Raw genomic sequence first — 81,865 nt, 5'->3', positions numbered from 1 at the left:
AATGGTGATGCCGGGCGACAACGTGTCGATCACGGTGAAGCTGATCGCTCCGATCGCCATGGAAGAAGGTCTGCGCTTCGCCATTCGCGAAGGCGGCCGTACCGTCGGCGCCGGTGTCGTGGCGAAGATTATCGAGTAAGATATCGGGCTTGCTCGATTGAAGTTGCAGTAATGCTGTAAAAACAGGGACCGGACGCTCGCCCTCAGCGAGCGTCCGGTCCCACGCTCTTTTGCCAGATGTGCGGTGCAATACCGCCTCGCTCTTTTCAAGGAATTGTCATGCAAAACCAGAAAATCCGTATTCGTCTGAAGGCTTTCGACTATCGCCTGATCGATCAATCGGCAGCCGAAATCGTCGATACCGCGAAGCGGACTGGCGCGATCGTCCGTGGTCCGGTGCCGCTGCCGACGCGTATTCAGCGTTTTGACATCCTGCGTTCGCCGCACGTCAACAAGACGTCGCGCGACCAGCTCGAAATCCGTACCCACCAGCGCCTGATGGACATCGTCGATCCGACGGACAAGACCGTCGACGCGCTGATGAAGCTCGATCTGCCCGCTGGCGTCGACGTCGAGATCAAGCTGCAGTAAGTGCCGAAAGCTGTCTGGCGTGCCTGCAGGTGCGTTAGAAGATGCTAAGTCTTTGATTGCTTGCGGGATTCGAAAAGCCTTGTTATACTCCAAGGCTTTTCGCGCCTATTCGCACGAAAGAGACGCAAGAAAGCCGACCCAGTTTCTCGTAACGAAGCCGGCATTTGTAAATCAGCCCCGACCAATCGCAGTTGGGAATGGAGAAAACGATGAGCCTTGGACTCGTAGGTCGCAAGGTTGGCATGACCCGTATCTTCACGCCTGAAGGGGATTCGATCCCCGTCACCGTGCTGGACGTGTCGGACAACCGCGTGACGCAGATCAAGACCGTTGAAACGGATGGTTATACCGCCGTTCAGGTTGCATTCGGTGCTCGCCGCGCATCTCGCGTGACGAAGCCGCTGGCGGGTCACCTCGCCAAAGCCGGTGTTCAAGCCGGTGAAATCCTCAAGGAATTCCATATCGATACGGCCAAGGCAGGTGAGCTGTCGAACGGCGCCGTGATCGGTACGGACATTTTCGAAGTCGGCCAGAAGGTCGATGTGCAAGGCACGTCGATCGGTAAGGGTTATGCCGGCACGATCAAGCGCTACAACTTCGCCTCGGGTCGCGCGACGCACGGTAACTCGCGTTCGCACAACGTTCCGGGTTCGATCGGTATGGCGCAGGATCCGGGTCGCGTGTTCCCTGGTAAGCGCATGACGGGTCACCTCGGTGACGAGACCGTTACGGTTCAAAATCTCGAAATCGCCCGCATCGACGCTGAGCGCAATCTGCTGCTCGTCCGCGGTGCAGTTCCGGGTGCGAAGGGCGGCAAGGTCTTCGTGACCCCGGCCGTCAAGGCGCGTGCTGTGAAAGGAGCGAAATAATGGAACTTAAGCTCCTGAATGCCAATGGTCAGGAAGGCGCTGGCGTGAACGCATCGGACGTCGTGTTCGGTCGCGATTACAACGAAGCCCTGATTCACCAGATCGTCGTCGCTTATCAAGCGAACGCACGTAGCGGCAACCGCGCGCAGAAGGACCGCGAGCAGGTCAAGCACACCACCAAGAAGCCGTGGCGTCAGAAGGGTACGGGCCGTGCTCGTGCCGGTATGTCGTCGAGCCCGTTGTGGCGTGGCGGTGGTCGTATCTTCCCGAACTCGCCGGAAGAAAACTTCTCGCACAAGGTCAACAAGAAGATGCATCGCGCAGGTCTCTGCTCGATCTTCTCGCAGCTGGCTCGCGAAGGCCGTATCGCGGTGGTCGAAGACCTCGCGCTCGAAGCCCCGAAGACCAAGCTGTTGGCCGATAAATTCAAGGCGATGGGTCTCGAATCCGTGTTGGTGATTACCGATACGGTCGACGAGAACCTGTACCTCGCGTCGCGCAACCTGGCCCATGTGGCGGTTGTCGAGCCGCGTTACGCCGACCCGCTCTCGTTGATCTACTTCAAGAAGATTCTGATCACGAAGGCTGCGGTCGCTCAGATCGAGGAGTTGCTGTCATGAGCGAAATTCGCAAAAACGATCATCGTTTGATGCAAGTTCTGCTCGCTCCGGTGATCTCCGAAAAGGCGACGCTGGTTGCCGACAAGAACGAGCAAGTCGTGTTCGAAGTCGCGCCGGACGCCACGAAGCAGGAAGTTAAGGCTGCTGTCGAGCTGCTGTTCAAGGTCGAAGTCAATTCCGTCAACGTGCTCGTCACGAAGGGCAAGGCCAAGCGCTTTGGCCGCTTCAACGGCAAGCGCAAGGACGTGAAGAAGGCGTACGTCTGCCTGAAGCCCGGCCAGGAAATCAACTTTGAAGCGGAGGCCAAGTAATCATGGCAATCGTGAAAGTTAAGCCGACCTCGCCGGGTCGCCGCGCGATGGTCAAGATCGTCAACAAGGATCTGCATAAGGGCGCGCCGTACGCAGCGCTGCTCGACTCGCAATCCAAGTCGGCGGGCCGTAACAACAACGGCCGTATCACCACGCGTCACCAGGGTGGTGGTCACAAGCAGCACTATCGTATCGTCGACTTCCGTCGCAACAAGGACGGCATTCCGGCAAAGGTCGAGCGTCTCGAGTACGACCCGAACCGTAGCGCGAACATCGCGCTGGTTCTGTACGCAGACGGCGAGCGTCGCTACATCATCGCGCCGAAGGGCGTGACGGTTGGTACGCCGCTGATGTCGGGTTCGGAAGCGCCGATCAAGGCAGGCAACACGCTGCCGATCCGCAACATTCCGGTCGGTACGACGATCCACTGCATCGAAATGCTGCCGGGCAAGGGCGCGCAAATCGCGCGTTCGGCTGGTACGTCGGCAATGCTGCTGGCTCGCGAAGGCGTCTACGCTCAAGTGCGTCTGCGTTCGGGCGAAATCCGCCGCGTGCACGTCGAGTGCCGCGCGACCATCGGTGAAGTGGGCAACGAAGAGCACAGCCTGCGTCAAATCGGTAAGGCCGGCGCAAACCGCTGGCGCGGTATCCGTCCGACGGTGCGTGGTGTTGCAATGAACCCGGTCGATCACCCGCACGGCGGTGGTGAAGGCAAGACGGCTGCAGGTCGCGATCCGGTGAGCCCGTGGGGCACGCCGACGAAGGGTTATCGCACCCGCAGCAACAAGCGCACGACGACGATGATCGTCCAGCGCCGTCACAAGCGTTAAGGAGTAGGCAATGACACGTTCTGCTAAAAAAGGTCCGTTCTGCGACGCTCATTTGCTGAAGAAAGTTGAGTCGGCAGCAGCTACGCGCGACAAGAAGCCGATCAAGACCTGGTCGCGTCGCTCGACGATTCTGCCGGATTTCATCGGCCTGACGATCGCTGTTCACAACGGCCGTCAGCACGTTCCGGTGTATGTCACGGAAAACATGGTCGGCCACAAGCTTGGCGAGTTCGCACTGACCCGTACGTTCAAGGGTCACGCGGCCGACAAGAAGGCCAAGAAATAAGGGGCTATCAAGATGGAAGTGAAAGCAATTCATCGCGGTGCCCGCATCTCGGCGCAGAAAACGCGCCTTGTGGCTGACCAGATTCGTGGTTTGCCGGTCGACAAGGCGCTGAACGTCCTGACGTTCTCGCCGAAGAAGGCGGCGGGTATCGTCAAGAAGGTCGTGCTGTCTGCGATCGCGAATGCGGAACACAACGAAGGCGCCGATATCGACGAGCTCAAGATCACGAGCATCTACGTCGACAAGGCTGCTTCGCTGAAGCGTTTCACCGCACGCGCTAAGGGTCGCGGTAACCGCATCGAGAAGCAATCCTGTCACATCACTGTGACGGTCGGGAATTAAGGAGCCATACGATGGGACAGAAAATTCATCCGACTGGCTTCCGTTTGGCCGTCAGCCGCAATTGGGCTTCGCGCTGGTATGCGAACAACAACAATTTCGCGGCGATGTTGCAGGAAGACATCGGTGTTCGTGAGTACCTGAAGAAGAAGCTGAAGAACGCTTCGGTCGGTCGAGTCGTCATCGAGCGTCCGGCGAAGAACGCGCGCATCACGATTTACAGCTCGCGTCCGGGCGTCGTCATCGGCAAGAAGGGCGAAGACATCGAATCGCTGAAGGCTGAACTGCAGAAGCGCATGGGCGTTCCGGTTCACGTCAACATCGAAGAGATCCGCAAGCCGGAAACGGATGCTCAGCTGATCGCTGACTCCATCACGCAGCAGCTCGAGCGCCGGATCATGTTCCGCCGCGCGATGAAGCGCGCGATGCAGAACGCAATGCGTCTTGGCGCCCAGGGCATCAAGATCATGAGCGCGGGCCGTCTGAACGGTATCGAAATCGCTCGTACCGAGTGGTATCGCGAAGGTCGCGTGCCCCTCCATACGCTGCGTGCGGATATCGATTACGCGACGTCGGAAGCGAAGACCACGTACGGCATCATCGGCGTGAAGGTGTGGGTCTACAAGGGCGACACCCTGGGCCGCAACGAAGCGCCGGTGGTTGAAGAAGTGGCGGAAGAAAAGCGTCCGCGCCGCAACGCACGTCCGGGTGGCGATCGCCGTCCGCGTCGTGATGGTGAAGGCGCTCCGGCTGGTGCTCGTCGTGGTGCACCCCGTCGCGCTGGCGGTGACGCGAAGACTGGAGAATAACGATGCTGCAACCGAAACGCAGAAAGTATCGCAAAGAGCAGAAAGGTCGTAACACTGGTAAGGCGACGCGCGGCAACGCGGTGTCGTTCGGTGAATACGGTCTGAAGGCTATCGGTCGCGGCCGTTTGACCGCGCGTCAAATCGAAGCGGCGCGTCGTGCAATGACGCGTCACATCAAGCGTGGTGGCCGGATCTGGATCCGTATTTTCCCGGACAAGCCGATTTCGCAGAAGCCGGCCGAAGTGCGTATGGGTAACGGTAAGGGTAACCCGGAGTACTACGTCGCTGAAATTCAACCGGGCAAGATGCTGTACGAAATGGACGGCGTCTCCGAAGAACTGGCGCGCGAAGCGTTCCGTCTGGCTGCAGCCAAACTGCCGCTCAAGACGAACTTCGTCGTACGTCAGCTCGGCGCCTAAGGAGTAAATGATGAAGGCATCTGAACTTCACCAGAAAGACCAGGCCGCGCTCAACAAAGAGCTGTCGGACCTGCTGAAGGCGCAATTCGGCTTGCGTATGCAACTCGCGACCCAGCAGCTCACGAACACGAGCCAGCTGAAGAAGGTCCGTCGCGACATCGCACGTGTGCGCACAGTCCTGACTGAGAAGGCGAACCAGAAATGAACGATAGCGTAAAAACCTCGCTCAAGCGGACGCTGGTCGGCAAGGTCGTCAGCAACAAGATGGACAAGACGGTCACCGTTCTGGTCGAGCACCGCGTGAAGCATCCGATCTACGGCAAGTACGTCGTGCGTTCGAAGAAGTACCACGCGCATGACGACGCGAACACGTACAACGAAGGCGATCTCGTCGAAATCCAGGAAACCCGTCCGATTTCGAAGACGAAAGCCTGGGTTGTGTCGAAGCTGGTTGAAGCGGCTCGCGTGATCTGAAGCAGAAGTTGTAGTACCGCGATGCAGTAGTAAATCGTGTCGCAGTAAGTTTCGCTTGCGAGACCGAGATTATTTGTTATAATCTCGGTCTTCCCTCTTTGTGGGAGCCCCGTCGCGGGCGAAACTGGTGGGGGAAGCCGGTTCGGGCGCCAGCCTGAGTCGACAGATTCACCGGATTGCGATGGCGGGTTTCGTCTGCCCTCGCTGCCTGTTCTAACCCAAGCAGCCAGTTGGCTGACGGGACCAAGACTGACCGGCTGTGCCATGGTGGTGCTACCGGATTAAGTTGGGAAAGATAAACCATGATCCAGACCGAAACTCGGCTTGAAGTGGCCGACAACACGGGTGCGCGTGAAGTCATGTGCATCAAGGTGCTCGGCGGTTCGAAGCGTCGTTACGCTAGCATTGGCGACATCATCAAGGTGACCGTCAAGGAAGCGACGCCGCGCGGACGCGTGAAAAAGGGCGAAATTTACAACGCCGTGGTCGTTCGTACGGCCAAGGGCGTGCGTCGCCAGGATGGCTCGCTCATCAAGTTCGACGGCAATGCCGCCGTTTTGTTGAATACCAAGCTCGAGCCGATCGGCACGCGTATTTTCGGGCCGGTTACGCGTGAACTGCGTAGCGAACGATTCATGAAGATCGTTTCGCTCGCGCCGGAAGTGCTGTAAGGAGTCGCGATGAACAAGATTCGCAAGGGTGACGAAGTCATCGTCATCACCGGCAAGGACAAGGGCAAGCGCGGTACCGTGCTGGTCGTTGCGGAAGATCGTGTGACGGTCGAGGGCATCAACCTCGTCAAGAAGCACGTGAAGCCGAACCCGATGAAGGGTACGACGGGCGGTGTGGAAGCCAAAACGATGCCGCTGCATATTTCGAACGTCGCATTGGTCGACGCGAATGGCAAGGCATCGCGTGTGGGCATCAAGGTCGAAGACGGCAAGAAGGTTCGCTTCTTGAAGTCGACCGGCGCCACGCTTAACGCCTGACGCGGAGTTAAAAAATGGCTCGTCTGCAAGAGATTTATAAAGAAAAGGTTGTGCCGCAACTCGTCGAAAAGTTCGGCTACAAGTCTGTCATGGAAGTGCCACGCATCACCAAGATCACCCTGAACATGGGCCTTGGCGAAGCCGTCGCTGACAAGAAGATCATCGAAAACGCCGTGGGCGACCTGACGAAGATCGCTGGCCAGAAGCCGGTTATCACGAAGGCGCGCAAGGCGATCGCAGGCTTCAAGATTCGTCAAGGCTACCCGATCGGCGCGATGGTCACGCTGCGCGGCCAAGCGATGTACGAATTCCTCGACCGTTTCGTGACGGTTGCGCTCCCCCGTGTGCGTGACTTCCGTGGCGTGTCGGGCCGTGCATTCGACGGTCGTGGCAACTACAACATCGGTGTGAAAGAGCAGATCATTTTCCCCGAAATCGACTACGACAAGATCGACGCGCTGCGTGGGCTGAACATCAGCATCACGACTACCGCGAAGACTGACGACGAAGCAAAGGCGCTGCTCGCCGGCTTCAAGTTCCCGTTCAGAAACTGAGGTTACCGTGGCTAAACTGGCACTGATCGAACGTGAAAAGAAGCGCGCGCGCCTGGCAGCCAAGTACGCTCCGAAGCGTGCTGAGCTGAAGGCTGTGATCGATGACGCAAGCAAGTCGGACGAAGAGCGTTACTTCGCGCGTCTGGCGCTGCAACAACTGCCGCGTAACTCGAACCCCACTCGCAAGCGTAACCGCTGCGCGATCACGGGTCGTCCGCGTGGCACGTTCCGCAAGTTTGGACTCGCGCGCGGCAAGATTCGTGAAATCGCTTTCCGCGGCGAAATCCCTGGCCTGACCAAGGCGAGCTGGTAATAGGAGAAACATAAATGAGCATGAGTGATCCTATCGCCGATATGCTGACTCGCATCCGCAACGCGCAGATGGTCGAGAAGGTTTCGGTGACTATGCCCTCGTCGAAAGTCAAGGTTGCGATTGCGCAGGTTTTGAAGGACGAAGGTTATATCGACGACTTCGCAGTGAAGGCTGAAGGCGCGAAGATCGAATTGAATATCGCGTTGAAGTACTACGCTGGCCGTCCGGTGATCGAGCGCCTCGAGCGCGTTTCGAAGCCTGGCCTGCGCGTGTACCGCGGTCGCAACGACATTCCGCAGGTCATGAACGGCCTCGGCGTTGCCATCGTGTCGACGCCGAAGGGTGTGATGACCGACCGCAAGGCGCGCCAGAACGGCGTCGGCGGCGAAGTCATCTGCTACGTCGCTTAACGCCTAAGGAGAAGAAACATGTCTCGAGTAGGTAAAAGCCCGATCTCGCTGCCGCAAGGCGCGGAAGTGGCCATCAAGAGCGACGTCATCACCGTTAAGGGCCCGCTCGGTACGATTTCGCAACCGGCTAACAAGCTGGTGACCGTGACGAACGACAACGGCACGTTGAAGCTCGCTCCGGCCGACGAAAGCCGCGAAGCAAACGCGATGTCCGGCACGATGCGCGCCCTGGTGGCGAACATGGTGCAGGGCGTCACCAAGGGTTTCGAGCGCAAGCTGACGCTGGTTGGCGTTGGGTATCGTGCGCAAGCGCAAGGCGACAAGCTGAACCTGTCGCTGGGTTTCTCGCACCCCGTGGTGCACCAGATGCCGGAAGGCGTCAAGGCTGAAACTCCGTCGCAAACCGAAATCGTGATCAAGGGGATCGACAAGCAGAAAGTCGGACAGACCGCAGCAGAAGTGCGCGGCTATCGTCCGCCTGAGCCGTACAAGGGCAAAGGCGTGCGCTATTCCGACGAGGTCGTGATCCTCAAAGAAACGAAGAAGAAGTAAGGGTGCGCAATCATGGATAAGACTCAATCTCGCCTGCGCCGCGCTCGTCAGACGCGTATCAAGATCGCTGAGCTGCAGGTTCCGCGTCTGGCCGTGCATCGCACGAATACGCATATCTACGCGCAAGTGTTCTCGGCGTGCGGTACGAAAGTCGTGGCAAGCGCCTCGACGCTCGAAGCTGAAGTGCGCGCTGAACTCGCCGACAAGTCGGGCAAGGGCGGCAACGTCAACGCTGCGACCCTGATCGGCAAGCGTATCGCCGAAAAGGCCAAGGCTGCCGGCATCGAATCCGTCGCCTTTGACCGCTCGGGTTTCCGCTACCACGGCCGCGTGAAGGCGCTGGCTGATGCGGCGCGTGAAGCCGGGCTCAAGTTCTAAGGGAAGAATTCGTCATGGCAAAGATGCAAGCGAAAGTTCAGGCTGACGAACGCGACGACGGCCTGCGCGAAAAGATGATTTCGGTCAACCGCGTGACCAAGGTCGTGAAGGGTGGCCGTATTCTCGGCTTCGCCGCACTGACCGTGGTTGGCGACGGTGATGGCCGGATCGGCATGGGCAAGGGCAAGGCCAAAGAAGTTCCGGTTGCCGTTCAAAAGGCAATGGAACAGGCCCGCCGCAACATGTTCAAGGTGCCCCTGAAGAACGGCACGCTGCAACACGAAGTGCACGGTAAGCATGGCGCCTCGGCGGTTCTCCTCGCTCCGGCGAAGGACGGTACCGGCGTGATCGCTGGCGGCCCGATGCGCGCAGTGTTCGACGTGATGGGCGTGCAAAACGTTGTGGCCAAGAGCCACGGTTCGACGAACCCGTACAACCTCGTTCGCGCAACGCTGGACGGTCTGCGCAAGCAGTCGACCCCGGCCGACATCGCGGCGAAGCGTGGGAAGTCCGTCGAAGACATTCTGGGCTAAGGTGGGCACCATGTCTGATAAAACTGTCAAGGTTCAGCTCGTCAAGAGCCTGATCGGGACTCGCGAAACGCACCGCGCAACGGTGCGTGGCCTCGGCCTGCGCCGCCTCAACTCGGTCTCCGAGTTGCAGGACACGCCGGCAGTGCGCGGGATGATCAACAAGGTCTCGTACCTCGTTAAGGTCATCGCTTAAGCGCGACCCACGGATCCAAGGAGTTGAACATGGAATTGAATAACCTGAAGCCGGCAGAAGGCGCGAAGCACGCAAAGCGTCGCGTCGGTCGCGGTATCGGTTCGGGCCTCGGCAAGACCGCTGGCCGCGGCCACAAGGGTCAGAAATCGCGTTCGGGCGGCTTTCACAAAGTCGGTTTCGAAGGCGGTCAGATGCCTCTGCAGCGTCGTCTGCCGAAGCGTGGCTTCACCTCGCTGACGAAGGAATTCGTCGGTGAAGTGCGCCTGTCTGATCTCGAAAAGCTGCCGGTCGACGAAATCGATCTGTTGGCGCTGAAGCAAGCGGGTCTGGTCGGCGAACTCATCAAGAGCGCAAAGATCATCAAGACCGGCGAGCTTACGCGCAAGGTCACGGTGAAGGGCCTGACGGCAACGAAGGGCGCCCGCGAGGCAATCGAAGCCGCTGGCGGCTCGTTCGCCGAGTAACGCGCTTTCGCCGTTACTAGCACTAGCATCGGAGAAGGTACTTGGCTAACAGCCCGAGTCTCGCAAAAACCGGTCGAAGCGCGGCGAAATTCGGCGATCTGCGTCGGCGTGCAGTATTCCTGCTGCTGGCGTTGATCGTCTACCGCATTGGTGCGCATATTCCGGTACCCGGCATCGATCCGGATCAACTGGCCAAGCTGTTTCAAAGCCAGTCTGGCGGCATCCTCGGCATGTTCAACATGTTCTCGGGTGGCGCGCTGTCGCGATTCACGATCTTTGCGCTGGGCATCATGCCCTACATTTCGGCGTCGATCATCATGCAGTTGCTGTCGATCGTGTCGCCGCAGATGGAGGCGTTGAAGAAGGAAGGGCAGGCGGGACAACGGAAGATCACGCAGTACACGCGTATCTTCACGGTGGTTCTGGCGACCTTCCAGGCGTTCGGCATCGCGGTCGCGCTGGAAAACCAGCCGGCTCTGGTTCTGGACCCCGGCATGGTGTTCCGGCTGACGACGGTCGTCACGCTGGTGACGGGCACGATGTTCCTGATGTGGCTCGGTGAGCAGATCACGGAGCGCGGTCTCGGCAACGGCATCTCGATCATCATCTTCGGTGGTATCGCGGCGGGCTTCCCGAACGCAATCGGTGGTCTGTTCGAGCTGGTTCGCACCGGTTCGATGAGCATCATCTCGGCGATCATCATCGTCGTGTTGATCGCGGCGGTCACGTATCTGGTCGTGTTCATCGAACGCGGTCAGCGCAAGATCCTCGTGAACTACGCGAAGCGCCAGGTCGGTAACAAGATTTACGGCGGACAGTCGTCTCATCTGCCGCTGAAGTTGAACATGTCGGGTGTGATTCCGCCGATCTTCGCGTCGTCGATCATTCTCTTCCCGGCAACCATCCTGAACTGGTTCAGCTCGGGTACGCGGACCAACTGGTTCGCAAACACGCTACACAACGTGGCCGAGGCGCTTAAGCCCGGTCAACCCGTGTACGTGCTGCTGTATGCGTTGGCGATCGTGTTCTTCTGCTTCTTTTACACCGCACTGGTGTTCAACAGCCGGGAAACTGCCGACAACTTGAAGAAGAGCGGTGCTTTCGTTCCGGGTATCCGTCCGGGCGATCAGACTGCACGATATATCGACCGCATCCTCACGCGTCTTACGCTGGCTGGTGCGATCTACATCGTATTCGTGTGCCTGCTGCCTGAGTTTCTGGTGTTGCGCTGGAACGTGCCGTTTTATTTTGGTGGAACGTCGCTGCTGATCATTGTCGTCGTCACGATGGACTTCATGGCTCAGGTGCAGTCGTACGTTATGTCGCAACAATATGAATCGCTGCTCAAGAAGGCAAACTTCAAGGGTGGCAACGTCCCGACGCGTTAATAAGGACTATGGCCAAAGACGATGTTATCCAGATGCAGGGTGAGGTCATCGAAAACCTTCCCAACGCTACTTTCCGGGTGAAATTGGAAAATGGCCATGTCGTCCTGGGGCATATTTCCGGAAAGATGCGGATGCACTACATCCGCATCCTGCCGGGCGACAAGGTTACGGTTGAATTGACGCCTTACGATCTGTCTCGTGCACGGATCGTGTTCCGGGCGAAGTGATTTGAAAAAAGGGTAATATCATGAAAGTGATGGCATCGGTTAAGCGCATTTGCCGCAATTGCAAGATCATCAAGCGCAAGGGCGTTGTGCGCGTGATTTGCAGCTCTGATCCGCGCCACAAACAGCGTCAAGGCTGAACGCCGCGCTTTTGCTTGCGCTTTTTGTTTGAGGAAAAACAATGGCTCGTATCGCAGGGGTTAACATCCCGAATCACCAGCATACCGAGATCGGCCTGACGGCAATCTTCGGCATCGGTCGCACGCGTTCCCGCGGCATTTGCACGGCAGCTGGTGTGGAATTTTCGAAGAAGGTCAAGGACCTCACTGACGCAGACCTCGAAAAGCTGCGTGACGAAGTGGGTAAGTTCATCGTCGAAGGCGACCTGCGCCGTGAAGTGACGATGAATATCAAGCGCCTGATGGACTTGGGTTGCTACCGCGGCATGCGCCATCGCAAGGGCTTGCCCCTGCGTGGCCAGCGTACGCGCACGAATGCCCGTACGCGCAAGGGTCCGCGTCGTGCAGCGCAATCGCTGAAGAAGTAAGCGGAACTGACAGTTACAGGAAAACGTAATGGCTAAGGCTTCGAACAACTCCGCGGCGCAACGCGTTCGCAAGAAGGTCAAGAAGAACGTCGCCGAGGGCGTGGTTCACGTTCACGCGTCGTTCAACAACACCATTATCACGATCACTGACCGTCAAGGTAACGCGCTGGCATGGGCGACCTCGGGTGGTCAGGGCTTCAAGGGCTCGCGTAAATCGACGCCGTTTGCAGCTCAGGTCGCAGCCGAATCGGCTGGACGCGTGGCATTGGAATACGGCGTGAAGAACCTCGAAGTGCGGATCAAGGGCCCCGGTCCTGGCCGTGAATCGGCGGTGCGCGCGCTGCATGGTCTTGGCATCAAGATCACCGCGATCTCCGACGTGACGCCGGTCCCGCACAACGGCTGCCGTCCGCCGAAGCGCCGTCGTATCTAAAGTCGACGACGCGACCGCATGTTTCCTGTCGATGCGCAAGTATCGGCGGGTTTCGTGCGTTATGAAGTTTTGACTAAGCCCACCGTTCGACCCCAAGGGTTCGGACTAGCGCAGACGAAAGTGTGCGTGATCAATATTTAAGGATGCAAAGTGGCACGCTATACCGGTCCCAAAGCAAAGCTGTCCCGCCGTGAAGGCACTGATCTGTTCCTGAAGAGCGCGCGCCGCTCGCTCGCCGACAAGTGCAAGCTCGACAGCAAGCCCGGCCAACACGGCCGCACCTCGGGCGCGCGTACGTCCGACTACGGCACCCAGTTGCGCGAGAAGCAGAAAGTGAAGCGTATCTACGGTGTGCTGGAGCGTCAGTTCCGCCGCTACTTCGCTGAAGCCGATCGCCGCAAGGGCCCGACGGGCGAAAACCTGCTGCAGTTGCTCGAGTCGCGTCTCGACAACGTGGTCTATCGCATGGGCTTCGGCTCGACGCGCGCCGAAGCGCGTCAGCTCGTGAGCCACAAGTCGATCGTTGTGAACGGCCAGGTCGTGAACATCCCGTCGATGCAGGTGAAATCGGGCGACGTCGTGTCCGTGCGCGAGCAGTCGCGCAAGCAGGCTCGTATCGTCGAAGCCCTGTCGCTGGCCGAGCAAGGCGGAATGCCGAGCTGGGTGTCGGTCGACGCGAAGAAATTCGAAGGCACGTTCAAGTCGATGCCCGAGCGTAGCGATATCGCTGGCGACATCAACGAAAGCCTGATCGTCGAATTGTATTCGCGTTAATCGCGGCGGTAATGGATTGACAGCCGGGGAGCCTGATTGCTCGTGGCAAGGGGTGGCCTCGGCTGTTTATTTTCAGGTTGTTACCGGTCAGCCTTATCGGTGTAACGAGCCGAGGGTATTGAAAAGGAAAACCTATGCAAACCAGTTTGTTGAAGCCCAAGATCATTGCTGTTGAATCGCTTGGTGAAAACCATGCGAAGGTGGTTATGGAGCCGTTCGAACGCGGCTATGGCCACACCTTGGGTAACGCGCTTCGGCGCGTGCTGCTGTCGTCGATGATCGGCTATGCGCCGACCGAAGTGACGATCGCAGGCGTCGTGCATGAATATTCGACGCTCGATGGTGTGCAAGAGGATGTGGTCAACCTGCTGTTGAACTTGAAGGGCGTCGTTTTCAAGCTGCACAACCGCGATGAAGTCACGGTGACGCTGCGCAAGGAAGGCGAAGGACTCGTCACGGCCGGCGATATCGAACTCGCGCACGACTGCGAGGTCATCAACCCGGAACACGTGGTCGCGCACCTGTCGAAGGGCGGCAAGCTCGACGTTCAGATCAAGATCGAAAAGGGCCGCGGCTATGTGCCGGGCAACGTGCGTCGTTACGGTGAAGATTCGGCGAAAATCATCGGCCGCATCGTGCTGGATGCGTCGTTCTCGCCGGTTCGCCGCGTGAGCTACGCCGTCGAAAGCGCGCGTGTCGAACAACGTACCGACCTCGACAAGCTCGTGATGAACATCGAGACCAACGGCGTGATTTCGCCGGAGGAAGCGATCCGTCAGTCGGCGCGTATTCTGGTCGATCAGTTGTCGGTGTTTGCAGCGCTCGAAGGCACGGAAGCGGCAGCGGAAGCGCCGTCGCGCGCGCCGCAGATCGATCCGATCCTGCTGCGTCCGGTGGATGACCTCGAACTCACGGTGCGTTCAGCGAACTGCCTTAAGGCCGAGAACATCTACTACATCGGCGATCTGATCCAGCGCACGGAAAACGAGCTGCTGAAGACGCCGAACCTGGGTCGCAAGTCGCTGAACGAAATCAAGGAAGTGCTGGCTTCGCGTGGTCTGACGCTTGGTATGAAGCTCGAAAACTGGCCGCCGGCTGGTCTCGACAAGTAACAGTCGAAGTCGCTGCGTAGCTTTGCAAAGACGCGGATTCTGCTTTAAAATCCGCGTCTTGCTTTATTTTCGACCGGCCCGTGCGCTGATGTAGAGCGCAATAGAAGAGCTGGATCAAAACTCGTTAAAGGAACTGAAAATGCGTCATAAGCATGGTCTGCGGAAACTGAACCGCACGAGCAGCCATCGTCTGGCAATGCTCCGCAATATGTCGAATTCGCTCATCGAGCACGAAGTCATCAAGACGACGCTGCCGAAGGCCAAGGAACTGCGCAAGGTCGTTGAGCCCCTCATCACGCTCGGCAAGAAGCCGTCGCTCGCGAACCGCCGTCTGGCGTTCAACCGCCTGCGCGATCGTGATTCCGTCGCGAAGCTGTTCGACGTCCTCGGCCCGCGTTACGCGAGCCGTCCGGGTGGCTACCTCAGCATCCTGAAGTTCGGTTTCCGCGTCGGCGACAACGCTCCGATGGCGCTGGTCCAATTGATGGATCGCCCGGAAGTCGAAGAGACGGAAGAAGTGCAAGAAGCGGAATAAATTCCGTTTCCAGTTGTTCACAGAAAGGCCAGGCTCAAAGCTTGGCCTTTTTGCTTTCTGCCTGCGACGTTTCAGCGCGCTGACGCGTAAAAGTGTGTGTCGGTCGCCGATGCTACGATATGCAATTGGCCTGCCGTTTTTCCGGAGTATCCGCGTGAATGTCCCCGTCGTTTTGATGCTTTCCACGCTGCCCGACGCCGCCGCGGCCGATGTGCTCGCGCAAGCGGCACTGGACGCGCGGCTCGCCGCCTGCGTGACGAGCCTGGGTGCGGTGACCTCGCAGTACCACTGGAAGGGCGTGCTGGAGTCGTCGCAGGAAGTGCAATTGTTGTTCAAGACGAGCATCGCGCGCAGCGAAGAATTGCAGCGCTTCGTCGAGGCTCGACATCCGTACGAGACACCCGAAATCCTCGTCTGGCAGGTGAATGCATCGCCGGGCTATGGTCAATGGGTCAACGCAGAAACGCAGCGTCCTCTTCATGTGTGAGTTTTCCCGTCTTTTCTCGCGGCGATTCTTCGGCGCGTTCCTGCTTCTCGCAGCGTTGGCACTGCTGTCGGGCGCCGCGCGCGCAGCCGACGATTTCCTCGATCCCGATGTCGCGTTCAAATTCAGTGCGTCGGAAAAGCCCGGCGAAGTGGACGTGCGCTACAAGATCGCCGACGGCTACTACATGTACCGTGAGCGCTTCGCGTTCGCGGTGAAGAGCGGCGATGCGACCATCGGCGCCGCGCAACTGCCGGCAGGCAAAGTCCACTTCGATCAGACGTTCAACAAGGACGTCGAAACCTATCGCGGCGAGCTGCACATCCGCATTCCCGTCACGCAGGCGAAGGGGCCATTCGAGCTCGCGGTGACGTCGCAGGGATGCGCGGATCAGGGCATCTGCTATCCGCCGATGGAGAAGACCTATCGCGTGAAGGGCGACGCGCTGCAAGCGGCGGGCGCCGTGATGCCGGACACCGGGAGTTCATGGTTCGAGCGCGTGACCAGCGCCGACTACGCGCAGTCCATGCTCGAAGGCGGTGGCTTCTTCGCGGTCGTCGGCATGTATTTTCTTGCCGGCATGGTGCTGAGCCTTTTGCCGTGTTCGTATCCGATGATCCCGATATTGTCCGCGATCATCGTCGGAGAAGGTGCGCGCGTGACGCGTTCGCGCGGATTTGCGCTGTCGGTTTCGTATGTGATTGGCATGGCGCTCGTTTATACGGTGCTCGGTATCGTTGCCGCGCTGATCGGACAGAGCCTCGGCGCGTGGCTGCAGAACCCGTGGGTGCTCGGAGCGTTTGGTCTGCTGCTCGCGGCGTTCGCCGTCGCGCTGATTTCGGGCGTCGACATCAAGTTGCCTGAACGCTGGCAAAGCGGGGTGAACGAGGCTTCGCAGAAGCGCAGTGGGGGCAAGTTCGCTGCGGTCGCGGTGATGGGCGCGTTATCCGCGCTCGTCGTCGGTGCGTGCATGACGGCGCCGCTGTTCGCGGTGCTCGCGTTCATCGCGCATACCGGCAACGCCGTGCTCGGCGGCGCGGCGCTCTTCGCGATGGGCATCGGACTGGGCGTGCCGCTTTTGATCATCGGCCTGGGCGCGGGATCGATCCTGCCTCGCGCCGGCGCGTGGATGGACGGCGTGAAGGTGTTTTTCGGCGTGGTCCTGCTCGCGGCCGCGCTGTGGATCGTGTGGCCGGTTATCGGCGGCGTCGCGCAGATGCTGCTCGCTGCGCTGTGGCTGTTGATCGCGGCAGCATCGCTCGGATTGTTCTCATCGGGCACATCGACGGCTGTCGGGGTCTGGAAGCGACTCGGACGCGGTCTCGCAGCGGCGTTCGCTATCTGGGCGGCGACATTGCTCGTCGGCCTGGCTGCGGGTTCCACGGATCCGCTGCGCCCGCTCGCGATCCTCGCTTCCCGAGGCGCGTCGTCCGCGGCTACGAATGCACAAGCGGAAGGACCGACGTTCGCGCCAGTGCGTTCGTCGGCGGAACTGGACTCGGCGGTGAAAGCCGCCGCGCGTCCTGCGATGCTCGACTTCTACGCCGATTGGTGCGTGTCCTGCAAGGAAATGGAGAAGCTGACTTTCTCCGATGCCCGCGTGCAGGCGCGGCTCGCGCAACTGAATCTTCTGCGCGCAGACGTGACCGCCAACAACGCCGACGATCAGGCGCTGCTCAAGCGCTTCAAGCTTTTCGGGCCGCCGGGCATCATCTTCTTCGATGCGCAAGGCAACGAAGTCGCGCGCGTGGTCGGGTACGAATCAGCCGATACTTTCCTGAAGAGCCTCGACCGGGTCGGGCCGTCGAACGGATAAAAAAGAAAGGGCGATGCATCGAGCATCGCCCTCTTCACATCGCCAGCAGGAAGCGTTACTTCGACGCCCGCAGAATGCGCGCCGCATCCAGCGCAAAGTACGTCAGCACGCCGTCCGCGCCCGCACGCTTGAACGCGAGCAGCGCTTCCATCATCACCTTGTCGTGATCGATCCAGCCGTTTTGCGAGGCGGCCTTGATCATCGCGTACTCACCGCTGACTTGATACGCGTATGTCGGGAAGCGGAATTCGTCCTTCACGCGGCGCACGATGTCGAGATACGGCATGCCGGGCTTGACCATCACCATGTCCGCGCCTTCCTCGATGTCCATGCGCACTTCGCGCATTGCTTCATCGGAGTTCGCCGGGTCCATCTGATAAGTCATCTTGTTGCTCTTGCCGAGATTCGCGGCCGAGCCGACTGCATCGCGGAACGGACCGTAGAACGCCGACGCGTACTTCGCCGCGTACGCCATGATGCGCGTATGAATGTGGCTCTCGCTTTCGAGCATCTCGCGGATCGCGCCGATGCGGCCGTCCATCATGTCCGACGGCGCGACGACATCCACGCCCGCTTCTGCCTGCACGCGCGCCTGCTCGACAAGGATCTCGCTCGTTTCGTCGTTCTTCACGTAGCCTTCCTCGTCGAGCACGCCATCCTGGCCGTGGCTCGTGTACGGATCGAGCGCGACGTCGGTCAGCACGCCGAGCATCGGGAAGTTCTTTTTCAGCTCGCGCACTGCGCGCGGAATGAGACCTTCGGGGTTCGTGGCTTCGCGGCCATCCGGAGTCTTGAGCGACGGCTCGATCGCCGGAAACAGCGACAGCACCGGCACACCCAGTTCCACGCACTGTTCGGCGACTTTCATCAACAGATCGACAGACGTGCGCTCGACGCCGGGCATCGACGGCACCGCTTGCCGCACATTCGCGCCTTCGACGATGAACACCGGATAAATGAGGTCGTTGGTCGTGAGGAGGTTTTCGCGCATCAGACGGCGCGAGAAGTCATCGCGGCGCATCCGGCGCGGGCGATGGTGGGGATAGAAGCTCATGTCTTGACTCGAATTTGGAGTGGTCTTCGGGGCGATCGAAAACGGCTTCAGAAATGCGTAAATCCTTGCCGAACAAGCACTTGGACGCGTCTGAAACCGTTTTGAGACAATGGTATATCATACCGATCGAGCGAGGCGCTTGCCGCCGGACTCCCCGCTTCTCCTCCCTGAGCGGGTGCCTGTCGATGTTCGATTAGGCTGTTAACCCGCCGTCATGCGGCGGGTTTTTTTCATGCCGGCGCGTGCGCGCGACGGCTCACTCGGCTGCGTCTTCTGACGCGTTCTCGCCGGCTTCCGCGGGCATCAGCCAGCTTTCGATCTGCTCGTGCGCTTCTTCCAGTCCCGTGCGCTTGAGTGCGGAGAAGAGCTGCACGGTGAGCTCGCCGCGATAGCCTGCATCCTTGTATTCACCCAGCGATTTCTTCGTCGCGCGCAGGGCGTTGGTCATTTCCTGTCGCGTCAATTTGTCGCATTTCGTGAGCAGCGTGTGAATCGGCTTTCCGGTCGGCGCGAACCAGTCGATCATGATGCGATCGAGGTCCGTCAGCGGGCGGCGCGAATCCATCATCAGGATCATGCCGCGCAGTTGCGCGCGACTTTGGAGATAAGTCGACAGCAGACGCTGCCAGTGTTCCTTCGCCGCTCCCGGCACTTCGGCGTAACCGTAACCCGGGAGATCGACGAGATAGCCGGTCGGCGCGGCTTCCGGCCCGACCGAGAAATAGTTGATATGCTGCGTGCGTCCCGGCGTTTTGCTGGCGAATGCGAGCCGCTTCTGGTTGCACAGAATATTTATGGCCGTCGATTTTCCCGCGTTCGAGCGTCCCCCGAACGCGATTTCGGGCTGCGGCGTGGGCGGCAGATCGCGGAGATGATTGACGGTCGTGAAGAAGCGGGATTGGTGAAGCAGAAATGACATGGCGGGCCCAATCGAAAGAGCTGCGAAAACTTCAAGCCTTGAGAACCCGGCAAATACTGGGCATGCCCCGACTGGCGTCTTTGCGTGTAGCGGGTTATTGTACAATACGACGGATTTTTAAAGACCAGCACGGGCACGCAAGACCCAAGCCGCAGGCGGCACCCACAGAGGAGCGAGACAGTTTTCGGGGCACTTTTTGAGCCTCTTCGTTCAGTGAGTTCGGGTATCTTGCGGCGATAATCGGTCGCCGTCGTTTTTTGCAGAACCTCACATTCTCACAAGACGAAAAACAGGGTACGCGAATGAACCGACTGTACAGGTCTCTGGTGGTGATTCGGGCAGCGGCGGCTTTCGGTGCGGGTTTGAGTGGTCTAGCAGTAGCGATGTCAGTGAACGCGGCGGAGCCCGCGCAAGCGGCGAAGCCGGATGCGGCGCGCGGGCAGGCCATCGCGACGCAGGTGTGTGCGGCGTGTCACGCAGCGGACGGCAACAGCGCCGGCGCCGCGTTTCCGAAGCTCGCTGGCCAGCACGCCGAATACATCGTCAAGCAATTGAAGGATTACAAGACGCAGCCGGACGCGAAGGCGCCGGCGCGCAACAATCCGATCATGGCGGGCATTGCGGGCGCGCTGTCGGATCAGGACATGGTGAACGTCGCGGCGTACTTCGCGTCGCAGAAGGCCAAGCCCAACTTCGCGCGCGACAAGAACGACGTCACGCTGGGTCAAAAGATTTACCGTGGCGGCATCGCGGACAAGGGCGTGCCGGCGTGCGCCGCCTGCCACGGCGCGACCGGCATGGGTATCCCGGTGCAGTATCCGCGGCTGTCATGGCAGTGGGGCGATTACACGGTGGCGCAGTTGAACGCCTTCGCATCGGGACAACGCGCCAACAGCGAGCCGATGCACCAGATTTCCTCGCGCCTGAACGAAGCGGAGATGAAGGCGGTTGCCGACTACATCGCCGGGTTGCATTAAGCGTCAAGCAGTCAGCGTCCAGCGGTTCCCGGCGGCACACGCCGGAGTCGCCCATACTACGAAGCCGGTCCCGGGCAGATCCGAGAAGACCGGCGCGAGAACAAGAAAAGGGTGGGACGTCGGTCGATGAGACCGCCAGCGTCTCCACCCTTTTTTGCTGTCCAGTCGGAGTTTGAATGAGCGTCACCACATCGGGTTTGCAGTCGAAGTCGAGCCGTCGGGCCATCAGGCATTTCGTCGAACTCGTCAGTTCGATGCGCTTCGCCATCGCGTTGCTGGTCATTCTGGCGATCGCGAGCATCATCGGTACGGTGCTCACGCAAGAAGACCCGTATCCCAACTACGTGAATCAGTTCGGTCCGTTCTGGGCCGACATCTTCCGCGGCGTGAGCCTCTACAACGTGTACAGCGCGTGGTGGTTCATGCTCATCCTGATCTTCCTCGTGATCTCGGTGTCGTTGTGCGTCGTGCGCAACAGCCCGAAGATGATCGCGGACCTCAAGAGCTGGAAGGATCGCGTGCATGAAGGCGGCCTGCGCGCGTTCCATCACAAGGGCGAGTTCGCGGTATCGACGAATCGCGCGCAGACAGCCGCGACGCTCGAGCGGCTCGCCGCGAAGATGGGCTACCGCTTCAAGACGCGCGAGACCGACAACGGCGCGACGCTCATCACCGCCAAGCGCGGCGCGATGACGAAGATCGGCTATATCTCGGCGCACGTCGCAATTGTGGTGATCTGCATCGGCGGGCTGCTCGACAGCAATCTGCCCATCAAATTGCAGATGTGGATGTTCAACAAGACGCCGATCGTCAGCAACGCCGTCATCAACGACATTCCACCCGAGCATCGTCTTTCGACGTCGAACCCGACGTTCCGCGGCTACGCGTGGGTGCCGGAAGGGCAGAACGTCGGCACGGCGATCCTGAATCAGCAGGACGGCTCGATCATCCAGGATCTGCCGTTTTCGATTCAGTTGAACAAGTTCATCGTCGATTACTACTCGACCGGCATGCCGAAGCTCTTCGCGAGCGATATCGTCGTGATCGATCACAAGACGGGCAAGCGCATTCCGGCGCGCGTCGAAGTGAACAAGCCGTTCACGTACGACGGCATCTCGATCTATCAGTCGAGTTTCCAGGACGGCGGCTCGAAGCTCGAAATGACCGCATGGCCGATGACCGGCGGCAGCGCGAAGACCTCGCCTTTCAACGGCACGATCGGCGGCACGTCGCCGATCGGCACGCAGTTCACCGGCGCGCAGGGTGAAACCGTCGAGTTCACGGATTTCCGCGCGATCAACGTCGAGAACATGACCGACGGCAGCGGCGCGCCGGACGCACGCGGCGTCGGCAAGACCGAAACGCTGCGCGACGCGTTCGACGAGCGTCTCGGCTCCGGAGCGAAAACCTCGAAGCCGACGGATCTGCGCAATATCGGGCCATCGGTGCAATACAAGGTGCGCGGCACGGACGGCCAGGCGCGCGAGTACAGCAACTACATGCTGCCGGTCGACGTGAGCGGCCAGCGCATGTTCCTCGCGGGCATGCGCGTGAGCCCGAACGATCCGTTCCGCTACCTGCGCATTCCCGCCGACGAACAGGGCACGATGAAACAGTGGATGGACTTGCGCGCCGCGCTCGCCACGCCCGCGACGCGTGCCGAAGCCGCGCACCGGTTTGCGCTGCGCTCGGTTCCGCAGGAAAACGGCGAGCTGCAGAAGCATCTGGAAGAAAGCGCGGTTCGCGTGCTGAATCTCTTCGCGGGCGTCGACGAAACGGGCAAGGCGACGACGAATCCGCAGATGATTGGCGGTTTCCAGAGCATCGCGACGTTCATCGACCGTTCGGTGCCGAAGGGCGAGCAGGAAAAAGCGGCGGGCCTCCTGATGCGCATGCTCGAAGGCGCGATGTGGGACGTATGGCAGATTTCCCGAGAGCAAAACGGCCAGCCCGACGCTAAAGTGGATGAAAAGAACTCCGCGTTCGTCCAGTCATCCATCAACGCGCTTTCCGATAGCTTTCTGTACGGTTCGCCCGTCTTTCTGCAACTGGACAACTTCAAGCAGGTGCAAGCTTCGGTATTCCAACTGACGCGCGCGCCGGGTAAAAATCTGGTGTATCTTGGCAGCCTTCTGCTGGTCGTCGGGATTTTCTCGATGTTCTACGTCCGCGAACGCCGGCTCTGGTTCTGGCTCAAAGATGCAGGGCAGGGCGGCGCGAGCGTGCTGATGGCGATGTCCACGGCGCGCCGGACGTTCGATTTCGAGAAGGAGTTTGTCCGCACGCGCGCGCAGATCGCGGCAGCGCTCGACGCGAAGCCGACAGAACCGGCTGATCCGTCCCCGGCATCCAGTGCGCTCCAGCACTCGCAATCCGAGACTCCGAGCTCGGAAGTTTCGACACGGTAAGATCATGGACCTCACACAGACTTCCTCCCACGCCTCCGCCAAGACGGAACGTCCGGCACCCGGCCTTCCCGATGTCGCCGTGTTCGACGATCGTCCGTTCCTGCGCCGGCTGACGCCGATCGACTGGCTCTTTGCCCTCGCGATGGTCGCAGGCGCGGGTTTCGCGCTGAACCGCTATCACGCGTACATGGACGTGTACGACACGGCGGTGCTGGTCGGCGCAGTGCCGACCTTCGTCGTGCTCGGCTGGCGCTGGAAACCGGTGCGTCTGCTGATCGCGATGATCGCGGTGCTGGCGCTGTTTTCGATCCAGCTTTATCAGCACGATCTCGCCCGCGCCGACACCAATTTCTTCCTCAAGTACTTCCTGTCGAGTCAATCGGCGATCCTGTGGATGAGCGCGCTCTTCATCCTCGCGACGCTCTTTTACTGGATCGGACTCGTGACACGCTCGCAGACCGGCGGCGCGATCGGTTCGCGCATGACGTGGGTCGCGGTGCTGATGGGCTTTACCGGCCTGATGGTGCGCTGGTACGAGTCGTACATGATCGGCTCGGACGTCGGACATATTCCGATCTCGAATCTGTATGAAGTGTTCGTGCTGTTCTGCCTGATCACGGCGCTGTTCTACCTCTACTACGAACAGCATTACTCGACGCGGCAGATGGGCGCGTTCGTGCTGCTCGTGATCAGCGCGGCCGTCGGCTTCCTGATGTGGTACTCCATCGCCCGCGATGCGCAGCAGATTCAACCGCTCGTGCCCGCGCTGCAAAGCTGGTGGATGAAGATCCACGTGCCGGCGAACTTTATCGGCTATGGCAGCTTCGCGCTCTCGGCAATGGTCTCGGTGGCCTATCTCGCGAAACAGCGCGGGTTCATGGCGGACCGCCTGCCGTCGCTCGAAGTCCTCGACGACGTGATGTACAAGTCGATCGCCGTCGGCTTCGCGTTCTTCACCATCGCGACGATTCTCGGCGCGCTGTGGGCCGCGGAAGCGTGGGGCGGCTACTGGAGCTGGGACCCGAAGGAAACGTGGGCGCTGATCGTCTGGCTGAACTACGCGGCGTGGCTGCACATGCGCCTGATGAAGGGCCTGCGCGGCGCGGCGGCGGCGTGGTGGGCGCTGACCGGCCTGATCGTCACGACGTTCGCCTTCCTCGGCGTGAACATGTTCCTGTCGGGCTTGCATAGTTACGGCAAGCTCTGATCGGTTGTTTCGACTTTAAAAAACCGCCACGCATCACGCTGGCGGTTTTTTTTCGTTTCGCGGTGGAATACTGGCGTCGGGACTACTGTTTTCCCCTTATGAGCATTCAGCGGCGACATCCCGAGCGTCGCAATGGAAGGAACGCAAATGTGGATCAAACGAAATCGTCATCTTTATGGCGATGACATCGCGGGTCATGAAATCACGCCGCGCGACGTGTTCGAAAATCGCCGGCGCGCGCTGCGCTCGATCGGCGCGTTCGCCGCGACAGGTCTCGCCGGCGCAAGCAGCCTCGCCCACGCGACACTGACGTCGCCGGATGCGAAAGGCCAGAAGCTCGCGTCGGCGAAGACCAATCCGAAGTTCGTCGCGCTGGACAAGCCGACGTCGTTCAAGGACATCACGACCTACAACAACTTCTACGAATTCGGCACCGACAAGGGCGATCCCGTCGAGCACGCGGGCACGCTGCGTCCGCGTCCGTGGAAGGTGTCTGTCGAAGGCGCGATCAAGAACCCGAAGGTCTACGACATCGACGATATCCTGAAGCTCGCGCCGCTCGAAGAACGCGTGTACCGGCTGCGCTGCGTCGAAGGCTGGTCGATGGTGATTCCGTGGATCGGCGTGTCGTTGTCCGAACTCATCAAGCGGGCCGAGCCGACGGGCAGTGCGAAGTACTTGCAGTTCATCACGCTCGCCGATCCGTCGCAGATGCCGGGACTCTCGACGCCGATTCTCGAATGGCCGTATTCCGAAGGCCTGCGCATGGACGAGGCGATGAACCCGCTCACGCTCCTGACCGTCGGCTTGTACGGGCAGGTGCTGCCGAACCAGAACGGCGCGCCCGTGCGCGTGGTCGTGCCGTGGAAGTACGGCTTCAAGAGCGCGAAGTCGCTCGTGAAGATCCGCTTCGTCGAGAAAGAGCCGCCGACGAGCTGGAATCTCTACGCGCCGAGCGAATACGGCTTCTTTTCGAACGTGAATCCGAACGTCGATCATCCGCGCTGGAGTCAGGCGACGGAACGGCGCATCGGCGAGGACGGCTTCTTTTCGCCGAAGCGCAAGACGCTCATGTTCAACGGCTACGGCGATCAGGTCGCGTCGTTGTATCAGGGCATGGATCTCAAGAAGAACTTCTGAACGATGCCGACCGCTTCCGATATCAAAGGCGCGCGGGCGAGCGCGGGCGTTCGCTGGGTCGTTCCCGCGAAGGTCGTCGTGTTCATCGCGATGCTGTTTCCGCTCGCGCGTCTCGTGCTGCTCGGCGTAACGGGCGGCCTGGGCGCGAATCCGATCGAATTCATCACGCGCTCGACTGGTCTCTGGACGCTCGTCTATCTGTGCATCACGCTCGCGATCACGCCGGTGCGCCGCATGACCGGCATCACGGCGCTCGCGCGCTTTCGCCGGATGATCGGCCTGTACGCGTTCTTCTTCGCCGTGCTGCATTTCACGACGTATATCTGGTTCGATAAATGGTTCGATGTCGCCGCGATGCTGAAGGACATCGGCAAGCGGCCGTTCATCACGGTGGGTTTCGCGGCGTTCGTGCTGCTGATTCCGCTCGCGGTCACGTCGCCGAAAGTCATGGTCAGAAAACTCGGCCGCCGCTGGCAGACCTTGCATCGGGCGATCTATCTGATCGCCGCGCTCGCGATCCTGCATTTCTGGTGGATGAAGGCGGGCAAGCACGATTTCGAACTGCCTAAGATCTACGGCTCGATCGTGATCGTCCTGCTCGGCTGGCGCGTAATTGCGTGGCTTCGAACGCGAACGACACGGCGGCGCGCATAAAAAAAGCGATGCCGAGGCATCGCTTTTTCATTGAAGCGCACGAAGCTTCAGTCCGGCAGAATCGATTCCCCGGCGAACAACTGCTTCACGTCTTCGCGTTCGCGCACGAGACGCGCGCGTTCGCCATCGACCATGATTTCGGCAGCGCGCGGACGCGTGTTGTAGTTCGAGCTCATCACGAAGCCATACGCGCCCGCGGAGCAGATCGCGAGCAGGTCGCCCGGTTCGATGGCCAGTTCACGGTCCCGCCCGAGCCAGTCGCCGCTCTCGCAGACCGGACCGACGACATCGTACTTGTGCGCCTGCGCGTCGCGCTTTACGACCGGCACGATGCGATGAAACGCCTCGTACATCGCGGGACGCGCGAGATCGTTCATGGCGGCATCGACGATGGCGAAGTTCTTTTCCTCGCCCGGCTTCAGAAACTCGACGCGCGTCAACAGCACGCCGGCATTGCCGACGAGCGAACGCCCCGGCTCGAAATACACTTCGCGCTGACCGTGGCCGCGCTTCTCGATGTGATCGAGCACCGTCTTCACGAACTCGCCGATATCGGGCGGTGTTTCGTCGTCGTACGTGATGCCGAGACCGCCGCCGACATTGACGTGATGAATGTGCATGCCGTCCGCTTCGATCTGCTCGACGAGTTCGAGCAGTTTGTCGACGGCATCGAGATACGGGCTGATCTCGGTGATCTGCGAACCGATGTGACAGTCGATGCCGACGACATCGAGGTTCGACATCGCATGCGCTTGCGCGTAGGTCGCACGCGCATCGCTGAACGCGACGCCGAACTTGTTCGACTTGAGGCCCGTGGAGATGTACGGATGCGTCTTCGCATCGACGTCGGGATTCACGCGCAAGGAAACCGGCGCTGTCTTGCCGAGCGATGCCGCGACTTCGTTCAACGCGTGCAGCTCGGGAATCGACTCGACGTTGAAGCCCTTCACGCCCGCTTCGAGCGCTTCGCGCATTTCCGCCGCCGACTTGCCGACGCCTGAAAACACCGTGTTCTCTGCCTTGCCGCCCGCCGCGAGCACCCGCGCGAGCTCGCCCGACGACACGATGTCGAAGCCCGAACCCATGCGCGCGAACACGTTGAGCACGGCGAGATTGCTGTTGGCCTTCACCGCGACATGGACCGTCGCGTGACGGCCCGCGCATGCATCGGCGTAGGCGCGATAGGCGCGTGTTATCGCATCGCGCGAATAGACGTAGAGGGGCGTGCCGAACTGTTCCGCGAGCGACGCGGCTGAAACGCCTTCGGCGTGCAGCACGCCGTCGACGTAGTGGAATGCGGAATCACTCATGCGTGGAATCGAAAATGCGCCGTGAAGGCTTGGGGATCAATAAGCGGACGACGCGGCTTTCGGCGCCGATGCGGCGTTGGGGCTGGTCTTCAGATCCGTCTCGGGCGAGAGCGACAGCGGCTGACCCGACGTATCCGGAATGCTGCCCGCACGCGATGCGGTTTCGCTGCCCGGAGTGACATTCGAAGGCGGCGTATTCTGGAGATCGTTTGGACGTTGCGGTAGCGGGGGCACCTTCGGCAGATAGAGCGAACCGCGTTGCCCGCAACCGCCCAGCGTGATCGTTGCCGCGGCGCCGATGCTCAAAGCCGCTACAATCGCGCTCATCCTGAAAACGACTCGCATGACCGTCCCTAAACGTTGAATCGATGGAGTTTAGCATGACAGACCAGGAATACCTGACGCTGGCGGAGGCCGCGCTGACCGCCATCGAACGCTCGGTGGATCAAGCCGAAGCCGATATCGAATTCGAGCGCAGCGGCAATGTTTTGACGCTGGAGTTCGAGAATCGCACGAAGGTGATCGTGAACCTGCAGCCGCCGAAACACGAGATCTGGCTCGCGGCGAAGGCGGGCGGTTTTCACTACAAGTACGTCGACGGCGCCTGGCGCGACACGCGCGACAACAGCGAATTCTTTGCCACGCTGAGCAAGTATTCGAGCGAACAGGCCGGCGAGCCTGTCAAATTCAAGGCGTAAAAAAAGCGAGCGGACCGCGTGGTCCGCTCGCCTCGAACGTCGCAGGGCAGGACTACTGCCCCTTGAACAGATTCATGATGTCCTGCTTCTCCTGTTCGCCGACTTCGGGCGCCGGCGCCGTCACACCGGACACCCCTTCCTGCGGTGGCGCCTGACTCACGCCGATGGTCGCGACGAAGCCGTGCCCCGGCGTCATGTCGTCGTAGTACAGCTCGTTGCCGAGCGGCGTGATATCGGGCGGCATCATCGGCTTGTACTCGGGCACGCCCTTCAGCGCGCGGCTCATGTAATCCATCCATACCGGCAACGCGAGGCCGCCGCCGGTTTCCTTGTCGCCGAGGGTGCGCGGATTGTCATAGCCGATCCACGCAATCGCGACGAGCGTGCGCTGATAACCGGCGAACCACGCGTCGCGCGAATCGTTCGTCGTACCCGTCTTGCCGGCGAGATCGCCGCGCTTCAACTGATTCGTTTTCGAGCCCGTGCCGTGCTGCGCGACGCTCTGCAACAGGCTGTTCATCACGAACGCGTTGCGCGGCGTGATCGCGAGCGGCGCACTTTGCTGTGCGACGAGCGGCTGCGGATGCGACACGACGCGGCCATACGGATCGGTGATATCGGCGATCAGATACGGATTCACGCGATAACCGCCGTTCGCGAACACCGCATAGCCCGCCGCCATTTGCAGCGGCGTGACGAGGCCCGCGCCGAGCGCCATCGGCAGATAGGCGGGATGGCGGTCCGCATCGAAACCGAAGCGCGTGATGTACTGCTGAGCGTACTTCGTCCCGATATGACTCAGGATGCGGATCGACACCATGTTCTTCGAGCGCTGCAGCGCGGAGCGCATCGACATCGGGCCGTCGAATCCGCCGCCGTAGTTCTTCGGCTCCCACGCCTGGCCGCCGGTCTCGGCGGCGCTGAAGAAGAGCGGGCCATCGTTGATGATCGTCGCGGGCGAAAGACCTTTCTCGAGCGACGCCGAATAGATGAACGGCTTGAAGCTCGAACCCGGCTGACGCCATGCCTGCGTGACGTGATTGAACTTGTTCTTGTTGAAGTCGAAGCCGCCGACGAGCGCGCGGATCGCACCGTCCTGAGGCACCATCGAGACGAACGCGCCTTCGACTTGCGGCAGTTGCGTGATGATCCAGTTTCCGTCGTCGTTCTTCATGAGACGCACGATCGCGCCCGGGCGGATGCGCGAATTCGGCTGCGCGCGCGAGCTCAGCGCGAACTGGACGAAGCGCAGATCGTTGCCGGTGATGGTCGCCGTGTTGCCGTCGATGAAGCTCGCCTTCACTTCCTTCGGACTCGCCGACGTCACCACCGCCGCGACGATCTCGCCGTTGTCGGGATGCTCGGCGAGCGCGTCGTCGATGGCCTGCTCGCGGTCATCGGCATCCTTCGGCAAATCGATATAGCCTTCCGGCCCGCGATAGCCATGCCGATGCTCGTAGTCCATCAAGCCGTTGCGCAACGCGCGGTAGGCGGTGTCCTGATCGGCGGAATCGATCGTCGTCACGACGTTCAGACCGCGCGTGTACGCTTCCTCGCGGTATTGCGCGTACATCATCTGGCGCACCATTTCCGCGACGTACTCGGCGTGCACGCTGAATTCGCGGCCTTGTCCCTTCACGACGAGCGGCTGATTCACGGCCTGGTCGTAGTCCGCCTGGGTGATGAAATTCAGCTCGCGCATGCGTTGCAGGATGTACTCCTGCCGCACTTTCGCGCGCTTCGGATTGACGACCGGGTTATATGCCGACGGCGCTTTCGGCAGGCCCGCGAGCATCGCGGCCTCGGCGAGCGTGACGTCTTTCAGATCCTTGCCGAAGTAGACGCGCGCCGCGCTCGCGAAACCGTACGCGCGCTGCCCGAGATAGATCTGATTCATATAGACCTCGAGAATCTGATCCTTCGTCAGCGCGCGCTCGATCTTGTACGCGAGCAGCATTTCGTAAATCTTGCGCGTGTAGGTCTTCTCGCTCGACAGGAAAAAGTTGCGCGCGACCTGCATCGTGATCGTGCTCGCGCCTTGCGACGCGTGGCCGTTGGTCAGCGCAACCGAGCCCGCGCGCAGAATGCCGGTGAGATCGACGCCGCCGTGATCGTAGAAGCGCGAGTCCTCGATGGCGAGCACGGCTTTTTTCAGATGATCGGGCACGTCCTGAATGCGCACGACGCTGCGGCGCTCTTCGCCGAATTCGCCGATCAGAACGTGATCCGCCGTATAGATGCGCAGCGGCACCTTCGGCTTGTAGTCGGTGAGCGCTTCGAGCGAAGGCAGATTCGGCATCGCGACGACGAGCGCATAGCCGAGCACGAGACCCGCGCAGACGACGAGCGCGAACACACTGACGAAAAATCCGAGCATGAGCCGCGCCCACCATGGGCGCTTGGCTTTTTTGGGCCTCTCGGGCGGCGTGGACGGCGGGTTAGACGAGGAAGAGGATTGCATTGGCACCACCAAAAACGGTCACGCGATTATAGCTGTCCGGTTTTGCGACTTTTCCGAAGCCTTTCGGCGCGCCGTTCGCGCGTTCTGGCCGCTGTCTTCAAGATACGCGCGATCGTGCAGGGAAGCATCCTTCTATCGTGAGCGTTGGCCGTTCGGCCGAGTGTTCGCCGCCGATCACGCTCGCGACAATCTTTCCAAGTCAAGCGCCCGAACGGTTCGGTGCGCGAGTGAATGGAAGGAGTGGCTGATGAGTAAGGAAAACACGCTGCGCGGCACGATGCTGACGGTCACGCGGCGCTACGCGGCGGGCATCGACGTGGGCGAGGACGCGGTGCGGCTCGCCATCGTGAGCAGACGATTGAGAGCGAATGCTGCGGTGTGCGTCGAACATCTGGATTCGGTGGCGCTGCCGTCGGGCGCGGTGATCGACGGCGATTTCGTCGATCGGGAGGCGATCGTCGCGGCTTTGCGCGAGGCGTTCCTGCGCTTGCCGGAAAGCGGCGCGTGGCGGGCGCTGCGCTGCGCGATGGGCTTGCCCGCGTCGGCGACGCTCACGATGCAGATTCCGCTCGCACGTCTGATCGACACCGATGAGCAGCTCGCGTGCGCCATCGGCGGTGATCCGCGCGGCATGCTCGAACCGGCGGTGCTCATGGAAGCGGAACGCGCGGCGGGCATCGAGAGGGGCGCGCTGGCGGTGGACTGGTCCGTACAGGCCCGGGAGGACGGTGAGGCGCAGGTCGCGATCGCGGCCACGGCGCGGCGGCATGTCGAGGCGCGCGTCGAAACGGCAGCGGAAGCGGGCATCGCGCTATCCGCCATCGATGGCGAACCGGCCGCGGCGTTGCGCGCGATGCGCCATGCCGGCTCGGTCGAGCTGGACGCGGACGCGCGCTATCTCGTCTGCTGGCTGGAAAGCACCGGTCTGCATGGCTGGCTCGTCGGCGGACGCGGCGTCGAAAACGAAGTTCGATATCCCGCGCCGGAACATCGGAGTATTTCCGACGCGCTGCACGAACTCGCTGGCCAGGATGCGCCGCTCGACTGCATCTACGTCGGCGGACAGATCGAGCTGCTGGCGCACGCGCAGCTTCCGCTTCCCGTTCTGGGCAAGACGTTCAACTGCCCCGCGCTGCCTTTCGAGACCGCGCCGTACTGCAACGGCGCTTCCGACATCCAGGCCGCGCACCGGCATTCGCCGCGCTTCGCGGCGCGTTCGGGCTGGCCTTGCGCGAGGTGATGCAATGAGCGCCGCCATGCTCGACGGTTTCAATCTCCTGCCGTATCGCGCGCGAAAACGCCGCGAAGTGCGGCGTCAGCGGCTGGCGCTGCTCGGCGCGGTGACGCTGGCAGGCTGCGCGGCTGTCGGCGCCGTGGCCGGCTGGGACACGTTCGAGCGCGCCCGTCTGGACGAGCGACGCATGGCCCTGGAGGCGTCGCTGCGCACATCGGGCGCGCAGATCGACGAACATGCGCGTCTCGTTCGCGCCGAATCGGACCGGCGGCGCGCGCGTGAGGCCGCGCAGCCTTTGGCCTTGCCGCGCGAGCGCTTTCTCGCACTGCTCGAAGCGCTTGCGGAGGCGCCTCTGCAACGCGGCGTCGCGCTTCAACGCGTGTCGCAGAGAACGAACGAGGTCGAGCTTTCCGCACTCGCTCCCGATTCGCAGGCGGCCGCGCAATGGCTCAAGCGGCTGGAACGCGTGCGCGGCGTGCAGGCGGTGGAAGTGATCGAGATGAAGCGGCGCGCGGAACCGGCGCCGTCGGGCAAGCGTGGCGCGTCGCCGATTGTCGGAGAGCATTCCGCGCATTTCGAGTTCGTGGCGCTCGTGCGGTACGCGCCGGAGCATTCGCGCGATGAAGCCGCGTCGCGTCAGGCGCGTCCGATATTGACAGCCACGCGCGCTGCCACGCAGGAGAAACGGCCATGAGCACGATTTCGATGAACTTCGCCGCGAATACGCGTTCGCGCCGCGCGCCGTCCATCTTGCAGCCGCTCGACGAATGGTCGCGACGCCGGACCGCGTGCGTTGCGATTGCGTTGGGTCTGCTCGCCTTCGTACTCGGTCTGCAAGCCTGGCGCACGTTCGACGCGAACCAGCTCGATGCGGGCCGCGTCGCGTGGGCGGCGACGCAGGCGAAGGTGCATGACGCGGGGCGCATCGCTGCGGAACTGCCCGATCTGCGAGCGCGGGCGGCGTCGGGCCGCATGGAGCCGGAGCACTGGAGCGCTGCCGACGCGTTGCGCGCCATCGCGGATCTGGCGGCGCAGAGCGGTCTGCGCGTTGCGGACATCGAGCCGGTTGCGGTCAAGGTCGGCGAGCCGAAGCTGGCTCAGCCGATTCCGGAGCGCGCACTCAGACTACGCGCGGACGGTGCCTTTCCCGAAATCCGGCGCTTCCTGGAAGCGCTCGCGAGCCTGCCTCGGCTCGTCGTGCCGGAAAGCGTGCAGATCAAACGACAGCCGGGCACGCTCGCCATCGAAGCGACGCTGCGCATCTTCGAGACGTTGCCGGCGATATCGCCCGCCACGGCATCACGCGCCGATGCGTTCGTCGTCGATCCGTTCGGCAACGCGGACGCTGTGACGCAAGGCGGCGACATGCTGCTCGTGGGTACGTTCGTCGGACGCCGTCGCGCTATAGCGCTGTTGCAGAGTGGCCGCGATGTCGATGCCTTTGCGCCGGGGCAGAAGATCGGTGACGAATGGCTCGGGCGCGTCGTGCCGCGTGCGATCGAGCTCGCTCGTACCGATGGCATTTCGCGCAGGCTGACATTCGCGGAGGATCGCAAGTGAGCCAGTTCGCGAAACTTTCACGCAGATTCGCGGCAACGTGCGCGGCGGTGCTGCTGGTCGCGCACGTGGCGCTCGCATCCGAAAGCGCCGATACGATCATCGCGCCCCTGCCGCCGCTGCCCGCATCGTTCGACGCACAGTCTGTCGATCCGCTCGTACCGGACGCGCCGGTCGTCCCTCAGAGCGCGGAAGTCGCCGCGCCCGAAAAGCCCGCAGCCGAAACAGCGGACGCACTGGAAGGCCCGCCGGTGCCTTTGCCGGAACTCGAACGATTGAGTCGCGCAAAGCAGGACGGAAACGACGACGGCAAGCCGATCACCCTCGATCTGAAAAACGCGGACCTCGGCGCCGCGCTGCACGCATTCGCACGCTTCACGGGACTGAACATCGTCGCGAGCGAGAAGGTGCGCGGACAGGTGTCGATGAATCTTGTCGCCGTGCCGTGGCGCCGCGCGTTCGACACGCTCCTCGAAGTCAACGGTCTCGCGATGGAACAGCACGGCAACATGATCTGGGTCGCGCCGCTCGCCGAACTCGCCGCGCGCGAGAAGCTGCGCTTCGAAGCGCACGCGCGCGCCGCGGATCTCGAACCGCTCGCGAGCCGTACGTTCGTGCTGCGCTATTCGCGCGCGGAAGACCTGCGCAAGATGCTGACCGGCTCAGGTAGCCAGCGCGTGCTGTCGAAACGCGGCTCCGCCATCGCCGATGCGCGTACGAACCTGCTCTTCGTCACCGACCTCGACGCACGCGTCCGGCAGATCGCCGAGTTGATCGCGCTGATCGACAAGCCGACGCCGCAGGTGATGATCGAGGCGAAGATCGTGGAGGGCGAGGCGGGGCTGTCGCGCAATCTCGGCGTCAAGCTGGGCGTCGCGTCGCAGAACGATCCTTCGACCGGGTTGGCGGGCGGCAAGGACGGTGTGGTATACGATCTGTCGGCGGGGCCGATCAACGGTTTCGACGCGGCGACCGCCGGGCTCACATTGTTCGTCGCGCAGGCGACGCGGCTGCTCAATCTCGAACTGAGCGCGCTGGAGGCGGAAGGGCGCGGACAAATCGTCTCGAGTCCGCGCGTCGTGACGGCGGACCGGATGAAGTCCATCGTCGAGCAGGGCATGGACGTGCCGTATCAGGCGAAGGTCGGCAACGGCGTGTCGGGCGTGCAGTTTCGGCGCGCAACGCTCAAACTGGAGGTTGAGCCGCAGATCACGCCGCATGGCCACGTCATTCTCGATCTCGACATCACGAAAGACAGCCTCGGCGAGGAGACGGCGAACGGGCCGGCCATCCAGACCAAGCATGTGCAGACGCGCGTGGAAGTGGAAAACGGCGGCACCGTGGCAATCGGCGGCATTTATTCCGATGACGAGCGACAGGATACGACCGGTGTGCCGGGACTGTCCAAATTGCCGGTGATCGGCTGGCTGTTCCGTCACGACGCGCGGCGCAGCTCGAAGAGCGAACTCGTCATATTGATTACGCCGCGTGTGATCGCGCCGAGCGGCTGAACGCCGGCTCGCGGGCGGCGCGACTCGACAAAGCGGGCGGTTTGCCCTTAAGCTGCCGCACGAAGAAATTCGATACTGTAAAAGGATCCAGGTTGCAGGAAGGGCACGCGAACGCGAACATTTTTTTCGTCGGACTCATGGGGGCGGGTAAAACCACCGTGGGCCGTGCGGTTGCGCGCCGTCTGCAGCGCTCGTTCATCGATTCGGATCAGGAGATCGAGGCGCGCACGGGCGCCCGTATCCCGGTGATCTGGGAACTGGAAGGCGAGGCGGGTTTTCGCCAGCGCGAGGCGAACGTCATCGACGAGCTTTCGCAGCGAAACGGCATCGTGCTCGCGACGGGCGGCGGCGCGGTGCTGCGGCCCGAGAATCGCGAACATCTGAAGAATCGCGGCATCGTCATATATCTGCGCGCCAATCCGCACGATCTCTGGCAGCGCACGCGGCGCGACAAGAATCGTCCGCTGTTGCAGACCGACGATCCGCGCGGCAAGCTCGAAGCGCTCTTTCAGACGCGCGATCCGCTGTATCACGAATGCGCGCATTTCGTCGTGGAAACGGGGCGGCCGACGGTCAACGCGCTCGTCAATATGGTCCTGATGCAACTGGAGGTCGCCGGCGTCGTCAAGTCGGCTGAGTCATAATGTCCGCCATGATTACCCCAACGATCACCGTCAATGTCGAACTGGGCGAGCGCGCCTATCCCATTCATATCGGTGCGGGCCTGATCGGCCGCACGGAACTGTTCGCGCCGCATATCAAGGGCGCGTCCGTGGCGATCGTCACGAATTCCACCATCGATCCGCTCTACGGCGACCAGTTGCGCGCCGCGCTCGAACCGCTCGGCAAGAAAGTGACCACGGTGGTCCTGCCGGACGGCGAAGCGCACAAGAACTGGGAAACGCTCAATCAGATCTTCGATGCGCTGCTCACCGAACGCGCCGATCGCAAGACGACGCTAATCGCGCTCGGCGGCGGGGTCGTCGGCGACATGACCGGTTTCGCGGCGGCGAGCTACATGCGCGGCGTGCCGTTCATCCAGGTGCCGACCACGCTGCTGTCGCAAGTCGATTCGTCGGTCGGCGGCAAGACGGGCATCAATCATCCGCTCGGCAAGAACATGATCGGCGCGTTCTATCAGCCGCAAGCGGTCATCGCGGATATCGGCGCGCTGCACACGTTGCCGGAGCGCGAACTCGCGGCGGGCATCGCGGAAGTCATCAAGACCGCGGCCATCGCAGATGCCGAATTCTTCGACTGGATCGAAACCAACATCGACGCGCTGAATCGCCGTGACGACGAAGCGCTCGCGCACGCCGTGAAGCGTTCGTGCGAGATCAAGGCGTCGGTCGTCGCGTCGGACGAGCGCGAGGGCGGTCGGCGCGCCATTCTCAATTTCGGCCACACCTTCGGCCATGCGATCGAAGCCGGGCTCGGCTACGGCGAATGGCTGCACGGCGAGGCGGTCGGTTGCGGCATGGTGATGGCGGCGGATTTGTCCGTGCGTCTCGGCAAGCTCGACGAAGCCGCGCGCCGGCGTCTCGTGCGTGTGATCGAGGCGGCGAAACTGCCCGTCACGGCGCCACAACTCGGCGACGACCGCTACGTCGATCTGATGAAGATCGACAAGAAGGCCGAAGCCGGCGAGATCAAATTCATTCTGCTGACCCGCTTCGGCGCGACCGAGATCACGAGCGCGCCCGATCAGGCCGTGCGCGCGACGCTCGCAGCCAGCGTCTGATCCGCGCGAGCGGCGGCCAGAACCACGATTCGGAGCAGCCGGTGAGCGACAAAGAACAGCAACTTCCGCCGGGCATGCCGCCGACGCTCGCGTTCGAGGCGCATCTCGCGCCGTATGCCGCGCACGCGTCGCAATCGCGCGGGCGGCGTTTTGCCGAACCGCCGCCCGCGGCACGCACGGAATTTCAGCGCGATCGCGATCGCATCGTGCATTCGACCGCGTTTCGCAGGCTCGAATACAAGACACAGGTCTTCGTCAATCACGAAGGCGATCTCTTCCGCACGCGCCTCACGCATAGTCTCGAAGTCGCGCAGATCGCGCGTTCGGTCGCGCGCAATCTGAGGCTGAACGAGGATCTCGTCGAAGCCATTTCGCTCGCGCACGATCTCGGCCATACGCCGTTCGGTCACGCCGGGCAGGACGCGCTGCACGAATGCATGCGCGATCACGGCGGCTTCGAACACAATCTGCAAAGCCTCGCGGTGGTCGATCAGCTCGAAGAGCATTACGGCGCGTTCAACGGCCTGAACCTCTGCTTCGAGACGCGCGAAGGCATCCTCAAACATTGCTCGCGCGAAAACGCGCGCAAGCTCGGCGAACTCGGCGAGCGCTTTCTCACGGGTAAGCAGCCGTCGCTCGAAGCGCAGATCGCGAATGTCGCCGATGAAATCGCGTACAACAATCACGACGTGGACGACGGCCTGCGCTCCGGCCTCATCACGCTCGACCAGCTTTCCGAAGTGAGCCTCTGGCACACGCATTTCGATGCCGCGCGTGCCGACTATCCGGACATCGAGGGGCGCAGGCTCATCCACGAGACGATCCGCCGCATCATCAACACGTTGATCGTCGATCTGATCGAGGCGACGGGCCGCAATCTCGAACGCGTCGCGCCGCAATCGCTCGACGCCGTGCGCAATGCGCCGACGCTCGTCGCGCACAGCGATGAAGTCGCGGCGCAGGCGGCGCAACTCAAGCGCTTTCTGTTCAAGAACCTGTACCGGCACTATCGCGTGATGCGCATGGCCAACAAGGCGAAGCGCGTGGTGACGGGCCTCTTCGAAGCCTTCACCGACGATCCGCGTCTCTTGCCGCCCGCTTATCAAGCGCGCGGACCGGTGACGGAGGAATCCGCGAACGACGCGCCTTCATCGAGCCACGACAGCTCGCAGGCGCGGCTCATCGCGCATTACATCGCGGGCATGACCGATCGCTATGCATTGAAAGAGTATCAACGCCTGTTTGTCATCGACAACAACTAATATCGCGCGTTTCAAGCGCGAATCCTCGAAAGGAGACTCATCGATGAGCTGCAAGCCCCTGTTCCGCACGATCTCGGCCGCCGCCGTTCTGGCCTTCGGCGCCAGCACCGCGGCGCACGCCGCGACGGAAATCCAGTTCTGGCACGCGATGGAAGCCGCGCTGGGTGAGCGCGTGAACGACATCGCCAACGACTTCAACAAGTCGCAGAGCGATTACAAGATCGTTCCCGTGTTCAAGGGCACGTATGACCAGGCGCTCGCGGCGGGCATCGCGGCGTATCGCAGCGGCAACGCGCCCGCGATCCTGCAGGTCTACGAAGTCGGCACCGCGACGATGATGCAGGCGAAGAAGGCCGTCATCCCCGTCTCCGATGTCTTCAAGCAGGCGGGCGTCACGCTCGACGAAAAGGCGTTCGTGCCGACCATCGCCGGTTACTACAGCGACGCGAAGACCGGCCATCTGATCTCGATGCCGTTCAACAGCTCGACACCCGTTCTCTACTACAACAAGGACGCGTTCAAGAAGGCCGGTCTCGATCCGAACCAGCCGCCGAAGACCTGGGCCGATGTCGAAGCCGACGCGAAGAAGCTGAAGGCCGCTGGTTATTCGTGCGGCTACTCGTCGGGCTGGCAAAGCTGGATTCAGCTCGAGAATTACAGCGCGTGGCATGCCGCGCCGTTCGCGACGAAGAACAACGGCTTCGACGGTCTCGACGCCAAGCTCGAATTCAACAAGCCGTTGCAGGTCGCGCACATCCAGTTCCTGCAGAACATGGCGAAGGAAGGCACGTTCACGTATGTCGGCCGCAAGGACGAGCCCGTGTCGAAGTTCTATAGCGGCGACTGCGGCATCATCACGAACTCGTCGGGCTCGCGCGCGACCATCGCGAAGTTCGCGAAGTTCGATTACGGCGTCGGCATGATGCCCTACGACGCGAGCGTGAAGGGCGCGCCCCAGAACGCGATCATCGGCGGTGCGAGTCTGTGGGTGTTGTCGGGCAAGGACCCGGCTGTCTACAAGGGCGTCGCGAAATTCCTCGCGTATCTTTCGACGCCGGAAGTCGCGGCGAAGTGGCATCAGGACACGGGCTATCTGCCGGTCACACAGGCCGCGTATGAGCTCACGCAGAAGCAGGGCTTCTACGACAAGAATCCCGGCGCGGACATCGCGATCAAGCAGATGCTGAACAAGCCGCCGCTGCCCTACACCAAGGGCCTGCGTCTGGGCAACATGCCGCAGATCCGCACGATCGTCGATGAAGAGCTGGAGCAGGTCTGGGCGGAGAAGAAGACGCCGCAGCAAGCGCTCGACGCGTCGGTGCAGCGCGGCGACGAACTGCTGCGCCGCTTCGAGAAGACCGGCAACTAAAACGCATGCGCCCGCGTTCATCGCGGGCGCTTCCGTTCGGGACATCAACGCATGGAAAAACGGTCTCGTTTCGATACGAGCGTCTTGCCGTATCTGCTCGTCGCGCCGCAACTCGCGATCACCGCGCTGTTCTTTCTCTGGCCGGCCGGCGAAGCGCTCTGGCAGGCCACGCAGAGTCAGGACGCGTTCGGCACGTCGAGCGAGTTCGTCGGGCTGGCGAACTTCAGGCAGTTGTTCGCCGACCCGCTCTATCTCTCGTCGTTCAACACGACGATGATCTTCTGCTCGCTCGTCACCGTGTCGGGCCTCGTGATCTCGCTGCTGCTCGCCGCATGCGCCGATCGCGTGACGCGCGGCGCGAAGGCGTATCAGACGCTGCTCATCTGGCCGTACGCGGTCGCCCCCGCGATCGCCGCCGTGCTGTGGTCGTTTCTCTTCAACCCGAGCATCGGGCTCGTGACGTATGCGCTCGCGAAGCAGGGCATCGTCTGGAATCACGCGCTCAATGGCACGCAGGCGATGTTCCTCGTCGTGCTCGCGTCGGTGTGGAAGCAGGTCAGCTACAACTTCCTGTTCTTCTACGCGGGCCTTCAGGCGATTCCGCAATCGCTGATCGAAGCCGCCGCCATCGACGGCGCCGGGCCCGTGCGACGCTTCTTCGGCATCGCGCTGCCGCTGTTGTCGCCGACGTCTTTCTTCCTGCTCGTCGTGAACCTCGTCTACGCGTTCTTCGATACCTTCCCGGTCATCGATGCCGCCACCGGCGGCGGCCCCGCGCAATCGACCAAGACGCTCATCTACAAGATTTTCGCGGAAGGCTTTCAGGGACTCGATATCGGCAGCTCGGGCGCGCAGTCGGTCGTGCTGATGGTGATCGTCGTCGCGTTGACGGTGATCCAGTTCCGCTTCGTCGAACGCAGGGTGCAATACTCATGATCGAAAACCGGCGCGGCTTCGATATCTTCTGTCACGCGGTGCTTCTGCTCGGCGTCGTGTTGATCGTGTTTCCGGTGTACGTCGCGTTCTGCGCGGCCACGATGAACTCGAAGGAAGTGTTCAGCGTGCCGCTCTCGCTGATTCCGAGCACGCATCTCTTCGAGAATGTCGCGAACATCTGGACGCACGGCAGCGGCAACGCGGCGGCGCCGTTCGGTCTGATGCTGATGAACAGCCTCGTGATGGCGCTCGTGATTTCGATCGGCAAGATCGCGGTGTCGATCGTCTCCGCGTATGCGATCGTGTTCTTCCGCTTTCCGCTGAAGAACCTCGCGTTCTGGCTGATCTTCATCACGCTGATGCTGCCCGTCGAAGTGCGCATCTTCCCGACGGTGCAGGTCGTCTCGTCGATGCATCTGTCGAACACGTACGCGGGATTGACGCTGCCGCTGATCGCATCCGCGACGGCGACGTTTCTCTTTCGCCAGTTCTTCATGACGCTGCCCGACGAGCTGATGGAAGCGGCGCGCATCGACGGCGCGGGTCCGCTGCGTTTCTTCTGGGACGTCGTGCTGCCGCTTTCGAAGACGAACATCGCGGCGCTCTTCGTCATCACGTTCATCTACGGCTGGAATCAGTATCTCTGGCCGATTCTCATCACCAACGAAGTGTCGCTGCAGACGGCGGTGGTCGGCATCAAGAGCATGATCGCGTCGGGCGATACCGCGACCGAATGGCATCTGGTGATGACGGCGACGCTGCTCGCGATGCTGCCGCCGCTCGCGGTCGTGCTGACGATGCAGCGCTGGTTCGTGCGCGGACTCGTGGACTCAGAGAAATAACGGAGAAGGCTGATCGATGGCCGCATTGAACCTCAAAGGCGTAAAGAAAACTTACGACGGCTCGAATTACGTGCTCCACGGCATCGATGTCGCGGTCGAGGACGGCGAGTTCGTCGTGATGGTCGGCCCGTCCGGCTGCGGAAAATCGACGCTGCTGCGCATGGTCGCGGGACTCGAAAGCGTGTCGGAAGGCGCGATCGAAATCGGCGGCAAAGTCGTGAACAAGCTGGAGCCGAAGGATCGCGATATCGCGATGGTCTTTCAGAACTACGCACTTTATCCGCACATGAGCGTCGCGCAGAATATGGCGTATGCGCTGAAGATCGGCGGCGCGGACCGGAAGACCATCGAGGCGCGCGTCTCCAATGCGGCGCGCATACTGGAGCTCGAACATCTGCTTGCGCGCAAGCCGCGCGAACTGTCGGGCGGGCAGCGGCAGCGCGTCGCGATGGGCCGCGCGATCGTGCGCGAGCCGGCGGTGTTTCTGTTCGATGAACCGCTTTCGAACCTCGACGCCAAGCTGCGCGTGCAGATGCGCCTCGAAATTCAGCGTCTGCATGCGCGGCTCGCGACCACGAGCCTGTATGTCACGCATGACCAGATCGAAGCCATGACGCTCGCGCAGCGCGTCATCGTGATGAACAAGGGCCACGCCGAACAGATCGGCGCGCCGACTGAAGTGTACGAGCGGCCTGCGACGGTATTCGTCGCGAGCTTCATCGGTTCGCCGGCGATGAATCTGCTGGGAGGCAGGCTGTCCGAAGATGGCGCAACGTTTATCGTCGCAGGCGACGGACCTGCATTGCCTGTGTCCAACATCAATAGCGCGATGCATGGGCGCGAGTGGATCGTCGGCATTCGTCCGGAGCACATGACGCCCGGAAACGTCGATGCACCGAGCGCGGCGCTCGAAGTCGATTCAGCCGAACTGCTCGGCGCGGACAATCTCGCGCACGGCAAGTGGGGCAAGCACGACGTGGCGGCGCGCTTGCCGCACGAGCATCGTCCGCAGCGCGGCGAGCGGCTCAGCGTGTCGCTGCCGGCGCGGCATCTGCATTTCTTCGATCCGGCGTCGGGACTGCGCGCCAATTGAATGGAGCACACGCGATGAGAACCTGGCCCTATCCCGCGATCGTCGCGCATCGCGGCGGCGGCAAGCTCGCGCCGGAGAACACGCTGGAAGCGATCGACGTGGGCGCGCGCTTCGGCCACAAGATGATTGAATTCGACGCGAAGCTCTCCGCCGACGATATCGTCTTCCTGCTGCACGACGACGCGGTGGACCGCACGTCGAACGGACGCGGCGCGGCGAAAGCGATGACCTACGCGCAACTGCGCACGCTCGATGCGGGCACATGGTTCAGCGCGGAGTTCGCCGATGCGCGCATGCCGACGCTTGCGCAAGTGTATGAACGATGCGCGAAGCATGGGCTTGCGGCGAACATCGAGATCAAGCCAAGTCAGGGGCGCGACGTGGAAACAGGCGTGCTCGTCGCGCGCGAGGCGGCGCGTTTGTGGGCGGATGCCGAAACTGCGCCGCTGTTGTCATCGTTTTCATACGCGGCGCTCGAAGCCGCACGCGATGTCGCGCCGAACCTGCCGCGCGGCATGTTGTACGAACGCGTTCCGGAGAACTGGCGCGCGCAGACTTCGGCGCTATCGTGCGTGTCGCTGCACGCGAACCATCGCGCGCTCGACGGAACGCTCGTCGAGCAAATCAAGGATGCGGGCTTGCGCATTCTCGCCTACACGGTGAACGATCCGGCGCGTGCGCGTATCCTCGCGCAATGGGGCGTCGATGCGATCTGCACGGATCGCATCGACATCATTGGCGCGGATTTTCTGGAAGGGTCGTCAGAATGAAACGTCAGCGCACACGCGCGAGCAACACGCCCGCGACGAGCGCCAACCCGCCGACGAGCGCAATCGTCTGCCAGGGCTTTTCGTGAAGATAGGCATCCGCGTCTCCAAACGCTGCGCCGGCGCGCTCGCGGAGTGCCGCGTGGGTATCGTTCAGACGTGCACGGGCGTTGTCGAGACGCTCGCTGATCTGCGCGCGCAGCGCAGCCGCATCGGCCGATGTGCCTTCGGACAACGTGCTTTCGAGTTCGCTGAGAAGCGTGCGGAGTTCCGAGCCGATATCCTCGGCCGCTTCACGGCCATGGCGCGCCATGCGGCGTGCGCGGCGGCTCGTCGTGCTCCATGAATCTCCGATGGCGTCTCGCGTATTAGGCAGTGCGTTCATAGATCGCTCCGATGGATGAGTCGTGGATAGCCCGCCCGAGATGGCGGGAAACCCATCATGCAGCAAATTCGATGCCGGTGCCTCGCCCTTGCGCAACTCATCGGTAAGCGCGACCGTGATTGATCTGGCGCTCGCGTCGGCGCGTAAGAACTGCATGTGATTCCTTCAACCGAAGGTCACATTTACAAGCACGCGCAAAACAAAACGCCGACACGAGTTAATCATGCCGGCGTTTTCTTTCTTTTCAACAATCACGCTTATATCGACGTTACATGCCGATGCGCAGTTTGACTTTAGAAACGATAGCCGACGCGCAAATATGTGACGATCGGGTTGAGCGTGATTTTCGCTTGCGACTGGACATTGAGCGTGCCGACAGGCGTTTGAGCCTGCGTGTTCAGCTTTGCCGTGGCCTTCAAAGGAATGAACGACACGGAAAATCCGGCAAACCAGTGTTCTGTGAAATTGTAAGTCGCACCGACGTTAAACACAGGCGCCCACGAACTATCCGTGTCGACTGTGGTCGGACCATGCAGGACGGAGCCTTCGAATTGCTGATTCGTGATCTTTGCGTCGGTGAACCAGGTGCGCGTCACACCAACACCGACGAACGGACGGAACTTCGCGGTAGGAGCATTGAAGAAGTATTTGAACAGCAGCGTCGGGCTCCATTGCTTCGCGCTACCGAGCTTGCCGTACTGCGAGAAGGTGCCTGTGCCTTCGAGATCGAACGTGGGCGGCACGCCCATTTCGAGTTCCGCTGCGATGTGGTCGGTAGCGAAGTAGCCCAATGTGAAGCCGGCCGTGTCAGCGCTCGAAATGCCGGCGCCGGTGCCGGGAACATCGATATTGACCGGAGATCCGCCTACACTGGTTTCTTTGAGCGGACCACTGCTGTCTTGCGGGGCAAAGTGAAACCAGCCTGCTGTTGCATAGAAGGATCCAGCAGATTGCGCATGTGCCGCGGTAGACACACACGCTAATGCCGCGATCCCCGTGATGACTTGTTTTATTTTCAATTTGTGCTCCTCCAAAAAAGCACGCTCATTATGAACACAACATTTCACATTAACCATAGCGATGCCGTAGAGCATTTTCCCTAGGGCAAAGAGCGGCTTTGGGGCCTCGTTGCACGGCACTTGCATGTGTTTGTCCGCGCTACCGTAACGGCTCCGAAAGGCCCCCGATTGGGGTAACACAAATGCGACCAACGGAATATCCAGAATGGCACGGCTTGCACGACTCTACGTTCCCGAACAGCCGCAGCATGTCATCCTGCGTGGTCTCGACCAGCAACCCGCCTTCGTCGACGACCAGGACTACGAGCTCTTCATCGACTGCTTGAGGACTGCTTCACGTGATCATCACCTCTCCATCCACGCCTACGCGCTGATGCCGCAAGCGGTGCATCTGCTCGTCACGCCTCGCGACGAGTCCAGCTTGCCCAAAGCGATGCAGGCAGTAGGACGTCGTTACGTAGCGCACTTCAATCGCCGTTACACGCGACGCGGCACCCTGTGGGAAGGCCGCTATCGTGCCACGGTCATCGAGGGCGAACGTTACTTTTTGCTCGCCACACGCGTCGTCGAAATGGCGCCCGTGCGCGCGCAACTCGTCGCGGCGCCGCAGGACTACAAGTGGTCCAGCTTCCGTCATCACATCGGGCTCACTCTGGATGGGCTGATCACCGACCATCCGCTCTTCTGGTCGCTCGGCAACACGCCATTCGAGCGCCAGCACGCCTACAAGGAACTGTGCGAGCAACCGCTCGACGAGCGCGAAGCCAACCGTCTCCTGCAAGCGACACTCAAAGGCTGGGTGCTGGGCAGCGATGCCTATCGCGAATGGGCATCGCATGCTGCCAACCGACGCGTGTCGCCGCTGCCGCGCGGACGTCCGCGCAAGATCCGCGAAACCCCACAAACCCAATAACGGCGTGCCACGGCAAACCTGAAGCGGAAATGAAACGGCGTCTCGAATTTTCGGGGTTCGCCGTTTCTTTTTTGTCGACAATGATACGTCCCTAATATAACGGTGCGTGTTTGCACCATATCGATAATTGGTGTCACATCATCAAGTTTTATTTGCCATCTTTTTGATTCGTCGCGTATATTTCGATTTCCGGCGATTGCCGCGGTGCAGCGTGCCGCGCACGACCGTGCTTCGTGACGCTTTCCAAGCTGAAAAAACGGTCGCAAGCGACAAGAAAATGGTTCAACGGCCGAGTCGGCCCCTCACAGTAGAGACGGTGTCCCCATGAACGATCATCAGCAACCGGCAGCCGGTTCGCTTCCCGCCGCGCAGGGCATGTATGACCCTGCGAACGAGCATGACGCCTGCGGCGTCGGCTTTGTCGCCCATATCAAGGGGAAAAAGAGCCACGAGATCATTCAGCAGGGTCTCAAGATTCTCGAAAATCTCGATCACCGTGGCGCGGTCGGCGCCGACCCGCTGATGGGCGATGGCGCCGGCATCCTGATCCAGGTGCCGGACGGCTTTTATCGCGAAGAAATGGCCAAGCAGGGCGTGACGTTGCCGCCGGCTGGCGAGTACGGCGTCGGCATGATCTTTCTGCCGAAGGAACATGCGTCGCGTCTCGCGTGCGAGCAGGAACTGGAGCGCACGGTCAAGGCCGAAGGCCAGGTGGTGCTCGGCTGGCGTGACGTGCCCGTCGATGCCAACATGCCGATTTCGCCGACCGTGAAGGCGAGCGAGCCGCTGATCCGCCAGATCTTCATCGGCCGCGGCAAGGACATCGTCGTGACGGACGCGCTCGAGCGCAAGCTGTACATCATCCGCAAGACGGCGAGCCATCGCATCCAGGCGCTCAAGCTCAAGCACGGCAAGGAATACTTCGTGCCGTCGATGTCGTCGCGCACCGTCGTCTACAAGGGGCTACTGCTGGCGGGTCAGGTCGGCGTGTACTACCGCGACCTGCAGGACGAGCGTGTCGTATCGGCGCTCGCGCTCGTTCACCAGCGCTTCTCGACCAACACGTTCCCGGCGTGGGAGCTCGCGCACCCGTATCGGATGATCGCGCACAACGGTGAAATCAACACCGTGAAGGGCAACGTCAACTGGCTGAACGCGCGCACCGGCGCAATCGCGTCGTATGTGCTCGGCGACGATCTGCCGAAGCTCTGGCCGCTGATCTATCCGGGCCAGTCGGACACGGCGTCGTTCGACAACTGTCTCGAACTGCTCGTGATGGCCGGCTACCCGCTTGTCCACGCGATGATGATGATGATCCCCGAAGCGTGGGAACAGCACACGCTGATGGACGACAACCGCCGCGCGTTCTACGAATATCACGCCGCGATGATGGAGCCGTGGGACGGTCCCGCCGCGATCGCGTTCACGGACGGCCGCCAGATCGGCGCAACGCTGGACCGTAACGGCCTGCGTCCGGCGCGCTATCTCGTCACCGACGACGATCTCGTGATCCTCGCGTCGGAGTCCGGCGTGCTGCCCATTCCCGAATCGAAGATCGTCAAGAAGTGGCGTCTGCAGCCGGGCAAGATGTTCCTGATCGACATGGAGCAGGGCCGCATCATCGAGGACAAGGAGCTCAAGGACAACCTGTCCAACGCGAAGCCGTACAAGAGCTGGATCGACGCCGTGCGCATCAAGCTCGACGAAATCGAGCCGAAGGCCGAAGACGTCGAAACGCAACGCCGCGAAGCCGCCGCGCTGCTCGATCGCCAGCAGGCGTTCGGCTACACGCAGGAGGACCTCAAGTTCCTGATGGCGCCGATGGCGCAGTCGGGCGAAGAGGCCGTCGGCTCGATGGGCAATGACTCGCCGCTCGCGGTCATGTCCAACAAGAGCAAGACGCTCTACAACTACTTCAAGCAGTTGTTCGCGCAAGTGACGAACCCGCCGATCGACCCGATCCGCGAAAACATGGTGATGTCGCTGAACTCGTTCATCGGTCCGAAGCCGAACCTGCTCGACACGACCAACATCAACCCGACGATGCGCCTCGAAGTGTCGCAGCCCGTGCTCGACTTCAAGGACATCGCGAAGATCCGCGCGATCGACAAGTACACCGGCGGCAAGTTCAGCTCGTACGAACTGAACATCTGCTATCCGGTGGCGTGGGGCAAGGAAGGTATCGAGGCGCGCATCGCGTCGTTGTGCGCGGAAGCGGTCGATGCCGTGAAATCCGGCTACAACATCCTGATCGTGTCCGATCGCAAGATGGACCGCGATAACGTCGGGATTCCGGCGCTGCTCGCCACGTCCGCTATTCACTCGCATCTCGTCGCGCACGGTCTGCGCACGAGCACGGGTCTCGTCGTGGAAACGGGCTCGGCGCGCGAGACGCATCACTTCGCGCTGCTCGCGGGCTACGGCGCGGAAGCCGTTCACCCGTACCTCGCGCTCGAAACGCTCGCCAACATGGCCGATGGCCTGAAGGGCGACCTGTCGGCCGACAAGGTCATCTACAACTTCACGAAGGCGGTCGGCAAGGGCCTGTTGAAGGTCATGTCGAAGATGGGCATTTCGACGTACATGTCCTACACCGGCGCGCAGATTTTCGAAGGCGTCGGCCTGTCGACGGAGCTGGTCGAGAAGTACTTCCGTGGCACGGCGACGAAGGTCGGCGGCATCGGCCTCTTCGAAGTGGCGGAAGAGGCGATCCACCTGCATCGCGACGCATTCGGCGACAACCCGGTCCTCGCGAACATGCTCGACGCGGGCGGCGAGTATGCGTACCGCGTGCGCGGCGAAGAGCACATGTGGACGCCGGACGCGATCGCCAAGCTGCAGCACTCGGCGCGCAGCAACTCGTATCAGACGTACAAGGAATACGCGCACATCATCAACGACCAGACGAAGCGTCACATGACGTTCCGTGGCCTGTTCGAGTTCAAGGTCGAGCCGACGAAGGCGATTCCGCTCGACGAAGTCGAATCGGCGAAGGACATCGTCAAGCGCTTCGCAACGGGCGCGATGTCGCTCGGCTCGATCAGCACGGAAGCGCACGCCACGCTGGCTGTCGCGATGAACCGCATCGGCGGCAAGTCGAACACCGGCGAAGGCGGCGAGGACGAAACGCGTTATTGCAACGAACTGCGCGGCATTCCGATCAAGAACGGCGACACGCTGCAATCGATCATCGGCAAGGAAGTCGTCAGCGACATCCCGCTGAAGGACGGCGATTCGCTGCGCTCGAAGATCAAGCAGGTTGCGTCCGGGCGTTTCGGCGTGACGGCGGAATATCTGTCGTCGGCGGATCAGATCCAGATCAAGATGGCGCAGGGCGCGAAGCCGGGCGAAGGCGGTCAGTTGCCGGGCCACAAGGTTTCCGAGTACATCGGCAAGCTGCGTTATTCGGTGCCGGGCGTCGGCCTGATTTCGCCGCCGCCGCACCACGACATCTATTCGATCGAAGACTTGGCACAGCTCATTCACGATCTGAAGAACGTGAACTCGGCGTCGAGCATTTCGGTGAAGCTGGTGTCGGAAGTCGGTGTCGGCACGGTTGCCGCCGGGGTCGCGAAGGCGAAGGCGGATCACGTCGTGATCGCGGGTCATGACGGCGGCACGGGCGCATCGCCGCTGTCGTCGCTGAAGCACGCGGGCACGCCGTGGGAACTCGGCCTCGCCGAAACCCAGCAGACGCTCGTGCTGAACCGTCTGCGCGGCCGTATCCGCGTGCAGGCCGACGGCCAGATGAAGACCGGCCGCGACGTCGTGATCGGCGCGCTGCTTGGCGCGGACGAATTCGGCTTCGCGACGGCGCCGCTCGTCGTCGAAGGCTGCATCATGATGCGCAAGTGCCATCTGAATACGTGCCCGGTCGGCGTCGCGACGCAGGACCCGGTGCTGCGCGCGAAGTTCTCCGGCCAGCCGGAACACGTCGTCAACTTCTTCTTCTTCGTCGCGGAAGAAGTGCGCGAGATCATGGCGCAGTTCGGCATCCGCAAGTTCGACGATCTCATCGGCCGCGTCGATCTGCTCGACATGAAGAAGGGCATCGAGCACTGGAAGGCGAAGGGTCTCGACTTCTCGCGCATCTTCTATCAGGTGCCGGTTGGCGAAGACGTCGCGCGCAAGCATGTCGACGTGCAGGATCACGGTCTGGACAAGGCGCTCGATCACGTGCTGATCGAGAAGTCGAAGGCGGCGATCGAGAAGGGCGAGCATGTGTCGTTCATCCAGCCGGTGCGCAACGTGAACCGCACGGTCGGCGCGATGCTGTCCGGTCTGATCGCGAAGAAGCACGGTCACGACGGCCTGCCCGACGACTCGATCCACATCCAGTTGAAGGGCACGGCGGGCCAGAGCTTCGGCGCGTTCCTGGCGAAGGGCGTCACGCTGGATCTCGTCGGCGACGGCAACGACTATGTCGGCAAGGGCCTGTCGGGCGGGCGCATCATCATTCGCCCGACCAACGACTTCCGCGGCAAGTCCGAGGAAAACATCATCTGCGGCAACACGGTGATGTACGGCGCGATCGAAGGCGAATCGTATTTCCGCGGCGTCGCGGGCGAGCGCTTCTGCGTGCGTAACTCGGGCGCGACGGCGGTCGTCGAAGGCACCGGCGATCACGGCTGCGAGTACATGACGGGCGGCACGGTGGTCGTGCTCGGCGAGACGGGCCGCAACTTCGCGGCGGGCATGTCGGGCGGCATCGCATTCGTGTACGACCCGGACGGCACGTTCGCCGGCAAGTGCAACAAGTCGATGGTCGCGCTCGATCCGGTGCTGCAGCAGGCCGAACAGGAGCGCACGGTGGATCGCGCGCTGTGGCACACCGGCAAGACCGACGAAGCGCTGCTCAAGGGCCTGATCGAGCGTCACTTCCAGTTCACCGGTTCGCCGCGCGCGAAGTCGCTGCTCGAGAACTGGGACTCGGCTCGCCGCCAGTTCGTCAAGGTGTTCCCGACCGAGTACAAGCGCGCGCTCACCGAGCTCGGCGCGAAGAAGTCGAAGGACGCCATCGCGGCTTAAGGCCCGAATCGCAACGTTTAGAAAGGCTCTCCGGTGCGTGTGCATCGGGGAGCGCGATCCTCACCAAATACAGAGAAAGAAATGGGCAAGGCAACCGGTTTTCTCGAATTCGAACGCCGCCACGAGGCGTACGAAGCACCGCTGACCCGCGTCAAGCATTACAAGGAATTCGTCGCCGCGCTGACGGATGAAGACGCCAAGGTTCAAGGCGCGCGCTGCATGGATTGCGGCATTCCGTTCTGCAACAACGGCTGCCCGGTCAACAACATCATTCCGGACTTCAACGATCTCGTGTTCCAGCAGGACTGGAAGAGCGCGATCAACGTGCTGCACTCGACCAACAACTTCCCCGAATTCACGGGCCGCATCTGTCCGGCACCGTGCGAAGCGGCGTGCACGCTCGGCATCAACGACGATCCGGTCGGCATCAAGTCGATCGAGCACGCGATCATCGACAAGGCATTCACCGAAGGCTGGGTCGTGCCGCAGCCGCCGAAGCACAAGACGGGCAAGAAGGTCGCTGTCGTCGGTTCGGGTCCTGCGGGCCTCGCGGCGGCGCAGCAGCTCGGGCGCGCGGGGCATGAAGTCGTCGTGTTCGAGAAGAACGATCGCATCGGCGGTCTGCTGCGTTACGGCATCCCCGACTTCAAGCTGGAGAAGTGGCTGATCGACCGCCGTATGCGTCAGATGGAAGCCGAAGGCGTGTCGTTCCGCACGAACGTGTTCATCGGCAAGGATCCGTTGCCGGCCTACATCGGCAACACGGCGAAGGAAACGATCACGCCGGACGAGCTGAAGGAACAGTTCGACGCGGTCGTGATCGCGGGCGGCTCGGAAACGCCGCGCGATTTGCCGGTGCCGGGCCGCGAGCTGGAAGGCATCTACTACGCGATGGAATTCCTGCCGCAGCAGAACAAGGTCAACGCCGGCGACAAGCTGACGGATCAACTGCTGGCGAAGGGCAAGCATGTCGTCGTGATCGGCGGCGGCGATACGGGTTCGGACTGTGTGGGCACGTCGAATCGTCATGGCGCGAAGAGCGTGGCGCAGTTCGAACTGCTCGCGCAACCGCCCGAGGAAGAAAACAAGCCGCTCGTGTGGCCGTATTGGCCGATCAAGCTGCGCACGTCGTCGTCGCATGAAGAAGGTTGCGATCGCGACTGGTCGGTGGCGACGAAGCGCTTCGAAGGCAAGAACGGCAAGGTCGAAAAGCTGATCGCGGTGCGCGTCGAGTGGAAGGGCGGCAAGATGCAGGAAGTGCCGAATTCCGAATTCGAACTGAAGGCCGATCTCGTGCTGCTCGCGATGGGTTTCACCCAGCCGGTGTCGCCCGTGCTGGAGGCGTTCGGCGTCGAGAAAGATGCGCGCGGGAACGTGCGCGCGGCGACCGAAGGCGACAAGGCGTATTACACGTCGGCGGACAAGGTGTTCACGGCGGGCGATATGCGCCGTGGTCAGTCGCTGGTCGTCTGGGCGATTCGCGAAGGACGTCAGTGTGCGCGATCGGTGGATGCGTATCTGATGGGGTCGAGCGAGTTGCCGCGGTAGGTCGTCGAGCGACGATGCGAAAAGGCCACGCAGTTGCGTGGCCTTTTTTGTTTTGACTGCGGGCGTGTCAAACCTCCGCCATCGCCCTCTCGATCTCGATCTTGTAATCATGGAACATCGCCACCGACTCGCGATGCGCCACGCTCAGAATCGCCGCCTTCGGCAGCCGCTCCACAAGCGTGTTGTAGATATGCAGTTCGTTTTCCGCGTCGAGCGCGCTGGTGGCTTCATCGAGGAACACGAAGTCCGGCTTGTGCAGCAGCACGCGCGCCGCGGCAAGACGCTGTTGCTCGCCCGGCGACAGACTCCGCGCCCAGTGCGCGCTTTCCTCCAGCCGGTCCGCATACGCTTCGAGATTGCACAGACGCAGCGCTTCGCGCGATTCGTCGTCGCTGAACGTGCCGCCGGGCGACGGATACGACAGCGCCGCGCGCAGCGTCCCGATCGGCAGATAGCTCATTTGCGGGATGAACATCATTTTTGCGTCGACGGGCGCGTCGATGGTGCCGTCGCCGAACGGCCATAAGCCGGCCAGCGCGCGCATCAACGTGCTCTTGCCCGACCCGGACGGCCCGACGACGAGCCAGCGCGAGCCCGGCTCGATCGACACGTTCGCCACGCGCGAGAGCGGCGTGCCGTTGGGCAGCGCGAGCATGAGGCCGTTCGTCGTGAGCGAAGGCGTGCTCGTGTAATGCAGATTGATGCCGCCGTGTTCCGTCGCCGGCGACGTTTCCTCGCGGATATGAGTCGAGCGCATCACGCGTTTGAATTCGCGCAGACGGTTGACGGTAGCGCGCCATTCGACCAACGTCGAATAACTATTGATGAACCATGAAAACGAATCGCTGACCGTGCCGAACGCCGATGAAATCTGCATCAGCACGCCAAACGAAAACGCGCCCGCGAAATAGCGCGGCGCGGCGACCATGATCGGAAAGATGATCGCGATCTGCCCGTAGAAGCTCAGCACGAAGGTCATGCGCTTCGTGTACTTCATGATGAGCCACCAGTTGTCGCGAATGCGCTGGAAGATGGTCTTGGCGTTGGCGGTCTCGGTGGAGATGCCGTCGTAGAACGCGATCTGCTCGGCGTTTTCGCGCACGCGAATCAGCCCGAAGCGAAAATCCGCTTCCACTTTCTGCTGCTGATAGTTGATCGACACGAGCGGATGCCCGACCTTCTGGATGATCAGCGAGCCGAGAATCGCATAGAGCGCGGCGGCCCACACCATGTAGCCCGGAATCGTGATCGGCGTGGCGCCGAGCGAGAACGTGAGCGCGCCCGCGATGGTCCAGAGAATCGTGATGAAGGTGACGAGCGTGACGAGCGTCGAAAGCAGGTCGAGCGACAGCGAAAGCGTGGTGGTGGCGAAGGACTGGAGGTCGTCGGAAATACGCTGGTCGGGGTTGTCGGCGAGGCGATCGCGCTCGATACGGTAGAACGCCTTGTCGCCAAGCCATTGCTCCAGAAACCGGTTGGTGAGCCACTGCCGCCAGCGGAACGCGAGCATCTGCCGCAGATAGCGCCCGTACACCGCGAGCAGGATGTACGCGAACGCGAGGCCCGTGAAGATCAGCAGCAGATGCGGGAAGTCCTTGACGTTCTTGTTCTGCAGCGCGTTGTAGAAGTCGGCGTTCCAGCTGTTGAGCCGGACATTGATCCACACGACCGTCATGTTGATCGCGATGATCGCGACGAGCAGGCCCCACGCGAAACCGCGCTCCTCCGAGACCCAGTAGGGCTTGATGAGGCTCCAGGCCGAGACTTCGTCGGCCTTCTGCTGCGTGCTTTCGGTACGAGTGTTGGTCATGAGCTTCCTGCTGATGCGCCCCGTGGCGCCCGATTGTGACGTCCGCGGCCGGGCCGCGCGCGGCGTTTTCCGGCCCCGTAAATTGTTCCGGGATTCTCTTAACGCTCGCTTAATTTCGTGCGATTGGCCGGCGAACCATGTTCGCGGCATTGTGCCAGAGTGCCGACGCGCGCGATAAAAGGCGGGCAATCCCGGTTTGCAGCGGCTTCGCCTTTCATGTTTTAATGATCCTCGACGAAACAGGGGTGCTTCGCGTGCATCGGCGGCCGGAACGGTCGGCAGCGCGGCGAGGCTGAGAGAGACCCTTTGCACCCGATCCGGGTAATACCGGCGAGGGAAGTTTCCGGAGAACGCGCGAATCCCGCGCCATTCCTCCAGTCTCTTCCAGTATTTTTCTTCCGCCCGGCACGTTTCATCCGATGCCGAGCCGGTCTCTCCGCTGATTTCGTCCTCGTGATGTGGCGTCGCGCCAGCACGGTCGAGATCGCGTACTTCGTCTCCTCGTGCGGTGCAGCGTCACGCCCTTTGGAGACATCGAATTGAACAGGATCGAACAGGGCGCGCCGCGCGGGCAGGACTTCGCCGTCGTCGGCGGTGGCCTCGTCGGACGGCTCGTCGCCTGGCAGCTCGCGGGCGCGGGCCATGACGTCGCGCTCTACGAACGCGGCGATGCGGCGGGAACGCAATCGGCTGCGTGGGTCGCCGCCGCGATGCTCGCGCCGCTCGCCGAAGCGGCGAGCGCGGAGCCGCTCGTGGTCGGCCTCGGCGCGGCGTCGCTCGAACGCTGGCCGCGTCTCATCGAGCAATTGCCTGAGCCGGTCTTCTTTCAGCGCAACGGCACGCTCGTCGTGTGGCACGGTGCGGATCGCGCCGAGGCGCCACTCTTCGAGCGCCGTCTGCGCGCCAATTCGCCTCCCGATCTGCTCGATGGCGGCTTCGTCAAGCTCGCGGGCGCGCAAGTCGCGCAGGCCGAACCCGCGCTCGGAACGCGCTTCGCGCAGGGCTGGCTGCTGCCGAACGAAGGCCAGCTGGATAACCGCCAAGCCCTGAGCGCGCTCGCGGCCGGACTCGCTGCGCGCGGCGTGGGCACGCACTGGAACACGCCGGTCGACGCAATGCCCGACGCCCGCTGGATCATCGATTGTCGTGGTCTGGGCGGAAAGCCCGCGTGGCCCGCGCTGCGCGGCATCCGCGGCGAAGTCGCGCGCGTGCATGCGCCGGGCATCGGGCTTTCGCGGCCGGTGCGGCTGCTGCATCCGCGCTATCCGCTCTATATCGCGCCGAAGGAGAACGATATGTACGTGATCGGCGCGACGGAAGTGGAAGGCGAAGACATGTCGCCCGTCAGCGTGCGCTCGGCGCTCGAACTGCTGAGCGCGGCTTTCGCCGTGCATCCGGGCTTCGGCGAGGCGCGCATCCTCGAACTGAATTCGCATTGCCGGCCGACCTTGCCGGATCATCGGCCGGCAATTGTCTGGGACGGGGCGCGGACCTTGCGCGTGAACGGCCTGTACCGGCACGGTTTCATGATCGCGCCCGAAGTCGCGGATGCCGCGAGCCATCTGGCCGAAGCGCTCGCTTCAGGCGACGTCGCCGATGCCGACACCTTCTCCGATTTCCGCGGCGCCGCGCGCTGGCCCGAACTGCTGCACGGCGAGTTCTCGGTCGCGCCCGCGCTTTCGCATTGAGCAAGAGACAAACGAGATGAACATCCACATCAATCAGCGTGTCTTCGATTTGCCCGACACCGCCACCGTTACCGAAGCGCTCGCCGCGTTCGGCGCGAAGCCGCCGTTCGCGGTTGCGTTGAACGGCCAGTTCGTCGGGCGCGGCGAGCACGCCACGAAAACGCTCGCCGCGGGCGACAAGCTCGACGTCGTGTCGCCCGTCGCGGGCGGCTGAATTCCGAAAAGGATCGAATCATGACCATATCCACCGCCGACGTTCTCACGCTCTACGGCGAGACCTTTCCGAGCCGCGTGCTGCTCGGCACTTCGCGTTATCCGTCGCTGCAATCGCTGTCCGACTCCATCGACGCCGCGCGGCCCGGCATGGTCACGGTCGCGCTGCGCCGCCAGTCGGAAACGGGCGAAGCCGGCTTTTTCGATGTGCTGAAGCGCCACGGCGTCGCGCTGCTTCCCAACACGGCCGGATGTCAGAGCGTCGACGAAGTGCTCACCACCGCCCATATGGCGCGCGAAGTCTTCGAAACGCCGTGGATCAAGCTGGAGCTGATCGGCGACGATTACACGCTGCAGCCCGACCCGATCGGCCTCGTGGAAGCTGCGGCGAAGCTGATCCGCGAAGGCTTCAAGGTGCTGCCGTATTGCACGGAAGACCTCGTGATCGGCAGGCGCCTTCTCGATGCCGGCTGTGAAGCGCTGATGCCGTGGGGCGCGCCGATCGGCACCGGCAAAGGCGTGACCAATCCTTACGGGCTGCGCACGCTGCGCGAGCGGCTGCCGGACGTGCCGCTGATCGTCGATGCCGGTCTCGGTGTGCCGTCGCACGCCTGCCAGGTGATGGAATGGGGCTTCGACGGCGTGCTGCTCAATACGGCCGTATCGCAGGCGACTTTCCCGCCGCAAATGGCGCGGGCCTTTGCGCTGGGCGTCGAGGCGGGGCGCACCGCATTTCTCGCCGGCCCGATGGCCGAGCGCGACAGCGCGCAGGCGAGCACGCCGGTCGTCGGCATGCCGTTCTGGCATCAGGACGGAGGCGCGGCATGAGCTTGCTGAATCGCGAAGTTTTCTGGCCGCCGGCCGACGAACTGATCGAAGTCGCCGAGCGGATTCGCGCGCGTCTGGGCGAATGGCCCGCGGCCGAAACGCGCTGGCGCATCTGCCTGACCGCGGCGGAATCGCCGAAAGCCGGAGATCTGATCGTCGCGGCCGAGTTGCACGACGCGGACAGCGCGCGGCTCCTGGCGAGCGGCGCGGCGGTGCTCGACGCGCGTGACGGCCGCGTGACGCTGCATCGTGGCAACGAACGTTTCGCGCTGGAAGGCGAATGGTCCGATGATTGGCTGGCCGCGCTCGCCGCTTTCCTCGATTGCAACTTCGAACCGCACGACGCGCTCACGCTCGCGCTCGCCTGGCGCGCGGGCGATGAAAACAAGGCCGACGCGTGGCCTGTCGATTTCGCTACGTTTCCGCGCGTCGCCGATTTGCCGCCGGCTCCCGAGGGCGGCTTCCCGGCGTGTCCCGATCGCCTCGGCCTGTATCCGGTGTTGCCGAGCGCGGACTGGGTGGAACGCGTGCTGGACCTCGGCGTGCGCACCGCGCAATTGCGCCGCAAATCGACCGACGCCGCCGATTTGAGCCGCGAAATCGCACGCTCGGTCGAGGCAGGGCGTCGGCATGACGCGCAGCTTTTCATCAACGACCACTGGCGCGAGGCGATCGCGGCGGGCGCGTACGGCGTGCATCTCGGCCAGGAAGACGTGCAGACGGCCGATCTGAACGCGATCGCGAAGGCCGGCGTTCGACTCGGACTGTCGACGCACGGCTATTACGAGATGCTGCGCGCGCTGCATTTCAAGCCGAGCTATCTCGCGCTCGGCGCTGTTTTCCCGACCACGACGAAAATCATGCCGACCAAGCCGCAGGGGCTCGCACGGCTCACGCGCTACGTGCAGCTTCTGTCGGGACGCGTGCCGCTCGTCGCGATCGGCGGAATCGACGCCAAGGTGATGCCGGACGTCCTCGCGACGCGCGTCGGCAGCGCCGCGGTCGTGCGCGCGGTCACCGAAGCGGCGGACACGGCGGCAGCGGTCTCGTTGCTGCAACAAATGTTTGCAAGTCAATGGTGAAAAATCCCAAAAACGAAGGGGCGCAAACCTAGGCAAAGCACCGATTGCACGCAGGCCCTATAATTCGGCCTTTTGCGTCAACGGAATCTCTTACCCAGTGCCTGCTTCTTCCGAGACTCTGCTGGAGCTACGCGACGTCGATTTCGGCTACGGCGACCGGCTCGTACTGTCGAACCTGAACATGCGTTTCCCGCGTGGGCAGGTGGTCGCGGTCATGGGCGGCTCCGGCTGCGGCAAAACCACGACCTTGCGCCTGGTCGGCGGCCTCGTGAAGGCGAGCCGCGGCCAGGTCATGTTCGATGGACAGGACGTCGGCGCGCAGACGCGCGACGGTTTGTACGCGCTGCGCCGCAAGATGGGCATGCTGTTTCAGTTCGGCGCGCTGTTCACTGACCAAACCGTGTTCGAGAACGTTGCGTTCCCGCTACGCGAGCACACGGATCTGCCGGAAGCGTTGATCCGCGATCTCGTTCTGATGAAGCTGAACGCCGTCGGTCTGCGCGGCGCGCGCGATCTCGCGCCGTCCGAAATTTCGGGCGGCATGGCGCGGCGTGTGGCGCTCGCCCGTGCCATCGCGCTCGATCCGCAGCTCATGATGTACGACGAACCGTTCGCCGGCCTCGATCCCATCTCGCTCGGCATCACGGCGCAACTCATCCGCACGATTAACGACGCGCTCGGCGCAACCTCCATTCTCGTCACGCACGACGTGCCGGAATCGTTCGCCATCGCCGACTACGTGTATTTCATCGCGAACGGCGGCATCCACGCCGAAGGCACGCCGGCGGAGCTGCGCGCATCGCAGGACCCGACCGTGCGCCAGTTCATCGACGGCACGCCGGACGGCCCGTTCAAGTTCCACTACGCGAGCACGCCGCTCGCCGCGGATTTCGGCATCGGAGGGCAGGCATGATCAGCGCGCTCGGACGCTGGGTGCTCGACGGTTTCGGCACCGCGGGCTACGCGACGCGCATGTTCCTGCGCCTCGTGCTCGAATTGTTTTCGCTGTTGCGTCGCCCGCGACTCGTCACGAAACAGATCCACTTCGTCGGCAATTATTCGCTCGTGATCATCGCGGTGTCGGGATTGTTCGTCGGCTTCGTGCTTGGCTTGCAGGGCTATTACACGCTGAGCCGCTACGGCTCGGAACAGGCGCTCGGTCTGCTCGTCGCGCTATCGCTCGTGCGCGAGCTCGGGCCGGTCGTCACGGCGCTGTTGTTCGCGGGGCGCGCGGGCACGTCGCTCACCGCCGAAATCGGGCTGATGAAGGCGGGCGAGCAACTCACCGCGATGGAAATGATGGCGGTCGACCCGCTCAAGGTGGTCGTCGCGCCGCGCATGTGGGCGGGCATCATCGCCATGCCGGTTCTCGCGGCCATTTTCAGCGCGGTCGGCATCATCGGGGGCTACGTCGTCGGCGTGATCCTGATCGGCGTCGATCCGGGCGCGTTCTGGTCGCAGATGCAGGGCGGCGTGGATGTGTGGCGCGATGTCGGCAATGGCGTCATCAAGAGCATCGTGTTCGGCTTCGCGGTGACGTTCATCGCGTTGTTCCAGGGCTACGAGGCAAAGCCGACGCCGGAAGGCGTGTCGCGAGCGACGACCAAGACCGTCGTGTACGCGTCGCTCGCCGTACTCGGGCTCGATTTCCTGCTGACCGCATTGATGTTCAGCTAATGGACCAAGCGCAGGCGCCGGGCAAGGCGCGGGCGTTGTGAAAGGCACAGACCATCACGCGCCATCTGCGAAAAGATTCTCTTTGGGAAGACGATGAAAAAGACTGCTCTCGACTTTTGGGTCGGCCTCTTCGTGGTGCTCGGTTTCGTGGCGCTGCTCTTTCTTGCGCTGAAGGCGGGCAACATGAGCTCCCTGTCGTTCCAGCAAACCTACGAGGTGAAGCTCAAGTTCGACAACATCGGCGGGCTCAAGGCGCGCGCGCCGGTCAAGAGCGCGGGCGTGACGGTCGGGCGCGTGGGCGGCATCGGCTTCGACTCGAACACGTACCAGGCTGTCGTCACGATCGATATCGACAAGCAGTACCAGTTCCCGAAGGATTCGTCCGCGAAGATCCTGACGTCGGGTCTGCTCGGTGAGCAGTACATCGGCCTCGAGCCGGGCGGCGACGATCAAATGTTGAAGAACGGCGACACCATCACGATGACGCAATCGGCCGTGGTCCTCGAAAACCTGATCGGCCAGTTCCTCTACAACAAGGCGGCGGATTCCGGCGCCTCGAAATCATCGGCAGCGCCGGCAGCGCCTGCGCCCGCACCGGCTTTCCCGGGCGCGGCGAGCGCGATGGGCGCATCGGGCGCGGCCGGGGCGAATGCCGCCTCGGCACCGGCTCAATAAGGAGAACAGCATGCAGGCGATGGGGATGCGGCGCGCAATCATCGTGGCGGGCGCGATCGCGCTCGCCGGCTGCACGACGGTGACGACACCAACCAAAGGGGATCCGCTCGAGAGCTACAACCGGACGATGTTCACGATCAACGATACCGTCGATCAGTACGCGTTGAAGCCGGTGGCGAAGGGTTACGTGTGGGCCGTGCCGGAGCCGGTGCGCAACAGCGTGACAAACTTCTTCTCGAATATCGGTGACGTCTACATCGCCGCGAACAATCTGCTGCAGTTGAAGATTGCGGATGGCGTATCGGACATCATGCGCGTCGCGATCAACACGCTGTTCGGCGTCGGCGGCCTATTCGACGTCGCGACCATCGCGAAGCTGCCGAAGCACTCGGGCGATTTCGGCCTGACGCTCGGGCACTATGGCGTGCCGGCCGGCCCGTATGTCGTGCTGCCGTTGCTCGGGCCGAGCACCGTGCGGGATTCGGCGGGTTTGGTCGTCGATTATTTCGGCAATCCGCTCACCTACGTGAGCCCGGATTCGGTGAGCTGGGCGCTCTATGGCGTGAACCTCATCAATGTGCGCGCGAATTTGCTCGGCGCGACCGACGTGCTCGCCGATGCCGCTCTCGACAAGTACTCGTTCGTGCGTAACGCGTACTTGCAACGCCGTCAGTACCTGATCTCCGGCGGCGACAGCAACATGCCGGATTACGGCGAAGCGCCGCTGCCGAATTACGGCGACGAGGGCGCGGCTGCCGCGGCAGGCGCATCGGCCACAGCGGTTCCGGCTCCGGCTTCGGGCACGGCCGCTGCGCCTGCTCCGGCGAGCGGACCCAGCAATACGGTGCCGGGCAATCAGTATGTCCCGCCGTCCGGTTTCCCATCATTCCGCTTGCGTTGAGCGAGTTTTCGCTAACGCGCGGTAACATATCTAACGACATTTCTTACGCTTTGGATGCTGCACCGCCTGAACTCGATTCAGGCGGCGCGCTCAAACCGAAGCCTCTACTTTTGCAGGGTCTGTGATGAAAAAACTTCTCCTTCTTCCCATCTTCGCGATGTTCATGGCGCTTTGCGGCGCGGCGTCGGCGCAGAGCGTCGATTCGAGTTCGCCCGACGTGCTGATCAAGACGGTGACGCAACAGGTCCTCGACGAAATCAAGTCCGACCCGAAGATTCAGTCGGGCGATATCGCAAAGATCACCGAGCTCGTCAATCAGAAGATCCTGCCGTACACGGATTTCACGCGCACGACGCGCCTCGTGATGGGCCGCAACTGGAATTCGGCGACGCCGGAGCAGCAAAAGCAGATCGTCGAGCAGTTCAAGATGTTGCTGATCCGTACGTACTCGGGCGCGCTCGCCCAGGTGCGCAATCAGACGGTGCAGTACAAGCCGTTCCGCGCGAATCCGGACGACACCGACGTCGTGGTCCGCTCGGTCGTAATGAACAACGGCTCGCCGGTCGAACTCGACTATCGCCTGTACAAGACGGCCCAAGGCTGGCGCGTGTACGACATCAACGTGCTCGGCGCATGGCTGATCCAGGCGTATCAACAGCAGTTCAACGAGCAGATCTCGCAGAATGGCGTGGGCGGCCTGCTGCAGTTCCTGACGCAGCGTAACCAGCAACTCGCGAGCGGCAAGGCATCGTGAGCACGCAAGCCACGGGCGGCCGTTTCCAGACGGCCGCGACCCTGACCCACGAGAGCGCGAAGGCCGCGCTCGACTCGGGTCTGTCGCGCATCGCAGCAGGCGCGACCGAAGTCGATTGCGCGCCGCTCACGCAGTTCGACTCCTCCGCGCTCGCCGTGTTGCTCGCATGGCAGCGCGCCGCGTCCGCGCGCGGCGCCGCACTGGGCGTCGTCAATCTTCCTTCCGGGCTCGTCAGTCTCGCGCGAGCCTACGGCGTCGATACGCTTCTCTCGTTCCGACATTGATCCTGTTCTGACACCCCGTGCAGAACGCGGCAGCGCGCTTCGCTGCCGCAATCAGGATCGCTCCGAAGTCGGCTCCAGCCGCTTTGCCCTATAATCAAACGTTTTTTTCGGGCCTCAACCCGGCCCTTTTTGGTCCGAGCCCGGGTCCGTCAAGCGAAAAAATCCGCACATTTGAGGCGCGGCCGTGCGCGGCGCGCGCACTGTCTACATGTCAGCCATAGAAATCCGAAACGTCAGGAAGCGCTACAAGGATCTCCAGGCGCTTAAAGGCGTGAGCCTCACGGTGGAAGAGGGCGAGTTCTTCGGCTTGCTCGGCCCCAACGGCGCGGGCAAAACCACGTTGATCAGTATTCTGGCCGGCCTGGCGCGCGCCGATAGCGGCACGATCTCCGTGCGCGGCCACGATGTCGTCAGCGACTTCCGGGCGGCGCGGCGCGCACTCGGCGTCGTGCCGCAGGAACTCGTGTTCGATCCGTTCTTCACCGTGCGCGAGTCGCTCCGTATCCAGTCGGGCTACTTCGGCTTGCGCAACAACGACGACTGGATCGACGAGGTCATGGCCAATCTCGATCTCACCGAAAAAGCCGACGTCAACACGCGCGCGCTGTCGGGCGGGATGAAGCGCCGCGTGCTCGTCGCGCAGGCGCTGGTGCATCGTCCGCCCGTGATCGTGCTCGATGAGCCCACCGCCGGCGTCGATGTCGAATTGCGTCAGACGCTCTGGAAGTTCATCTCGCGTCTGAATCGCGAAGGTCACACGATCGTGCTGACGACGCACTATCTCGAAGAAGCCGAATCGCTGTGCCATCGGCTCGCGATGCTTCGTCGCGGTGAAGTCGTCGCGCTCGAGCGCACGAGCACGCTGCTGCAGCGTTTCTCGGGCATGCAGTTGTATCTGCGCCTGTCGAACGGTGCGTTGCCCGCCGACTTGCGCGCGCTCGAAGTCGATCCGCACGCGGTGTCGGGCGCGCAGCATTTGCTGCGCCTCGCGAGCTACGACGACGTCGAGCCGATTCTCGCGAAATGCCGCGCGGCAGGCTGCACGTTCGATGAAATCGACGTGCGCAAGGCCGATCTGGAAGACGTGTTCGTGCAGGTGATGAACGAGCCGGAAGTGGTCGAGGGGCTTTCATGAGCGGTTTCCAGACGTTGTTCTACAAGGAGCTGCTGCGCTTCTGGAAGGTTTCGTTTCAGACCGTGCTCGCGCCGGTCGTCACGGCGCTGCTGTATCTGACCATCTTCGGTCACGCGTTGTCGGGACACGTGCAGGTGTATCCGGGCGTCGGCTACACGAGCTTCCTCGTGCCCGGCCTCGTGATGATGAGCGTGCTGCAGAACGCGTTCGCGAACAGTTCGTCGTCGCTGATCCAGTCGAAGATCACCGGCAATCTCGTATTCGTGCTGCTGCCGCCGATCGCGCATTGGGAAATGTTCTTTGCGTACGTGCTGGCGTCGGTCGTGCGCGGGCTGTGCGTGGGCTTCGGCGTGTTCATCGTGACGATATGGTTCATCCCGATGTCTTTTTCCGCGCCGTTCTACATCATTGCGTTCGCGATCCTCGGTTCGGGCATTCTCGGCACGCTGGGTCTGATCGCGGGCATCTGGGCCGACAAGTTCGATCAGCTGGCCGCGTTCCAGAACTTCCTGATCATGCCGCTCACGTTTCTTTCCGGCGTGTTCTACTCGACACATACGCTGCCGCCCCTGTGGCGCGCGGTGTCGCATCTGAATCCGTTCTTCTACATGATCGACGGCTTTCGTTACGGCTTCTTCGGCCTGTCCGACGTGAATCCGCTGGTGAGTCTCGGCATCGTCGGCGGATTCCTGGCCGTGCTGGCGCTGATCGCCGTGCGTTTGCTCGCGAGCGGCTACAAGCTGCGTCACTAATTCAAGGAGACTTCCATGTTGCCGACTCCGGAGCAAGTGAAGGACTACATCGCTGGCGGCTTGTCCTGCCAGCATCTCGAAGTGGAAGGCGACGGCCAGCACTTTTTCGCGACCATCGTGAGCGATGCGTTCGTCGGCAAGCGGCTGATCGCGCGTCATCAACTGGTTTATGCGGCGCTCGGCGAGCGCATGCGCGAGGAGATTCATGCGCTGAGCATGAAGACCCTCACCCCCGACGAGTGGAAATCGGCCTGAGTCCACCCGGCGAAGCCAATCAGGTCACACGACTCAATTCACGTAACACCGGCATCACCGGCAGACAAAGGCAGTAAGAGTGCGATTCATTCAAGATAACCGCGGCGCCGAAAACGGCTCCGCAGCAGGAAGCTCGGTCGAAGGACACGCAATGGATAAATTGGTCATCACGGGGGGCGCGAAGCTCTCTGGCGAAATCACCGTATCGGGCGCGAAGAACGCGGCTTTGCCCATTCTTTGCGCAAGTCTTCTCACCGCCGACGACGTCCATCTGTCGAACGTGCCGAATCTTCAGGACGTGCGCACGATGGTCAAGCTGCTGCGCCAGATGGGCGTGCAGTCCGAAGTGTCCGGCGATGGCCGCGTGAGCCTCAATGCATCGAAGGTCGACAAGCTGATCGCGCCGTACGAAATGGTCAAGACGATGCGCGCGTCGATTCTCGTGCTCGGGCCGCTCGTCGCGCGCTTCGGCGAGGCGAAGGTGTCGCTGCCCGGCGGTTGCGCGATCGGCGCGCGTCCGGTCGATCAGCACATCAAGGGCCTGCAGGCGATGGGCGCCGAGATCAATATCGAGCACGGCTTCATCGAAGCGCGCGCGAAGCGTCTGAAGGGCGCGCGCATCATCACCGACATGATCACCGTCACCGGCACCGAAAACCTGCTGATGGCGGCGGTGCTGGCCGAAGGCGAGACGGTCATCGAGAACGCCGCGCGCGAACCCGAAGTGAGCGATCTCGCGCATCTGCTCGTGAAGATGGGCGCGAAGATCGACGGCATCGGCACCGATCGTCTGGTGATTCAGGGCGTCGAGAAGCTGCACGGCGCAAAGCATGACGTCGTGCCGGATCGCATCGAGGCCGGCACGTTCCTGTGCGCGGTCGCGGCCGCAGGCGGCGATGTCACGCTGCGTCGCGTGAGCTCGCATCTGCTCGACGCTGTCACGGCCAAGCTGCGCGAAGCCGGCGTCAGCATCGAGGAAGGCGACGACTGGATGCGCGTGCGCATGGACAAGCGCGCCGGTGCGGTGAATATCCGCACGTCCGAATATCCCGCGTTCCCGACCGATATGCAGGCGCAGTTCATGGCGCTCAACACGATCGCGAACGGCACGTCGCAAGTGGTCGAGACGATCTTCGAGAACCGCTTCATGCACGTGCAGGAATTGAACCGTCTCGGCGCGCACATCACGATCGACGGCAACACGGCGCTCATCAGCGGCGTCGAGAAGCTTTCCGGCGCAAAGGTCATGGCAACCGATCTGCGCGCGTCCGCGAGTCTCGTGATCGCGGCGATGTGCGCGGACGGCGAAACGCTGATCGACCGCATCTACCATCTGGATCGCGGCTACGACCGCATGGAATCGAAGCTGACGGCGGTCGGTGCGAACGTGCGCCGCATCAAGGGCAGCGGGAGCGAGCAATGAGCTCGCTGCCGCAGACGTCGTCGTCGGTGGAGCCGAGCGCGCCCCTCACGCTCGCGCTGTCCAAAGGGCGTATCTTCGAGGAAACGCTGCCGTTGCTCGCCGCCGCCGGCGTGCAGGTGGCCGAAGATCCGGAGAGCTCGCGCAAGCTGATCCTGCCGACCACGAACCCGAACCTGCGCGTGATCATCGTGCGCGCGACCGATGTGCCGACCTACGTCGAATACGGCGCGGCGGACTTTGGCGTCGCAGGCAAGGACGTGCTGATCGAGCACGGCGGCAGCGGCCTGTATCAGCCGATCGATCTGGACATCGCGCGCTGCCGGATGTCGGTGGCCGTGAAGGCGGGCTTCGATTACGCGAGCGCGGTGCGCCAGGGCGCGCGTCTGCGCGTCGCGACGAAGTACACCGAAACCGCGCGTCAGCATTTCGCGGCGAAGGGCGTCCACGTCGATCTGATCAAGCTGTACGGTTCGATGGAACTCGCGCCGCTCGTCGGGCTCGCGGATGCGATCGTCGATCTGGTCAGCTCGGGCGGCACGCTGCGAGCGAACAATCTCGTCGAAGTCGAAGAGATCATGCAGATTTCATCGCGCCTCGTCGTGAACCAGGCGGCGCTCAAGCTGAAGCGCGCGGCGCTCAAGCCGTACCTCGACGCGTTCGAGCGCGCCACGGCCGCAATAGGAAATTAGGCGAGCCGCACGCCGCGGCGCGCCACCAGCAAAACGGAAAACCAGCATGTCTATCAAGATTCGCAAACTCGATTCACGCACCGATGGTTTTCACAAGGCGTTGCGTGCGGTTCTCGCATTCGAAGCGAGCGAGGATGAGGCAATCGAGCGCTCGGTCGCGCAGATTCTCGCGGATGTGAAGGCGCGCGGCGATCAGGCCGTGCTCGAATACACCAACAAGTTCGATCGTCTCAAGGCGGACAGCGTCGCGGCGCTCGAATTGCCGCTGTCCGAAATGGAAGCCGCGCTCGAGGGTCTCGAGCCGAAGCGCCGCGCGGCGCTGGAGGCGGCGGCAGCGCGCGTGCGCGGCTATCACGAGAAGCAGCGCATCGAGTGCGGCAGCCATAGCTGGCAATACACCGAAGCCGACGGCACCGTGCTCGGCCAGAAAGTCATGCCGCTCGATCGCGCGGGCATCTATGTTCCGGGCGGCAAGGCGGCGTATCCGTCGTCGGTGCTGATGAACGCGATTCCGGCGCGCGTCGCGGGCGTGAAGGAAATCGTGATGGTCGTGCCGACGCCCGACGGCGTGAAAAATCCGCTCGTGCTCGCGGCGGCGCTGCTCGGCGGCGTGGATCGTGTGTTCACGATCGGCGGCGCGCAGGCGATCGGCGCGCTCGCGTACGGCACTCAAAGCGTGCCCGCGGTGGACAAGATCTGCGGTCCGGGCAACGCGTATGTCGCATCGGCGAAGCGTCGCGTGTTCGGAACCGTTGGCATCGACATGATCGCGGGGCCGTCCGAGATTCTTGTCATCTGCGACGCCACCACCGATCCCCGCTGGGTCGCGATGGACCTCTTCTCGCAAGCCGAGCACGACGAACTCGCGCAATCCATCCTGCTGTGCCCGGACGACAACTTCATCCAGCGCGTCGAGGATGCGATCGTCGAACTGCTTCCGTCGATGCCGCGCCGTGACGTCATTCAGCGTTCGCTCGAAGATCGCGGCGCGCTCATCAAGGTGAAGGACATGGCCGAAGCGTGCGCGATCGCGAACGACATCGCGCCGGAGCACCTCGAAATTTCCGCGCTCGATCCGCATCAGTGGGCCGCGCAGATTCACAATGCCGGCGCGATGTTCCTCGGCCGCTACACGAGCGAAAGTCTCGGCGACTACTGCGCCGGTCCGAACCACGTGCTGCCGACGTCGCGCACCGCGCGCTTCTCGTCGCCGCTCGGCGTGTACGATTTCATGAAGCGTTCGAGCGTGATCGAAGTGAGCGCGGACGGCGCCCAGACGCTGGGGGAAATCGCGGCGGAACTGGCGTACGGCGAAGGCCTGCAGGCGCATGCGCGCAGTGCGGAATATCGGATGAAAAACGTCGGCTGACATCGAGCCGGCCCGAATGAACGAGGCGGCCTGAGAGCCGCCGCCTGACCGGCGAGAGACACGCCGGGAAAACATGACCACAGCACAAGACATCATTCGTCCCGACATCCTCGCGATGACGAGCTATCCCGTGCCCGACGCCACGGGCCTGATCAAGCTCGACGCGATGGAAAATCCCTACAGCCTGCCCGCCGATCTCGCCGAACGTCTGGGCGCGCATCTCGCGGGCGTCGCGCTGAATCGCTATCCGGCTCCGCGCCCCGTGGATTTGCTCGCGAAGATCAAGCGCACGATGAAGGTGCCCGACGCATGCGACGTGCTGCTCGGCAACGGCTCGGACGAACTGATCAGCATGATGTCGGTCGCGTGTTCAAAGCCGGGCGCGAAGGTCGTCGCGCCTGTGCCGGGCTTCGTGATGTACGAAATGTCGGCGAAGTTCGCGCATCTGGAGTTCATCGGCGTGCCGCTCAAGCCCGACTTCACGCTCGACGCCGACGCGCTGATCGCCGCCATCGAGGAAAACGAGCCCGCGCTCGTGTATCTCGCGTATCCGAACAACCCGACCGGCACGCTCTACGACGACGCCGACATGGAGCGCGTGATCGTCGCGTCGAAGAAGAGTCTCGTCGTGATCGACGAGGCGTATCAGCCGTTCGCCGGGAAGAGCTGGATGCCGCGCGCGGCGGAGTTCGATAACGTCGTCGTGATGCGGACCGTCTCGAAGCTCGGGCTCGCGGGCATCCGCCTCGGTTACATGGCGGGCCGTCCTTCGTGGATCACGCAGTTCGACAAGGTGCGCCCGCCGTACAACATCAACGTGCTGACGCAGGCGACCGCCGATTTCCTGCTCGATCACCTCGACGTGCTCGACGCCCAGGCCGCCGATCTGCGCGCGCAACGCGCCGCGCTCGTGCGGGAAGTCGCCGCGCTGCCCGGCATGACGGTCTATCCGAGCGCGGGCAATTTCCTGCTCGTGCGCGTGCCGGACGCCGCCGTTGCTTTCGAAACCCTTCTGACTTCACGGGTTTTGATAAAAAACGTGGGTAAAATGCACCCATTGCTGACCAATTGCGTGCGTTTGACGGTCGGGACGGCCGAAGAAAACGCACACATGGTCGCGGCGCTGAAAAAGCTCGCACCGAACTGAACCCCACTTTCGAAAGTCTCAAGGAATCACCATGCGCATTGCGGAAGTCGTTCGCAACACCAGCGAAACGCAGATCCGTGTGAAGCTCGATCTGGACGGCACCGGCAAGCAAAAGCTCGCCACCGGCGTCCCGTTCCTCGATCACATGCTCGACCAGATCGCCCGTCACGGGCTCATCGATCTCGACATCGAAGCGCATGGCGACCTCCACATCGACGATCACCATACTGTCGAAGACACCGGCATCACGTTGGGGCAGGCGGTCGCGAAGGCCATCGGCGATCGCAAGGGCATTCGCCGCTACGGTCATTCGTACGTGCCGCTCGACGAGGCGCTGTCGCGCGTCGTGATCGATTTTTCCGGCCGTCCGGGTCTCGAATTCCACGTGCCGTTCACGCGCGCGCGCATCGGCACGTTCGATGTCGACCTCACCATCGAATTCTTCCGCGGCTTCGTGAATCACGCGGGCGTCACGCTGCATATCGACAACCTGCGCGGCATCAATGCGCATCATCAGGTCGAGACCGTGTTCAAGGCGTTCGGCCGCGCGCTGCGCATGGCCGTCGAAATGGACGAACGCGCGGCGGGGCAGATTCCGTCGACCAAGGGCAGTCTCTGATCGACTCACGCTGATTCGGCGCGCGCGTCGACAACAAGATGGATCTGTTCAAGTCGTTCATATCGTTGCTCGCGCTGATCAATCCGGTCGGCGCGATACCGTTTTTCCTGAGCCTGACCGCGCAGCAATCCGACATCGAAAAGCGCAACACGATTCGCGTCGCGTCGATTTCCGTGTTTTGCGTGATCGCGGTGACGGCGCTGCTCGGGCAGCAGATCATCGCGTTCTTCGGCATTTCGGTCGGGTCGTTCGAAGTGGGCGGCGGCATCATCATGTTGCTCATGGCGATCAGCATGTTGAACGCGCAGGTGGGCAACGCGCGCTCGACGGCCGAAGAACGCATGGAAGCCGAGGAACGCAACAACGTCGCGGTGGTGCCGCTCGCGATACCGCTGCTCACCGGCCCGGGTTCGATCAGCACGGTGATCGTCTATGCTGCCAATGCGCAGCACTGGTACGACCGCTTCGGGCTCGTCGTGCTGGGCGCGATCATCGCGGGGCTGTGTTTCGGCGCACTGAATCTCGCCGAGCCGATCGCGCGCTGGGTCGGGCGCACGGGAATCAACATTGGCACGCGTCTCATGGGTTTGATGTTGTCCGCATTGGCGGTGGAATTCATCGTCAACGGGTTGAAGGCCTTGATGCCATCTTTGAAATGAATACTTCGATTGCGATTGTTGATTACGGAATGGGCAACCTGCGCTCGGTCTACCAGGCGCTGAAAAAGGCTGCACCCGAAGCGAACGTGGCGATCGTCGATCAGCCGCAAGGCATCCACGCGGCGGATCGGGTCGTGCTGCCGGGACAGGGCGCGATGCGCGACTGCATGGCGCATCTGGCCGAATCCGGCCTGCAGGAAGCGGTGATGCAGGCGGCGCGGGAAAAGCCCATGCTCGGCGTGTGCGTCGGCGAGCAAATGCTCTTCGACTGGAGCGAGGAAGGCGATACGAAGGGCCTCGGCCTCTTGCCCGGCAAGGTCGTGCGCTTCCAGCTCGACGGCCTGTTGCAGGACGACGGCTCGCGCTTCAAGGTGCCGCAGATGGGCTGGAACCGCGTTCGTCAGACGCAGGCGCACCCGATCTGGGACGGCGTCGCGGACGGCGCGTTCTTTTACTTCGTGCACAGCTACTACGTGGTGCCGGACAATCCGGCTCACACGTCCGGCGAAACCATGTACGGCAGCGCATTTACGTCGGCGGTTGCGCGCGACAATATCTTCGCGACCCAATTCCATCCGGAAAAGAGCGCGGATGCCGGTTTGCGCCTGTACCGGAATTTCGTTCACTGGAACCCGTAAAAAGGCTCGCGCGCTAGCGTTTTCGCCTATTACTACGGGCCCATGACCGTTGCAAGACTTGTACTACACTAGCGAGACGGCTCGCGGCGCAGGCACGAAAGACCGCACGTGCGCCGTTTTGATCAACTCTACCCAGAAAATACGCGATACCTATGCTGCTCATTCCGGCCATCGATCTTAAGGACGGTCAGTGCGTGCGCCTCAAACAAGGCGATATGGACCAGGCGACCATTTTTTCAGAAGATCCTGCAGCGATGGCCCGACATTGGGTCGATCGCGGCGCCCGTCGGCTGCATCTGGTCGATCTGAACGGCGCGTTCGCCGGCAAGCCGAGAAACGGCGACGCGATCCGCGCGATCCTCGACGAGGTCGGCAGCGAGATTCCCGTGCAACTGGGCGGCGGCATTCGCCATCTGGAGACCATCGAGCGTTATCTGGACGACGGCCTGTCGTACATCATCATCGGCACGGCGGCGGTGAAGAATCCGGGCTTTCTGCAGGACGCGTGCAGCGCGTTCGGGGGGCACATCATCGTCGGGCTGGACGCGAAGGACGGCAAGGTCGCCACGGACGGCTGGAGCAAGCTCACGGGCCACGAGGTCGTCGATCTCGGCCGCAAGTTCGAGGACTACGGCTGCGAATCTATCATTTACACGGATATCGGGCGAGACGGGATGCTCCAGGGCATCAACATCGACGCGACCGTGCGCCTCGCGCAGGCGGTGAAGATTCCGGTGATCGCGAGCGGCGGGCTGTCGAGCATCGCGGATATCGAATCGCTTTGCGAGGTCGAGAGCGAGGGCATCGAAGGCGTGATCTGCGGTCGCGCGATCTATTCCGGCGATCTCGATTTCAAGGCGGCCCAAACGCGCGCCGACGCGCTGCGCGAAGCCGACGGCGCCTGAAGACGCCTGAGCGCGAGCACATCTGAGCAGCACACCGGGCGGCCGCGACGCCGCCCTTACTTCGTAAGTGGCAAGAACATGGCTCTCGCAAAACGCATCATTCCCTGTCTGGACGTGACCGCCGGTCGCGTCGTCAAGGGCGTCAATTTCGTCGAACTGCGCGATGCGGGCGATCCCGTCGAAATCGCGCGTCGTTACGACGATCAAGGCGCCGACGAACTCACGTTTCTCGACATCACCGCAACGTCCGACCAGCGCGATCTGATTCTGCCGATCATCGAGTCGGTGGCGTCGCAGGTGTTCATTCCGCTGACCGTCGGCGGCGGCGTGCGCGCGGTCGAGGACGTGCGGCGTCTGCTCAACGCGGGCGCGGACAAGATCAGCATGAATTCGTCGGCGGTCGCGAATCCGCAGCTCGTGCGCGACGCGTCGGACAAGCACGGTTCGCAGTGCATCGTCGTCGCGATCGACGCCAAGCGCGTGTCGGCCGAGGGCGACACGCCGCGCTGGGAAGTGTTCACGCACGGCGGCCGCAAGGCGACGGGCATCGACGCGATCGAGTGGGCGCGCAAGATGGCCGAGTACGGCGCGGGCGAAATTCTTCTGACCAGCATGGATCGCGACGGCACCAAGGCCGGCTTCGATCTCGCGTTGACGCGCGCCGTATCGGACGCGGTGCCGGTGCCGGTGATCGCCTCGGGCGGCGTCGGAACGTTGCAGCATCTCGCGGACGGCATCGTCGAAGGTCATGCGGACGCGGTGCTTGCCGCGAGCATCTTTCACTACGGCGAGCACACGGTCGGCGAGGCGAAGCGCTTCATGGCGGATCACGGTATCTCGGTGAGGACGTAAGCGGTGAGCGATCAAATGACCTGGCTCGACAAGGTGAAGTGGGACGCGAACGGCCTCGTGCCGGTGATCGCGCAGGAAGCTTCGACCAACGACGTGCTGATGTTCGCGTGGATGAATCGCGAGGCGCTCGCGAAGACCATCGAACTGAAGCGCGCGGTGTACTTCTCGCGCTCGCGTCAGCGCCTGTGGTTCAAGGGCGAGGAATCGGGTCATGTGCAGCACGTCCACGACGTGCGCCTCGATTGCGACGAAGACGTCGTGCTTCTCAAGGTCGAGCAGGTGTCGGGCATCGCGTGCCACACCGGCCGCCATTCCTGTTTTTTCCAGAAATTCGAAGGCACGGCGGAAAGCGGCGAGTGGGTCGCCGTCGAGCCGATCCTGAAAGACCCAGAAAGCATTTACAAATGACGCAAGCCAATACGCTGGACACGCTGCTGCGCCTCGCCGCCGTCATCGACAGTCGCAAGGGCGGCGATCCGGAACAATCCTACGTTTCCCGACTCTTTCACAAGGGTGACGATGCGGTCCTGAAGAAGATCGGCGAGGAAGCGACGGAAGTCGTGCTCGCCGCCAAGGACGCGCGTCATGGCGGCGCGCCGAAAGCGCTCGTCAGCGAAGTCGCCGATTTGTGGTTTCATTGTCTCGTGATGTTGTCGCATTTCGACCTGAGCCCCGCCGATGTGGTCGCCGAACTGGAACGTCGCGAAGGTTTGTCGGGGATCGAGGAGAAGGCGCTGCGCAAGTCGCGCGAGCGCGAGCAAAGCGGCAGCTGAAGAGCATCTCGCTTTCGAGCGAAGGAGGGCAAGCATGAACCGGCAGTACGAACCCTATCCGCCGCCTGTCGTTCAGAACTCGGATGACCCTGAGCGTCTGCGCAACATTCGCACGTTCACGCACGTTCTGTATGCGTTGTATGCCTTCTATTGGCTGACCGGCGGGCTCACGGGGCTGGTCGCCATCATCCTCAACTACATCAAGCGAAGCGATGCCGCCGGAACGCCGTATGAGGATCACTTCACCTGGCAGATCCGCACGTTCTGGTGGGCGGTGCTGGGTCACCTGATTGGTTTCGCGACGATCTGGATCGGCATCGGCTTCCTGATTCTGGCCGCGGTTAGCATCTGGACGCTTTATCGCATCATCAAAGGCTGGTTGTATCTCTACGAGAACAAGACGATCGAACCGCGTGCGTGGTTCTGATTCTGCTTTGATCGCACGGGCCAGCAGGGAGACACGGGACATACATGAGTCAAGACAACTGCATTTTTTGCAAGATCGCCACTGGTCAACTGCCGAGCACGAAGGTCTATGAAGATGAAGAGTTTGTCGCCTTCAACGACATCAATCCGGCGGCGCCGGTGCATGTGCTGGTGATCCCGCGCAAGCATATTGAAACACTTTCCCACTGCACAGAAAGTGACAGTCCGCTGCTTGGTAGAATGGTGAGTCTCGTCGGACGTTTGGCGAAAGATCTGGGTGTCTCTTACACGGGAGGCGACACCGGTTTTCGCACGGTAATTAATACTGGGCCGGGCGGCGGGCAGGAGGTGTATCACATCCACGCGCATTTGTTGGCCGGCGAGCGCCCGTGGCGCCGAATGGGGTAATGCGGCAATCTAAGTTCGCTTTCTCCTTTCCAATGAAATATTGGGCGAGCAAAATCGATAGTTGAAGTTGAGGCGGACAGCCTCGGCTAAGGTCGCAAGGCCAGTCTTCCGTCCTCGGTACCCAATTCGAGGCGGAATCACGGAGAGTTTTCATTCATGGGTTCGTTAAGCATTTGGCATTGGTTGATCGTTCTGCTGATCGTGGCGCTCGTGTTCGGCACGAAGAAACTGCGCAATATCGGCGGCGATCTGGGCGGCGCGGTGAAGGGTTTCAAGGAAGGCATGCGCGAAGGCGAGACGCCGGCAAATTCGACCGATCAGCGCGAGCTGCCGCGTAACGGCGCCGTGGACGTCGAGGCGAAGGACAAGTCCCGTTCGGGCGACTATCGCTAATCCGTCCGCCGACGGTAACCCTCCACTTTTCGTTCAATGCTCGATCTCGGTCTGACCAAAATGGCGGTCATCGGCGTCGTGGCGCTGGTGGTCCTCGGGCCGGAGCGCTTGCCCGGCGTCGCTCGCACGGCGGGGGCGCTGTTCGGGCGCGCGCAGCGCTATATCAACGACGTCAAATCGGAAGTCGCGCGCGAGATGGAACTCGATGAGCTGAAGAAAATGCGCACCGAGTTCGAAACCGCGGCGTCGAATGTCGAATCGACGATTCACGACACGCTGCGTCGCCATGAATCCGAACTGAACGATGCATGGAAAGAGGGCACGTCGGTCGCACCGAGCATTGCGGGCAGCGCGGGCGAATCGTCGGACAGCGCCGCGTCGGACAAGCCCTGGGCAAGCACGTCTTCATCGACGTCGACCAGGCGCAAGAACTGGCGCGTGAAGCAGGCCGCGATTCCCAACTGGTACAAGCGCACGACTTCGCGTCGCACGCGGGTCCAATCGGGCGCGGCGCGCGTCGCTCGTCATACGCCCGCCACCCTGCGCCGGCAGACGAAGTTCTTCTGAGCGAGCCGCGATTCCTTCATCGATGATTTCTACCGAGGGCCGGCGTGAGCGACCCGCAACACATTAAAGAAGAGCCCGTCGAAGAGACGTTCATTTCGCATCTGGTCGAATTGCGCGATCGCATCATTCGCGCGGGCGCTTCGGTCATCGTCGTATTCATCGCGCTGGTGTACTGGGCGCCGGACATCTTCAAGCTGCTCGCCCGTCCGCTGATGCAGAACCTGCCAGCCGACGGCAAGATGATCGTCACCGATGTCACCGGTTCGTTCTTCGTGCCGATGAAGGTGACGATGCTTGTCGCCTTCGTGATCGCGCTGCCGATCGTGCTGTATCAGGTCTGGGCCTTTGTCGCGCCGGGTTTGTATCAGCATGAGAAGAAGCTCATCGGGCCACTCGTATTCAGCAGCTACTCGCTTTTTCTGTGCGGCATGGCGTTCGCGTACTTCGTCGTGTTCCCGACGATTTTCCGCGTGATGGCGCACTACAACGCGCCGCTGGGCGCGGAAATGACGACGGATATCGACAATTACCTGAGCTTCGTGCTGACGATGTTCATCGCGTTCGGGGTGACATTCGAAGTTCCGATCGTCGTCGTGCTTCTCGCGCGCATGGGCGTCGTATCGATCCAGAAACTCAAGCAAATCCGTCCGTACGTGATCGTCGGCGCGTTTGTCATCTCGGCGGTCGTCACGCCGCCTGACGTTTTCTCGCAGCTGATTCTCGCGATTCCGCTCATCATTCTTTACGAGGCGGGCATCATCGCGGCGCGGCTGGTAGTCGGCAAGGAACAGGTCAAGAACGAGGAGCCGGCGGCAGAGTAAGTGCGGCGTATTGTCGCGGCGGGAGTCGGCGTCGTGGAAACAAAAAAGGCAGCTTCGAGTGATCGAAGCTGCCTTTTTGCTTTGAGGGACGCGGCGTTTTATTCGTCGCCCTGGTCACCCTGATCGCCCTGATCTTCATCCGGCATCTGCGGCGCGCGTGGTTGCGCGGGACGCTTGCCGATCATCACGTTGACGTCCAGCTCCTTGTTCTTGCGCATCAGGTGAACCTTCACCGACGTGCCCGGCTTGATCTGCGCGACGACGTTGAGCAGGCGCGTGGTGTCGGTGATCGTGTCGTCGTTGATGGAAACGAGGATGTCGCCGGGCTTGATGCCCGCCTTGTCAGCCGGGCCGCCTTGCAGCACGCCCGCGACGATCGCGCCGGATTTCTGATCCAGCCCGAACGATTCGGCGATCTCCGGCGTGACATCCTGAGGCTCCACGCCGATCCAGCCGCGCGTGACCGTGCCCGTCGTGATGATGCTTTCGAGCACGCTGCGCGCGGTCGACACGGGAATCGCGAAGCCGATGCCGAGCGAGCCGCCGCTGCGCGAATAGATCGCCGTGTTGATGCCGAGCAGATTGCCGTTCACGTCCACCAGCGCACCGCCTGAGTTGCCGGGATTGATGGCCGCGTCAGTCTGGATGAAGTTCTCGAACGTGTTGATGCCGAGGTGATTGCGCCCGAGCGCGCTCACGATGCCCATTGTGACCGTCTGGCCTACGCCGAACGGATTGCCGATCGCGAGCACGACATCGCCGACGCGCGTCTGATCCATGCGGCCGAGCGTGATGCTCGGCAGATTGGTCATGTTGATCTTGAGCACGGCGAGGTCGGTTTCCGGATCGACGCCGATCACTTTCGCGCTGGACGTGCGACCATCGGCGAGCGCAACTTCGATTTGATCCGCCCCGTCGACGACATGCTGGTTCGTTAGAATGTAACCTTCCGAGCTGACGATGACGCCGGAGCCGAGATTCGATGCAGGCGGCTCGTCGCTCTTGCGTTTGTTCTTGTTACCGAAGAAATAGCGGAACAGCGGGTCTTTCGCACGCGGGTCGGGCGGCAGATTGCCGTCCTTGCTGGAGAAGACGTTCACGACGGCCGGCATCGCCTTTTGCGCGCCTTCCGAGTAGGACGACTGAACCGGGCGCGAGCCGATGCTCGGCGCCACTTCCTGCAACGCGACGATCGGCTCGGCAAGCTGCTTGCCGAATTGACCCTGACGTTGAAGCCACTGCGGTTTCAAGGTCGCGATGATGAACATCAGGGCCAAAAGCACGGTGACCGCTTGGGCAAAAAATAGCCAGAAGCGTCTAAGCATTTGAAGGGATAGAGGATTTCATGGATCGGATCGAACTCGAATTGTATCTGAACAATCTGCTGGAAATCGGCCGCTTCAAGGACTATTGCCCGAACGGTCTGCAGGTTGAAGGCGCGCGCCGCGTGCAGAAGATCGCGACCGGCGTAACGGCCTCGCAGGCGTTCCTCGAGGCCGCGCTGGAGTGGGGCGCGGACACCGTGCTCGTGCATCACGGCTACTTCTGGCGCAACGAGGCGCCGCAGATCACGGGGCGCAAGCACCGGCGGCTGCGCACGCTGATCGCCAACGACATCAATCTCTTCGCCTACCATCTTCCGCTCGATTCGCACCCGGAGCTGGGCAACAATGCACAGATCGGCGCACGACTCGGGCTGATCGCCGACAGCCGTTTCGCCGATCAGGATCTCGGCTGGGTCGCGACGCTCGCGATGCCGCTTTCGCTCGAGCACTTCAGCGCGATGGTCGAGAACGCGCTCGGCAGAAAGCCCCTGGTGTTCGGCGATACCGACAAGGAGTTGCGTCGCGTGGCGTGGTGCACGGGCGGCGCGCAGGGGTACTTCGAAGACGCGATCGCGGCACGCGCGGACGTATATCTGAGCGGTGAGGTCTCGGAACAGACGATGCACATCGCCGCGGAATCGGGCGTGGCGTACATCGCGGCCGGCCATCACGCGACGGAGCGTTATGGCGTGCAGGCCGTCGGCGCGCATCTGTCCGAGCAATTCGATATCGAACATCTTTTTATCGACATCGATAATCCGGTTTAATACGTTGTTAAGCCGGCGTGCCCATTATTGGCCCTTGCAGCTGCCTGAATGAAGCTTCACCAGATTGCGCGAAAAACGTGGGGAAAACCCTGAAGCATCAATCACTTCGAGTGATTTTTGCTAGTCAGCCCTTGTAAATGCTAACTCCATTCGCGCACACTAACGGCGAACAACTGATGTGACGGTATAAATCCAACTCAGAAGTGGGGCGTGTGATGCGAGACAAGGATGAGAAACGCGTCGACGGCGGCCGCCGTTCCTGGCTGATTGCGACGACCGCAGCAGGTGGTTTCGGAGCTGTGGCAACCGTGGTTCCTTTTGTAGGTTCGTTTGCTCCATCGGAGAAGGCCAAGGCGGCGGGCGCGCCTGTCGAGGTCGATATCAGCGGACTCAAGCCAGGCGAAATGATGACCGTCGCCTGGCGCGGCAAGCCGGTGTGGATCGTCAATCGCACCGACGAAATGCTGGCCGACGTCAAGAAGGCCGACAACGAAGTGGCCGACCCGAAGTCGAAGATGGAATTTTCGATGCCGTTGCCGGAGTACTGCAACAACGAGTTCCGCTCGCGCGCCGATCACAAGAACATTTTCGTAGCGGTCGCCGTGTGCACCCATCTGGGCTGCACGCCGACGCCGCGCTTCCAGGAGGGTGCGCAACCCAATCTCCCCGATAACTGGCCGGGCGGCTTCCTTTGCCCGTGCCACGGTTCGACCTATGACATGGCCGGCCGCGTCTTCAAGAACAAGCCCGCGCCGCAGAACCTGGACATTCCGCCGTTCATGTTCACTTCCGCGACGCAACTCGTGATCGGCAAGGACGAAAAGGGAGAGGCGTAAATGGCGACCGCAGACAAGGAAGTGGAGGCAACAAGCTTGACCGGCTGGATCGACCGCCGGTTTCCGATGACCTCGACCTGGAAGAAGCACGTATCCGAGTACTACGCGCCGAAGAACTTCAACTTCTGGTACTTCTTCGGCTCGCTCGCGCTGCTGGTGCTGGTGAATCAGATCGTCACCGGCATTTTCCTGACGATGAACTACAAGCCTGACGCGACGCTCGCGTTCGCATCGGTCGAGTACATCATGCGCGAGGTGCCGTGGGGCTGGCTCATTCGCTACATGCACTCGACGGGCGCGTCGATGTTCTTCGTCGTCGTGTATCTGCATATGTTCCGCGGGCTGATGTACGGGTCGTATCGCAAGCCGCGCGAACTTGTCTGGATCTTCGGGTGCGCAATCTTTCTCTGCCTCATGGCCGAAGCGTTCTTCGGTTATCTGCTTCCGTGGGGGCAGATGTCGTTCTGGGGCGCGCAGGTGATCGTGAATCTGTTCTCGGCGATTCCGTTTATCGGCCCGGATCTGTCGCTGTGGATTCGCGGCGATTACGTCGTGTCGGATGTCACGCTGAACCGCTTCTTCGCGTTCCACGTGATCGCGATTCCGCTTGTGCTGATCGGGCTCGTGGTCGCGCATCTGGTCGCGCTGCACGAAGTGGGCTCGAACAATCCGGACGGCATCGAGATCAAGGCGAAGAAGGGCCCGGACGGTATTCCGCTCGACGGCATTCCGTTTCACCCGTACTACTCGGTGCACGACTTCATGGGCGTGTGCGTGTTCCTGCTGATCTTCGCCGCGATCATCTTCTTCGCGCCGGAAATGGGCGGCTACTTCCTCGAAGCCAATAACTTCGTGCCGGCCAACCCGCTGCAGACGCCGCCGGAGATCGCGCCCGTGTGGTATTTCACCGCGTTCTACGCGATGCTTCGCGCGACGACCGATCCGTTCAAGATCGTGCTGATGATCGTGATCGCGCTGCTCGGCGTGCTCGCACTGGTGAAGGGGCGCGGCAAGTGGCGGCTCGGCCTGCCGGTGCTCGCGGCCCTCGTGCTGATTTTCATGGCGCTGACGGAATCGAAGTTCTGGGGCGTGGTCGTGATGGGCACGGCGGTCGTGTCATTGTTCTTCCTGCCGTGGCTTGACCGCAGTCCGGTGAAATCGATCCGCTATCGGCCGCTCTTCCACAAGGTCTTTTACGCGATCTTCATCTTCGCGTTCCTGATGCTCGGTTTCCTCGGCACACGACCGCCATCGCCAGCCGCGACGCTGATCGCGCAGATCTGCGCGCTGATCTACTTCGCGTTCTTCCTCGGGATGCCTTTCTGGACGCCGCGCGGCAGATTCAAGACGCCGCCTGAGCGAGTGCACTACAAACCTCACTGAGCGCACGTCCGGAGACAAATACGATGAAAAAATGGCTCTCTACAATAGCGATGATCGGCGCGGCGCTGCTCGCGTTCGGTGCGGCGCCGGCGTTTGCGCAGGAAGAAGCGGTGCTCGATCGCGCACCTGACAGTTCGGACAATTTGGCGTCTTTGCAGCATGGCGCCCAAGTTTTTGTAAACTACTGCCTGAACTGCCACAGCGCGAACCTGATGCGGTACAACCGGCTGACCGATCTCGGCATCAGTCAGAAGCAGATTCAGGAGAATCTGCTCTTTTCGACGGACAAGGTTGGCAACACGATGTCCATCGCGATGCGCCCGGAAGACGCGAAAGCGTGGTTCGGCGCGTCGCCGCCGGATCTGTCGGTCGAGGCGCGGGCGCGCGGCAACGACTGGCTCTATACGTACTTGCGGAGTTTCTATCGCGATCCGACGCGGCCGACCGGCTGGAACAACCGCGTCTATGAGAATGTCGGCATGCCGCACGTGCTCTGGACGCTTCAGGGCATTCGCGATGCGAAATTCGAGACCGATGCGGACGAAAAGACCGGCGAAAAGGTAAGAAGATTCGTCGGTTACACTCAGGTTACGCCTGGTGCCATGTCATCCGTGGATTATGATTCAACTGTGGCCGATCTCGTTTCGTACATGTCGTGGATGGCGGAACCCGCGCAGCAGACGCGCAAGCGGCTCGGTGTCTGGGTTCTGCTGTTCCTGGCGCTCCTGAGTTTCCTCGCGTGGCGCCTGAACGCGGCATACTGGAAAGATATCAAATAGCGCGCCTTCGACGGCGTGGGTCGGCGCGACGACGTTTTCCTTGAGAAAACGCCGCGGCCGGCCCTTCGAGTTTACTGAAGGAACTTTAAAAACATGATGGTTCTGTATTCCGGCACTACTTGCCCCTTCTCCCAGCGCTGCCGGCTGGTGTTGTTTGAAAAGGGCATGGACTTCGAGATTCGCGACGTTGACCTGTTCAACAAGCCGGAAGACATCGCGGTGATGAACCCCTACGGGCAGGTGCCGATCCTCGTCGAGCGCGACCTGATCCTGTACGAGTCGAATATCATCAACGAATATATCGACGAGCGTTTCCCGCACCCGCAACTCATGCCGGCAGATCCGGTGCAGCGCGCCCGCGCGCGCCTGTTCCTGCTGAACTTCGAGAAGGAACTGTTCGTTCACGTCGGCACGCTGGAGAACGAGAAGGGCAAGGCCGCCGAGAAGAATCACGAGAAAGCGCGCGGCGCGATCCGCGATCGCCTCACGCAACTCGCCCCGATCTTCCTAAAGAACAAGTACATGCTGGGCGAAGAGTTCTCGATGCTCGACGTCGCGATCGCTCCGCTGCTGTGGCGTCTGGATCACTACGGCATCGAACTCTCGAAGAACGCTGCACCGTTGATGAAGTACGCCGAGCGGATTTTCAGCCGCCCGGCTTATATTGAAGCGCTGACGCCTTCCGAAAAGGTGATGCGTCGATAGTTTGAGTGCGTTGGGACGCGGCAGCGCGGTTTCGCGCGGCCGCATTCCGGCAGAGGAAAGTTGATGCAAGAGATTTCCACCAAGCCGTATTTGTTGCGCGCGCTGTACGAGTGGTGCACGGACAACGGTTTCACGCCCCATATCGCCGTGCGGGTCGATGCCGCCACGCGCGTGCCGCGTCAGTTCGTACGCAACGACGAGATCGTGTTGAACATCAGTTTCGAGGCGACGAGCCAGCTGCAGATGGGCAACGAGTGGATCGAGTTCAGCGCGCGGTTTTCCGGCAAGTCGCACAAGATCGAGGTGCAGGTCGCGAACGTGCTCGCCATCTACGCGCGCGAAAACGGCCAGGGGATGGCATTCCCGGTCGAGCAGACGCATTCCGGCTCGGAACTGGCGAGTGCTCCCGTCGGGGCGCGATCGCCTGAGCGTGAGACGCGGCAGATCGAGGAGCCCGCTGGTGAGCGTGCGGAGTCCGCGCCGAAGGATGAGCCGCAGGCAGCCACGGACGACGACGACGCTTCGAAATCACCTGCGAGGTCTCACCTCAAAGTCGTTAAATGAAGTAGAATCTCGCTCTTCGCCGGCTTAGCTCATCTGGTAGAGCAGTTGATTTGTAATCATCAGGTGGCGGGTTCGAGTCCTGCAGCCGGCACCAAGACTTACGTCGACGGGTCGTGCGATGTCCGCACGACCCGTTTGCTTTAGGTCGGCAGGATCAGTAGGTTGAGTCAATAAGAAAACGCTTCGAATCTTGTTGACACGAACCGAAACGTTGTTCATAATCTCGTTTCTCTGCTGCTGATGCAGCGACGCAAGACGGAAGTTGAGGTGGTAGTGCTCTTGCGATGTGCTCTTTAAAAACTAACAGCCGATAAGTGTGGGCGCTTGATAGCGAGTGCGGTTTCAGTCTTTCGGGGCTGGGACAACAAGCAAAAGTATCAAGAGTCTCACACGAAGTATCAGAGGAAGGTTTTTCATCTTTAAGATGAACAATCATCGTCAGAACGTTGAGTGAGCGACCGGTTTCTAACGGAACCGAAAAAC

Annotated in this window: 97 protein-coding genes, 1 tRNA gene, 1 pseudogene and 1 riboswitch; of the genes and pseudogenes, 89 read left to right on the top strand and 10 right to left on the bottom strand. The window is 62.0% G+C overall.

The genetic code is table 11. From position 1 onward, the window contains the following. The 32 genes and pseudogenes from IAG25_RS37405 to dsbD form a co-directional block, all read left to right on the top strand. Nucleotides 1–139 (top strand): annotated as a pseudogene (locus IAG25_RS37405) (elongation factor Tu); the annotation flags it as partial. Between the two features lie 140 nt (nucleotides 140–279). Further along, complete coding sequence (gene rpsJ, locus IAG25_RS37400) at nucleotides 280–591, top strand: 30S ribosomal protein S10 (RefSeq protein WP_006998489.1); 312 nt, start codon at nucleotides 280–282, stop codon at nucleotides 589–591. A 209-nt stretch (nucleotides 592–800) separates the two neighbouring features. Next, the gene (gene rplC / locus IAG25_RS37395) at nucleotides 801–1,460 is read left to right on the top strand and encodes a 50S ribosomal protein L3 (RefSeq protein ID WP_035506792.1); all 660 of its coding nucleotides are present in this window, start codon (nucleotides 801–803) and stop codon (nucleotides 1,458–1,460) included. Further along, complete coding sequence (gene rplD / locus IAG25_RS37390; RefSeq protein ID WP_035506767.1) at nucleotides 1,460–2,080, top strand: 50S ribosomal protein L4; 621 nt, start codon at nucleotides 1,460–1,462, stop codon at nucleotides 2,078–2,080. Before rplC ends, rplD begins: the two co-directional genes overlap by 1 nt. Further along, nucleotides 2,077–2,391 (top strand): 50S ribosomal protein L23, encoded by a 315-nt coding sequence (gene rplW / locus IAG25_RS37385; RefSeq protein ID WP_008343846.1) that lies wholly within the window; start codon nucleotides 2,077–2,079, stop codon nucleotides 2,389–2,391. The genes rplD and rplW overlap by 4 nt, the downstream gene beginning before the upstream one ends. Before the next feature lie 2 nt (nucleotides 2,392–2,393). Beyond that, nucleotides 2,394–3,221 carry a 50S ribosomal protein L2 gene (gene rplB / locus IAG25_RS37380; RefSeq protein ID WP_187609330.1) on the top strand — a complete coding sequence of 276 codons (828 nt, stop codon included), beginning with the start codon at nucleotides 2,394–2,396 and terminating at the stop codon, nucleotides 3,219–3,221. Nucleotides 3,222–3,231: 10 nt separating this feature from the next. Next, the gene (gene rpsS / locus IAG25_RS37375) at nucleotides 3,232–3,507 is read left to right on the top strand and encodes a 30S ribosomal protein S19 (protein ID WP_035506764.1); all 276 of its coding nucleotides are present in this window, start codon (nucleotides 3,232–3,234) and stop codon (nucleotides 3,505–3,507) included. A gap of 12 nt (nucleotides 3,508–3,519) precedes the next feature. Further along, complete coding sequence (gene rplV / locus IAG25_RS37370; RefSeq protein WP_007730533.1) at nucleotides 3,520–3,849, top strand: 50S ribosomal protein L22; 330 nt, start codon at nucleotides 3,520–3,522, stop codon at nucleotides 3,847–3,849. Between the two features lie 11 nt (nucleotides 3,850–3,860). Beyond that, nucleotides 3,861–4,655: a 30S ribosomal protein S3 gene (rpsC, locus tag IAG25_RS37365; protein WP_035506762.1), complete on the top strand. Its 795-nt coding sequence runs from the start codon at nucleotides 3,861–3,863 to the stop codon at nucleotides 4,653–4,655. 2 nt (nucleotides 4,656–4,657) lie between these two features. Then, nucleotides 4,658–5,074 carry a 50S ribosomal protein L16 gene (gene rplP / locus IAG25_RS37360; protein WP_008343852.1) on the top strand — a complete coding sequence of 139 codons (417 nt, stop codon included), beginning with the start codon at nucleotides 4,658–4,660 and terminating at the stop codon, nucleotides 5,072–5,074. A 10-nt stretch (nucleotides 5,075–5,084) separates the two neighbouring features. Then, entirely contained in the window at nucleotides 5,085–5,279 is a 195-nt protein-coding gene (gene rpmC / locus IAG25_RS37355) for a 50S ribosomal protein L29 (RefSeq protein WP_007180130.1), read from the top strand. Next, a complete protein-coding gene (gene rpsQ / locus IAG25_RS37350) occupies nucleotides 5,276–5,548 on the top strand; it encodes a 30S ribosomal protein S17 (protein WP_008343854.1) in 273 nt (90 codons plus the stop codon). The genes rpmC and rpsQ overlap by 4 nt, the downstream gene beginning before the upstream one ends. A gap of 302 nt (nucleotides 5,549–5,850) precedes the next feature. Continuing rightward, nucleotides 5,851–6,219: a 50S ribosomal protein L14 gene (gene rplN / locus IAG25_RS37345; protein WP_006998478.1), complete on the top strand. Its 369-nt coding sequence runs from the start codon at nucleotides 5,851–5,853 to the stop codon at nucleotides 6,217–6,219. A 9-nt stretch (nucleotides 6,220–6,228) separates the two neighbouring features. Further along, a complete protein-coding gene (gene rplX, locus IAG25_RS37340; RefSeq protein WP_035967607.1) occupies nucleotides 6,229–6,537 on the top strand; it encodes a 50S ribosomal protein L24 in 309 nt (102 codons plus the stop codon). 14 nt (nucleotides 6,538–6,551) lie between these two features. Next, complete coding sequence (gene rplE / locus IAG25_RS37335; RefSeq protein ID WP_016346472.1) at nucleotides 6,552–7,091, top strand: 50S ribosomal protein L5; 540 nt, start codon at nucleotides 6,552–6,554, stop codon at nucleotides 7,089–7,091. Nucleotides 7,092–7,098: 7 nt separating this feature from the next. After that, on the top strand, nucleotides 7,099–7,404 hold the full coding sequence (gene rpsN / locus IAG25_RS37330) for a 30S ribosomal protein S14 (protein ID WP_016346471.1): 306 nt from the start codon (nucleotides 7,099–7,101) through the stop codon (nucleotides 7,402–7,404). Between the two features lie 14 nt (nucleotides 7,405–7,418). Further along, the gene (gene rpsH / locus IAG25_RS37325) at nucleotides 7,419–7,814 is read left to right on the top strand and encodes a 30S ribosomal protein S8 (RefSeq protein WP_035506756.1); all 396 of its coding nucleotides are present in this window, start codon (nucleotides 7,419–7,421) and stop codon (nucleotides 7,812–7,814) included. An 18-nt stretch (nucleotides 7,815–7,832) separates the two neighbouring features. Next, entirely contained in the window at nucleotides 7,833–8,366 is a 534-nt protein-coding gene (gene rplF, locus IAG25_RS37320) for a 50S ribosomal protein L6 (protein ID WP_187609329.1), read from the top strand. 12 nt (nucleotides 8,367–8,378) lie between these two features. Then, nucleotides 8,379–8,744: a 50S ribosomal protein L18 gene (rplR, locus tag IAG25_RS37315; protein WP_008343872.1), complete on the top strand. Its 366-nt coding sequence runs from the start codon at nucleotides 8,379–8,381 to the stop codon at nucleotides 8,742–8,744. A 14-nt stretch (nucleotides 8,745–8,758) separates the two neighbouring features. After that, nucleotides 8,759–9,277 carry a 30S ribosomal protein S5 gene (gene rpsE, locus IAG25_RS37310; RefSeq protein WP_008343875.1) on the top strand — a complete coding sequence of 173 codons (519 nt, stop codon included), beginning with the start codon at nucleotides 8,759–8,761 and terminating at the stop codon, nucleotides 9,275–9,277. A 10-nt stretch (nucleotides 9,278–9,287) separates the two neighbouring features. Further along, on the top strand, nucleotides 9,288–9,470 hold the full coding sequence (rpmD, locus tag IAG25_RS37305; protein WP_187609328.1) for a 50S ribosomal protein L30: 183 nt from the start codon (nucleotides 9,288–9,290) through the stop codon (nucleotides 9,468–9,470). A gap of 29 nt (nucleotides 9,471–9,499) precedes the next feature. Continuing rightward, a complete protein-coding gene (rplO, locus tag IAG25_RS37300; protein ID WP_187609327.1) occupies nucleotides 9,500–9,934 on the top strand; it encodes a 50S ribosomal protein L15 in 435 nt (144 codons plus the stop codon). A gap of 41 nt (nucleotides 9,935–9,975) precedes the next feature. Further along, on the top strand, nucleotides 9,976–11,322 hold the full coding sequence (gene secY / locus IAG25_RS37295; protein ID WP_187609326.1) for a preprotein translocase subunit SecY: 1,347 nt from the start codon (nucleotides 9,976–9,978) through the stop codon (nucleotides 11,320–11,322). Between the two features lie 8 nt (nucleotides 11,323–11,330). Continuing rightward, nucleotides 11,331–11,549 carry a translation initiation factor IF-1 gene (gene infA, locus IAG25_RS37290; protein ID WP_004521905.1) on the top strand — a complete coding sequence of 73 codons (219 nt, stop codon included), beginning with the start codon at nucleotides 11,331–11,333 and terminating at the stop codon, nucleotides 11,547–11,549. Between the two features lie 20 nt (nucleotides 11,550–11,569). After that, a complete protein-coding gene (rpmJ, locus tag IAG25_RS37285) occupies nucleotides 11,570–11,686 on the top strand; it encodes a 50S ribosomal protein L36 (protein ID WP_004199844.1) in 117 nt (38 codons plus the stop codon). Nucleotides 11,687–11,727: 41 nt separating this feature from the next. After that, nucleotides 11,728–12,093 carry a 30S ribosomal protein S13 gene (gene rpsM / locus IAG25_RS37280; RefSeq protein WP_008344037.1) on the top strand — a complete coding sequence of 122 codons (366 nt, stop codon included), beginning with the start codon at nucleotides 11,728–11,730 and terminating at the stop codon, nucleotides 12,091–12,093. Between the two features lie 28 nt (nucleotides 12,094–12,121). Further along, complete coding sequence (gene rpsK, locus IAG25_RS37275) at nucleotides 12,122–12,526, top strand: 30S ribosomal protein S11 (protein ID WP_035506748.1); 405 nt, start codon at nucleotides 12,122–12,124, stop codon at nucleotides 12,524–12,526. A 150-nt stretch (nucleotides 12,527–12,676) separates the two neighbouring features. Then, nucleotides 12,677–13,300, top strand: coding sequence for a 30S ribosomal protein S4 (gene rpsD / locus IAG25_RS37270; protein WP_035506745.1), 624 nt, complete (start codon nucleotides 12,677–12,679; stop codon nucleotides 13,298–13,300). Between the two features lie 134 nt (nucleotides 13,301–13,434). Then, nucleotides 13,435–14,412 carry a DNA-directed RNA polymerase subunit alpha gene (locus tag IAG25_RS37265; RefSeq protein WP_035506743.1) on the top strand — a complete coding sequence of 326 codons (978 nt, stop codon included), beginning with the start codon at nucleotides 13,435–13,437 and terminating at the stop codon, nucleotides 14,410–14,412. 139 nt (nucleotides 14,413–14,551) lie between these two features. Then, nucleotides 14,552–14,947, top strand: coding sequence for a 50S ribosomal protein L17 (gene rplQ, locus IAG25_RS37260; RefSeq protein ID WP_016346459.1), 396 nt, complete (start codon nucleotides 14,552–14,554; stop codon nucleotides 14,945–14,947). Nucleotides 14,948–15,101: 154 nt separating this feature from the next. Continuing rightward, the gene (gene cutA, locus IAG25_RS37255) at nucleotides 15,102–15,434 is read left to right on the top strand and encodes a divalent-cation tolerance protein CutA (RefSeq protein ID WP_187609325.1); all 333 of its coding nucleotides are present in this window, start codon (nucleotides 15,102–15,104) and stop codon (nucleotides 15,432–15,434) included. After that, nucleotides 15,427–17,247, top strand: coding sequence for a protein-disulfide reductase DsbD (dsbD, locus tag IAG25_RS37250; protein ID WP_187609324.1), 1,821 nt, complete (start codon nucleotides 15,427–15,429; stop codon nucleotides 17,245–17,247). The genes cutA and dsbD overlap by 8 nt, the downstream gene beginning before the upstream one ends. 55 nt (nucleotides 17,248–17,302) lie before the next feature. Here the strand turns inward: dsbD and hemB are convergent, their stop codons facing one another. Next, complete coding sequence (hemB, locus tag IAG25_RS37245; RefSeq protein WP_187609323.1) at nucleotides 17,303–18,301, bottom strand: porphobilinogen synthase; 999 nt, start codon at nucleotides 18,299–18,301, stop codon at nucleotides 17,303–17,305. Between the two features lie 256 nt (nucleotides 18,302–18,557). After that, nucleotides 18,558–19,220: a ribosome biogenesis GTP-binding protein YihA/YsxC gene (yihA, locus tag IAG25_RS37240; protein ID WP_187609322.1), complete on the bottom strand. Its 663-nt coding sequence runs from the start codon at nucleotides 19,218–19,220 to the stop codon at nucleotides 18,558–18,560. Nucleotides 19,221–19,522: 302 nt separating this feature from the next. Here yihA and IAG25_RS37235 point away from each other — a divergent pair, with 302 nt between their 5' ends. The 5 genes from IAG25_RS37235 to msrQ all read left to right on the top strand — a co-directional run bounded on the left by IAG25_RS37235 (nucleotide 19,523) and on the right by msrQ (nucleotide 25,606). Then, nucleotides 19,523–20,197 (top strand): c-type cytochrome, encoded by a 675-nt coding sequence (locus IAG25_RS37235; protein ID WP_187609321.1) that lies wholly within the window; start codon nucleotides 19,523–19,525, stop codon nucleotides 20,195–20,197. Nucleotides 20,198–20,373: 176 nt separating this feature from the next. After that, entirely contained in the window at nucleotides 20,374–22,605 is a 2,232-nt protein-coding gene (locus IAG25_RS37230; protein ID WP_187609320.1) for a cytochrome c biogenesis protein ResB, read from the top strand. Between the two features lie 4 nt (nucleotides 22,606–22,609). Continuing rightward, complete coding sequence (gene ccsB, locus IAG25_RS37225) at nucleotides 22,610–23,812, top strand: c-type cytochrome biogenesis protein CcsB (RefSeq protein ID WP_187609319.1); 1,203 nt, start codon at nucleotides 22,610–22,612, stop codon at nucleotides 23,810–23,812. A gap of 147 nt (nucleotides 23,813–23,959) precedes the next feature. Beyond that, nucleotides 23,960–24,952 carry a protein-methionine-sulfoxide reductase catalytic subunit MsrP gene (gene msrP / locus IAG25_RS37220; RefSeq protein ID WP_187609318.1) on the top strand — a complete coding sequence of 331 codons (993 nt, stop codon included), beginning with the start codon at nucleotides 23,960–23,962 and terminating at the stop codon, nucleotides 24,950–24,952. A gap of 3 nt (nucleotides 24,953–24,955) precedes the next feature. Further along, on the top strand, nucleotides 24,956–25,606 hold the full coding sequence (gene msrQ / locus IAG25_RS37215; RefSeq protein WP_187609317.1) for a protein-methionine-sulfoxide reductase heme-binding subunit MsrQ: 651 nt from the start codon (nucleotides 24,956–24,958) through the stop codon (nucleotides 25,604–25,606). Nucleotides 25,607–25,653: 47 nt separating this feature from the next. On the opposite strand, the gene lysA is transcribed toward msrQ, so the two are convergent. Together lysA and lptM are read right to left on the bottom strand one after the other, a co-directional pair. Then, entirely contained in the window at nucleotides 25,654–26,916 is a 1,263-nt protein-coding gene (lysA, locus tag IAG25_RS37210; protein WP_187609316.1) for a diaminopimelate decarboxylase, read from the bottom strand. Between the two features lie 36 nt (nucleotides 26,917–26,952). Beyond that, nucleotides 26,953–27,261, bottom strand: coding sequence for an LPS translocon maturation chaperone LptM (gene lptM, locus IAG25_RS37205; protein ID WP_035506721.1), 309 nt, complete (start codon nucleotides 27,259–27,261; stop codon nucleotides 26,953–26,955). A 35-nt stretch (nucleotides 27,262–27,296) separates the two neighbouring features. Between lptM and cyaY the strand changes: the two genes are divergently transcribed. Further along, nucleotides 27,297–27,614 carry an iron donor protein CyaY gene (gene cyaY, locus IAG25_RS37200; protein ID WP_187609315.1) on the top strand — a complete coding sequence of 106 codons (318 nt, stop codon included), beginning with the start codon at nucleotides 27,297–27,299 and terminating at the stop codon, nucleotides 27,612–27,614. Nucleotides 27,615–27,666: 52 nt separating this feature from the next. On the opposite strand, the gene IAG25_RS37195 is transcribed toward cyaY, so the two are convergent. Further along, entirely contained in the window at nucleotides 27,667–30,075 is a 2,409-nt protein-coding gene (locus IAG25_RS37195; protein WP_187609314.1) for a penicillin-binding protein 1A, read from the bottom strand. Nucleotides 30,076–30,322: 247 nt separating this feature from the next. Between IAG25_RS37195 and pilM the strand changes: the two genes are divergently transcribed. From pilM to ugpQ, 12 genes are all read left to right on the top strand, one after another. Continuing rightward, the gene (gene pilM / locus IAG25_RS37190) at nucleotides 30,323–31,315 is read left to right on the top strand and encodes a type IV pilus biogenesis protein PilM (RefSeq protein ID WP_255504246.1); all 993 of its coding nucleotides are present in this window, start codon (nucleotides 30,323–30,325) and stop codon (nucleotides 31,313–31,315) included. Between the two features lie 4 nt (nucleotides 31,316–31,319). Continuing rightward, entirely contained in the window at nucleotides 31,320–32,003 is a 684-nt protein-coding gene (locus IAG25_RS37185; protein ID WP_187609313.1) for a PilN domain-containing protein, read from the top strand. Continuing rightward, the gene (gene pilO, locus IAG25_RS37180; RefSeq protein WP_187609312.1) at nucleotides 32,000–32,869 is read left to right on the top strand and encodes a type 4a pilus biogenesis protein PilO; all 870 of its coding nucleotides are present in this window, start codon (nucleotides 32,000–32,002) and stop codon (nucleotides 32,867–32,869) included. Before IAG25_RS37185 ends, pilO begins: the two co-directional genes overlap by 4 nt. Next, entirely contained in the window at nucleotides 32,866–34,377 is a 1,512-nt protein-coding gene (locus IAG25_RS37175) for a type IV pilus secretin PilQ (protein ID WP_309244009.1), read from the top strand. The genes pilO and IAG25_RS37175 overlap by 4 nt, the downstream gene beginning before the upstream one ends. 92 nt (nucleotides 34,378–34,469) lie before the next feature. Continuing rightward, nucleotides 34,470–35,021 (top strand): shikimate kinase AroK, encoded by a 552-nt coding sequence (gene aroK / locus IAG25_RS37170; RefSeq protein WP_035506705.1) that lies wholly within the window; start codon nucleotides 34,470–34,472, stop codon nucleotides 35,019–35,021. Further along, the gene (gene aroB, locus IAG25_RS37165) at nucleotides 35,021–36,118 is read left to right on the top strand and encodes a 3-dehydroquinate synthase (RefSeq protein WP_187609310.1); all 1,098 of its coding nucleotides are present in this window, start codon (nucleotides 35,021–35,023) and stop codon (nucleotides 36,116–36,118) included. Before aroK ends, aroB begins: the two co-directional genes overlap by 1 nt. Nucleotides 36,119–36,192: 74 nt before the next feature. Continuing rightward, nucleotides 36,193–37,380, top strand: coding sequence for a deoxyguanosinetriphosphate triphosphohydrolase (locus tag IAG25_RS37160; protein ID WP_222946824.1), 1,188 nt, complete (start codon nucleotides 36,193–36,195; stop codon nucleotides 37,378–37,380). A gap of 43 nt (nucleotides 37,381–37,423) precedes the next feature. Next, a complete protein-coding gene (gene ugpB / locus IAG25_RS37155) occupies nucleotides 37,424–38,749 on the top strand; it encodes a sn-glycerol-3-phosphate ABC transporter substrate-binding protein UgpB (RefSeq protein ID WP_187609309.1) in 1,326 nt (441 codons plus the stop codon). Nucleotides 38,750–38,800: 51 nt separating this feature from the next. Further along, a complete protein-coding gene (gene ugpA, locus IAG25_RS37150) occupies nucleotides 38,801–39,685 on the top strand; it encodes a sn-glycerol-3-phosphate ABC transporter permease UgpA (RefSeq protein ID WP_035506695.1) in 885 nt (294 codons plus the stop codon). Then, nucleotides 39,682–40,527, top strand: a complete 846-nt coding sequence (gene ugpE, locus IAG25_RS37145) for a sn-glycerol-3-phosphate ABC transporter permease UgpE (RefSeq protein WP_187609308.1) — start codon at nucleotides 39,682–39,684, stop codon at nucleotides 40,525–40,527. Before ugpA ends, ugpE begins: the two co-directional genes overlap by 4 nt. A 16-nt stretch (nucleotides 40,528–40,543) precedes the next feature. Continuing rightward, nucleotides 40,544–41,620: a sn-glycerol-3-phosphate import ATP-binding protein UgpC gene (locus tag IAG25_RS37140; protein WP_187609307.1), complete on the top strand. Its 1,077-nt coding sequence runs from the start codon at nucleotides 40,544–40,546 to the stop codon at nucleotides 41,618–41,620. Nucleotides 41,621–41,634: 14 nt separating this feature from the next. Beyond that, a complete protein-coding gene (ugpQ, locus tag IAG25_RS37135) occupies nucleotides 41,635–42,390 on the top strand; it encodes a glycerophosphodiester phosphodiesterase (protein ID WP_187609306.1) in 756 nt (251 codons plus the stop codon). 4 nt (nucleotides 42,391–42,394) lie between these two features. Here the strand turns inward: ugpQ and IAG25_RS37130 are convergent, their stop codons facing one another. Both IAG25_RS37130 and IAG25_RS37125 read right to left on the bottom strand, forming a co-directional pair. Next, complete coding sequence (locus IAG25_RS37130; protein WP_035506783.1) at nucleotides 42,395–42,772, bottom strand: DUF883 family protein; 378 nt, start codon at nucleotides 42,770–42,772, stop codon at nucleotides 42,395–42,397. Between the two features lie 293 nt (nucleotides 42,773–43,065). Next, nucleotides 43,066–43,791: an OmpW/AlkL family protein gene (locus tag IAG25_RS37125; protein WP_187609332.1), complete on the bottom strand. Its 726-nt coding sequence runs from the start codon at nucleotides 43,789–43,791 to the stop codon at nucleotides 43,066–43,068. Nucleotides 43,792–43,996: 205 nt separating this feature from the next. On the opposite strand from IAG25_RS37125, the gene IAG25_RS37120 reads away from it, so the two are divergent. The 3 genes from IAG25_RS37120 (at nucleotide 43,997) to IAG25_RS37110 (ending at nucleotide 51,280) form a co-directional block, all read left to right on the top strand. Then, nucleotides 43,997–44,704 carry a transposase gene (locus tag IAG25_RS37120; protein ID WP_035506683.1) on the top strand — a complete coding sequence of 236 codons (708 nt, stop codon included), beginning with the start codon at nucleotides 43,997–43,999 and terminating at the stop codon, nucleotides 44,702–44,704. A gap of 324 nt (nucleotides 44,705–45,028) precedes the next feature. After that, nucleotides 45,029–49,732: a glutamate synthase-related protein gene (locus IAG25_RS37115; protein WP_187609305.1), complete on the top strand. Its 4,704-nt coding sequence runs from the start codon at nucleotides 45,029–45,031 to the stop codon at nucleotides 49,730–49,732. 81 nt (nucleotides 49,733–49,813) lie between these two features. Next, on the top strand, nucleotides 49,814–51,280 hold the full coding sequence (locus IAG25_RS37110; RefSeq protein WP_187609304.1) for a glutamate synthase subunit beta: 1,467 nt from the start codon (nucleotides 49,814–49,816) through the stop codon (nucleotides 51,278–51,280). A 67-nt stretch (nucleotides 51,281–51,347) separates the two neighbouring features. Here the strand turns inward: IAG25_RS37110 and IAG25_RS37105 are convergent, their stop codons facing one another. After that, a complete protein-coding gene (locus IAG25_RS37105) occupies nucleotides 51,348–53,090 on the bottom strand; it encodes an ABC transporter ATP-binding protein/permease (protein ID WP_187609303.1) in 1,743 nt (580 codons plus the stop codon). Nucleotides 53,091–53,321: 231 nt separating this feature from the next. Further along, a riboswitch (TPP riboswitch) is annotated at nucleotides 53,322–53,446 on the top strand. A gap of 183 nt (nucleotides 53,447–53,629) precedes the next feature. Here IAG25_RS37105 and IAG25_RS37100 point away from each other — a divergent pair. The 29 genes from IAG25_RS37100 to tatC all read left to right on the top strand — a co-directional run bounded on the left by IAG25_RS37100 (nucleotide 53,630) and on the right by tatC (nucleotide 75,023). After that, nucleotides 53,630–54,778 carry an FAD-dependent oxidoreductase gene (locus IAG25_RS37100; RefSeq protein WP_187609302.1) on the top strand — a complete coding sequence of 383 codons (1,149 nt, stop codon included), beginning with the start codon at nucleotides 53,630–53,632 and terminating at the stop codon, nucleotides 54,776–54,778. 16 nt (nucleotides 54,779–54,794) lie between these two features. Then, nucleotides 54,795–54,992, top strand: coding sequence for a sulfur carrier protein ThiS (gene thiS, locus IAG25_RS37095; RefSeq protein ID WP_035506668.1), 198 nt, complete (start codon nucleotides 54,795–54,797; stop codon nucleotides 54,990–54,992). A gap of 20 nt (nucleotides 54,993–55,012) precedes the next feature. Further along, nucleotides 55,013–55,819, top strand: a complete 807-nt coding sequence (locus tag IAG25_RS37090) for a thiazole synthase (RefSeq protein WP_187609301.1) — start codon at nucleotides 55,013–55,015, stop codon at nucleotides 55,817–55,819. Next, nucleotides 55,816–56,901 (top strand): thiamine phosphate synthase, encoded by a 1,086-nt coding sequence (gene thiE / locus IAG25_RS37085; protein ID WP_187609300.1) that lies wholly within the window; start codon nucleotides 55,816–55,818, stop codon nucleotides 56,899–56,901. The genes IAG25_RS37090 and thiE overlap by 4 nt, the downstream gene beginning before the upstream one ends. Before the next feature lie 97 nt (nucleotides 56,902–56,998). Then, on the top strand, nucleotides 56,999–57,814 hold the full coding sequence (locus IAG25_RS37080) for an ABC transporter ATP-binding protein (protein WP_187609299.1): 816 nt from the start codon (nucleotides 56,999–57,001) through the stop codon (nucleotides 57,812–57,814). Beyond that, a complete protein-coding gene (mlaE, locus tag IAG25_RS37075) occupies nucleotides 57,811–58,578 on the top strand; it encodes a lipid asymmetry maintenance ABC transporter permease subunit MlaE (protein WP_187609298.1) in 768 nt (255 codons plus the stop codon). Before IAG25_RS37080 ends, mlaE begins: the two co-directional genes overlap by 4 nt. A 93-nt stretch (nucleotides 58,579–58,671) precedes the next feature. Further along, on the top strand, nucleotides 58,672–59,253 hold the full coding sequence (gene mlaD / locus IAG25_RS37070; RefSeq protein ID WP_035506660.1) for an outer membrane lipid asymmetry maintenance protein MlaD: 582 nt from the start codon (nucleotides 58,672–58,674) through the stop codon (nucleotides 59,251–59,253). Nucleotides 59,254–59,263: 10 nt separating this feature from the next. Continuing rightward, nucleotides 59,264–60,154, top strand: coding sequence for an MlaA family lipoprotein (locus IAG25_RS37065; protein ID WP_187609297.1), 891 nt, complete (start codon nucleotides 59,264–59,266; stop codon nucleotides 60,152–60,154). Nucleotides 60,155–60,278: 124 nt separating this feature from the next. Beyond that, on the top strand, nucleotides 60,279–60,908 hold the full coding sequence (locus IAG25_RS37060) for an MlaC/ttg2D family ABC transporter substrate-binding protein (RefSeq protein WP_035506659.1): 630 nt from the start codon (nucleotides 60,279–60,281) through the stop codon (nucleotides 60,906–60,908). Then, nucleotides 60,905–61,192 (top strand): STAS domain-containing protein, encoded by a 288-nt coding sequence (locus IAG25_RS37055; RefSeq protein WP_187609296.1) that lies wholly within the window; start codon nucleotides 60,905–60,907, stop codon nucleotides 61,190–61,192. The genes IAG25_RS37060 and IAG25_RS37055 overlap by 4 nt, the downstream gene beginning before the upstream one ends. Before the next feature lie 208 nt (nucleotides 61,193–61,400). Beyond that, complete coding sequence (locus tag IAG25_RS37050; protein ID WP_187609295.1) at nucleotides 61,401–62,327, top strand: ABC transporter ATP-binding protein; 927 nt, start codon at nucleotides 61,401–61,403, stop codon at nucleotides 62,325–62,327. Further along, nucleotides 62,324–63,079: an ABC transporter permease gene (locus IAG25_RS37045; RefSeq protein WP_035506654.1), complete on the top strand. Its 756-nt coding sequence runs from the start codon at nucleotides 62,324–62,326 to the stop codon at nucleotides 63,077–63,079. Before IAG25_RS37050 ends, IAG25_RS37045 begins: the two co-directional genes overlap by 4 nt. A gap of 15 nt (nucleotides 63,080–63,094) precedes the next feature. After that, complete coding sequence (locus IAG25_RS37040) at nucleotides 63,095–63,334, top strand: BolA family protein (protein ID WP_035506651.1); 240 nt, start codon at nucleotides 63,095–63,097, stop codon at nucleotides 63,332–63,334. 151 nt (nucleotides 63,335–63,485) lie between these two features. Then, entirely contained in the window at nucleotides 63,486–64,757 is a 1,272-nt protein-coding gene (gene murA, locus IAG25_RS37035) for a UDP-N-acetylglucosamine 1-carboxyvinyltransferase (RefSeq protein WP_187609294.1), read from the top strand. After that, a complete protein-coding gene (gene hisG, locus IAG25_RS37030; RefSeq protein WP_187609293.1) occupies nucleotides 64,754–65,446 on the top strand; it encodes an ATP phosphoribosyltransferase in 693 nt (230 codons plus the stop codon). Before murA ends, hisG begins: the two co-directional genes overlap by 4 nt. A gap of 46 nt (nucleotides 65,447–65,492) precedes the next feature. After that, nucleotides 65,493–66,815, top strand: coding sequence for a histidinol dehydrogenase (gene hisD, locus IAG25_RS37025; RefSeq protein ID WP_187609292.1), 1,323 nt, complete (start codon nucleotides 65,493–65,495; stop codon nucleotides 66,813–66,815). A gap of 73 nt (nucleotides 66,816–66,888) precedes the next feature. After that, nucleotides 66,889–67,962 carry a histidinol-phosphate transaminase gene (hisC, locus tag IAG25_RS37020; RefSeq protein ID WP_187609291.1) on the top strand — a complete coding sequence of 358 codons (1,074 nt, stop codon included), beginning with the start codon at nucleotides 66,889–66,891 and terminating at the stop codon, nucleotides 67,960–67,962. Nucleotides 67,963–67,993: 31 nt separating this feature from the next. Then, nucleotides 67,994–68,581, top strand: a complete 588-nt coding sequence (gene hisB / locus IAG25_RS37015) for an imidazoleglycerol-phosphate dehydratase HisB (RefSeq protein WP_035506636.1) — start codon at nucleotides 67,994–67,996, stop codon at nucleotides 68,579–68,581. A 38-nt stretch (nucleotides 68,582–68,619) separates the two neighbouring features. Then, nucleotides 68,620–69,240, top strand: coding sequence for a MarC family protein (locus tag IAG25_RS37010; protein WP_035506633.1), 621 nt, complete (start codon nucleotides 68,620–68,622; stop codon nucleotides 69,238–69,240). Then, the gene (gene hisH / locus IAG25_RS37005) at nucleotides 69,237–69,878 is read left to right on the top strand and encodes an imidazole glycerol phosphate synthase subunit HisH (RefSeq protein WP_075583928.1); all 642 of its coding nucleotides are present in this window, start codon (nucleotides 69,237–69,239) and stop codon (nucleotides 69,876–69,878) included. Before IAG25_RS37010 ends, hisH begins: the two co-directional genes overlap by 4 nt. A gap of 152 nt (nucleotides 69,879–70,030) precedes the next feature. Further along, nucleotides 70,031–70,783, top strand: a complete 753-nt coding sequence (gene hisA / locus IAG25_RS37000; RefSeq protein WP_035506628.1) for a 1-(5-phosphoribosyl)-5-[(5-phosphoribosylamino)methylideneamino]imidazole-4-carboxamide isomerase — start codon at nucleotides 70,031–70,033, stop codon at nucleotides 70,781–70,783. Between the two features lie 78 nt (nucleotides 70,784–70,861). Next, a complete protein-coding gene (gene hisF / locus IAG25_RS36995) occupies nucleotides 70,862–71,635 on the top strand; it encodes an imidazole glycerol phosphate synthase subunit HisF (RefSeq protein WP_187609290.1) in 774 nt (257 codons plus the stop codon). A 15-nt stretch (nucleotides 71,636–71,650) separates the two neighbouring features. Then, nucleotides 71,651–72,043, top strand: a complete 393-nt coding sequence (gene hisI / locus IAG25_RS36990) for a phosphoribosyl-AMP cyclohydrolase (RefSeq protein WP_187609331.1) — start codon at nucleotides 71,651–71,653, stop codon at nucleotides 72,041–72,043. Then, nucleotides 72,040–72,408: a phosphoribosyl-ATP diphosphatase gene (locus IAG25_RS36985; RefSeq protein WP_035506620.1), complete on the top strand. Its 369-nt coding sequence runs from the start codon at nucleotides 72,040–72,042 to the stop codon at nucleotides 72,406–72,408. Before hisI ends, IAG25_RS36985 begins: the two co-directional genes overlap by 4 nt. 34 nt (nucleotides 72,409–72,442) lie before the next feature. Further along, complete coding sequence (locus IAG25_RS36980) at nucleotides 72,443–72,835, top strand: DUF4870 family protein (RefSeq protein ID WP_187609289.1); 393 nt, start codon at nucleotides 72,443–72,445, stop codon at nucleotides 72,833–72,835. Between the two features lie 44 nt (nucleotides 72,836–72,879). After that, nucleotides 72,880–73,242: a histidine triad nucleotide-binding protein gene (locus IAG25_RS36975; RefSeq protein ID WP_035506769.1), complete on the top strand. Its 363-nt coding sequence runs from the start codon at nucleotides 72,880–72,882 to the stop codon at nucleotides 73,240–73,242. Nucleotides 73,243–73,398: 156 nt separating this feature from the next. Beyond that, nucleotides 73,399–73,635: a Sec-independent protein translocase subunit TatA gene (tatA, locus tag IAG25_RS36970; RefSeq protein WP_035506614.1), complete on the top strand. Its 237-nt coding sequence runs from the start codon at nucleotides 73,399–73,401 to the stop codon at nucleotides 73,633–73,635. A gap of 36 nt (nucleotides 73,636–73,671) precedes the next feature. After that, entirely contained in the window at nucleotides 73,672–74,202 is a 531-nt protein-coding gene (tatB, locus tag IAG25_RS36965) for a Sec-independent protein translocase protein TatB (protein ID WP_187609288.1), read from the top strand. Nucleotides 74,203–74,246: 44 nt separating this feature from the next. Next, nucleotides 74,247–75,023: a twin-arginine translocase subunit TatC gene (gene tatC / locus IAG25_RS36960; protein ID WP_187609287.1), complete on the top strand. Its 777-nt coding sequence runs from the start codon at nucleotides 74,247–74,249 to the stop codon at nucleotides 75,021–75,023. A gap of 98 nt (nucleotides 75,024–75,121) precedes the next feature. Here tatC and IAG25_RS36955 read toward each other — a convergent pair whose 3' ends face one another. Then, the gene (locus IAG25_RS36955; protein WP_187609286.1) at nucleotides 75,122–76,348 is read right to left on the bottom strand and encodes a S1C family serine protease; all 1,227 of its coding nucleotides are present in this window, start codon (nucleotides 76,346–76,348) and stop codon (nucleotides 75,122–75,124) included. Nucleotides 76,349–76,368: 20 nt separating this feature from the next. Between IAG25_RS36955 and IAG25_RS36950 the strand changes: the two genes are divergently transcribed. The 7 genes from IAG25_RS36950 to IAG25_RS36920 all read left to right on the top strand — a co-directional run bounded on the left by IAG25_RS36950 (nucleotide 76,369) and on the right by IAG25_RS36920 (nucleotide 81,476). Then, the gene (locus tag IAG25_RS36950; protein WP_187609285.1) at nucleotides 76,369–77,115 is read left to right on the top strand and encodes a Nif3-like dinuclear metal center hexameric protein; all 747 of its coding nucleotides are present in this window, start codon (nucleotides 76,369–76,371) and stop codon (nucleotides 77,113–77,115) included. 215 nt (nucleotides 77,116–77,330) lie between these two features. Continuing rightward, a complete protein-coding gene (gene petA / locus IAG25_RS36945) occupies nucleotides 77,331–77,951 on the top strand; it encodes a ubiquinol-cytochrome c reductase iron-sulfur subunit (protein WP_035506601.1) in 621 nt (206 codons plus the stop codon). Further along, the gene (locus IAG25_RS36940) at nucleotides 77,952–79,334 is read left to right on the top strand and encodes a cytochrome b (RefSeq protein ID WP_187609284.1); all 1,383 of its coding nucleotides are present in this window, start codon (nucleotides 77,952–77,954) and stop codon (nucleotides 79,332–79,334) included. Nucleotides 79,335–79,357: 23 nt separating this feature from the next. Beyond that, nucleotides 79,358–80,113, top strand: a complete 756-nt coding sequence (locus tag IAG25_RS36935) for a cytochrome c1 (RefSeq protein ID WP_187609283.1) — start codon at nucleotides 79,358–79,360, stop codon at nucleotides 80,111–80,113. Between the two features lie 93 nt (nucleotides 80,114–80,206). Beyond that, nucleotides 80,207–80,818 (top strand): glutathione S-transferase N-terminal domain-containing protein, encoded by a 612-nt coding sequence (locus IAG25_RS36930; RefSeq protein ID WP_014192402.1) that lies wholly within the window; start codon nucleotides 80,207–80,209, stop codon nucleotides 80,816–80,818. Between the two features lie 63 nt (nucleotides 80,819–80,881). Then, nucleotides 80,882–81,382 (top strand): ClpXP protease specificity-enhancing factor, encoded by a 501-nt coding sequence (locus tag IAG25_RS36925; protein ID WP_187609282.1) that lies wholly within the window; start codon nucleotides 80,882–80,884, stop codon nucleotides 81,380–81,382. 18 nt (nucleotides 81,383–81,400) lie between these two features. Continuing rightward, a tRNA-Thr gene (locus tag IAG25_RS36920) sits at nucleotides 81,401–81,476 on the top strand. Between the two features lie 60 nt (nucleotides 81,477–81,536). Here the strand turns inward: IAG25_RS36920 and IAG25_RS41255 are convergent. Continuing rightward, nucleotides 81,537–81,865, bottom strand: a 329-nt coding sequence (locus tag IAG25_RS41255) for a hypothetical protein (protein ID WP_222946819.1), incomplete at its 5' end; no start/stop codon positions are given.

Origin of the sequence: Caballeronia sp. EK, from assembly GCF_014384845.1 — a bacterium.
Classification (GTDB): Bacteria; Pseudomonadota; Gammaproteobacteria; order Burkholderiales; family Burkholderiaceae; genus Caballeronia; species Caballeronia jiangsuensis.
This window is presented reverse-complemented; position numbering and strand designations above follow the sequence as displayed.

Bases quoted from the DNA above. Each gene is read 5' to 3' on its own strand.
- rpsJ (WP_006998489.1), top strand. From the start codon at position 280: ATGCAAAACCAGAAAATCCGTATTCGTCTGAAGGCTTTCGACTATCGC.
- rplC (WP_035506792.1), top strand. From the start codon at position 801: ATGAGCCTTGGACTCGTAGGTCGCAAGGTTGGCATGACCCGTATCTTC.
- rplD (WP_035506767.1), top strand. From the start codon at position 1,460: ATGGAACTTAAGCTCCTGAATGCCAATGGTCAGGAAGGCGCTGGCGTG.
- rplW (WP_008343846.1), top strand. From the start codon at position 2,077: ATGAGCGAAATTCGCAAAAACGATCATCGTTTGATGCAAGTTCTGCTC.
- rplB (WP_187609330.1), top strand. From the start codon at position 2,394: ATGGCAATCGTGAAAGTTAAGCCGACCTCGCCGGGTCGCCGCGCGATG.
- rpsS (WP_035506764.1), top strand. From the start codon at position 3,232: ATGACACGTTCTGCTAAAAAAGGTCCGTTCTGCGACGCTCATTTGCTG.
- rplV (WP_007730533.1), top strand. From the start codon at position 3,520: ATGGAAGTGAAAGCAATTCATCGCGGTGCCCGCATCTCGGCGCAGAAA.
- rpsC (WP_035506762.1), top strand. From the start codon at position 3,861: ATGGGACAGAAAATTCATCCGACTGGCTTCCGTTTGGCCGTCAGCCGC.
- rplP (WP_008343852.1), top strand. From the start codon at position 4,658: ATGCTGCAACCGAAACGCAGAAAGTATCGCAAAGAGCAGAAAGGTCGT.
- rpmC (WP_007180130.1), top strand. From the start codon at position 5,085: ATGAAGGCATCTGAACTTCACCAGAAAGACCAGGCCGCGCTCAACAAA.
- rpsQ (WP_008343854.1), top strand. From the start codon at position 5,276: ATGAACGATAGCGTAAAAACCTCGCTCAAGCGGACGCTGGTCGGCAAG.
- rplN (WP_006998478.1), top strand. From the start codon at position 5,851: ATGATCCAGACCGAAACTCGGCTTGAAGTGGCCGACAACACGGGTGCG.
- rplX (WP_035967607.1), top strand. From the start codon at position 6,229: ATGAACAAGATTCGCAAGGGTGACGAAGTCATCGTCATCACCGGCAAG.
- rplE (WP_016346472.1), top strand. From the start codon at position 6,552: ATGGCTCGTCTGCAAGAGATTTATAAAGAAAAGGTTGTGCCGCAACTC.
- rpsH (WP_035506756.1), top strand. From the start codon at position 7,419: ATGAGCATGAGTGATCCTATCGCCGATATGCTGACTCGCATCCGCAAC.
- rplF (WP_187609329.1), top strand. From the start codon at position 7,833: ATGTCTCGAGTAGGTAAAAGCCCGATCTCGCTGCCGCAAGGCGCGGAA.
- rplR (WP_008343872.1), top strand. From the start codon at position 8,379: ATGGATAAGACTCAATCTCGCCTGCGCCGCGCTCGTCAGACGCGTATC.
- rpsE (WP_008343875.1), top strand. From the start codon at position 8,759: ATGGCAAAGATGCAAGCGAAAGTTCAGGCTGACGAACGCGACGACGGC.
- rpmD (WP_187609328.1), top strand. From the start codon at position 9,288: ATGTCTGATAAAACTGTCAAGGTTCAGCTCGTCAAGAGCCTGATCGGG.
- rplO (WP_187609327.1), top strand. From the start codon at position 9,500: ATGGAATTGAATAACCTGAAGCCGGCAGAAGGCGCGAAGCACGCAAAG.
- infA (WP_004521905.1), top strand. From the start codon at position 11,331: ATGGCCAAAGACGATGTTATCCAGATGCAGGGTGAGGTCATCGAAAAC.
- rpmJ (WP_004199844.1), top strand. From the start codon at position 11,570: ATGAAAGTGATGGCATCGGTTAAGCGCATTTGCCGCAATTGCAAGATC.
- rpsM (WP_008344037.1), top strand. From the start codon at position 11,728: ATGGCTCGTATCGCAGGGGTTAACATCCCGAATCACCAGCATACCGAG.
- rpsK (WP_035506748.1), top strand. From the start codon at position 12,122: ATGGCTAAGGCTTCGAACAACTCCGCGGCGCAACGCGTTCGCAAGAAG.
- IAG25_RS37265 (WP_035506743.1), top strand. From the start codon at position 13,435: ATGCAAACCAGTTTGTTGAAGCCCAAGATCATTGCTGTTGAATCGCTT.
- rplQ (WP_016346459.1), top strand. From the start codon at position 14,552: ATGCGTCATAAGCATGGTCTGCGGAAACTGAACCGCACGAGCAGCCAT.
- dsbD (WP_187609324.1), top strand. From the start codon at position 15,427: ATGTGTGAGTTTTCCCGTCTTTTCTCGCGGCGATTCTTCGGCGCGTTC.
- hemB (WP_187609323.1), bottom strand. From the start codon at position 18,301: ATGAGCTTCTATCCCCACCATCGCCCGCGCCGGATGCGCCGCGATGAC.
- yihA (WP_187609322.1), bottom strand. From the start codon at position 19,220: ATGTCATTTCTGCTTCACCAATCCCGCTTCTTCACGACCGTCAATCAT.
- IAG25_RS37235 (WP_187609321.1), top strand. From the start codon at position 19,523: ATGAACCGACTGTACAGGTCTCTGGTGGTGATTCGGGCAGCGGCGGCT.
- IAG25_RS37230 (WP_187609320.1), top strand. From the start codon at position 20,374: ATGAGCGTCACCACATCGGGTTTGCAGTCGAAGTCGAGCCGTCGGGCC.
- ccsB (WP_187609319.1), top strand. From the start codon at position 22,610: ATGGACCTCACACAGACTTCCTCCCACGCCTCCGCCAAGACGGAACGT.
- msrP (WP_187609318.1), top strand. From the start codon at position 23,960: ATGTGGATCAAACGAAATCGTCATCTTTATGGCGATGACATCGCGGGT.
- msrQ (WP_187609317.1), top strand. From the start codon at position 24,956: ATGCCGACCGCTTCCGATATCAAAGGCGCGCGGGCGAGCGCGGGCGTT.
- lysA (WP_187609316.1), bottom strand. From the start codon at position 26,916: ATGAGTGATTCCGCATTCCACTACGTCGACGGCGTGCTGCACGCCGAA.
- lptM (WP_035506721.1), bottom strand. From the start codon at position 27,261: ATGCGAGTCGTTTTCAGGATGAGCGCGATTGTAGCGGCTTTGAGCATC.
- cyaY (WP_187609315.1), top strand. From the start codon at position 27,297: ATGACAGACCAGGAATACCTGACGCTGGCGGAGGCCGCGCTGACCGCC.
- IAG25_RS37195 (WP_187609314.1), bottom strand. From the start codon at position 30,075: ATGCAATCCTCTTCCTCGTCTAACCCGCCGTCCACGCCGCCCGAGAGG.
- pilM (WP_255504246.1), top strand. From the start codon at position 30,323: ATGAGTAAGGAAAACACGCTGCGCGGCACGATGCTGACGGTCACGCGG.
- IAG25_RS37185 (WP_187609313.1), top strand. From the start codon at position 31,320: ATGAGCGCCGCCATGCTCGACGGTTTCAATCTCCTGCCGTATCGCGCG.
- pilO (WP_187609312.1), top strand. From the start codon at position 32,000: ATGAGCACGATTTCGATGAACTTCGCCGCGAATACGCGTTCGCGCCGC.
- aroB (WP_187609310.1), top strand. From the start codon at position 35,021: ATGTCCGCCATGATTACCCCAACGATCACCGTCAATGTCGAACTGGGC.
- IAG25_RS37160 (WP_222946824.1), top strand. From the start codon at position 36,193: ATGCCGCCGACGCTCGCGTTCGAGGCGCATCTCGCGCCGTATGCCGCG.
- ugpB (WP_187609309.1), top strand. From the start codon at position 37,424: ATGAGCTGCAAGCCCCTGTTCCGCACGATCTCGGCCGCCGCCGTTCTG.
- ugpA (WP_035506695.1), top strand. From the start codon at position 38,801: ATGGAAAAACGGTCTCGTTTCGATACGAGCGTCTTGCCGTATCTGCTC.
- ugpE (WP_187609308.1), top strand. From the start codon at position 39,682: ATGATCGAAAACCGGCGCGGCTTCGATATCTTCTGTCACGCGGTGCTT.
- IAG25_RS37140 (WP_187609307.1), top strand. From the start codon at position 40,544: ATGGCCGCATTGAACCTCAAAGGCGTAAAGAAAACTTACGACGGCTCG.
- ugpQ (WP_187609306.1), top strand. From the start codon at position 41,635: ATGAGAACCTGGCCCTATCCCGCGATCGTCGCGCATCGCGGCGGCGGC.
- IAG25_RS37130 (WP_035506783.1), bottom strand. From the start codon at position 42,772: ATGAACGCACTGCCTAATACGCGAGACGCCATCGGAGATTCATGGAGC.
- IAG25_RS37120 (WP_035506683.1), top strand. From the start codon at position 43,997: ATGGCACGGCTTGCACGACTCTACGTTCCCGAACAGCCGCAGCATGTC.
- IAG25_RS37115 (WP_187609305.1), top strand. From the start codon at position 45,029: ATGAACGATCATCAGCAACCGGCAGCCGGTTCGCTTCCCGCCGCGCAG.
- IAG25_RS37110 (WP_187609304.1), top strand. From the start codon at position 49,814: ATGGGCAAGGCAACCGGTTTTCTCGAATTCGAACGCCGCCACGAGGCG.
- IAG25_RS37105 (WP_187609303.1), bottom strand. From the start codon at position 53,090: ATGACCAACACTCGTACCGAAAGCACGCAGCAGAAGGCCGACGAAGTC.
- thiS (WP_035506668.1), top strand. From the start codon at position 54,795: ATGAACATCCACATCAATCAGCGTGTCTTCGATTTGCCCGACACCGCC.
- IAG25_RS37090 (WP_187609301.1), top strand. From the start codon at position 55,013: ATGACCATATCCACCGCCGACGTTCTCACGCTCTACGGCGAGACCTTT.
- thiE (WP_187609300.1), top strand. From the start codon at position 55,816: ATGAGCTTGCTGAATCGCGAAGTTTTCTGGCCGCCGGCCGACGAACTG.
- mlaE (WP_187609298.1), top strand. From the start codon at position 57,811: ATGATCAGCGCGCTCGGACGCTGGGTGCTCGACGGTTTCGGCACCGCG.
- mlaD (WP_035506660.1), top strand. From the start codon at position 58,672: ATGAAAAAGACTGCTCTCGACTTTTGGGTCGGCCTCTTCGTGGTGCTC.
- IAG25_RS37065 (WP_187609297.1), top strand. From the start codon at position 59,264: ATGCAGGCGATGGGGATGCGGCGCGCAATCATCGTGGCGGGCGCGATC.
- IAG25_RS37060 (WP_035506659.1), top strand. From the start codon at position 60,279: ATGAAAAAACTTCTCCTTCTTCCCATCTTCGCGATGTTCATGGCGCTT.
- IAG25_RS37050 (WP_187609295.1), top strand. From the start codon at position 61,401: ATGTCAGCCATAGAAATCCGAAACGTCAGGAAGCGCTACAAGGATCTC.
- IAG25_RS37045 (WP_035506654.1), top strand. From the start codon at position 62,324: ATGAGCGGTTTCCAGACGTTGTTCTACAAGGAGCTGCTGCGCTTCTGG.
- IAG25_RS37040 (WP_035506651.1), top strand. From the start codon at position 63,095: ATGTTGCCGACTCCGGAGCAAGTGAAGGACTACATCGCTGGCGGCTTG.
- murA (WP_187609294.1), top strand. From the start codon at position 63,486: ATGGATAAATTGGTCATCACGGGGGGCGCGAAGCTCTCTGGCGAAATC.
- hisG (WP_187609293.1), top strand. From the start codon at position 64,754: ATGAGCTCGCTGCCGCAGACGTCGTCGTCGGTGGAGCCGAGCGCGCCC.
- hisD (WP_187609292.1), top strand. From the start codon at position 65,493: ATGTCTATCAAGATTCGCAAACTCGATTCACGCACCGATGGTTTTCAC.
- hisC (WP_187609291.1), top strand. From the start codon at position 66,889: ATGACCACAGCACAAGACATCATTCGTCCCGACATCCTCGCGATGACG.
- hisB (WP_035506636.1), top strand. From the start codon at position 67,994: ATGCGCATTGCGGAAGTCGTTCGCAACACCAGCGAAACGCAGATCCGT.
- IAG25_RS37010 (WP_035506633.1), top strand. From the start codon at position 68,620: ATGGATCTGTTCAAGTCGTTCATATCGTTGCTCGCGCTGATCAATCCG.
- hisH (WP_075583928.1), top strand. From the start codon at position 69,237: ATGAATACTTCGATTGCGATTGTTGATTACGGAATGGGCAACCTGCGC.
- hisA (WP_035506628.1), top strand. From the start codon at position 70,031: ATGCTGCTCATTCCGGCCATCGATCTTAAGGACGGTCAGTGCGTGCGC.
- hisF (WP_187609290.1), top strand. From the start codon at position 70,862: ATGGCTCTCGCAAAACGCATCATTCCCTGTCTGGACGTGACCGCCGGT.
- hisI (WP_187609331.1), top strand. From the start codon at position 71,651: ATGACCTGGCTCGACAAGGTGAAGTGGGACGCGAACGGCCTCGTGCCG.
- IAG25_RS36985 (WP_035506620.1), top strand. From the start codon at position 72,040: ATGACGCAAGCCAATACGCTGGACACGCTGCTGCGCCTCGCCGCCGTC.
- IAG25_RS36980 (WP_187609289.1), top strand. From the start codon at position 72,443: ATGAACCGGCAGTACGAACCCTATCCGCCGCCTGTCGTTCAGAACTCG.
- IAG25_RS36975 (WP_035506769.1), top strand. From the start codon at position 72,880: ATGAGTCAAGACAACTGCATTTTTTGCAAGATCGCCACTGGTCAACTG.
- tatA (WP_035506614.1), top strand. From the start codon at position 73,399: ATGGGTTCGTTAAGCATTTGGCATTGGTTGATCGTTCTGCTGATCGTG.
- tatB (WP_187609288.1), top strand. From the start codon at position 73,672: ATGCTCGATCTCGGTCTGACCAAAATGGCGGTCATCGGCGTCGTGGCG.
- IAG25_RS36955 (WP_187609286.1), bottom strand. From the start codon at position 76,348: ATGCTTAGACGCTTCTGGCTATTTTTTGCCCAAGCGGTCACCGTGCTT.
- IAG25_RS36950 (WP_187609285.1), top strand. From the start codon at position 76,369: ATGGATCGGATCGAACTCGAATTGTATCTGAACAATCTGCTGGAAATC.
- petA (WP_035506601.1), top strand. From the start codon at position 77,331: ATGCGAGACAAGGATGAGAAACGCGTCGACGGCGGCCGCCGTTCCTGG.
- IAG25_RS36940 (WP_187609284.1), top strand. From the start codon at position 77,952: ATGGCGACCGCAGACAAGGAAGTGGAGGCAACAAGCTTGACCGGCTGG.
- IAG25_RS36935 (WP_187609283.1), top strand. From the start codon at position 79,358: ATGAAAAAATGGCTCTCTACAATAGCGATGATCGGCGCGGCGCTGCTC.
- IAG25_RS36930 (WP_014192402.1), top strand. From the start codon at position 80,207: ATGATGGTTCTGTATTCCGGCACTACTTGCCCCTTCTCCCAGCGCTGC.
- IAG25_RS36925 (WP_187609282.1), top strand. From the start codon at position 80,882: ATGCAAGAGATTTCCACCAAGCCGTATTTGTTGCGCGCGCTGTACGAG.